Annotated in this window: 105 protein-coding genes, 2 tRNA genes, 1 pseudogene and 1 other annotated feature (1 of these 109 cut by a window edge); of the genes and pseudogenes, 45 read left to right on the forward strand and 63 right to left on the reverse strand. The window is 54.0% G+C overall.

What is annotated here, in order from left to right:
- On the forward strand, nt 1-1,211 hold the 3' portion of the coding sequence (locus tag A1WC_RS09015; RefSeq protein ID WP_016161428.1) for an AMP nucleosidase. 244 nt of this gene lie to the left of the window's left edge; only the last 1,211 of its 1,455 coding nucleotides appear in the window; the start codon falls outside the window, past its left edge; the stop codon is at nt 1,209-1,211.
- Between the two features lie 168 nt (nt 1,212-1,379).
- On the opposite strand, the gene A1WC_RS09010 is transcribed toward A1WC_RS09015, so the two are convergent.
- The 3 genes from A1WC_RS09010 to A1WC_RS28550 all read right to left on the reverse strand — a co-directional run bounded on the left by A1WC_RS09010 (nt 1,380) and on the right by A1WC_RS28550 (nt 3,208).
- A tRNA-Asn gene (locus tag A1WC_RS09010) sits at nt 1,380-1,455 on the reverse strand.
- 128 nt (nt 1,456-1,583) lie between these two features.
- Nucleotides 1,584-3,020 (reverse strand): EmmdR/YeeO family multidrug/toxin efflux MATE transporter, encoded by a 1,437-nt coding sequence (locus A1WC_RS09005; protein WP_016161429.1) that lies wholly within the window; start codon nt 3,018-3,020, stop codon nt 1,584-1,586.
- A gap of 8 nt (nt 3,021-3,028) precedes the next feature.
- Entirely contained in the window at nt 3,029-3,208 is a 180-nt protein-coding gene (locus A1WC_RS28550; protein WP_219163281.1) for a DUF5951 family protein, read from the reverse strand.
- 5 nt (nt 3,209-3,213) lie between these two features.
- On the opposite strand from A1WC_RS28550, the gene A1WC_RS09000 reads away from it, so the two are divergent.
- Nucleotides 3,214-3,289 (forward strand) — tRNA-Asn (locus tag A1WC_RS09000).
- 53 nt (nt 3,290-3,342) lie between these two features.
- Here A1WC_RS09000 and A1WC_RS08995 read toward each other — a convergent pair.
- On the reverse strand, nt 3,343-3,675 hold the full coding sequence (locus A1WC_RS08995) for a type II toxin-antitoxin system PemK/MazF family toxin (RefSeq protein WP_016161430.1): 333 nt from the start codon (nt 3,673-3,675) through the stop codon (nt 3,343-3,345).
- A complete protein-coding gene (locus A1WC_RS08990; RefSeq protein WP_016161431.1) occupies nt 3,676-3,933 on the reverse strand; it encodes a hypothetical protein in 258 nt (85 codons plus the stop codon).
- Nucleotides 3,934-4,462: 529 nt separating this feature from the next.
- Between A1WC_RS08990 and A1WC_RS08985 the strand changes: the two genes are divergently transcribed.
- Complete coding sequence (locus tag A1WC_RS08985; protein WP_016161432.1) at nt 4,463-5,563, forward strand: AarF/UbiB family protein; 1,101 nt, start codon at nt 4,463-4,465, stop codon at nt 5,561-5,563.
- Here A1WC_RS08985 and A1WC_RS08980 read toward each other — a convergent pair.
- From A1WC_RS08980 to A1WC_RS08970, 3 genes are all read right to left on the reverse strand, one after another.
- Complete coding sequence (locus tag A1WC_RS08980; protein ID WP_016161433.1) at nt 5,560-6,531, reverse strand: sensor domain-containing diguanylate cyclase; 972 nt, start codon at nt 6,529-6,531, stop codon at nt 5,560-5,562. The genes A1WC_RS08985 and A1WC_RS08980 overlap by 4 nt on opposite strands.
- Nucleotides 6,532-6,737: 206 nt before the next feature.
- Nucleotides 6,738-7,574, reverse strand: a complete 837-nt coding sequence (locus A1WC_RS08975; RefSeq protein ID WP_008804155.1) for an alpha/beta fold hydrolase — start codon at nt 7,572-7,574, stop codon at nt 6,738-6,740.
- Nucleotides 7,575-7,750: 176 nt separating this feature from the next.
- Nucleotides 7,751-8,326: a hypothetical protein gene (locus A1WC_RS08970; protein ID WP_016161434.1), complete on the reverse strand. Its 576-nt coding sequence runs from the start codon at nt 8,324-8,326 to the stop codon at nt 7,751-7,753.
- A gap of 131 nt (nt 8,327-8,457) precedes the next feature.
- Here A1WC_RS08970 and A1WC_RS08965 point away from each other — a divergent pair, with 131 nt between their 5' ends.
- Nucleotides 8,458-9,372, forward strand: coding sequence for a LysR substrate-binding domain-containing protein (locus tag A1WC_RS08965; protein ID WP_016161435.1), 915 nt, complete (start codon nt 8,458-8,460; stop codon nt 9,370-9,372).
- A gap of 5 nt (nt 9,373-9,377) precedes the next feature.
- On the opposite strand, the gene A1WC_RS08960 is transcribed toward A1WC_RS08965, so the two are convergent.
- Both A1WC_RS08960 and A1WC_RS08955 read right to left on the reverse strand, forming a co-directional pair.
- Nucleotides 9,378-9,713, reverse strand: coding sequence for a DUF1869 domain-containing protein (locus tag A1WC_RS08960; RefSeq protein WP_016161436.1), 336 nt, complete (start codon nt 9,711-9,713; stop codon nt 9,378-9,380).
- A 6-nt stretch (nt 9,714-9,719) separates the two neighbouring features.
- Nucleotides 9,720-10,052, reverse strand: coding sequence for a DUF1971 domain-containing protein (locus A1WC_RS08955; protein ID WP_008804152.1), 333 nt, complete (start codon nt 10,050-10,052; stop codon nt 9,720-9,722).
- Nucleotides 10,053-10,149: 97 nt separating this feature from the next.
- Between A1WC_RS08955 and A1WC_RS28200 the strand changes: the two are divergent.
- Nucleotides 10,150-10,277, forward strand: a pseudogene (locus tag A1WC_RS28200) (hypothetical protein).
- Here A1WC_RS28200 and A1WC_RS08950 read toward each other — a convergent pair.
- Together A1WC_RS08950 and A1WC_RS08945 are read right to left on the reverse strand one after the other, a co-directional pair.
- Nucleotides 10,274-12,184 carry a putative bifunctional diguanylate cyclase/phosphodiesterase gene (locus A1WC_RS08950; RefSeq protein WP_012541126.1) on the reverse strand — a complete coding sequence of 637 codons (1,911 nt, stop codon included), beginning with the start codon at nt 12,182-12,184 and terminating at the stop codon, nt 10,274-10,276. The pseudogene A1WC_RS28200 and the gene A1WC_RS08950 overlap by 4 nt on opposite strands.
- 10 nt (nt 12,185-12,194) lie before the next feature.
- Nucleotides 12,195-12,692: a molybdopterin-dependent oxidoreductase gene (locus A1WC_RS08945; protein WP_012541125.1), complete on the reverse strand. Its 498-nt coding sequence runs from the start codon at nt 12,690-12,692 to the stop codon at nt 12,195-12,197.
- Between the two features lie 306 nt (nt 12,693-12,998).
- On the opposite strand from A1WC_RS08945, the gene shiA reads away from it, so the two are divergent.
- The gene (gene shiA, locus A1WC_RS08940; protein WP_016161437.1) at nt 12,999-14,318 is read left to right on the forward strand and encodes a shikimate transporter; all 1,320 of its coding nucleotides are present in this window, start codon (nt 12,999-13,001) and stop codon (nt 14,316-14,318) included.
- Nucleotides 14,319-14,364: 46 nt separating this feature from the next.
- The gene (locus A1WC_RS08935) at nt 14,365-15,105 is read left to right on the forward strand and encodes a lipoyl protein ligase domain-containing protein (protein ID WP_016161438.1); all 741 of its coding nucleotides are present in this window, start codon (nt 14,365-14,367) and stop codon (nt 15,103-15,105) included.
- Here A1WC_RS08935 and A1WC_RS08930 read toward each other — a convergent pair.
- Nucleotides 15,065-16,021, reverse strand: coding sequence for a LysR family transcriptional regulator (locus tag A1WC_RS08930; protein ID WP_016161439.1), 957 nt, complete (start codon nt 16,019-16,021; stop codon nt 15,065-15,067). The genes A1WC_RS08935 and A1WC_RS08930 overlap by 41 nt on opposite strands.
- Before the next feature lie 115 nt (nt 16,022-16,136).
- Here A1WC_RS08930 and A1WC_RS08925 point away from each other — a divergent pair, with 115 nt between their 5' ends.
- A complete protein-coding gene (locus tag A1WC_RS08925; protein WP_008804146.1) occupies nt 16,137-16,526 on the forward strand; it encodes a tautomerase family protein in 390 nt (129 codons plus the stop codon).
- A 21-nt stretch (nt 16,527-16,547) separates the two neighbouring features.
- Here the strand turns inward: A1WC_RS08925 and A1WC_RS08920 are convergent, their stop codons facing one another.
- Complete coding sequence (locus A1WC_RS08920; RefSeq protein WP_016161440.1) at nt 16,548-17,279, reverse strand: HPP family protein; 732 nt, start codon at nt 17,277-17,279, stop codon at nt 16,548-16,550.
- Between the two features lie 200 nt (nt 17,280-17,479).
- On the opposite strand from A1WC_RS08920, the gene A1WC_RS08915 reads away from it, so the two are divergent.
- Entirely contained in the window at nt 17,480-18,589 is a 1,110-nt protein-coding gene (locus A1WC_RS08915; protein WP_016161441.1) for an adenosylhomocysteinase, read from the forward strand.
- Nucleotides 18,590-18,634: 45 nt separating this feature from the next.
- On the opposite strand, the gene cobT is transcribed toward A1WC_RS08915, so the two are convergent.
- From cobT to dacD, 6 genes are all read right to left on the reverse strand, one after another.
- Entirely contained in the window at nt 18,635-19,702 is a 1,068-nt protein-coding gene (gene cobT, locus A1WC_RS08910) for a nicotinate-nucleotide--dimethylbenzimidazole phosphoribosyltransferase (RefSeq protein WP_016161442.1), read from the reverse strand.
- Between the two features lie 27 nt (nt 19,703-19,729).
- The gene (cobS, locus tag A1WC_RS08905) at nt 19,730-20,470 is read right to left on the reverse strand and encodes an adenosylcobinamide-GDP ribazoletransferase (protein ID WP_008804142.1); all 741 of its coding nucleotides are present in this window, start codon (nt 20,468-20,470) and stop codon (nt 19,730-19,732) included.
- Nucleotides 20,471-20,782: 312 nt separating this feature from the next.
- Nucleotides 20,783-21,106, reverse strand: coding sequence for a DUF496 family protein (locus A1WC_RS08900; protein WP_002911883.1), 324 nt, complete (start codon nt 21,104-21,106; stop codon nt 20,783-20,785).
- Between the two features lie 167 nt (nt 21,107-21,273).
- Nucleotides 21,274-22,332: an FUSC family protein gene (locus tag A1WC_RS08895; protein ID WP_004203544.1), complete on the reverse strand. Its 1,059-nt coding sequence runs from the start codon at nt 22,330-22,332 to the stop codon at nt 21,274-21,276.
- A gap of 98 nt (nt 22,333-22,430) precedes the next feature.
- A complete protein-coding gene (gene sbmC / locus A1WC_RS08890) occupies nt 22,431-22,904 on the reverse strand; it encodes a DNA gyrase inhibitor SbmC (RefSeq protein ID WP_016161443.1) in 474 nt (157 codons plus the stop codon).
- 176 nt (nt 22,905-23,080) lie between these two features.
- Nucleotides 23,081-24,244 carry a serine-type D-Ala-D-Ala carboxypeptidase DacD gene (dacD, locus tag A1WC_RS08885; protein ID WP_016161444.1) on the reverse strand — a complete coding sequence of 388 codons (1,164 nt, stop codon included), beginning with the start codon at nt 24,242-24,244 and terminating at the stop codon, nt 23,081-23,083.
- 180 nt (nt 24,245-24,424) lie between these two features.
- Between dacD and sbcB the strand changes: the two genes are divergently transcribed.
- Entirely contained in the window at nt 24,425-25,849 is a 1,425-nt protein-coding gene (gene sbcB, locus A1WC_RS08880; protein ID WP_016161445.1) for an exodeoxyribonuclease I, read from the forward strand.
- A complete protein-coding gene (locus A1WC_RS28405) occupies nt 25,850-25,978 on the forward strand; it encodes a hypothetical protein (RefSeq protein WP_267283333.1) in 129 nt (42 codons plus the stop codon).
- A gap of 105 nt (nt 25,979-26,083) precedes the next feature.
- Here A1WC_RS28405 and fusA read toward each other — a convergent pair whose 3' ends face one another.
- A complete protein-coding gene (gene fusA, locus A1WC_RS08875; protein WP_016161446.1) occupies nt 26,084-28,186 on the reverse strand; it encodes an elongation factor G in 2,103 nt (700 codons plus the stop codon).
- Nucleotides 28,187-28,426: 240 nt separating this feature from the next.
- Here fusA and A1WC_RS08870 point away from each other — a divergent pair, with 240 nt between their 5' ends.
- Nucleotides 28,427-28,735, forward strand: a complete 309-nt coding sequence (locus A1WC_RS08870) for an ArsR/SmtB family transcription factor (RefSeq protein WP_008804136.1) — start codon at nt 28,427-28,429, stop codon at nt 28,733-28,735.
- 16 nt (nt 28,736-28,751) lie between these two features.
- Here A1WC_RS08870 and nifJ read toward each other — a convergent pair whose 3' ends face one another.
- Complete coding sequence (gene nifJ / locus A1WC_RS08865) at nt 28,752-32,267, reverse strand: pyruvate:ferredoxin (flavodoxin) oxidoreductase (protein WP_016161447.1); 3,516 nt, start codon at nt 32,265-32,267, stop codon at nt 28,752-28,754.
- A gap of 404 nt (nt 32,268-32,671) precedes the next feature.
- Between nifJ and nifH the strand changes: the two genes are divergently transcribed.
- The 14 genes from nifH (at nt 32,672) to nifM (ending at nt 46,286) form a co-directional block, all read left to right on the forward strand.
- On the forward strand, nt 32,672-33,553 hold the full coding sequence (gene nifH / locus A1WC_RS08860; RefSeq protein WP_004203553.1) for a nitrogenase iron protein: 882 nt from the start codon (nt 32,672-32,674) through the stop codon (nt 33,551-33,553).
- A gap of 16 nt (nt 33,554-33,569) precedes the next feature.
- Nucleotides 33,570-35,018 carry a nitrogenase molybdenum-iron protein alpha chain gene (gene nifD, locus A1WC_RS08855; RefSeq protein ID WP_012541112.1) on the forward strand — a complete coding sequence of 483 codons (1,449 nt, stop codon included), beginning with the start codon at nt 33,570-33,572 and terminating at the stop codon, nt 35,016-35,018.
- 55 nt (nt 35,019-35,073) lie between these two features.
- Nucleotides 35,074-36,636, forward strand: a complete 1,563-nt coding sequence (gene nifK / locus A1WC_RS08850) for a nitrogenase molybdenum-iron protein subunit beta (RefSeq protein WP_016161448.1) — start codon at nt 35,074-35,076, stop codon at nt 36,634-36,636.
- Between the two features lie 39 nt (nt 36,637-36,675).
- Nucleotides 36,676-36,894 carry a putative nitrogen fixation protein NifT gene (nifT, locus tag A1WC_RS08845; RefSeq protein WP_004203557.1) on the forward strand — a complete coding sequence of 73 codons (219 nt, stop codon included), beginning with the start codon at nt 36,676-36,678 and terminating at the stop codon, nt 36,892-36,894.
- Between the two features lie 10 nt (nt 36,895-36,904).
- Complete coding sequence (locus A1WC_RS08840; RefSeq protein ID WP_012967614.1) at nt 36,905-37,567, forward strand: NifB/NifX family molybdenum-iron cluster-binding protein; 663 nt, start codon at nt 36,905-36,907, stop codon at nt 37,565-37,567.
- 583 nt (nt 37,568-38,150) lie between these two features.
- Complete coding sequence (gene nifE / locus A1WC_RS08835) at nt 38,151-39,524, forward strand: nitrogenase iron-molybdenum cofactor biosynthesis protein NifE (protein ID WP_012541110.1); 1,374 nt, start codon at nt 38,151-38,153, stop codon at nt 39,522-39,524.
- Nucleotides 39,525-39,533: 9 nt separating this feature from the next.
- Nucleotides 39,534-40,919, forward strand: a complete 1,386-nt coding sequence (nifN, locus tag A1WC_RS08830) for a nitrogenase iron-molybdenum cofactor biosynthesis protein NifN (protein ID WP_016161449.1) — start codon at nt 39,534-39,536, stop codon at nt 40,917-40,919.
- The gene (locus A1WC_RS08825; RefSeq protein WP_008804129.1) at nt 40,906-41,376 is read left to right on the forward strand and encodes a NifB/NifX family molybdenum-iron cluster-binding protein; all 471 of its coding nucleotides are present in this window, start codon (nt 40,906-40,908) and stop codon (nt 41,374-41,376) included. The genes nifN and A1WC_RS08825 overlap by 14 nt, the downstream gene beginning before the upstream one ends.
- 194 nt (nt 41,377-41,570) lie before the next feature.
- On the forward strand, nt 41,571-42,410 hold the full coding sequence (nifU, locus tag A1WC_RS08820; RefSeq protein WP_016161450.1) for a Fe-S cluster assembly protein NifU: 840 nt from the start codon (nt 41,571-41,573) through the stop codon (nt 42,408-42,410).
- A 15-nt stretch (nt 42,411-42,425) separates the two neighbouring features.
- Nucleotides 42,426-43,628: a cysteine desulfurase NifS gene (gene nifS / locus A1WC_RS08815; RefSeq protein ID WP_012967611.1), complete on the forward strand. Its 1,203-nt coding sequence runs from the start codon at nt 42,426-42,428 to the stop codon at nt 43,626-43,628.
- Between the two features lie 15 nt (nt 43,629-43,643).
- Nucleotides 43,644-44,786 carry a homocitrate synthase gene (nifV, locus tag A1WC_RS08810; RefSeq protein ID WP_012967610.1) on the forward strand — a complete coding sequence of 381 codons (1,143 nt, stop codon included), beginning with the start codon at nt 43,644-43,646 and terminating at the stop codon, nt 44,784-44,786.
- Nucleotides 44,787-44,788: 2 nt separating this feature from the next.
- The gene (locus tag A1WC_RS08805; protein ID WP_008804125.1) at nt 44,789-45,046 is read left to right on the forward strand and encodes a nitrogenase-stabilizing/protective protein NifW; all 258 of its coding nucleotides are present in this window, start codon (nt 44,789-44,791) and stop codon (nt 45,044-45,046) included.
- Nucleotides 45,043-45,486 carry a nitrogen fixation protein NifZ gene (locus A1WC_RS08800; protein ID WP_012541106.1) on the forward strand — a complete coding sequence of 148 codons (444 nt, stop codon included), beginning with the start codon at nt 45,043-45,045 and terminating at the stop codon, nt 45,484-45,486. The genes A1WC_RS08805 and A1WC_RS08800 overlap by 4 nt, the downstream gene beginning before the upstream one ends.
- Complete coding sequence (nifM, locus tag A1WC_RS08795) at nt 45,486-46,286, forward strand: nitrogen fixation protein NifM (protein WP_016161451.1); 801 nt, start codon at nt 45,486-45,488, stop codon at nt 46,284-46,286. Before A1WC_RS08800 ends, nifM begins: the two co-directional genes overlap by 1 nt.
- A 22-nt stretch (nt 46,287-46,308) precedes the next feature.
- Here the strand turns inward: nifM and A1WC_RS08790 are convergent, their stop codons facing one another.
- Nucleotides 46,309-46,839 (reverse strand): flavodoxin, encoded by a 531-nt coding sequence (locus A1WC_RS08790; RefSeq protein WP_008804122.1) that lies wholly within the window; start codon nt 46,837-46,839, stop codon nt 46,309-46,311.
- Nucleotides 46,840-47,158: 319 nt separating this feature from the next.
- Here A1WC_RS08790 and nifL point away from each other — a divergent pair, with 319 nt between their 5' ends.
- From nifL to A1WC_RS08770, 4 genes are all read left to right on the forward strand, one after another.
- Nucleotides 47,159-48,643 (forward strand): nitrogen fixation negative regulator NifL, encoded by a 1,485-nt coding sequence (gene nifL / locus A1WC_RS08785; RefSeq protein WP_016161452.1) that lies wholly within the window; start codon nt 47,159-47,161, stop codon nt 48,641-48,643.
- The gene (gene nifA, locus A1WC_RS08780; protein WP_016161453.1) at nt 48,640-50,214 is read left to right on the forward strand and encodes a nif-specific transcriptional activator NifA; all 1,575 of its coding nucleotides are present in this window, start codon (nt 48,640-48,642) and stop codon (nt 50,212-50,214) included. The genes nifL and nifA overlap by 4 nt, the downstream gene beginning before the upstream one ends.
- 164 nt (nt 50,215-50,378) lie before the next feature.
- Nucleotides 50,379-51,785 (forward strand): nitrogenase cofactor biosynthesis protein NifB, encoded by a 1,407-nt coding sequence (nifB, locus tag A1WC_RS08775; protein WP_016161454.1) that lies wholly within the window; start codon nt 50,379-50,381, stop codon nt 51,783-51,785.
- A complete protein-coding gene (locus tag A1WC_RS08770; RefSeq protein ID WP_016161455.1) occupies nt 51,785-52,300 on the forward strand; it encodes a nitrogen fixation protein NifQ in 516 nt (171 codons plus the stop codon). The genes nifB and A1WC_RS08770 overlap by 1 nt, the downstream gene beginning before the upstream one ends.
- 811 nt (nt 52,301-53,111) lie before the next feature.
- Here A1WC_RS08770 and plaP read toward each other — a convergent pair.
- The 4 genes from plaP to A1WC_RS08755 form a co-directional block, all read right to left on the reverse strand.
- Nucleotides 53,112-54,470, reverse strand: a complete 1,359-nt coding sequence (gene plaP / locus A1WC_RS08765; protein ID WP_004148994.1) for a putrescine/proton symporter PlaP — start codon at nt 54,468-54,470, stop codon at nt 53,112-53,114.
- Nucleotides 54,460-54,522: a membrane protein YoeI gene (yoeI, locus tag A1WC_RS28555; RefSeq protein ID WP_096335043.1), complete on the reverse strand. Its 63-nt coding sequence runs from the start codon at nt 54,520-54,522 to the stop codon at nt 54,460-54,462. Before yoeI ends, plaP begins: the two co-directional genes overlap by 11 nt.
- Nucleotides 54,523-54,759: 237 nt before the next feature.
- The gene (locus A1WC_RS08760; protein WP_016161456.1) at nt 54,760-55,650 is read right to left on the reverse strand and encodes a LysR family transcriptional regulator; all 891 of its coding nucleotides are present in this window, start codon (nt 55,648-55,650) and stop codon (nt 54,760-54,762) included.
- A 38-nt stretch (nt 55,651-55,688) separates the two neighbouring features.
- Nucleotides 55,689-56,513 carry an SDR family oxidoreductase gene (locus A1WC_RS08755; RefSeq protein ID WP_008804116.1) on the reverse strand — a complete coding sequence of 275 codons (825 nt, stop codon included), beginning with the start codon at nt 56,511-56,513 and terminating at the stop codon, nt 55,689-55,691.
- Nucleotides 56,514-56,689: 176 nt separating this feature from the next.
- Here A1WC_RS08755 and hisL point away from each other — a divergent pair, with 176 nt between their 5' ends.
- The 9 genes from hisL to hisIE all read left to right on the forward strand — a co-directional run bounded on the left by hisL (nt 56,690) and on the right by hisIE (nt 63,929).
- The gene (gene hisL / locus A1WC_RS27550) at nt 56,690-56,740 is read left to right on the forward strand and encodes a his operon leader peptide (RefSeq protein ID WP_004899375.1); all 51 of its coding nucleotides are present in this window, start codon (nt 56,690-56,692) and stop codon (nt 56,738-56,740) included.
- Nucleotides 56,716-56,838 (forward strand) — a sequence feature (His leader region). (Overlaps the previous gene by 25 nt.)
- A gap of 47 nt (nt 56,839-56,885) precedes the next feature.
- On the forward strand, nt 56,886-57,785 hold the full coding sequence (gene hisG / locus A1WC_RS08750) for an ATP phosphoribosyltransferase (protein WP_002912152.1): 900 nt from the start codon (nt 56,886-56,888) through the stop codon (nt 57,783-57,785).
- Between the two features lie 39 nt (nt 57,786-57,824).
- Nucleotides 57,825-59,129, forward strand: coding sequence for a histidinol dehydrogenase (gene hisD, locus A1WC_RS08745; RefSeq protein ID WP_016161457.1), 1,305 nt, complete (start codon nt 57,825-57,827; stop codon nt 59,127-59,129).
- Nucleotides 59,126-60,187, forward strand: coding sequence for a histidinol-phosphate transaminase (hisC, locus tag A1WC_RS08740; RefSeq protein WP_016161458.1), 1,062 nt, complete (start codon nt 59,126-59,128; stop codon nt 60,185-60,187). The genes hisD and hisC overlap by 4 nt, the downstream gene beginning before the upstream one ends.
- A complete protein-coding gene (hisB, locus tag A1WC_RS08735) occupies nt 60,184-61,251 on the forward strand; it encodes a bifunctional histidinol-phosphatase/imidazoleglycerol-phosphate dehydratase HisB (protein WP_008804114.1) in 1,068 nt (355 codons plus the stop codon). The genes hisC and hisB overlap by 4 nt, the downstream gene beginning before the upstream one ends.
- On the forward strand, nt 61,251-61,841 hold the full coding sequence (gene hisH / locus A1WC_RS08730) for an imidazole glycerol phosphate synthase subunit HisH (RefSeq protein ID WP_008804113.1): 591 nt from the start codon (nt 61,251-61,253) through the stop codon (nt 61,839-61,841). Before hisB ends, hisH begins: the two co-directional genes overlap by 1 nt.
- Nucleotides 61,841-62,578 carry a 1-(5-phosphoribosyl)-5-[(5-phosphoribosylamino)methylideneamino]imidazole-4-carboxamide isomerase gene (gene hisA, locus A1WC_RS08725; RefSeq protein ID WP_004200373.1) on the forward strand — a complete coding sequence of 246 codons (738 nt, stop codon included), beginning with the start codon at nt 61,841-61,843 and terminating at the stop codon, nt 62,576-62,578. The genes hisH and hisA overlap by 1 nt, the downstream gene beginning before the upstream one ends.
- Nucleotides 62,560-63,336 (forward strand): imidazole glycerol phosphate synthase subunit HisF, encoded by a 777-nt coding sequence (gene hisF, locus A1WC_RS08720; protein WP_016161459.1) that lies wholly within the window; start codon nt 62,560-62,562, stop codon nt 63,334-63,336. The genes hisA and hisF overlap by 19 nt, the downstream gene beginning before the upstream one ends.
- On the forward strand, nt 63,330-63,929 hold the full coding sequence (gene hisIE / locus A1WC_RS08715; RefSeq protein WP_016161460.1) for a bifunctional phosphoribosyl-AMP cyclohydrolase/phosphoribosyl-ATP diphosphatase HisIE: 600 nt from the start codon (nt 63,330-63,332) through the stop codon (nt 63,927-63,929). Before hisF ends, hisIE begins: the two co-directional genes overlap by 7 nt.
- Nucleotides 63,930-64,017: 88 nt before the next feature.
- Here hisIE and A1WC_RS26470 read toward each other — a convergent pair whose 3' ends face one another.
- The 9 genes from A1WC_RS26470 to rfbB (A1WC_RS08675) form a co-directional block, all read right to left on the reverse strand.
- Nucleotides 64,018-64,833, reverse strand: a complete 816-nt coding sequence (locus A1WC_RS26470; protein ID WP_016161461.1) for a glycosyltransferase family 2 protein — start codon at nt 64,831-64,833, stop codon at nt 64,018-64,020.
- Between the two features lie 11 nt (nt 64,834-64,844).
- On the reverse strand, nt 64,845-65,765 hold the full coding sequence (locus A1WC_RS08710; protein WP_016161462.1) for a glycosyltransferase family 2 protein: 921 nt from the start codon (nt 65,763-65,765) through the stop codon (nt 64,845-64,847).
- 54 nt (nt 65,766-65,819) lie between these two features.
- Complete coding sequence (locus A1WC_RS08705) at nt 65,820-69,647, reverse strand: rhamnan synthesis F family protein (RefSeq protein ID WP_016161463.1); 3,828 nt, start codon at nt 69,645-69,647, stop codon at nt 65,820-65,822.
- Nucleotides 69,648-69,660: 13 nt separating this feature from the next.
- A complete protein-coding gene (locus A1WC_RS08700; protein WP_016161464.1) occupies nt 69,661-71,022 on the reverse strand; it encodes an ABC transporter ATP-binding protein in 1,362 nt (453 codons plus the stop codon).
- Nucleotides 71,012-71,785 carry an ABC transporter permease gene (locus A1WC_RS08695; protein WP_158609881.1) on the reverse strand — a complete coding sequence of 258 codons (774 nt, stop codon included), beginning with the start codon at nt 71,783-71,785 and terminating at the stop codon, nt 71,012-71,014. Before A1WC_RS08695 ends, A1WC_RS08700 begins: the two co-directional genes overlap by 11 nt.
- A gap of 88 nt (nt 71,786-71,873) precedes the next feature.
- A complete protein-coding gene (gene rfbC / locus A1WC_RS08690) occupies nt 71,874-72,428 on the reverse strand; it encodes a dTDP-4-dehydrorhamnose 3,5-epimerase (RefSeq protein WP_016161466.1) in 555 nt (184 codons plus the stop codon).
- Nucleotides 72,429-72,442: 14 nt separating this feature from the next.
- Nucleotides 72,443-73,333, reverse strand: coding sequence for a dTDP-4-dehydrorhamnose reductase (rfbD, locus tag A1WC_RS08685; protein WP_016161467.1), 891 nt, complete (start codon nt 73,331-73,333; stop codon nt 72,443-72,445).
- A 31-nt stretch (nt 73,334-73,364) separates the two neighbouring features.
- Nucleotides 73,365-74,234 carry a glucose-1-phosphate thymidylyltransferase RfbA gene (rfbA, locus tag A1WC_RS08680; protein ID WP_016161468.1) on the reverse strand — a complete coding sequence of 290 codons (870 nt, stop codon included), beginning with the start codon at nt 74,232-74,234 and terminating at the stop codon, nt 73,365-73,367.
- A 13-nt stretch (nt 74,235-74,247) separates the two neighbouring features.
- Nucleotides 74,248-75,312: a dTDP-glucose 4,6-dehydratase gene (rfbB, locus tag A1WC_RS08675; RefSeq protein WP_016161469.1), complete on the reverse strand. Its 1,065-nt coding sequence runs from the start codon at nt 75,310-75,312 to the stop codon at nt 74,248-74,250.
- A gap of 850 nt (nt 75,313-76,162) precedes the next feature.
- Between rfbB (A1WC_RS08675) and A1WC_RS08670 the strand changes: the two genes are divergently transcribed.
- The 3 genes from A1WC_RS08670 to A1WC_RS27560 all read left to right on the forward strand — a co-directional run bounded on the left by A1WC_RS08670 (nt 76,163) and on the right by A1WC_RS27560 (nt 78,464).
- A complete protein-coding gene (locus tag A1WC_RS08670) occupies nt 76,163-77,167 on the forward strand; it encodes an NAD-dependent epimerase (RefSeq protein WP_016161470.1) in 1,005 nt (334 codons plus the stop codon).
- A 280-nt stretch (nt 77,168-77,447) separates the two neighbouring features.
- Nucleotides 77,448-78,145, forward strand: a protein-coding gene (locus A1WC_RS0125255) for an IS1 family transposase (RefSeq protein ID WP_228691829.1) whose coding sequence is annotated in 2 segments (ribosomal slippage) — nt 77,448-77,697 and nt 77,697-78,145 — 699 coding nt in all. Because the reading frame shifts where the segments join, the coding sequence is not laid out codon by codon here.
- Between the two features lie 196 nt (nt 78,146-78,341).
- Nucleotides 78,342-78,464, forward strand: coding sequence for a small membrane protein (locus tag A1WC_RS27560; protein WP_004144151.1), 123 nt, complete (start codon nt 78,342-78,344; stop codon nt 78,462-78,464).
- Between the two features lie 424 nt (nt 78,465-78,888).
- Here A1WC_RS27560 and ugd read toward each other — a convergent pair whose 3' ends face one another.
- From ugd to A1WC_RS26505, 15 genes are all read right to left on the reverse strand, one after another.
- Complete coding sequence (gene ugd, locus A1WC_RS08665; protein WP_016161472.1) at nt 78,889-80,055, reverse strand: UDP-glucose 6-dehydrogenase; 1,167 nt, start codon at nt 80,053-80,055, stop codon at nt 78,889-78,891.
- 176 nt (nt 80,056-80,231) lie between these two features.
- Entirely contained in the window at nt 80,232-80,786 is a 555-nt protein-coding gene (rfbC, locus tag A1WC_RS08660) for a dTDP-4-dehydrorhamnose 3,5-epimerase (protein ID WP_016161473.1), read from the reverse strand.
- Between the two features lie 11 nt (nt 80,787-80,797).
- Nucleotides 80,798-81,703 (reverse strand): dTDP-4-dehydrorhamnose reductase, encoded by a 906-nt coding sequence (gene rfbD / locus A1WC_RS08655; protein WP_267283336.1) that lies wholly within the window; start codon nt 81,701-81,703, stop codon nt 80,798-80,800.
- A 17-nt stretch (nt 81,704-81,720) separates the two neighbouring features.
- Nucleotides 81,721-82,590: a glucose-1-phosphate thymidylyltransferase RfbA gene (gene rfbA, locus A1WC_RS08650; protein ID WP_016161475.1), complete on the reverse strand. Its 870-nt coding sequence runs from the start codon at nt 82,588-82,590 to the stop codon at nt 81,721-81,723.
- A 38-nt stretch (nt 82,591-82,628) separates the two neighbouring features.
- Nucleotides 82,629-83,693, reverse strand: coding sequence for a dTDP-glucose 4,6-dehydratase (rfbB, locus tag A1WC_RS08645; protein ID WP_016161476.1), 1,065 nt, complete (start codon nt 83,691-83,693; stop codon nt 82,629-82,631).
- Between the two features lie 243 nt (nt 83,694-83,936).
- Nucleotides 83,937-85,343 (reverse strand): NADP-dependent phosphogluconate dehydrogenase, encoded by a 1,407-nt coding sequence (gene gndA, locus A1WC_RS08640; RefSeq protein ID WP_016161477.1) that lies wholly within the window; start codon nt 85,341-85,343, stop codon nt 83,937-83,939.
- 400 nt (nt 85,344-85,743) lie between these two features.
- Nucleotides 85,744-86,865 (reverse strand): EpsG family protein, encoded by a 1,122-nt coding sequence (locus A1WC_RS26480; protein WP_016161478.1) that lies wholly within the window; start codon nt 86,863-86,865, stop codon nt 85,744-85,746.
- Nucleotides 86,866-86,913: 48 nt separating this feature from the next.
- Entirely contained in the window at nt 86,914-88,332 is a 1,419-nt protein-coding gene (locus tag A1WC_RS27270) for a right-handed parallel beta-helix repeat-containing protein (protein ID WP_016161479.1), read from the reverse strand.
- A 25-nt stretch (nt 88,333-88,357) separates the two neighbouring features.
- Nucleotides 88,358-89,197 (reverse strand): glycosyltransferase, encoded by an 840-nt coding sequence (locus A1WC_RS0125270; RefSeq protein WP_016161480.1) that lies wholly within the window; start codon nt 89,195-89,197, stop codon nt 88,358-88,360.
- A complete protein-coding gene (locus A1WC_RS26490) occupies nt 89,185-90,417 on the reverse strand; it encodes a flippase (RefSeq protein WP_016161481.1) in 1,233 nt (410 codons plus the stop codon). Before A1WC_RS26490 ends, A1WC_RS0125270 begins: the two co-directional genes overlap by 13 nt.
- Nucleotides 90,418-90,446: 29 nt before the next feature.
- Nucleotides 90,447-91,295 carry a glycosyltransferase gene (locus tag A1WC_RS26495; RefSeq protein ID WP_016161482.1) on the reverse strand — a complete coding sequence of 283 codons (849 nt, stop codon included), beginning with the start codon at nt 91,293-91,295 and terminating at the stop codon, nt 90,447-90,449.
- Complete coding sequence (locus A1WC_RS27275) at nt 91,285-92,367, reverse strand: glycosyltransferase family 4 protein (RefSeq protein ID WP_016161483.1); 1,083 nt, start codon at nt 92,365-92,367, stop codon at nt 91,285-91,287. The genes A1WC_RS26495 and A1WC_RS27275 overlap by 11 nt, the downstream gene beginning before the upstream one ends.
- A gap of 34 nt (nt 92,368-92,401) precedes the next feature.
- Entirely contained in the window at nt 92,402-93,250 is an 849-nt protein-coding gene (locus tag A1WC_RS27565) for a hypothetical protein (protein ID WP_016161484.1), read from the reverse strand.
- Nucleotides 93,251-93,264: 14 nt separating this feature from the next.
- On the reverse strand, nt 93,265-94,359 hold the full coding sequence (locus tag A1WC_RS08635; protein ID WP_016161485.1) for a glycosyltransferase family 61 protein: 1,095 nt from the start codon (nt 94,357-94,359) through the stop codon (nt 93,265-93,267).
- A 154-nt stretch (nt 94,360-94,513) separates the two neighbouring features.
- A complete protein-coding gene (locus A1WC_RS26505; protein WP_016161486.1) occupies nt 94,514-95,425 on the reverse strand; it encodes a glycosyltransferase family 2 protein in 912 nt (303 codons plus the stop codon).
- Nucleotides 95,426-95,560: 135 nt separating this feature from the next.
- Between A1WC_RS26505 and A1WC_RS08630 the strand changes: the two genes are divergently transcribed.
- Nucleotides 95,561-96,592, forward strand: coding sequence for an IS630-like element ISSpu2 family transposase (locus tag A1WC_RS08630; RefSeq protein WP_016161487.1), 1,032 nt, complete (start codon nt 95,561-95,563; stop codon nt 96,590-96,592).
- A 32-nt stretch (nt 96,593-96,624) separates the two neighbouring features.
- On the opposite strand, the gene wbaP is transcribed toward A1WC_RS08630, so the two are convergent.
- The 8 genes from wbaP to A1WC_RS0125290 form a co-directional block, all read right to left on the reverse strand.
- Complete coding sequence (gene wbaP / locus A1WC_RS08625) at nt 96,625-98,052, reverse strand: undecaprenyl-phosphate galactose phosphotransferase WbaP (protein ID WP_016161488.1); 1,428 nt, start codon at nt 98,050-98,052, stop codon at nt 96,625-96,627.
- A gap of 91 nt (nt 98,053-98,143) precedes the next feature.
- Nucleotides 98,144-100,303, reverse strand: coding sequence for a polysaccharide biosynthesis tyrosine autokinase (locus tag A1WC_RS08620; protein WP_016161489.1), 2,160 nt, complete (start codon nt 100,301-100,303; stop codon nt 98,144-98,146).
- A 15-nt stretch (nt 100,304-100,318) separates the two neighbouring features.
- A complete protein-coding gene (locus tag A1WC_RS0125280; RefSeq protein WP_032691224.1) occupies nt 100,319-100,753 on the reverse strand; it encodes a protein-tyrosine-phosphatase in 435 nt (144 codons plus the stop codon).
- Nucleotides 100,753-101,889 (reverse strand): polysaccharide export protein, encoded by a 1,137-nt coding sequence (locus A1WC_RS08615; protein WP_016161490.1) that lies wholly within the window; start codon nt 101,887-101,889, stop codon nt 100,753-100,755. The genes A1WC_RS0125280 and A1WC_RS08615 overlap by 1 nt, the downstream gene beginning before the upstream one ends.
- A gap of 133 nt (nt 101,890-102,022) precedes the next feature.
- The gene (locus A1WC_RS08610) at nt 102,023-103,456 is read right to left on the reverse strand and encodes a capsule assembly Wzi family protein (protein ID WP_016161491.1); all 1,434 of its coding nucleotides are present in this window, start codon (nt 103,454-103,456) and stop codon (nt 102,023-102,025) included.
- 960 nt (nt 103,457-104,416) lie between these two features.
- Nucleotides 104,417-105,043 (reverse strand): phosphatase PAP2 family protein, encoded by a 627-nt coding sequence (locus A1WC_RS08600; RefSeq protein ID WP_016161493.1) that lies wholly within the window; start codon nt 105,041-105,043, stop codon nt 104,417-104,419.
- Nucleotides 105,044-105,515: 472 nt separating this feature from the next.
- Nucleotides 105,516-106,412 carry a UTP--glucose-1-phosphate uridylyltransferase GalF gene (gene galF, locus A1WC_RS08595; protein ID WP_071599427.1) on the reverse strand — a complete coding sequence of 299 codons (897 nt, stop codon included), beginning with the start codon at nt 106,410-106,412 and terminating at the stop codon, nt 105,516-105,518.
- Nucleotides 106,413-106,768: 356 nt separating this feature from the next.
- Nucleotides 106,769-107,466, reverse strand: a protein-coding gene (locus tag A1WC_RS0125290; protein ID WP_228691831.1) for an IS1 family transposase whose coding sequence is annotated in 2 segments (ribosomal slippage) — nt 106,769-107,217 and nt 107,217-107,466 — 699 coding nt in all. Because the reading frame shifts where the segments join, the coding sequence is not laid out codon by codon here.
- Between the two features lie 133 nt (nt 107,467-107,599).
- Between A1WC_RS0125290 and A1WC_RS08590 the strand changes: the two genes are divergently transcribed.
- Complete coding sequence (locus A1WC_RS08590) at nt 107,600-109,186, forward strand: TerC family protein (protein WP_032691431.1); 1,587 nt, start codon at nt 107,600-107,602, stop codon at nt 109,184-109,186.
- A 364-nt stretch (nt 109,187-109,550) separates the two neighbouring features.
- On the opposite strand, the gene asmA is transcribed toward A1WC_RS08590, so the two are convergent.
- The 4 genes from asmA to alkA form a co-directional block, all read right to left on the reverse strand.
- A complete protein-coding gene (gene asmA / locus A1WC_RS08585) occupies nt 109,551-111,383 on the reverse strand; it encodes an outer membrane assembly protein AsmA (protein WP_016161497.1) in 1,833 nt (610 codons plus the stop codon).
- 27 nt (nt 111,384-111,410) lie between these two features.
- Nucleotides 111,411-111,992 (reverse strand): dCTP deaminase, encoded by a 582-nt coding sequence (dcd, locus tag A1WC_RS08580; RefSeq protein WP_004864592.1) that lies wholly within the window; start codon nt 111,990-111,992, stop codon nt 111,411-111,413.
- Nucleotides 111,993-112,082: 90 nt separating this feature from the next.
- Entirely contained in the window at nt 112,083-112,724 is a 642-nt protein-coding gene (gene udk / locus A1WC_RS08575) for a uridine kinase (RefSeq protein WP_004864593.1), read from the reverse strand.
- Between the two features lie 229 nt (nt 112,725-112,953).
- Nucleotides 112,954-113,802 carry a DNA-3-methyladenine glycosylase 2 gene (gene alkA / locus A1WC_RS08570; protein WP_016161498.1) on the reverse strand — a complete coding sequence of 283 codons (849 nt, stop codon included), beginning with the start codon at nt 113,800-113,802 and terminating at the stop codon, nt 112,954-112,956.
- 137 nt (nt 113,803-113,939) lie between these two features.
- Between alkA and yegD the strand changes: the two genes are divergently transcribed.
- A complete protein-coding gene (yegD, locus tag A1WC_RS08565) occupies nt 113,940-115,292 on the forward strand; it encodes a molecular chaperone (RefSeq protein WP_016161499.1) in 1,353 nt (450 codons plus the stop codon).
- The last annotated feature ends 51 nt before the right edge of the window (nt 115,293-115,343 follow it).

Here is a 115,343-nt window from a genome sequence, read left to right on the forward strand (position 1 = left end):
GCTATACCACCACCATCACCAATCCAAAACTGTTCCGCAGCTATCTGCTGGAACAACTGACCTTGCTGTACCAGGACTATGGCGCGCATATCAGCGTCGAGCTTTCGCAGCATGAGATCCCCTATCCTTATGTGATAGATGGATCCACCCTGACCCTCGACCGCTCGATGAGCGCTGGTCTGACGCGCTATTTTCCCACCACCGAGCTGTCACAGATTGGCGATGAGACAGCAGATGGCCTGTTCCACCCTACCGAGTTCTATCCGCTGTCGCACTTTGACGCCCGCCGCGTCGATTTTTCGCTGGCGCGTCTGCGACACTACACCGGCACGCCGGCGGAACATTTCCAGCCCTACGTGCTGTTCACCAACTATACCCGCTATGTGGATGAGTTCGTCAGCTGGGGCTGCAGCCAGATCCTCGATCCCGACAGCCCCTATATCGCCCTCTCCTGCGCCGGCGGGATCTGGATCACCGCGGAAACGGAAGCGCCGGAACAGGCCATTTCCGATCTGGCGTGGAAGAAGCACCAGATGCCGGCCTGGCATTTGATCACCCACGACTGCAAAGGGATCACGCTGATTAACATTGGCGTCGGCCCGGCTAACGCCAAAACCATTTGTGACCATCTGGCGGTACTGCGCCCCGATGTCTGGCTGATGATTGGCCACTGCGGCGGCCTGCGTGAAAGCCAGGCTATCGGCGACTATGTGCTGGCCCACGCCTATCTGCGCGACGACCATGTGCTGGATGCGGTACTGCCGCCAGATATTCCGATCCCCAGCATTGCCGAAGTGCAGCGTGCGCTGTACGACGCCACCAAGCAGGTGAGCGGGATGCCCGGCGAGGAGGTGAAGCAGCGGCTGCGTACCGGAACGGTGGTCACCACCGACGACCGTAACTGGGAGCTGCGCTATTCTGCTTCGGCGCTGCGCTTTAATCTCAGCCGCGCGGTGGCTATCGATATGGAGAGCGCGACCATCGCCGCCCAGGGCTATCGCTTCCGCGTGCCTTACGGCACGCTACTCTGCGTCTCGGACAAGCCGCTGCACGGTGAAATCAAGCTACCGGGCCAGGCCAACCGCTTCTACGAGGGGGCTATCTCCGAGCATCTGCAGATAGGCATCCGGGCGATCGACCTGCTGCGCGCCGAGGGGGATCACATGCACTCGCGTAAGCTACGCACCTTCAACGAACCGCCGTTCCGTTAACCGGTGACGCAGGGATAGAAAGGAAACACGCTGGCGTTCCCCGCAGGGGATCGTCAGTGCCGGGATGAGCGAAACGAACGGCCCGGCGAGAACTTTGGATGTGCGTCCACAGGGAAGCGTGGCGCGCAGAAAAGCAAAAAGCCTGCTCGAAAGCAGGCTTCTTAAATTTGGCTCCTCTGACTGGACTCGAACCAGTGACATACGGATTAACAGTCCGCCGTTCTACCGACTGAACTACAGAGGAATCGTGTGAACGGGGCGCATATTATCGATGACGCCCGGCGCTGTCAAAGCCTGTTTTCAATAAAATGAATCGTTTGCCGAATTATTCCTCACTTTGCGCAAAAAATGGCGTTCCTGCCCGCAAACGGCTCAGGTTTCCTCCGACGTGGCCTTCACGCGCGGGTACTTCCACAGCCAGCGACCGCTTACCATGCGGAAGTAAAACAGCACACCGCGCACCGCCCAGTCGAGCACCATCCCCAACCATACGCCAATTACGCCCATCCCCAGCACGATACCCAACGTATAGCCCGCCACCACCCGGCAGCCCCACATGCCCAGCATCGACACCCACATGGTATAGCGAACGTCGCGGGCCCCCTTAAACGCGCAGGGTAAGGTCCACGACAGCGACCAGATTGGCATAAACAGGGCGTTGAGCCACAGCAACTGCTTCACCACCTCTTTCACATCGTCTTCATGGGTATAGAACGAGGCGATAAAGCCGGCGAAGGGGGCGCTGCCCCAGGCGATCAGCGTCAGAATGATCGTCGACAGCCAAAATACGTGCCAGGCCTGGAATTCAGCCTGACCAATCTGCCCTTTCCCCAGTCGCTTGCCGGTAATGATCGTCGAGGCGGAGCCGAGGGCGTTACCCGGCAGGTTAATCAGCGAGGCCACTGAAAAAGCGATAAAGTTGCCGGCGATAACGTTGGTGCCCATCCCGGCGACAAACATTTGGGTCAGCAACTTGCCGCCATTGAACAGGACCGATTCGATACTGGCCGGGATGCCGATCCCCATCACCTCCCAGATAATGGCGAAGTTAAAGGGTTTGAAGTAGCCCTTCAGCGACAGCCGCAGCGCCGGATTGAGACCCACCATCAGCACCCAGATAGTGGCTATCGCGCCAATATAGCGAGCAATGGTCAGCCCAAGACCGGCGCCGACAAACCCCAGCCCCGGCCAGGAGAAGATGCCGTAGATGAGCACGCTGCTGATTAAAATGTTGAGGATGTTCATCCCGCCGTTGATCAGCAGCGGGATTTTGGTGGTTCCGGCGCCGCGCAGTGCACCGCTACCGATCAGCGCAATCGCCGCCGCTGGATAGCTCAGCGCCGTCAGCTCCAGGTAGGTCAGGGCCAGGGCCTTAACCTGCGCAGTGGCGTCACCGGCGACAAAATCAATAATCTCCTGCCCAAAGGCATGGATCACTCCCGCCAGCAAAATGGAAAACAGCGTCATAATGGCCAGCGACTGACGCGCGGCCGCTCTCGCCCGCCGCCGATCGCGCTTGCCAAGGCTAAAAGCCACCACCACCGTGGTGCCAAGATCGATGGCGGCAAAGAACGACATGATCACCATGTTAAAGCTATCGGCCAGCCCCACCCCGGCCATGGCCTCTTTTCCCAGCCAGCTGACAAGGAAGGTGCTCAATACCCCCATCAACAGCACACAGGCATTTTCCAGCAGAATGGGGACAGCGAGAGGGCTGATTTCGCGCCAGTACAGCACACGATAACGCTGACGTTTTTTAAACCAGGATGTCCGTTCGACGGCCTGGCGTACGGCGGAGGTGACGTTCAAGAGAGACCTTAGTGAGAGATGTTGAAACAACATTTCAAATGATGATTGAGAAATGGATATCCTGCAAAGTATTTTTCCTGAATAATTGTCGGAAATGACAACAAATTGTTGATGGAAGCGGCAGTTGCGCCTGAACAGGCGAATTGATGTTTGACAAAAGATTTTTCGCCGCTAAGATACGACTCCACACGATTCCTCTGTAGTTCAGTCGGTAGAACGGCGGACTGTTAATCCGTATGTCACTGGTTCGAGTCCAGTCAGAGGAGCCAAATTTAAAAAGCCTGCTTTCGAGCAGGCTTTTTGCTTTTTTGCGTCGCTGACGTTAACTGAGAATCGCATCCAGCCTGGCAAGCACCTCGTTGATAACGGCGTCAGGTATGCGTTCCAGACGCTTGCCGTTCCGGGCCGCCATATCGATAGTTCTGGGCTGGTCGCAGCGAATAACGCCTGTTGTTTTGGTCCCCGCCTCTTCCAGTGAAACCGTGAAGCCTGCTGTACGTGCAACGTTTCCGCCGCTGGTCACGGGAACCACGACCGGTAGCCGGGTCAGCTTGTTAAACGATGCCTTCGATACAATGAGGACCGGACGTTTTCCACTTTGCTCGTGGCCAGCAATCGGATCCAGTGAAACAAGCCAGATTTCCCCTCGGTCCATTTACAGAATCTCCTTGCCCACCGCAGGCGCATCAATCCATTCCCGATCCTCTTCGCTCATTTCGGCGTGCGGATCGCACTGCGCCAACAGTTCCTCAAGCGAATAATGGGGCCGTTTCTGCGGTTCAATAATCAGGCAGCCATTATCTATAGTCATACCCACTTCGCTGTCTGTCGACAGCTCCAGCGTTTTCAGCACGGCGGGAGGAACCGCCAGCATGATGGATCCGCCAACCTTTTTCAGGCGAGTTTTGTACATAGAGGACCTCCGAATATTATATTTTAATATAACATTCAGGGTGAATTATGCACAATTACTCATCAGACTCATGGTGATTTCCTTAGCGTAATTAACCGTCATCCATCGAAGGACAGATCCGGCTGTTTTCAGCGGTGTGATGACCTGTAAAACGGCGACCATCCTGAAACATCGGGCACTTCTTGCAGTTCAGGAAGCATTGTGTGCAGGCTAGAACTAATTTCGTTGTAAGAAGGCGATAATAGAAAACTGATTCTGGGGTTCAAAGGATCATGGCGAATCAGATAAACAAAATGCGGCGCTGCTTCCGTATCCGTGTTGCGCTGGAGGAACATCAGCGATAGTGAGAAGGCCAGATTTGCTCAGGTGCGATGCCGTTCCCTGCCGCCTCCCTACGCCCCGAGTATCCTCCGTGAACGCCCCCCAGCTCAGCCTGAAAAAGCCCCCGCCAGCAGGATGAATTCACTGCCGCTTGCGGGTGAGATAGCGTGGATTATCCACGCTGTATAACGTTATACCCGGAGGCACCATGAACCTCAGACAACAGCAACAGCAGGCGTTCGATCGCAGCGGAGAACCCCTTATCGTCGGCGACGTCAGCCACTGCCCGCTGCCACCCGAAACCCTCGCCGCACTGGGCCCCGATTCCCCTTATGTGGTGCAGGTATACGGCTCAGGCCTGACCGGCGAGGTTTACCGGCTGCGCATCGCCGGCAAGGAGTACAATTTAAAAAAACGACGCGCCGTCGCCGGCGTCGCCAACCTCAACGGCCAGCTGTCGTTTTTAAATGAAGTGCAGTGCCGGCAGGCGTTGCAGCGGCTGAAGGATAACCCGGTCACCGCCCCGCGCTTCACCCACATCGTTCCGACGCTGTATGCCGATTATCGCCTCGGCATCCTGCTCTCACCGTGGATCGATGGCGAGCTGATCCACCAGCTGACCCCGACGTTGATCGCCCAGCTATTTACGACCCTGGAAGCCTGCGAAGAACAGGGGCTGATGGAGTGGGATCTCTGTCGTGGAAATCTGCTGGTGGACCGCCAGGCGCAGCTGTGGCTGTTCGATTTTGGCTACATGTATCCCTTCGATCCGCTCAGGGAATTCAACAGCAACGGTCTGGCCGATCCGCTGTTTCACTTTGTCGAGCGCTTTGAGACCCGCTTCTTTTTTAGCTGGCTGATGACCCAGGTTCCCGGCGCGGAGCAGCAGCTGGCGCACTATCGCGATCTGAAGCGGCTGGCGCTCGAAAGCTACCGGCGCAAGCTCGCCTGGCTCCGCGCCCGACAGGCCGCCCCGCAGGTGCAGGCCCATTTTCAGCAGATAACGGCGCGCTGGGCGTCGGCGCTGGCGGACCCAGCCGCGCTGAGCCGGTTATTTGCCGTGGAGGCTTTCCGCTCCCACGTGCTGGATATCGAAGACGATCTGCATGGCCAGTCGTGTACCTTACTCACTCTGCAACGTATCGACTGGGTGATAGGCCAGCTGGAACAGCATTATCGCTTTATCGCCGACGAAGACGGTCTGTTTTACGATAACGAAGGCAAATCACAGCAGGCGCTGCTCAGCAGCTATGCGCAGAAGCGGCAGCAGGCGCAGCGGTACCTGCAGAACGCCTCCACGCCAGGTTAGCGACGCTCGCGACCCTGCTTCTGCTTCGCCTGGTACATCAGCCGGTCAGCGGTGGCCACCAGCGCGTTGAGACTGGGATGGCTGGCGGGATCGTACTCGACGCAGCCCCAGGAGAACGCCAGCTGCCAGGGGTGAGCCGCCTGCTGGTTGAAACGGGCCACGTTGTGACTGAGCGTCTCCATCGCTGTCGCGGCATCGTGGCGGCTGGTATTGGCGAACAGAATGATAAATTCGTCCCCACCCTGCCTGGCGAGGATATCGGACTCACGGAAGGCCGCTTTCATCAAATCGGCGATGGCGATCAGCGCGCGGTCGCCCTCTTCATGCCCCCAGGTATCATTGATGTGCTTGAAGCGGTCGAGGTCGACAAAGGCGAGGCTTACCGGCTCCTGGCGGCGCTGGGCCGTCAGCAGGGCATACTCCGCCAGGGTAAGGAATCCCCGGCGATTAAACAGTCCCGTCAGCTCATCAGAGGTTGCTGCATCCAGCACCTTGAACTCATCCTCCACGATCGCCGCCAGATCGCTTAAGATCTGCATTTCATGGGCGGAAAATGAACGCGGCTGATGGTCCATCAGACAAAAAGACCCGACGGTCGCGCCATCCGGCAGTTGCACCGGATACCCGGCGTAAAAGCGGATAAACGGCGCCGCAATGACCAGCGGGTTATCGTGAAAGCGCTCGTCCTGCTGCATGTCGTTGACGATAAGCGGGTCGGTTTGCAGGATGGTATGGGCGCAAAATGAAATATCTCTCGGCACCGTGTCCACATCGAGGCCGGCACAGGACTTGATATGCAGGAGATCTTCCCCCACCAGACTGATGGACGCCACCGGCAGGTTATACAGCGAACGGGCAAGCCTGGTCAGGCGATCGAAGCGTTCTTCTTTTCCGCTATTCAACAGCCCGGAAGAACGTAGCGATTGCAGGCGACGCTGCTCGTCGGGATGAAGTCCGGCTAATTTCATTGTCTCTCTCTTGTCTCTTGCGCAGAATTCTGCCGGGTTTCTACAGAGAAACCCGGCGTTTTATCCTGCCAGGGGGAAAATAGTCGTCAGGTATCCCATGAGTTAAGCAGATTTCCCCTGCTCGTCAACCAGCGCGCCCCGGCGACTGGCGACCAGGGCGCTGGCGGAATGCCATTAACGGCACTCTGCCCGGCAAAGGGGGAAGATCAGGCGCGGATAAACGCCAGCAGATCGGCGTTGATGGTATCGGCGTGGGAGGTGTGCATCCCGTGCGGGAAGCCAGGATAAATGATTAGCTGGCTGTTCGGCAGCAGTTTGTCCTGCAGAATGGCCGCATTTTTATAGGGAACCACCTGGTCGTCATCCCCCTGCATCACCAGCACCGGCAAGGTGATCGACTTAAGGTCTTCCGTCTGGTCAGTCTCTGAAAACGCCTTGATACCTTCATAATGGGCCTTGGCGCTGCCGATCATTCCCTGTCGCCACCAGTTCTGGATCGTCCCCTGCGACACTTCTGCCCCGTCACGATTGAAGCCATAGAACGGGCCAGAGGCGACGTCGAGATAGAACTGGGCGCGGTTCGCCGCCAGCGCTTTGCGGAAACCATCAAACACCTCGATCGGCGTACCGCCCGGATTCTGCTCGGTTTTCACCATCAGCGGCGGGACGGCGCTAATTAACACCGCTTTCGCCACCCGCCCCTGCGGCTGGCCGTAGCGGGCGACGTAGCGGGCAACCTGGCCGCCGCCAGTGGAGTGCCCGACGTGGACCGCATTGTGCAGATCCAGATGTTCCACCACCGCCGAAACGTCCGCCGCGTAATGGTCCATATCGTGCCCCTCGCTAACCTGATCGGAGCGGCCATGACCCCGACGGTCGATAGCGATGACCCGAAAACCTTCGGCAAGGAAAAACAACATCTGGTTATCCCAGTCGTCGGCGCTCAGGGGCCAGCCGTGATGAAAGACAATCGGCTGAGCTTCCTTTGGACCCCAGTCTTTGAAGTAAATGTTGACGCCGTCTTGGGTGGTGACAAATGCCATGTTACAGACTCCTCTTTCAGGATAACCAGCCTGCAGGCCCGTGCCTGGGCTGAACGCCGACGGCGGCCGGCAGGAGTGCCGACCGCACAGGAATGTGATGCCTGTAACAGTGTAGAAGAAATTTGTCACCACGCCGGGTGACTTACCCCGCTCGCTTCATTTACCGCCGGACTCCGTTACGCCGCGCTCTCCTGCTGCCTGATACGCACGATCAGCGCGCCGAGCAGCGACAGGTCCAGCAGCACGGCGAAGGCGAAGCACACGCCGCTGCGCCCGGCCCCGGCGGTGTGTTGGGCCAACAGCGTCGCCGCGATGACAACGACCACGCTCAGCAGCGTTGCGCCATCGATTCTGGGCCCACACTGCGCCGACCGTCCCGCCGCAATCCGCCAGGCGACAGCCGCCCCCGCCCCGCCGCACGCCACGCCCGGCAGCATGGCGGGCCAGTCCTGCCCGCCATACCAGGCCACCAGTGCCAGCAGCCAGCCGGCCGCCGACAGCAGAAAGGCCCAGCGCGTCGCCGCCAGGGGCGAGCGATAAAGCCAGGAATGCCCGCGTGTGGATCCCCACCCGGCGCCGCAGGCGGCGCTCAGTGCCGTCAGCAGACTCAGCGTGCCGGTCACGCCGATAACGGGAACCATGTTTAACAGCAAGACTCCGGCGGCAAAAGCCACGCTCAGGGCGATGGCGCGGCCACGCGGCTCGATAATCCCCGCCGCGTCCGCGGCGGTGTAGCGGCTTACAACGTGCATAATTGACTCCTGACAGGCGAAGCAGCATGAATTTAATTCATGCCACTGTCTTTACATGCCCGTAGCCTAGCGCCACTATATTGCCTTACACAAACGCATAGTTTTCAGCCATAGATGAGAAAAACTCAGCCATGAGAACACCCCGTCTACCGCCGCTGGGGGCGCTGCGCGCCTTTCATGCCGTCGCCCGCCACCGCAGTTTTAAACAGGCCGCCGGGGCGCTCGGCGTCAGCGCGACGGCGGTCAGCCATCAGATTAAACTGCTGGAGTCGGTGCTGGAGTGCCGGGTGTGCGAACGCAGCGCACAGGGCGTTAGTCTGACTGCGGATGGCGAGATCCTCTACGCCGCCACGCAGCGCGCTTTTAGCGCCCTGGAACAGGCCGTCGTCCAGATCGCTCATGCCCGTCAGCCACCATCCTTAACCGTCACCACCACCTCCAATTTTCTCACCCACTGGCTGGTGCCACGGCTGGCGGACTTTACCGCCCGCTTTCCGGCTATCGACCTGCGTCTGCACACCAGCGTCGAACGGGTGGATCTGCAACTGGGTACCGTGGACGCCGCGATTCGCTATCGTGAAATGCCGGAACCAGACCTGTGCTGTACGCTGCTGTATGAGGATCGTTTTATCGTGGTCGCCAGCCCGTCCCTGGGCCTCGCCCGGCCTGAAGATCTGCAGCGGGTGACGCTGTTTCACGTCGCCAACCGCCGCGTGCCGGCCGACTCGCCAAACTGGGAGAACTGGCGCCGCCGCTATGGGCCGTCGACGCTGAATATTGATGCGGGGTTAACCTTTAGCGATGAGACCCATGCCCTGCAGGCGGCGGTGGCCGGCCAGGGGGTGGTGATCGCCAGCGAACTGCTGGCGCGGGATCTGCTGCAGCGCGGGGTGTTGTCCGCGCCGTTTAGCTGTGCATTACCAGGCGCCTGCTACTACCTGGTCACCACCGAGGCTGCGGCGCAGCGCGCGGATATTATCGCTCTGCGGGAGTGGCTGGTCGGCCAGATGGTATTAGGTGACGGTCGCCATCCGGCGGAAGAGTAGCGGGCTTACCAGCCGCAAACGTTGGTCTCTTCATCGGACTCGTAGCCGCGAACGATATTGATCAGATCCTTCACCGTATCAGCGGCGGTGAGCGGGTCGCGCAGCGCCGCCAGCGAGGAAAAGGTTTTATCAACCGAGACGCCGTTATTATTATTGGTGACGGTTAACACCCACTCCTCTTCTTCATTGCCAGCTGGCAGGTCATCCAGCAGACTATTTACCGCCTCCACCGCGTGCTGCGGAATATAAAGCGCCATCGGTTTGAGATATATTTTTTCGCGTTTTTCCTGACGCTGGCCATTCTCAACTGCCAAGGCATAGCCTTTATTTTCGCTGTTCATCTCTTGTTATCCCTCGATGAGAATTTTCGGATCGACGTAAAAGTCGACATTAAAAACCGTGTCCTCGCTGAGCGCCTCAATACAGTGCCATTTCTCCGGCGGAAAAACGCCAAACTGCCCGGCTTCAATGGTCAGCGTTTCAACAGGCTCGGGGCTGGTTTCATCGGCATAGCCGAGATAGCGGATCGCCCCCTGCATCACCGAGAGACGAGGATAGACGCCCTGCCGGGTGCCGGCATCCAGATGGCGACGCCAGATAGAGGCCGGGGCGGTCTCCCTGGTCCACAGCGGCGTGCTGCGGGTGTGAACGTAATGGGTGGGAATAATGATTCGCTGCATGATGGTGCCTCACTTTACCGTCTCAAATGCGACGTTCAGAAATAGCCTATATGATGCATATCATATACCCCTTTTAAACGCTAAGGATATTATTTTGTTGCTGCTTTTACCGTCTACTCCTTTTTATACCTCTCAGGGATTAGCGACGCGGTAAAATAAAAAAGGCGATTTCAGGATCCTGAAATCGCCCGGAGAATAAAAGTAAACGCGTTAAAAATTTGTTAGCGCAGCGGACTCGGCTTGCCGATTAAATACCCCTGGACCAGGTCGCACCCCAGCGCCTGCAGCGAGGTCAACTGCTCTTCGGTTTCCACGCCTTCCGCCACAATACGCATATGCAGACTCTTCCCCATACTGATAATCAGGCGAACGATATCCAAATCGTCTTTTTGCTCCGGAATATTGATAACAAACGAGCGGTCAATTTTGATTTTATCGAACGGGAAGTAGCTTAAACGGGACAGGGAAGAATAGCCGGTACCAAAGTCATCAATGGAAATCTGAATGCCCTGCTCGCGCAGCTGGCTGAGAATTTCCAGCGAACGGGTATTCTCATTGAACACATCCGACTCGGTGATCTCCAGATCCAGACGTCGCGGATCGAGGCCGGTCTGCTGCAGCACGCCGATAATGGTATCGGTCAACGACGTGTTCATCAGTTGAATCGGCGAAACGTTGACCGAGACTTTTAGCGGCGTCGCCCAACTGGCCGCTTCGGCGCAGGCGGTTTTCAGCACCCACTCGCCGAGGGTATTGATCAGGCCGATTTTCTCCGCGACGGGAATAAACACCGTCGGCGGCACAGCGCCGCGCACGGGATGGAACCAGCGAACCAGCGCTTCATAGCCGTAGATTTCACGCGTGACGGTATCGGCGATCGGCTGGTAGTAGACTTTAAATTCGTCATGGGCCAGCGCCTGCAGCAGGTCATCTTCGAACGATTTATTCTCCTGCAGGCGCTGCAGCATGCCCGGCCGGAAAATTTGCACATGACCGCTGCCCTCTTTTTTCGCCTCGTACAGCGCAAGGTCAGCACACTTGTACAGATAATCGGTCCGGCTTTCGCCGTCAGAGATAACGATCCCGATGCAGGCGTCGATATTAATCTGCGCATCGTAGATCTGATAGGGCTGGCTGATCTTCTCCCGGATAACATTGGCGCGCTCAAGGGCCATCTCTTCAGTCAGATCGTAAGAGAGCATCGCGAACTCATCGCCGCCAAGGCGATACAGCGTCTCGGAGGTTTTACGGAAAAAAGAGAGACGACTGGCCAGATCCTGCAGCAGCTTATCGCCAGCATCATGGCCGAGGGTATCGTTCACATCCTTAAAGCTGTCGAGGTCGAACAGCATCACCACCGCGCACCCCTGATAGGGGCGCACCTGGTTGACAATCTCCTGCAACCGCTGCCAGAAAGAGAGACGATTCGGCATACCGGTCAGCGAATCATGGTAGGCATCGTACTGCAGTCGGCGGTTCTGTACCTGCAACTTCTCTTTCGAGGCCTGCAGATCGTTGGCCAGCGTCTTCATGCGCACATGGGCGCGACGCAGGTTATTATTCTGCCGGAGCATCAACAGGCCGAGGGTAATACACATGGCGATCAGCAGAATGGAGATCACCGAGTAGATATAATAAAGATGCTGGATTTTATCATGCGTGATATTAACGATATTAATATCTTGCGTCAGGGTGGCGGCGGCCATTGAGGTCAGGGGGCCATCCAGTTCACTCAACACCGGCAGGATCTGTTTGACCTGCTCCGGCGTCATGGTATCAACTTGTTTATCAAGCAGATGAAGATTACGAATCAGCGTCGCGACCACCGCCTTCCGCTGTTCGCTTTTATTAATAAATTTACCCAGATCGCCCTGCTGCAGGAGTTCGATCTGGCTCATCATGATCTCCAGGCGCAGGCGCACCTCATCGTGGTCCGCCCCTTCGGCCCCGATCGCCATTCCCGCCAGACGAGACTCCAGTCGCATATATTCCGACACCATCTGCGACATTGACCAGGAGTCTGTATAGCGGGTAAATTTTTGCAACTCACTTTGTCGCTCATGCACCAGATAGGTAATATATCCGGTAACAATAAATAACGACAAAATAATAGCCGTGAGTATTCGATTCAAGATCCAACCCTTACTCTATAATAATCTTAGAAACTTGCCAGGCCGATCGGGAATAATAGATCTGGTTTTGTAATTCAGTGCTGCTGTCGTAAGGGTAGACGATAAATAATGGACCTTTATCACGAACGCGCATATATTCGCCGTTCATTTTTAAGGCCATAATGACCGGGAATTTATAAAAATCATCAATCGGGATAATGGTGGTGTAGTCGTTAAGCGCCAACACGCGCGCGGATTTGCCCTTAGCGCCGACTAAATCCATGAGTTTATTAAGGGGAATGCCATCGAAACGAACCTTACCGGTGTACCAGGGGGTGGTGGTTTCCACCGTTTTCATCCCCAGTTTTTCCAGCGCCGCGAGGTCAAAAACGGCTTTGTCACCGACGTTCGTATTCCCGATTTTTCCGGAAATGGTCAGTACAGGTTTTCCTGTCGGCGCAGGCAGTTTTTCAGCGTAAGCGGAAGGCAACATGACAGAACAAAATAACACTGCAAGAAGTAGACGCATTTAACTCACCATTCCAGAGAAGGAGACATGTTAAGTGTAAACCATTTACGTCAATTCTTAAAAGGTGTCCCTCTTTGTTATCCGTTGATTTAATTAAAAGTATAAGCTGGCTGGCAAATTGCCAGATTGTTTAGTACAGGGTGTGATTTAGCCCGCCTTTCCCGCCGCTTCTTTTTTGCGCCATCTCCCCGCTTAGCAGGCAAACTACTTTCCTCCACGGCCGCTGCGCGGTAGTCTCAACGCTGACGCAACAGTAAAAGCGTCTCATTCCAATAACGACAAATTATGTGACAGACAGGACAGGGTATGGATTCAACAATAAGCGTGCAGCCCGCCGAGGCGCCAGATTCACTGCTTCGCGCCCGGCGGGCGGCATGGGGCAGTTTTGCCGGCGCGGTGGTCGACTGGTACGATTTTCTTCTCTATGGCATTACCGCCGCGCTGGTGTTTAACCGCGAGTTTTTCCCGCAGATCGGCCCGGCGATGGGGACGCTTGCCGCCTTTGCTACCTTCGGCGTCGGGTTTCTCTTTCGCCCGCTCGGCGGGATTATCTTTGGCCACTTCGGCGACCGTCTCGGGCGTAAACGGATGCTGATGATGACCGTCTGGATGATGGGTATCGCCACCGCCTGCATCGGCCTGCTCCCCTCGTTCAGCCAGATCGGCTGGTGGGCGCCGGCGCTGCTGGTGTTCCTGCGGGCCGTTCAGGGGTTTGCCGTCGGCGGGGAATGGGGCGGCGCGGCGCTGCTCTCGGTGGAGAACGCCCCGCAGGGCAAAAAAGCCTTTTACAGCAGCGGGGTGCAGGTAGGCTACGGCGTCGGCCTGCTGCTCTCCACCGGGCTGGTATCGCTGATCAGCAGCCTGACCACCGACGAGCAGTTCCTCAGCTGGGGCTGGCGCTTACCGTTCCTGTTCAGCGTGGTGCTGGTCCTTATTGCGCTGTGGATCCGTAACGGCATGGCGGAATCGCAGGAATTTGAAGCGCAGCAGAGCCAGGCCAGCCTTCAGCCGGAGAAAAAGCGACTACCGGTGGTGGAAGCCCTGCTTCGCCATCCGGGAGCGTTTTTACTGATTATCGCCCTGCGGCTGTGCGAACTGCTGACGATGTATATCGTCACCGCCTTCGCCCTCAACTATTCCACGCAAAACCTCGGCCTGCCGCGCGAGCTGTTTCTCAACATCGGCCTGCTGGTGGGCGGACTCAGTTGCCTGACTATCCCCTGCTTCGCCTGGCTGGCAGACCGCTTTGGTCGCCGACGGATCTATATCACCGGCGCGCTGATCGGCACGCTGAGCGGTTTTCCGTTCTTTATGGCGCTTGAGAGTCAGTCTGTTTTCTGGATCCTGTTCTTCGCCCTGATGCTGGCCAATATCGCCCATGATATGGTGGTCTGCGTCCAGCAGCCGATGTTTACCGAGCTGTTCGGCGCCAGCTATCGCTATAGCGGCGCCGGCGTCGGCTACCAGGTGGCGAGCGTGGTCGGCGGCGGTTTTACGCCGTTTATCGCCGCGGCGCTGGTCACCTTCTCCGGCGGTTCATGGCACAGCGTGGCCCTCTATCTGACCGCGGGATGCCTGCTGTCGGCGCTCACCGCCCTGCTGATGAAAAAACAGACCGTCCACTGACCCACCAGCGGAGGGCGTGACCCGCGCCCTCCGGTAAGGAGAATGCATGTCTCTGTTATCGCTGGCCGACTGCTGGCCTCGCCGTTTTACCCCCTCCTCGCTGGCGCTGCAGTTTTGCGAGGACCCCACCCAGGCGGAACAGCCGCTGTTTGCCAAAGCCTGCGCCGGGGAAGCCGTCGCCCAGCTCTGGCAGGCGCCGCAGGGATTTGTGGTGCCGGGGAGCTATCGTCAGTTTGCGGATCTGCCGGCGGTCAGCGCGCATTTTGCCGCGCGCGGCTGGCCGGTATGGCTCCGCCGCTCCGGGGGCGGTCTGGTGCCTCAGGGGCCGGGAATTATCAACCTTAGCCTCGCCTGGCCGCTGCAGCAGTCGCTCGGCGAGGCCGCCGAACCCATCTATCACTCGCTGTGCGCGGTGCTGCAGCGTACCCTCGCGCGCTTCGGCGTTGCCAGCCACGCCCGGGCGGTAAACGGTTCCTTTTGCGATGGCCGGTATAACCTCGCCTGCGGGGAGGGCGAGGCGGCGCGCAAGATTGTCGGTACCGCCCAGTACTGGCGGCCGCTGACGGCAGGCCGCGGCCACGTGGTGCTGGCTCATGCGGTGATCCTTATTGACGCCGATCTGAGCGCGGCGCATCAGGCGGCGAACGCCTTTGAAGCGCAGCTCGGCAGCGAGCGGGTCTATTGCGCCGACAAAACCGTCACCCTCGCGCAGCGGCTTCCCGGCGAGCGCCATCTGCTTCCCCGCTTTAGCGAGGCGCTGGCGCGGGAGCTGGACGCGGCTCGCTGAAGGTCGCTTTCAGGTAGCGGCTGAAGGTTTCCACCGCGCGCGACACGCGCGGGGTATAGGGCCGGATGACGTACAGCTTATCGGCAAACACCTCCACCGGCTGCCACGCCGGGAGCAGCTCCTGCACCAGCCCGCGACCGATGGCCTCCCGGGCGCTGAAATCCGGCAGCAGCGCCACCCCAAGCCCCGCCAGCACGGCATCGCGTAGCGACTCGCTGTTATTCGTGGCGAAGGGCCCCTGCACATTGATGGTCACCCGTTCATCGGGCGCCTGGCGGGAGGCGAACGTCCACTGCGGGCGCTGTGGCCCACGGGGATAGGTCAGGCACTGGTGTTGGCGCAGATCGTCGGGGGTCTCCGGGCGGCCATGGCGGCGAATATAGTCGGCGGACGCGACGATCAGCGTCGCGGTGTGACACAGCGGCCAGGCGACGTGGGTGTCCGGGAGCGCCTCGCGCCGACAGTGGCGGATGGCAAGATCGAACCCTTCGCTGGCCAGAGAGACCAGCCGGTCGGTCACCTCCAGCTGCAAATGCAGCTGGGGATGCTGATGCAAAAACGGCGCGATCGCCGGGACCAGCTGCTGGCGGGAAAAGGCCACCGGCGCGGTCAGGCGCAGCGTTCCCCGCAGCGGCCCGCCCTCATCGCAGGCGCCGGTGAAAATATCCCGCAACTGACCAAACGGCTCGTTGAGTTCCGCCACCAGCCGCAGTCCGTCTTCGCTGAGGCTCACGCTGCGGGTAGTGCGATGGACCAGGGTTTTGCCAGTCACCCGCTCCAGCTCGCTGATTTTCTGGCTGATAGCCGACTTGCTGATCCCCAGCTTTTCCGCGGCCCGGGTATAGCTTTTTTGCTCTTCCAGCACCGTCAGCCAGTACAGATGGGCCCAGTAACTCTCCGGACGACTCTCGCTCATGTGATTGTTCACCAGTAAAAACAATGTATTCAACTATAGCGGTTTTTGCCCGCGACGGCATCGGCTAGCATCCTGTTCAGCCCGTCATTATTCCCTAACGATAAGGAACACCTGCATGCCATTACTGACATTTGACCTGATTGAAGGCCGTACGGAACAGGAGATCAGAACCCTGCTGGATGCCGCCCATCGCGCCGTGCTGCGTGCCTTCGAGGTACCGGAACGCGACCGCTACCAGATTGTTCACGAAAACAAAGCCCACCATATGGTGATTGACGATACCGGCCTCGGACTGACCCGCACGCGGGATCTGGTGGTGGTGCGGGTCTATACCAGCCCGCGCAGCGAGGCGCAGAAGCAACGCTTCTTCGCCCTGTTGCAGGAGGAGCTGGCGGAGCACTGCGGCCTGAGCGGCGATGATGTGATGGTGTCGATTATCAGTAATCAGAAAGGTGACTGGAGCTTTGGCCGCGGGGTCGCGCAGTATCTTACCGGCGATCTGTAACCCGCAGCCCGAAGCGCACTCTTAGCGGCGGGCAGCCGTCGCGATGCGCTGGCGCGCCTGCTGCTCGATATTCTCCAGCAGTTCCTGGACATCGTCTTCATCAATGTCGAGGAACTGGCCTTCCAGCAGCGCGGCGTGAATATCCTCCCGGGTGACCGAGATGCCCAGTGGCACCGCCCGGGGCTTGACCTCCTCCGCCGCCAGCGGATGCGGATAGCGGCGGCCAACCAGGTTATTAAACGCGATGGCCAGCAGCGCCAGCATCAGCGAGTTGAGCAGCACCGGCGTCAGCACAAAGTGATAGCCTTCGCTGTGCACCCCGGCGCCGCCGAGGATCGCCGTCAGGGCCACCGCGCCGCCGGGGGGATGCAGGCAGCGCAGAAAATACATCCCGGCGATCGCCAGCGCGGCCGCCAGCCCACAGGCCAGCGCCGGGTCGGGAACCAGTATGCCCACCGTGACGCCGATCAGCGCCGACAGCACATTACCGCCGACAATCGACCACGGCTGCGCCAGCGGGCTGCTCGGCACGCCAAATAACAGCACCGCCGACGCGCCCATGGGGGCAATAAACCACAAATTGACTTCGCCGAGCAGCCAGTGGCTGAACATGCTGGTCACCGCCAGCCCGGTGCCGGCGCCAATGGATCCCAGCACGATATGCCGGCGGGCCACCGGCAGCGCGTGCGGCTTCAGGCGCCCAAGGAAAATCCGCAGCCGTGAAAACAGCCCCGCAGAAATGACACTCAACATCGCTTTATCGCTTAGGTCATAGGAATTACTTATATTTTATTTTCTTTTTTTAACCTTACATTAACAACCATGTATTTCACAGGGGGATAGCGTGGGCAATATCGTCCAGAGGGCACAGGGCTGTGAATTCTCGCGTGGGCTGATAGAATCCCTTTTCTGTCAGGGGGATACCCCTTTTGCGAACTGAAGGTCATAACCCAGTGAATAATAAAATCTCTTTAGTGAAAGAAGTGGCATGGGCCAGTCAGAATATGCCGCGTACCCTGCGTCAGGTCGCCGCCCTGCCCGACCTCAGCGGCGTGCGCCTGGCCTGCTGTATGCACCTCGACATGAAAATGATCCCGCTGGTGCAGGGGATCCTCGACAAGGGCGCTCAGGTCTTTTTAACCACCTGTAACCCCACCACCGTGCAGGACGACGTGGTGGCCTGGCTGGTGGAGCGCGGCGCCGATGCCTGCGCGTGGCGCAATATGAGCGACGCCGACTGGCAACAGTCATGGGAAAAAGCGATTGCCTGGCAGCCCACTCACCTGTGCGAGATGGGCGCCGATATCACCACCCTGCTCCACCAGCGCGGCGAGTTTGGTAACATCGTGGCGGGTCTGGAAGCCACTGGCTCGGGCGTCAATCGGCTGGGCGATATTCAGCCAGGCTATCCGATCTTTAACTGGGACGATCTGCCGGTCAAAGAGGGGCTGCACAACCGCCATATGGTCGGTCTCACCGCCTGGCACACCTTCTTCCAGACCACTCATCTCACCCTGCATGAGAAAAAAGTGCTGGTGATCGGCTACGGCCTGGTCGGCCAGGGCGTCGCGGCGGCGGCAAAAGCCTTTGGCGGTCAGGTGATGGTGGCGGAGATCGATCCTGCCCGTCGTCTGCAGGCGGCCTACGACGGCTGGCACGTGGTGGATCTGCAGGAGGCTATCGCCTCGGCGGACGTGGTGGCCACGGCGACAGGCGGGAAAAACGTGGTTAATCGCCAGGCGCTGGACCGCGCGAAAGCGGGAGTCTTTATCCTTAACGTCGGCCACGTGGCGGAAGAGATCGACGGCGAGTACCTGCGCCAGTACCCTCAGGAAGAGGTGATGCCGTATATCAACGCCTACCGCATGGCCGACAAAACCATCTATCTGCTGGCCAATGGTTCGATGCTCAACCTGACCGCGGGCTTCGGCGACAGCCTGAACGCTTTTGACGTCACCCTGGCGGTGATGGCCAGCGGCATCCGCCATATTGTCACCGACGGCATGCGCGCCCCGGCGCAGGTTTACCTCCTGCCCCAGGCGGTCTGGCAGCAGGCGCTGTAAACGCAGCGCATCGTCCCCCCATCGTGGAGACGATGCGCTCTACCATCAGGACGAGGGCGCGGTATCGGGCAGTACAATGTTGCTCTGCGCCAGCGTTCCCATCTGGTTGTACATCACGCTGGCGGCATCCAGCAGGTGCATGGCCAGCGCGGCGCCGCTGCCCTCTCCCAGGCGCATGTCCATATCGAAATACGGCCGCAGACCCAGCGCGTCCAGGGCGATCTGCGCCCCTTTCTCCGCCGACAAGTGCGAAGGGACAAGATAAGGATGCGCCGCCGGGGCCATGCGACACGCCGCCAGGGCAGAGGCATAGGAGAGGAAGCCATCCAGCACCACCGGCAGGCCACAGGAGGCCGCCCCGAGGATCACCCCGGTCATGCCCACCAGATCGTAACCGCCCACCTTCGCCAGGACATCCAGCCCCTCTTCCGGGTTCGGCTGGTTAAGGGCTATCGCCTGGCGCACCACCGCCACCTTATGGCCCCGCTGCGCCAGCGGCAGATTGGCCCCACAGCCCACCACGGCGTCAGGATCGCTGCCCGTCAGGACACTGATCACGGCTGCGGCCGGGGTGGTATTGGCCATTCCCAGTTCGCCGACGCCAAAAACTTTCACCCCGTCGGCGGCGAGCTGGCGGGTGAGATGCATGCTGGCCAGCAGCACCGTCTCCGCCTGCTGGCGACTCATCGCCGCCGTCCGGGCGATATTCCCGCTACCGCGGGCCACCTTGAGGTTAATCAGGCCCGGCAGCGGGTCGGCATCGATGCCGACATCCACCACCTGCACCCTGGCCCCGGCCTGCGCCGCCAGCACGCAGACGCCGGTGTTGCCCCGCACCATATTGCCGGCATGAATGGCCGTCACCACCTGCGGCGAAGGCGTCACGCCTTCATGCCAGACGCCATGGTCGGCGCACATGACCACTATCGCCTTCTCCGCCAGCGCCAGCTGCCCCTGCAGCCCCGGCAGACCAGCCAGTTGCACGGCCAGCGTCTCCAGACGGCCAAGGCTACCGGGCGGCTTTAACAGGCCATCAATATGCTGCTGAGCGCGCGCCATGCCCGCCACATCGGGCTGCGGAATGGCAGCCAGTAACGCAGAAAGTGTTTCCATTCTGTTCCTCATCGTTGGCGCCAGGCCTTACAGCAGCGCCAGTAAAAAGAGTAATTCACCCAGCTCAATCGCCGCCCCGAGAGTATCCCCGGTCTGCCCGCCGAGGGTTCGCTTCAGCGCCCATCCCAGACCCCAGATCAGCACCAGGGTGATCAGCGCGGCGCGCAGGCCCTGCAGCCCCAGCAGGACGGTGGCCAGCGCTACCCCCATCGCCATCGTCACCAGCGTCTGCTGCAGGCTAACTTTGCCAATAAACAGATTGCCCAGCCCCTTTTCCCGCGCGTAGCGATGACGATACATCAGCAGCACCGCCATTCCGCGACCGACGGCGCAGGCCGCCGCCAGCGCGGCGATGGGGTGGGTATCGCGCAGCAGCAGCTCGCCGACCACCAGCACTTTCGCCACCAGCACGAAGATCAGCGCCAGCCCGCCGTGGGTGCCCAGCCGGCTGTCGCGCATGATCTCCAGCATCCGATCGCGGGTGCGGGCGGAGAAGATGCCGTCGCAGGTATCAGCCAGCCCGTCAAGGTGAAATCCGCCGGTGAGCAGCGCCAGCGCCAGCACGCCGAACAGCGCCGCCAGCGGGACGCCGCACCACGGCTGCAGGAGGAGCGCCACTGCGCCGGCGATGGCGCCGAGCAGTAAACCGACCAGCGGAAAGGTGACGATACTGCGCTGGTACTGTTCGATCTCCAGGCCCTGAGATAACCGCGCCGGGACCGGCAGGCGGCTGATAAACGAGAGTGCAGCAAAGAATGACTTAATCACGTGAGGTTGACTCCTGTCGGCGAAAGCAGCGGAAGAGTTCGGTCGCGCCCGGTCAGCACCTGAGTTTGTCTTCTGGCGAATCGATCGTCGGAGAGGTGAGAGGTGTTGAGATATCGCTCTGACGCCGCTGCGTCAGATGCCCGGCCAGGATGAGAGAAACCTTTCCGATATCAATACGTTTTCGCGGGGCAGTATAGCAAAGAGTCGGTGAGGAGAGTCAGTTGCCGGGACAAAGTTTTGCAGAAAAAGAGACGAATGGGGAGGTAAAGCAGAACAGCCCGGCGACGTCGATCGCCGCCGGACCGGCAGGGATTAGCCTTCGACTTTGGCTTCGCCCATCACTTTCAGTTTTTTGGAGATGTCGCGGCGCTCTTTGGACAGCTCGGCATTTTTGATGATGTAATCATCAACGCGATCTTCGTAATCGCTCTTCATGCTGGCGATGATGCCCTGGATAGCTTCCACGCTCATGCCCGGTTTGATGTAGTCGCTGAGGTTGTCCAGCAGCAGAACACGCTTCTGGTTATCACGGATCTTTTTCTCAACGTCCTGAATTTCACGCTGCAGTTTGTTCTTACGACGGTACAGACGAACAAACTCCAGTACGTCCTGGAAAGAAGGCTTAGTTGTTTCCATTTTTACACCCCTAATAATTGAGATTCGGATTCGTAAAGCGACTGCGTTATAGGGCTAACATAACTGCTAGCAGTCGCTGATGACAATGTTTTTTCCTTTGCGTTTATCATAACCCTAAACGCTGCTGAATCGAAACAACCCATGCAGTTACCCGGTGCATCTGGTGCTTATTTGCGCAACGCGCGGCAGATCAGATGCGACAGCAGCTCCAGCTGACGCGCCAGTTCAATCGAGAGCCAAACATAGCCATGAATTGGGGTTTCCGCCAGGCTGTCGTCCCCCTGCTCTTTCATCAGCTGGCGCAGTTCGAGGACGATCTCATTCAGCTTTTCATTGTTGGCGCGCACAGGCTGAGGGTTCCCTTCATACAAGGCGTGGGCGATGGCCAACAGCGTCTGCTGGGTCATCTGCTGCGTCTCCCGCAGGGTGTGCGCATTGAGCATCACAAAATGACCCGGACGGGTGGCCCACCAGGCGTTGATCTGCAGCTCCAGCATGCAGACGAGGTTGCGGCTGACGGTCTGGATAGCCTCGAAGATCGCCTTCTGGATGTGCGTCTCTTTGCTGGCGGGGGTGATCAGCCCGCGCATTTTGACGACGTCGTTCAGCGCCTGTTGGAGATGCTTTTCCAGCCGCGGCCGATCCACCAGATTTGGCGAGAAGCCGGCCTGGTAGAGGCGGTTAAAGTTGGTGACATAGCTGGCCATCTGGATGCGCCAGTGGATGAACGCCCGCTGCGGCCAGATACCGGTAAACAGCATCGCCAGCAGCGAGCCGAAGATCACGTCGCCGCTTCGCCACAGCGCGGTATGCATATCGCCAGGCGGCGCCCCGACCACCACCGACAGGGTAATGCCGATCAGCAGTGCCTGATAGGGTTTCTTGCCCAGCGCCAGCCAGCCGCAGAGGAACATCGCCGCCGCGCACCAGAGGACCATCAGCGGCAGGGAGATGAGCTCAAGCTTCAGCGCCACCAGCCCCAGCGCCGAGCCGAGGATCGTGCCGCCGATGCGCTGAAACGCCCGCGGCACGACGTTGCCCCAGAAGGAGATCGGACCCATCACCACCACCAGGGTGATGAGAGGCCAGGTCCCCTCAGGCACGTTCAGCAGCCGCACCAGCAAAAAAGTGAGCACAAAGGCCAGCGCAATCCGCACGCCATGCACCACCCGATAATGGCGATACAAGCGGATCTCAAATGGCTTGAGTGATTTATCAGCGCGCACAACCCTCTCCGGCAAAACGAAAAGGCCAATTGTAACTGCTTTTTCGCCCGGAGCGTGCCGGGAATGTAAAAATCCTTGTCCGGAACAGGGGTAAACCGCTACGACGCTACGCGCTCAACGGGGACATACATGTCGATATCCCAGTAGCCGTCGTGGTTGCCGTCGTTGAGATAGATCTCAAAACAGGGCCTGGGGGCCACGCGATACGTTGTGCTCTGCAGCAGGCTGTCGAAAAACTGCATCCACGGGGTGGCAAAATCGTAATCCACCACCCGCGCGCGGGCGCAGGCGTAATCCCCGCCGGCAATCGCCGCCAGTATCACCCCTTCGCTGTTGGCGGGAATGACGTAATCCTCGTCAACGGCGACCACGGTGGCGCAGCGCAGTTTTTCCGCCGGCACTTCCTCCGGGTTATCGTAGTAGACGGCAAGCCATTCACGGGCGGGCACCTGATGGTTCTCAACCCACATCATCAGTTGCTCAAACCCCTGCTTGACCGTTTGATCCCAGGGCCCGACCAGATGGAAACCGGCAATGGTTTTCTTGCCGAGGGTGGTGATGCTGTAGTTCATCTTGCCTCCTTTGGAGATAAATGACTGTATGAATATACAGTTAATTTAACAGGAGATCCCCCCTCAGTATGTGCGCGAATTCACAGAGTCGCCATCACACTGCTGAAAAAACAGGCGCCCCGCCAGCAGGAGCGACAGACGAAAAAAAACCGCCTGCAAAGAGGCGGTTATCATGGTTACAGCTCGTGGTGCAGGTAATCGCTCATTCGCGAGAACACCCCGCCTTTATTGATGCTTTCGAGGGTGACCAGCGGATAGTGCCCCACCACCTTGTCGCCGTCATACAGCGAAATCTCGCCGACCCGCTGGTTGGCGGCGATCGGCGCCTCCAGATCCTTCTTATCCAGCACATATTTCGCTTTAATCCGCGACACTTCCGCCTTCGGCAGCGCTAACCAGAAATCCTGATCGGTGCCGAGCTTAATCTGCTCTTTATCGCCGTACCAGATGCGTTCGGTGCCGACCTTCTGGCCTTTCTGCAGCACCTGCACGGTGTCAAAGTTCTGCTGCCCCCAGTGCAGTAGTTTAGCGGCCTGCTGCTCGCGGCCTTTCGGACTGTCCGCCCCCATCACCACGGCGATCAGCCGGCGCTGGCCATCCACCGCCGAGGCGATCAGGTTGAACCCGGCGCCCGAGGTGTGGCCCGTTTTCAGGCCATCGACGTTCATGGTTTTATCCCACAGCAGACCGTTACGGTTTTGCTGGGTGATCCCGTTCCACGTCAGGCTTTTCTGGCTGTACATGTGGTAGACGTCAGGTTCGCCATGAATAATCGCCCGCGACAGCACCGCGAGGTCATAGGCCGAACTGTGCTGGCCCGGAGCGTCGAGGCCGTGGACGGTTTCGAAATGGGTGTCCCGCAGGTGCAGTTTTTCGACATACTGATTCATCAGGGCGACAAACTGCGGCTGGCCGCCGGCGACATAGTCGGCCAGCGCGACGCAGGCGTCGTTACCCGAGTCGACAATCAGCCCACGGCTGAGGTCGCGGACGCTGACCCGATCCCCTGGTTTTAAGAACATCAGGGATGACCCGTCGAACACCGGGTTGCCCTTCGCCCAGGCGTCTTTACCCACGGTGACGATGTCGTCAAAGGTGATACGATGGCTGTCGATGGCGCGGTCGACCACGTAGCCGGTCATCAGTTTGGTCAGACTGGCAGGATTGCGCTGCTGATGTTCGTTACCCGCGGTCAGGACCTGACCGGTGGTGTAATCCATCAGCACCCAGGAGCCAGCCTGAATAGCCGGTGGCGCGACCGTAGCAGGGAAGTCGACGGCAAATGCGCAGGAAACGCTCGAAGCGAGCAAAGATACAGCAATAAACAAACGGCCTTTCAACGGCATATCCTCTAGATTTACAGATCCGCCGTCCTTTTTACGGAACTTCGCGTTTCATATCAGGGTTTAATTGCAAGAAAATATGACACAGCAGAGGAAGTTGCTTGCCGTTACCCTTCTGATGACCGGGCAAATCGTTTACCATACCGGTCGCACGCCACCACGGATAATGAACAGACTATGCAAGATAGCGTCAACCAGCCCGGATTTTTATTCCACGATTATGAAACCTTCGGCACCAGCCCTTCCCTCGACCGGCCGGCGCAGTTCGCCGCCATCCGCACCGACGCGGAGCTGAACGTGATCGGCGAGCCCGAGGTGTTTTACTGCAAGCCCGCTGACGATTATCTGCCGCAGCCGCAGGCGGTGATGATCACCGGGATCACCCCGCAGGAAGCGCTGGCCAAAGGGGATAATGAGGCCGCGTTTGCCCGCCGCATCCACGATCTGTTCACGGTGCCGCAAACCTGCATCGTCGGCTATAACAACGTGCGCTTTGATGACGAAGTGACGCGGAATATCTTTTATCGCAACTTCTATGACCCTTATGCCTGGAGCTGGCAGCACGATAACTCGCGCTGGGATCTGCTCGACGTGATGCGCGCCTGCTATGCCCTGCGTCCGGAAGGGATCACCTGGCCGGAGAATGACGAGGGTTTGCCCAGCTTCCGGCTTGAACATCTGACCGTCGCCAACGGTATTGAACACCAGAACGCCCATGACGCGATGGCCGATGTGTACGCCACCATCGCCATGGCGAAGCTGGTGAAAACCCGGCAGCCGCGGCTGTTTGATTATCTCTACAGCCACCGCAATAAGCGCAAGCTGGCGACGCTCATCGACGTGCCGCAGATGAAACCGCTGGTGCATGTCTCCGGCATGTTTGGCGCCGCGCGCGGCAACACCAGCCTGGTGGCGCCCCTGGCCTGGCATCCGGAAAACCGCAATGCGGTGATTATGGTCGATCTGGCGGGCGATATGGCGCCGCTGCTGGAGCTCGACGCCGATGCCCTGCGCGAGCGGCTTTACACCCCGCGCGCCGAGCTTGGCGATCTGCCGGCGGCGCCGATCAAGCTGGTGCATCTCAATAAATGTCCGGTGCTGGCTCAGGCCAATACCCTGCGCCCGCTGGATGCCGACCGGCTGAGGATCTCCATTCAGCGCTGTCTGGAGAATGCCCAGCTGCTGCGGGCGAATCCGCAGGTGCGGGAGAAAGTGGTGGCGGTCTATGCCGAAGCCGAGCCGTTCGTGCCGTCCGAAAACGTCGACGCCCAGCTTTACAATGGGTTCTTTAGCGATGCCGACCGCGCGGCGATGAAAATCGTGCTGGAAACCGAACCGCGCAATCTGCCGGCGCTGGATATTACCTTCGCCGATAAGCGTATCGAACGCCTGCTGTTTAACTATCGGGCGCGCAACTTCCCCGGCACGCTCGATGAACATGAGCAGCAGCGCTGGTTAGAGCACCGTCGTCAGGTGTTTACGCCAGAGTTTTTGCAGGCCTATGCCGATGAGCTGCAGATGCTGTATCAGCAGTATGCGGATGATAAAGAGAAGCTGGCGCAGTTGAAGGCGCTGTGGCAATACGCACAGGATATTGTCTGATTGGCTGAAATTCCCGGGTTGCGGCTAACGCCTTACCCGGGCTACAAACTGTATCAGCAGTATGCGGATGATAAAGAGAAGCTGGCGCAGGTGAAGGCGCTGTGGCAATACGCACAGGATATTGTCTGATTGGCTGACATTCCCGGGTTGCGGCTAACGCCTTACCCGGGCTACAAACGATGGCTGGACTCGTAGCCCGGGTAAGACGCCTCGTGTCGCACCCGGGAACGTTGCTTAGCTTTTCGCGCGGCTGGCGATGATTTCATCCGCCACATTACGCGGCGCTTCCGCGTAATGGTGGAACTCCATGCTGTAGGTTGCCCGTCCCTGAGACATCGAGCGCAGCGTGGTGGAATAACCAAACATCTCCGCCAGCGGCACGTCGGCGCGGATGATCTGGCTGCCGAAGCGCTCTTCCATCCCCTGCACCATCCCCCGACGGGAAGAGAGATCGCCCATAATATTCCCGGCGTACTCTTCCGGCGTCTCCACCTCGACGTGCATCACCGGCTCAAGGATCACCGGATCCGCTTTGCGCGCGCCTTCCCGGAAGCCAAAGATCGCCGCCATGCGGAACGCCATCTCCGAGGAGTCCACGTCGTGGTACGACCCGAAGGTCAGGGTCGCTTTCACGTCAACCACCGGATAACCCGCCAGCACGCCGGTGCCCATCGCTTCGCGCAGCCCTTTCTCCACGGAAGGGATGTACTCGCGTGGCACCACGCCGCCTTTGGTGGCGTCCTCGAAGACGAAACCGCTGCCCGGCTCCAGCGGCTCCAGGGTCAGCACAACGTGCCCGTACTGCCCTTTGCCGCCGGACTGGCGCACAAATTTGCCTTCCACGTCCATCACTTTCTTGCGCAGGGTTTCGCGGTAGGTGACCTGCGGACGACCAATGTTGGCCTCGACGCCAAACTCGCGCTTCATCCGGTCGACAATGATCTCCAGATGCAGCTCGCCCATGCCGGAGATAATCGTCTGGCCGGACTCTTCATCGGTATGTAGACGGAACGACGGATCTTCCGCCGCCAGCCGCTGCAGCGCGATGCCCATTTTCTCCTGATCCGCTTTGGTCTTCGGCTCGATGGCCAGCGAAATCACTGGCTCCGGAAACTCCATCCGTTCGAGGGTAATGATCGCATCCGGATCGCACAGCGTATCACCGGTGGTCACATCCTTCAGACCGACGCAGGCCGCGATATCCCCGGCGTGCAGTTCGTCAACTTCGTGGCGGTCGTTGGCCTGCATCAGCACGATACGCCCGATGCGCTCTTTCTTGCCCTTCACCGGGTTCCACACCGCATCGCCTTTCTTCAGCGTCCCGGAGTAGACGCGGATAAAGGTCAGCTGGCCGACGTAGGGGTCGGTCATCAGTTTAAACGCCAGCGCCGACAGCGGCTCATCGTCGCTCGGATGGCGTTCCGCCGGCTGGCCTTTCTCATCAACGCCTTGTATCGCCGGAATATCCAGCGGCGACGGCATCAGCTCCACCACCGCATCGAGCATGCGCTGCACGCCTTTGTTTTTAAAGGCGCTCCCGCAGAGCACCGCCTGGATTTCCCCCTTCACCGTGCGCTGGCGCAGACCGGCAACGATCTCCGCCTCGTCCAGCTCACCGGTTTCCAGGTATTTATCCATCAGCTCATCGCTGGCTTCAGCCGCCGCCGAGACCATTTTCTCCCGCCACTGTTGTGCCGTCGCCAGCAGATCGTCAGGGACAGGCCCATAGCTGAAGGTCATGCCCTGGGTGGCGTCATCCCACAGGATGGCGCGCATTTTCACCAGATCGACAACGCCGGTGAAATGCTCTTCGGCGCCAATGGGGATCACAATCGGCACCGGGTTAGCCTTCAGGCGGTCGATCATCATCTGCACCACGCGGAAGAAGTCCGCGCCGGGGCGGTCCATCTTGTTGACGAAGGCCAGCCGCGGAACGTGGTATTTATTTGCCTGGCGCCAGACGGTTTCCGACTGGGGCTGCACCCCACCGACGGAGTCATACACCATCACCGCGCCGTCGAGCACGCGCATGGAACGTTCCACCTCAATGGTGAAATCCACGTGCCCCGGGGTGTCGATGATATTGATCCGGTGCGGCTCGAAGCTGCGGTCCATACCCGGCCAGAAGCAGCTTACCGCCGCCGAGGTAATGGTGATCCCGCGCTCCTGCTCCTGGGCCATCCAGTCGGTGGTTGCCGCGCCATCGTGTACTTCACCCAGCTTATGGCTCATCCCGGTGTAAAACAGGATGCGCTCGGTGGTGGTGGTTTTACCGGCATCGATATGCGCGGAGATACCGATGTTGCGATAACGTTCGAGGGGGATGGGTCGGGGCATGATGCGTCCTTAGTCGTTTTGACTGTCAGTCTGCGGTCGGAATGATCCGCAGTTCATTTAACTGCCGCCTATCATAGTACAACTGTACGAGTATATTCGAACTATTTTTGCTATTATTACGATTGGTCAGGTTGCGGCGGCGCGCGTGGCATCAGAACCGGAGTTTGGGTATAGTAGCCGCCAGCCGCCGATATGGGCTGCGGCTGCCATGCGCCGCGCCACCGCCGACACAGGATTATTATGATCGCCAATCACCCCGAACGAGAACAAATTCGCCTGGAAAATGTCCTTTCCGCGCTCGGTAACCCACTGCGACTGGAGATCATCCGCACGCTGGCCGACGGCAGCGAGCTGAGCTGCAACGCTCTGCGCCAGGAAGAGGTGGCCAAGTCCACCATGACCCACCACTGGCGCGTCCTGCGCGACAGCGGTGTGATCTGGCAACGGCCTCAGGGACGGGAGAACATGATTTCGCTGCGCCGGGAAGATCTGGACGCCCGTTTTCCCGGCCTGCTGGATACGCTGCTGAACGTGATGCAGCAGCCGTGAATCGCTAACCCACAGCCTACTCCTCTCCCGCCAGCCGCTGATACTGCCTGAAACGGGCCCGGGCATCGTCCTCCGTTTGCCGGAACAGCGCGTCCGCCAGATCCGGCGTGGTTTTATGCAGCGCGGCATAGCGCACCTCGCCGAGCAAAAAGTCGCGGAAACTCTCTTCCGGCTCTTCGGAGTCCAGTATAAACGGCGTTTTGCCCTCGGCTTCCCGCTGCGGATGATAGCGCCACAGGTGCCAGTATCCCGCCTCCACCGCCCGCTTCGCCTCGCGCTGACTGCAGCGCATCCCGGCTTTCAGACCGTGGTTGATACAGGCGGCATAGGCGATCACCAGCGACGGTCCCGGCCAGGCCTCGGCCTCGGCGATGGCCCGCAGGGTCTGATCTTTATCGGCGCCCATGGCGATCTGGGCGACGTAAACATTGCCGTAGCTCATCGCCATCATGCCGAGATCTTTTTTACGCGTGCGTTTCCCCTGAGCGGCAAATTTGGCGATCGCCGCCACCGGGGTCGACTTGGACGACTGGCCGCCGGTGTTGGAGTAGACCTCGGTATCAAACACCAGAATATTGACGTCTTCCCCACTGGCCAGCACATGATCGAGGCCGCCGAAGCCGATATCGTAGGCCCAGCCGTCGCCGCCGAAGATCCACTGCGAACGCCGGACGAAATAGTCGCGGTTCTGCCAGAGCTGCTCCAGCAGCGGGACGCCCTCTTTTTCCGCCGCCAGCAACGCACTGAGGCGGTCCGCGCGCTCGCGGGTCCCCTCCCCCTCATCCTGCTGCGCCAGCCACTGCCGCATCGCGGCGTGAAGCGCGTCGCTGACCGGCAGCGCCAGCGCGGCGGTCAGCTCCTCGGCGATCTGTTGGCGGATCGCCTGGCCGCCAAGCATCATGCCGAGACCGAACTCGGCGTTATCCTCAAACAGCGAGTTTGCCCACGCCGGTCCGTGGCCGCGATGGTTGGTGGTATAGGGCATCGAAGGCGCGCTGGCGCCCCAGATCGAAGAGCAGCCGGTGGCGTTGGCGATCAGCATCCGGTCGCCAAACAGCTGGGTGATAAGCCGGGCATAGGGCGTTTCTCCGCAACCCGCGCAGGCGCCGGAAAACTCCAGCAGCGGCGTTTCGAACTGGCTGCCTTTGACCGTCGTTTTGCGAAACGGGTTATCTTTTGGCGCCAGTCCCAGGGCGTAATCCCAGACCGGAGCCATCGCACGCTGGCTGTCGAGGGAGACCATCTGCAGCGCCTTGCCGCGCGACGGGCAGCTCTCCACGCAGTTGCCGCAGCCGGAGCAGTCCAGCGGCGAGATAGCCAGATGATAGTGATAGTCTTTGGCCCCCTGGGCGGGTTTACTCAGCAGCCCGGCGGGAGCCGTGTCCTGCTCTTCAGCGCTCAGTAACGCCGGGCGGATCGCCGCATGCGGGCAGACAAAGGCGCACTGGTTACACTGGGTACAGCCGTCAGGCTGCCAGACCGGCACCTCCAGCGCGATGCCGCGCTTCTCCCAGGCGGCGGTGCCGGAGGGAAAGGTGCCGTCTTCCATCCCGGCGAAGGCGCTCACCGGCAACAGGTCGCCACGCTGGCGGTTCATGGGCTGCAGGATATCGCGGATGAAGTCCGGCATCAGGGCGCTCGCCTGCGGTGCCGGCGCCTCGAGGGTCGCCCAGTGGGCGGGTACCGTCACCCGGTGCAGCGCCGCCATCCCCAGCTCGATAGCCCGCTGGTTCATCTCAATGACGCTCGCCCCTTTGCTGCCATAGCTTTTCTCCACCGCCTGCTTGAGATAGTCTGCCGCCGTTTGCGGATCGATAATCGCCGTCAGCTTAAAGAACGCCGCCTGCATCAGCATGTTAAAGCGCCCGCCGAGGCCCAGCTCGCGGGCAATGTCCACCGCATTAAGGGTATAAAAGTCGATCTTTTCCTGCGCCAGATAGCGCCGGACGCTGACCGGCAGGTGCTGCTCCAGCTCTGCCTCGGACCAGCTGCAGTTGAGCAGAAAGGTGCCTCCTGGCTTCAGCCCCTCCAGCAGGTCGTAGCGATCGACATAGGATTGCTGAGAGCAGGCGATAAAATCGGCCCGGTGGATCAGGTAGGGCGAGGTGATCGGCCGGTCGCCAAAGCGCAGGTGCGAAACGGTGATCCCCCCGGACTTTTTCGAGTCGTAGGAAAAGTAGGCCTGGGCGTAGAGTGGCGTGTTATCGCCGATGATCTTGATGGCGCTTTTGTTCGCCCCGACGGTGCCGTCCGAGCCCATCCCCCAGAATTTACAGGCGGTGATCCCGGCATGGGAGACCGCCAGCGGTTCCTGCCGGGCGGGCAGCGAGGTAAAAGTGACATCATCGACAATACCCAGGGTAAATCCGTCCTTCGGCAGCGGCTGCCTGAGGTTGTCAAACACCGCGGCGATATCGTTGGGCAGCACGTCCTTACCGCCGAGCGCGTAGCGGCCGCCGACGATCAGCGGCGCATCGTCGCGTTGATAGAAGGCGTTCTTGACGTCGAGGCACAGCGGTTCCGCCTGCGCCCCCGGCTCTTTGGTGCGGTCAAGGACGGCAATACGCTGCACGCTGCCGGGCAGTTGCGCGAAAAAGTGCGCCAGCGAGAACGGCCGATAGAGATGGACGCTGAGCAGCCCCACCTTCTCCCCCGCCGCATTCAGCGTCTCCACCACCTCCTGGACGGTGTCGCACACTGAGCCCATGGCGATAATCACCCGCTCGGCATCCGGCGCGCCGTGGTAATTAAACAGGTGATATTCCCGCCCGGTCAGCGCGGTGATCTTCGCCATATAACTTTCCACCAGATCGGGCAGTGCGAGGTAGAAGCGGTTACCGGCCTCCCGCTCCTGGAAGTAGATATCCGGATTTTGCGCGGTGCCGCGGATCACCGGATGATCCGGGTGCAGCGCCTGCCGACGAAAGCGCTCCAGCGCCGGGCGGTCCAGCAGCGTCGCCAGTTGCTCATACGTCAGCACCTCAATCTTCTGTATTTCGTGCGAGGTGCGAAAGCCGTCGAAAAAGTTGATAAACGGGATCCGCCCGGCGATCGCCGCCAGGTGCGCCACCGCCGACAGGTCCATCACCTGCTGAACGTTATTCTCTACCAGCATGGCGCAGCCGGTCTGCCGTACCGCCATCACGTCCTGGTGGTCGCCAAAAATATTCAGCGAATTGGTCGCCAGCGCCCGCGCGCTGACGTGAAAAACACCCGGCAGCAGTTCACCGGCAATTTTGTACAAATTGGGGATCATCAGCAGCAGCCCCTGCGACGCGGTGTAGGTGGTGGTGAGCGCTCCCGCCTGCAGCGCGCCGTGCACCGCCCCGGCGGCACCGGCTTCGGATTGCATTTCCATCAGGCGCACCGGCTGGCCAAACAGATTCTTTTTCCCCTTAGCGGCCCATTCATCGACATTTTCCGCCATCGGCGTGGAGGGGGTGATGGGGTAGATGGCCGCCACGTCGGTAAAGGCGTAGGAGATCCAGGCCGCCGCCGTGTTGCCATCCATTGTTTTCATGTTTCCGGACATCGTTCAATCCTCAAAGGTGAGCGTTCTCTTTACCGCAGCAGCCCGCGGCAAACCCTGTCACCTCTCCAAGCACAGCCTGTGCCAGCTCGCGAATTGCCGCCTGTCACTCATCAATTCAACAGGTTAAGGGAAGAAACGCGCAGGCCCGTCCGGCGGGATTGCGGGGAATAAGACACTGTGCGCGACAAGCTGTTGAACAGGTGACAAAGCGCCGCGCCGGGCCCGTGGCGGGAAATTGTTCTGTTTCGCACATTTGGTAGCGTTATTGTGCCGTTTGCTCAGCCTCCCGGCACGGCTGTTTTACAAAAAAACACTTATTTATCAAATGACTAAGCAAAAATTCGCAGCTGGTACGTTCCCTGCACTTCTCTGCTGGCAAACACTCAACAACAGGAGAAGTCACCATGACCATGCGTCAATGCGCTATCTACGGTAAAGGCGGTATCGGTAAATCCACCACCACCCAGAATCTCGTCGCGGCCCTCGCCGAGATGGGTAAGAAAGTGATGATCGTCGGCTGCGATCCGAAAGCGGACTCCACCCGTCTGATCCTTCACGCTAAAGCCCAGAACACCATCATGGAGATGGCGGCGGAAGTGGGCTCGGTCGAGGATCTGGAGCTCGAAGACGTTCTGCAAATCGGCTATGGCGATGTCCGTTGCGCCGAATCCGGCGGCCCGGAGCCAGGCGTCGGCTGCGCCGGACGCGGGGTGATCACCGCCATCAACTTCCTCGAGGAAGAAGGCGCCTATGAAGAAGATTTGGATTTCGTCTTCTATGACGTCCTCGGCGACGTGGTCTGCGGCGGCTTCGCTATGCCGATCCGCGAAAACAAAGCCCAGGAGATCTACATCGTCTGCTCCGGCGAGATGATGGCGATGTATGCCGCCAACAATATCTCCAAAGGGATCGTGAAGTACGCCAAATCCGGCAAGGTGCGCCTCGGCGGCCTGATCTGTAACTCGCGCAAAACCGACCGCGAAGATGAGCTGATCATCGCCCTGGCGGAGAAGCTCGGCACGCAGATGATCCACTTCGTTCCCCGCGACAACATTGTGCAGCGCGCGGAGATCCGCCGGATGACGGTGATCGAGTACGACCCGACCTGTCAGCAGGCCAACGAATATCGTCAACTGGCGCAGAAGATCGTCAATAACACCAAAAAAGTGGTGCCGACGCCGTGCACCATGGACGAGCTGGAATCGCTGCTGATGGAGTTCGGCATCATGGAAGAAGAAGACACCAGCATCATTGGTAAAACCGCCGCTGAAGAAAACGCGGCCTGAGTACAGGATCCTCACCATGACCAACGCAACAGGCGAACGTAACCTTGCGCTCATCCAGGAAGTCCTGGAGGTGTTTCCCGAAACCGCGCGCAAAGAGCGCAGAAAGCACATGATGATCAGCGATCCGCAGATGGAGAGCGTCGGCAAGTGCATTATCTCGAACCGTAAATCGCAGCCCGGGGTGATGACCGTGCGTGGCTGCGCCTATGCGGGCTCGAAAGGGGTGGTGTTTGGGCCAATCAAAGACATGGCCCATATCTCGCACGGCCCCATCGGCTGCGGCCAGTATTCGCGCGCCGGACGGCGCAACTACTATACCGGCGTCAGCGGTGTCGACAGCTTCGGCACCCTGAACTTCACCTCTGATTTTCAGGAGCGCGATATTGTTTTCGGCGGCGATAAAAAGCTGACCAAACTGATCGAAGAGATGGAGCTGCTGTTCCCGCTGACCAAAGGGATCACCATCCAGTCGGAGTGCCCGGTGGGCCTGATCGGCGATGACATCAGCGCCGTGGCCAACGCCAGCAGCAAGGCGCTGGATAAACCGGTGATCCCGGTGCGCTGCGAAGGCTTTCGCGGCGTATCGCAATCGCTGGGCCACCATATCGCCAACGACGTGGTGCGCGACTGGGTGCTGAACAATCGCGAAGGGCAGCCGTTTGCCAGCACCCCGTATGATGTTGCCATCATTGGCGATTACAACATCGGCGGCGACGCCTGGGCCTCGCGCATTCTGCTGGAAGAGATGGGGCTGCGCGTAGTGGCGCAGTGGTCCGGCGACGGCACCCTGGTGGAGATGGAGAACACCCCATTCGTTAAGCTCAACCTCGTCCACTGCTACCGCTCGATGAACTATATCGCCCGCCATATGGAGGAGAAACATCAGATCCCGTGGATGGAATATAACTTCTTCGGCCCGACCAAAATCGCCGAATCGCTGCGCAAGATCGCCGATCAATTTGATGACACCATTCGCGCCAATGCGGAAGCGGTGATCGCCAAATATGAGGGGCAGATGGCGGCCATCATCGCCAAATATCGCCCGCGGCTGGAGGGGCGCAAAGTGCTGCTGTACATGGGGGGGCTGCGGCCGCGCCACGTCATCGGCGCCTATGAGGATCTCGGGATGGAGATCATCGCCGCCGGCTACGAGTTTGCCCATAACGATGATTACGACCGCACCCTGCCGGACCTGAAAGAGGGCACCCTGCTGTTTGACGATGCCAGCAGCTATGAGCTGGAGGCCTTCGTCAAAGCGCTGAAACCTGACCTCATCGGCTCCGGGATCAAAGAGAAATATATTTTCCAGAAAATGGGGGTGCCGTTCCGCCAGATGCACTCCTGGGACTATTCCGGCCCCTATCACGGCTATGACGGCTTCGCCATCTTTGCCCGCGATATGGATATGACCCTGAACAATCCGGCGTGGAACGAACTGACTGCCCCGTGGCTGAAGTCTGCGTGATTGCCCCTTCACTGTCCCGTCAGTCCACCGATTTGTGGCGCGGGAGGAGAACACCATGAGCCAAACGATCGATAAAATTCACAGCTGTTATCCGCTGTTTGAACAGGATGAATACCAGACCCTGTTCCAGAATAAAAAGACCCTTGAAGAGGCGCACGACGCGCAGCGTGTGCAGGAGGTTTTTGCCTGGACCACCACCGCCGAGTATGAAGCGCTGAACTTCCAGCGCGAGGCGCTGACCGTCGACCCGGCCAAAGCCTGCCAGCCGCTCGGCGCCGTACTCTGCGCGCTGGGGTTCGCCGGCACCCTGCCCTACGTGCACGGCTCCCAGGGCTGCGTCGCCTATTTTCGCACCTACTTTAACCGCCATTTTAAAGAGCCGGTCGCCTGCGTCTCCGACTCCATGACCGAGGACGCGGCGGTGTTCGGCGGCAACAACAACATGAATCTGGGCCTGCAGAATGCCAGCGCGCTGTATAAACCCGAGATTATCGCCGTCTCCACCACCTGTATGGCCGAGGTGATCGGCGACGATCTGCAGGCGTTTATCGCCAACGCCAAAAAAGAGGGATTTGTTGACGACAGCATCGCCATTCCTTACGCCCATACCCCCAGCTTTATCGGCAGCCATGTTACCGGCTGGGACAATATGTTTGAAGGGTTCGCGAAGACCTTTACCGCTGACTACGCCGGGCAGCCGGGCAAACAGCAAAAGCTCAATCTGGTGACCGGATTTGAGACCTATCTCGGCAACTTCCGCGTGCTGAAGCGGATGATGGCGCAGATGGATGTCCCGTGCAGCCTGCTCTCCGACCCATCAGAGGTGCTCGACACCCCCGCCGACGGCCATTACCGGATGTACGCCGGCGGCACCAGCCAGGAGGAGATCAAAACCGCGCCGGACGCCATTGACACCCTGCTGCTGCAGCCGTGGCAGCTGGTGAAAAGCAAAAAGGTGGTTCAGGAGATGTGGAACCAGCCCGCCACCGAGGTGGCCGTTCCGCTGGGCCTGGCCGCCACCGACGCCCTGCTGATGACCGTCAGTCAGCTGACCGGCAAACCGATCGCCGACGCTCTGACTCTGGAGCGCGGCCGGCTGGTCGACATGATGCTGGATTCCCACACCTGGCTGCATGGCAAAAAATTCGGCCTCTACGGCGATCCGGATTTCGTGATGGGGCTGACGCGCTTCCTGCTGGAGCTGGGCTGCGAGCCGACGGTGATCCTCAGTCATAACGCCAATAAACGCTGGCAAAAAGCGATGAAGAAAATGCTCGATGCCTCGCCGTACGGTCAGGAAAGCGAAGTGTTCATCAACTGCGACCTGTGGCACTTCCGGTCGCTGATGTTCACCCGTCAGCCGGACTTTATGATCGGTAACTCCTACGGCAAGTTTATCCAGCGCGATACCCTGGCAAAGGGCAAAGCCTTCGAAGTGCCGCTGATCCGTCTGGGCTTTCCGCTGTTCGACCGCCATCATCTGCACCGCCAGACCACCTGGGGCTATGAAGGCGCAATGAACATCGTCACGACGCTGGTGAACGCCGTGCTGGAAAAACTGGACCACGACACCAGCCAGTTGGGCAAAACCGATTACAGCTTCGACCTCGTTCGTTAACCATCAGGCGCCCCGCCGCAGGCGGGGCCAGGAGGGAGTATGCCCATCGTGATTTTCCGTGAGCGCGGCGAGGCGCTGTATGCCTATATCGCCAAACAGGATCTGGAGGCCCGGGTGCTCCAGGTCGAACATGACGAGACGGACCGCTGGGGCGGCGCGATTGCCCTCGAAGGGGGACGTCGCTACTACGTCAATCCGCAGCCGGGGCGACCCGTCTTCCCGATAAGCCTGCGCGCCACTCGCAGCACGCTGCTATAAGGAGCTGGAAATGTCCGACAACGATACCCTTTTCTGGCGTCTGCTGGCGCTGTTCCAGACGCTGCCGGAGCTGCAGCCGGTGCAAGTCGTCGACTGGCTGGCGCAGGAGTGCGGCGAAACGTTGACCCCGGCACGGTTAACCACCCTGACGCAGCCTCAGCTGGCCGCCAGCTTTCCTTCGGCGACGGCGGTGATGTCCCCGGCCCGCTGGGCGCGGGTCATCGCCTGCCTGCAGGGGGTGCTGCCCGGCCATTTGCGCATCGCCCGCCCCCCTCAGCGAACGCCGCAGCTGCGGGTCGCTTTTTGCTCGCAGGATGGCCTGGCCATCAATGGTCATTTTGGCCAGAACCGGCTGTTTTTTATCTATGCCTTCGATGACCAGGGCGGCTGGCTGGCGGATCTGCGCCGCTATGCCTCTTCTTCTGCAGCGTCTGACGCCAGTGAGATGCGCGCCAGGCTGCTGGAGGATTGCCATCTGCTGTTTTGTCAGGAGATTGGCGGGCCTGCCGCCGCGAGGTTGATCCGCCATCAGATCCATCCGATGAAAGCGCCGCCGGGCACGACGATTCAGGCGCAGTGCGACGCGGTGAGCGCGATGTTGGCCGGTCGGCTGCCGCCGTGGCTGGCGAAGCGCCTCAACCGGGATAACCCTCTGGAGGAACGTGTTTTTTAATCGTTGCGTTTTGCTTGTTGCCCGCCGACCCCGCGGGCTTTTTTTGCCCCCGCAGGGGCATCCTTTCTTTCCGCAAGGCGAGCGCCGCAGGACAGGGACAAAAGTAACAGCGGGGGTTGGGCGCATCAGGAAAATTGGCGAGAACGCAGGCGCGCATCCAGGACTGGCCGCCAGGACGGCGGCCAGAGGGCGGTCGAGACAAGGATGTCGAGTCCGCCCGTTCCGCCAGATGAAGCCGGAGTGGAGCGAACCGCGCAGCGGCAATTTTCAGCGCCATGCGGGGGGTCATGGGGGGCGGGCGAAACGCCCCCCATGCCGTTCACCCGCAGAGGGCACAATGAAATAGTGAGGAAGGTCGGTGAACGGAATATTCCACTTTATCGACGCTTCCCGTCATTCGCCAATATGCGGCAATACTGTCGCGGTAAATCCAGTTATCAGCGCGAGAAATCATTCCTTCCCCCTGTTTGATTGTTGCCTTTGTCGCAAAACCCACAACCCTTTTCCCTTAAAAATCAATCCCCCTCCCCCTGGAGCGCGAATTGCATCACTTCTCCGGTCTCCCACCGTCAACGAGGTCACTATGAAGGGAAAGGAAATTCTGGCGCTGCTGGACGAACCCGCCTGCGAGCACAACCAGAAGCAAAAATCCGGCTGCAGCGCCCCTAAGCCCGGCGCTACCGCCGGCGGCTGCGCCTTCGACGGCGCGCAGATAACGCTCCTGCCCATCGCCGACGTCGCGCACCTGGTGCACGGCCCCATCGGCTGCGCGGGCAGCTCGTGGGATAACCGCGGCAGCGTCAGCGCCGGCCCGGCCCTAAACCGGCTCGGCTTTACCACCGATCTTAACGAACAGGATGTGATTATGGGCCGCGGCGAACGCCGCCTGTTCCACGCCGTCCGTCACATCGTCGACCGCTATCATCCGGCGGCGGTCTTTATCTACAACACCTGCGTACCGGCGATGGAGGGGGATGACCTGGAGGCCGTCTGCCAGGCCGCACAGACCGCCACCGGCGTCCCGGTCATCGCCATTGACGCCGCCGGTTTCTACGGCAGTAAAAATCTTGGCAACCGAATGGCGGGCGACGTGATGCTCAGGCAGGTAATTGGCCAGCGCGAACCGGCCCCGTGGCCAGACAACACGCCCTTTGCCCCGGCCCAGCGCCACGATATCGGCCTGATTGGCGAATTCAATATCGCCGGCGAGTTCTGGCAGGTCCAGCCGCTGCTCGACGAGCTGGGGATCCGCGTCCTCGGCAGCCTCTCCGGCGACGGCCGCTTTGCCGAGATCCAAACCCTGCACCGGGCGCAGGCCAATATGCTGGTGTGCTCGCGCGCGCTGATCAACGTCGCCCGGGGGCTGGAGCTGCGCTACGGCACGCCGTGGTTTGAAGGCAGCTTCTACGGGATCCGCGCCACCTCCGACGCCTTGCGCCAGCTGGCGACGCTGCTGGGGGATGACGACCTGCGCCGCCGCACCGACGCGCTAATCGCCCGCGAAGAGCAGGCGGCGGAGCAGGCCCTGGCGCCGTGGCGCGAGCAGCTCCGCGGGCGCAAAGTGCTGCTCTACACCGGCGGCGTGAAATCCTGGTCGGTGGTATCGGCCCTGCAGGATCTCGGCATGACCGTGGTGGCCACCGGCACGCGGAAATCCACCGAGGAGGACAAACAGCGGATCCGTGAGCTGATGGGCGACGAGGCGGTGATGCTTGAGGAGGGCAATGCCCGCACCCTGCTCGACGTGGTGTACCGCTATCAGGCCGACCTGATGATCGCCGGCGGACGCAATATGTACACCGCCTGGAAAGCCCGGCTGCCGTTTCTCGATATCAATCAGGAGCGCGAGCACGCCTACGCCGGCTATCAGGGCATCATCACCCTCGCCCGCCAGCTCTGTCTGACCCTCGCCAGTCCCGTCTGGCCGCAAACGCATACCCGCGCCCCGTGGCGCTAGGAGAACACCATGGCAGACATTATCCGCAGTGAAAAACCGCTGGCGGTGAGCCCGATTAAAACCGGGCAACCGCTCGGGGCGATCCTCGCCAGCCTCGGGCTGGCCCAGGCCATCCCGCTGGTCCACGGCGCCCAAGGCTGCAGCGCCTTCGCCAAAGTTTTCTTTATTCAGCATTTCCATGACCCGGTGCCGCTGCAGTCGACGGCCATGGATCCGACCGCCACGATCATGGGGGCCGACGGCAATATCTTCACCGCGCTCGACACCCTCTGCCAGCGCCACAGCCCGCAGGCCATCGTGCTGCTCAGCACCGGTCTGGCGGAAGCGCAGGGCAGCGATATCGCCCGGGTGGTGCGCCAGTTTCGTGAGGCGCATCCGCGCCATAACGGCGTGGCGATCCTCACCGTCAATACCCCTGATTTTTTTGGCTCTATGGAAAACGGCTACAGCGCGGTGATCGAGAGCGTGATCGAGCAGTGGGTCGCGCCGACGCCGCGTCCGGGGCAGCGGCCCCGGCGGGTCAACCTGCTGGTCAGCCACCTCTGTTCGCCAGGGGATATCGAATGGCTGGGCCGCTGCGTGGAGGCCTTTGGCCTGCAGCCGGTGATCCTGCCGGACCTCTCGCAGTCAATGGATGGCCACCTCGGTGAAGGGGATTTTACGCCCCTGACCCAGGGCGGCGCCTCGCTGCGCCAGATTGCCCAGATGGGCCAGAGTCTGGGCAGCTTCGCCATTGGCGTGTCGCTCCAGCGGGCGGCATCGCTCCTGACCCAACGCAGCCGCGGCGACGTGATCGCCCTGCCGCATCTGATGACCCTCGACCATTGCGATACCTTTATCCATCAGCTGGCGAAGATGTCCGGACGCCGCGTACCGGCCTGGATTGAGCGCCAGCGCGGCCAGCTGCAGGATGCGATGATCGACTGCCATATGTGGCTTCAGGGCCAGCGCATGGCGATGGCGGCGGAGGGCGACCTGCTGGCGGCGTGGTGTGATTTCGCCCGCAGCCAGGGGATGCAGCCCGGCCCGCTGGTCGCCCCCACCAGCCACCCCAGCCTGCGCCAGCTGCCGGTCGATCAGGTCGTGCCGGGGGATCTTGAGGATCTGCAGCAGCTGCTGAGCCACCACCCCGCCGATCTGCTGGTGGCTAACTCTCACGCCCGCGATCTGGCGGAACAGTTTGCCCTGCCGCTGATCCGCGTCGGTTTTCCCCTCTTCGACCGGCTCGGTGAGTTTCGTCGCGTCCGCCAGGGGTACGCCGGTATGCGAGATACGCTGTTTGAGCTGGCCAATCTGCTGCGCGACCGCCATCACCACACCGCCCTCTATCACTCGCCGCTTCGCCAGGGCGCCGCTCCCCAGCCGGCTTCAGGAGACGCTTATGCCGCCCATTAACCGTCAGTTTGATATGGTCCACGCCGACGAGTGGTCGATGAAAGTCGCCTTCGCCAGCTCCGATTACCGCCACGTCGATCAGCATTTCGGCGCCACGCCGCGGCTGGTGGTCTACGGCGTCAAAGCCGACCGGGTCACCCTGCTGCGGGTGGTGGAGTTCCCGGTCGCCAGCGGTCACCAGACCGAGAAGATAGCCGAGCGCATCCATGCCCTTGAGGATTGCGTCACCCTGTTCTGCGTGGCGATTGGCGAGGCGGTTTTTCGCCAGCTGCTGCAGGTGGGCGTCCGCGCCGAACGCGTCCCAGACCAGACCACCATCCTCGGCTTGCTGCAGGAGATCCAACTCTCCTGGTATGAAAAAGCGCAGCGCCGCAGCGCGCGGCAACGCGATCCGCAGCGCTTTAACCGCCTGCTGGAGGAGCCGGCGTGGCGGGAGGAGCCCGACCCGCTCCCCTGATCCTGTCGTTTATGTGACAAAGCCCACAAAACGCCACAACAGTGTCGGCCCTGTCGGGGGCGCTTAACCCGCCAGGTCATTAACAAATAAGGTTTTTATGCGTTGGTATCGCAATTGCTTGGGGGTCAGTACCACCGCCAGTCTGCGGTGTACCGCGCCCCGGCGTTTTCGTCATCATCCCTGGAGCTGACAGCATGTGGAACTACTCCGAGAAAGTGAAAGACCATTTTTTTCATCCCCGCAACGCGCGCGTGGTCGACAACGCCAACGCGGTGGGCGATGTGGGTTCATTAAGCTGCGGCGATGCGCTGCGCCTGATGCTGCGGGTTGATCCGCAGACCGAGATCATCGAGGAGGCGGGCTTCCAGACCTTCGGCTGCGGCAGTGCCATCGCCTCCTCTTCCGCGCTGACGGAGCTGATTATCGGCCACACCCTGACCGAAGCCGGGCAGATCACCAACCAGCAGATCGCCGACTACCTCGACGGTCTGCCGCCGGAAAAAATGCACTGCTCGGTGATGGGCCAGGAAGCGCTGCGTGCGGCCATCGCCCATTTTCGCGGCGAAAGCCTTGAGGAGGAGCATGAGGAGGGCAAGCTGATCTGTAAATGCTTCGGCGTCGACGAAGGGCATATTCGCCGGGCCGTGGTGAACAACGGCCTGACCACCCTAGAGGAAGTGATCAACTACACCAAAGCCGGCGGCGGCTGCACCGCCTGCCATGAAAAAATTGAGCTGGCGCTGGCGGCGATCCTCGCCCAACAGCCGCCAGCCCCCCTGCCAGCGGAGACGACCCACGATGCGCACTGGCAAAGCGTGGTCGATACCATCAACGAACTGCGTCCTCACATTCAGGCCGACGGCGGCGACATGACGTTGCTCAACGTCACCCCGCGTCAGGTGACCGTCAGCCTCTCCGGCAGCTGCAGCGGCTGCATGATGACCGACATGACCCTCGCCTGGCTGCAGCAAAAGCTGATGGAGCGTACCGGAACTTACATGGACGTGGTGGCGGCCCCGGCCGCGGTTAACTAACCCAAGGGGGATACGATGAAACCTGTTTATCTCGATAACAACGCCACAACCCGTCTCGACCCGATGGTTCTCGACGCGATGATGCCCTTTTTAACCGACTTTTACGGCAACCCTTCGTCGATACACGATTTTGGTCTGCCGGCGCAGGCGGCCCTTGAACGGGCGCACCAGCAGGTGGCCGCCCTGCTCGGGGCCGACTACCCCAGCGAGATCATCTTTACCTCCTGCGCCACCGAGGCCACCACCACCGCTATCGCCTCGGCGGTGGCCCTGATGCCGGAGCGGCGCGAAATCATCACCAGCGCGGTCGAACATCCCGCCACTCTGGCGGTGTGCGAACAGCTGGAGCGCCAGGGATACCTGATCCACCGTATCGCCGTGGATCAGCAGGGCGCCCTGGATATGGCGCAATTTCGGGCGGCGCTTAGCCCGCGCGTGGCGCTGGTCAGCATCATGTGGGCCAATAACGAAACCGGCGTCATGTTCCCGGTGCCCGAACTGGCGGAGCTGGCTCATGAGCAGGGCGCGCTGTTTCACTGCGACGCGGTGCAGGTGGTGGGCAAAATCCCGATGACGCTCAGCCAGACGCGGATCGATATGCTCTCCTGCTCGGCGCATAAATTCCACGGTCCCAAAGGGGTGGGCTGCCTCTGGCTGCGGCGGGGAACACGTTTTCGCCCGCTACTGCGCGGCGGCCACCAGGCGCATGGCCGGCGGGCCGGTACGGAAAATATCAGCGGCATTGTCGGAATGGGCGCCGCCAGCGAGCTGGCGCAGGTTCATCTGCCGGGCATGGCGCAGATTAGCCAGCTGCGCGATCGTCTTGAACAGCATCTCCAGGCCACTATCCCGGCGGTGACGGTGATGGGCGGCAGCCAGCCGCGGGTGCCCGGCACTCTCAATCTGGCCTTCGAGTGTATCGAGGGCGAGGCAATCCTGCTGCTGATGAATCAGGCCGGGATCGCCGCCTCCAGCGGCAGCGCCTGCACCTCCGGCTCGCTGGAGCCGTCGCACGTCATGCGGGCAATGAATATCCCCTACACTGCGGCCCACGGCACCATCCGCTTCTCCCTCTCACGCTATACCCGGGAAAAAGAGATCGACTACGTCATCGCCACCCTGCCGTCGGTTATCGACCGGCTGCGCGCCCTGTCGCCCTACTGGCGACAGGGTCAGCCGCATCTGCAGGATGGCGCCTTCACGCCGGTCTACGGCTAAGGCGGGGAGACAATGATGGGACGCGTACTGATTAACGACACTACCCTGCGCGATGGTGAACAGAGTCCCGGCGTGGCCTTTCAGGCCAGCGAAAAGATCGCCATCGCCGAGGCGCTGTACGCGGCGGGGATCGAGGCCATGGAGGTTGGCACCCCGGCGATGGGCGAGGAGGAGTGCGCCCGCATCCGGCAGGTGCGCCGTCAGCTCCCGGGCGCCACGCTGATGACCTGGTGCCGGATGCAGGCGGGAGAAATTCGCCAGAGCGCCGACCTGGGCATGGACTGGGTGGATATCTCCATCCCCGCCTCCGACAAGCTGCGGCAGTACAAACTGCGCGAAGGCTTACCGCTGCTGCTGGAGCGGCTGGCGGCCCTGATCCACCTCGCCCACACCCTTGGCCTGAAAGTCTGCATTGGCTGTGAGGACGCCTCGCGAGCCAGCGACGCGACGCTGCAGGACATTGCCCGCCTGGCCCGGGAGGCGGGAGCCACCCGTCTGCGCTATGCCGATACCGTCGGTATCCTCGACCCGTTCACCACCGCGGCGCAGATCGCCGCCCTGCGCCGCGTCTGGCCCGGCGAACTCGAGATGCACGCCCATAACGATCTGGGCCTGGCTACTGCCAACACCCTGGCGGCGGTGCGCGCCGGGGCCACCAGCGTGAACACCACCGTGCTGGGCCTGGGCGAACGCGCGGGCAACGCGGCGCTGGAGACCGTGGCGCTCGGACTGGAGCGCTGCCTGGAGGTCAAGACCGGCGTGCGTTTCACCGCCCTGCCGGCGCTGTGCGAACAGGTGGCCCTCGCCACCCGCCGCCCGGTGGACCCCCAGCAGCCGCTGGTGGGCGAGCTGGTCTTTACCCACGAATCCGGCGTACATGTTGCGGCGCTGCTGCGCGACAGCGAGAGCTATCAGGCGATCGACCCCGCCCTGCTGGGCCGCGGCTATCGGCTGGTGCTGGGCAAACACTCCGGTCGCCAGGCGGTTAACGGCGTCTTCGATCGGATGGGTTATCACCTGACATCAGCGCAAATTGACCAGCTGCTGCCAGCGCTCCGTCGCTTTGCCGAAAACGGCAAACGCAGCCCGCGGGATGATGAGCTGGCGGCAATCTACCACGCGCTCTGCAGCGCCGAAACGCTGCAGGCCAGGGGGTGAGTATGGAGTGGTTTTATCAGATCCCCGGCGTGGGCGACCTGCGCTCCGCCGATGCATTCTTTCAGTTTTTCGCCGTTCCCTATCAGCCCGAGCGCCTGGCGCACTGCAGCCTGCCGGTGCTGGCCACCTTTCACCGCAAGCTGAAGGCGGAAGTGCCTCTGCTCAACCAGCTGGAGGATAACCCGCGCGCGCACTGGCTGCTGGCGCGCCGACTGCTGGCGGAGAGTTATCAGCAACAGTTCGAGGAGAACACGCCATGAGACCCCGATTTACCTTTAGCGAAGCGGTCCGCGTCGTGCGCGCCATCCGTAACGATGGCACCTATGCGGGCCTGCCGTCCGGCGCCCTGCTGGTGCGCCGGGGCAGCATCGGCTATGTCCGCGACTGGGGAGTATTCTTGCAGGACCAGATCATCTACCAGATCCACTTCCCGGACTGCGACCGGGTGGTCGGCTGTCGCGAACAGGAGCTGATTGCCGGCGATCGGCCCTGGCTGGCCGGCAATCTGCAGTATGGCGATAGCGTAATCTGTCAGACGGCGCTGGCGATGCAGGGCGAGATGGTGGTCAGCGTCGGTCAGTTGGGGCGCATCGAAGCCACCGACCGGGGCGAGCATGGCGACGGCTATATCGTCGACTTCGGCGGCCGCTGGTTCCAGGTCCCGGTAAGCGCGCTGGCGCTGGCAGAGGAGGAAGAATAATGGAGCCCTGGCAACGATTTGGCCGGCAGCGGCTGGCGCAGAGCCGCTGGAACTGCGGGCCGGCGGCCATCGCCGCGGTCGACCGGCAGGCCTTCGAGGCGGCCTGGCAGCGCCAGGCCCAGATGGAGCAGGTTATTGTCGCCCAGATTGCGCCGGAGGCGATCCCCGCCGCGCTGCAGGAGGGCCTCGCCACTTCGCTGGGCGCCTGGCTGGATGAGGGAGGATTTACGCCAGCGGAGCGGGCGGCGATCGTCCTGCACCACGCCCGGCTGGAAAGCGCCTTCGCCGGGATTGCCAGCCAGGCGCCGCGGCCGGATCCTGCCGCGGTGCAGGCCTGGTATCTGCGGCATCAGGCGCAGTTTATGCGCCCGGAACAGCGCCTGACCCGCCATCTGCTGCTCACCGTCGATGGCGACGACCAGACGGTTTACTCGCGCATACGGGAGCTTCATGGGCAAATCGAAGCCTCCCGCGAGGCGTTTGCGCCGCTGGCCCAGCGACACTCCCACTGCCCGAGCGCGCTGGACGGCGGACTGCTGGGCTGGATCGGCCGGGGGCTACTCTATCCGCAACTGGAGGAGGCGCTGTTTGCGCTGGCGGAAAATGCGCTGAGCGCGCCGGTGGCCAGTGAGCTCGGCTGGCATCTGATCTGGTGTGAGGCCATTCGCCCTGCCGCGCCGATGACGCCTGAGCAGGCGCTGGAAAGCGCCCGCGATTACCTCAGTCAACAGAGCCAGCGCCGCCACCAGCGCCAGTGGCTGGCCGAGATGTTAGCGCGCCAGCCGGGGTTGTGCGGGTAGCCGACAGGCTACCCGCCATCGCCTACAGCAGATGCGGTTTAATCTCCTCAAGCCAGGTCGCCAGCCGCGCGTCGGTCTCGTCGAACTGGTTATCCTGATCCAGCACCAGTCCGACAAAGCGATCCCCCTCCAGCGCCGATGAGGCGCTGAACTCATACCCCTCGTTCGGCCAGCTGCCGATCATCGTCGCCCCGCGGGCACGCAGGGCGTCGTACAGCGGCCGCAGCCCGCTGGCGAAGTTATCCGGATAGCCACGCTGATCGCCGAGGCCAAACAGCGCCACCGTTTTCCCCTGCAGGCTAACGTCGCCGAGGTTGCGGATAAACTCGGCCCACGACTCGCTCTCGCCCCCGGCCTCAAGGCCCGGCAGCTGGCCGTCGCCCAGCGTCGGCGTCCCCAACAGCAGGGCCGGGTAGGCCAGCAGGTCCGCCAGCGTGGCGCGGTTAATATTGACCGGGGCGGCGGCGGCCTCCCCCAGCTGCTTGTGGATCATTTTCGCGATCTTGCGGGTTTTACCGGTATCGGTACCAAAGAAAATGCCAATGTTCGCCATAGTACGCTCCTGTCGGAATGGTGTTGAAAAAAGGAATGACGACAGAGGTATTGCGAAGGCTGTGCCAGGTTGCCCTGCACCGCGACGGCTCATCCCTGCCCCATCAGGATCGCTTCGCCTCACGATGCCGCGCGCCAAAGGCGCACCCGGCGGGGCGAAAGGTAAAAATCCGTGAATTTTCCCCCTGTCGGATCAATGTTTCGCGTGGTCGTTCCGATAAGGGCGCACACTTTGCATGGTTATCCAGGTTCGGCTTACCCCGCCGCGTTTCGCGCACGGTGTCGGACAATTTGTCATAACTGCGACACAGGAGTTTGCGATGACCCTGAATATGATGCTCGATAACGCCGCACCGGAGGCCATCGCCGGCGCGCTGACTCAACAACATCCGGGGCTGTTTTTTACCATGGTGGAACAGGCCTCGGTGGCCATATCCCTCACCGATGCCAGCGCCAGGATCATTTACGCCAACCCGGCGTTTTGCCGCCAGACCGGCTATTCACTGGCGCAATTGTTAAACCAGAACCCGCGCCTGCTGGCCAGCAGCCAGACGCCGCGCGAGATCTATCAGGAGATGTGGCATACCCTGCTCCAGCGTCAGCCCTGGCGCGGCCAGCTGATTAATCAGCGTCGGGACGGCAGCCTGTACCTGGTGGAGATTGACATCACCCCGGTGCTTAGCCCGCAAGGGGAACTGGAGCATTATCTGGCGATGCAGCGGGATATCAGCGTCAGCTACACCCTCGAGCAGCGGCTGCGCAACCATATGACCCTGATGGAGGCGGTGCTGAATAATATCCCCGCCGCCGTGGTAGTGGTGGACGAGCAGGATCGGGTGGTGATGGACAACCTCGCCTACAAAACCTTCTGCGCTGACTGCGGCGGCCGGGAGCTGCTCACCGAGCTGCAGGTCTCCCCTGGCCGGATGACGCCCGGCGTGGAGGCGATCCTGCCGGTGGCACTCCGCGGGGCCGCGCGCTGGCTGTCAGTGACCTGCTGGCCGTTGCCCGGCGTCAGCGAAGAGGCCAGCCGCTACTTTATCGACAGCGCGCTGGCGCGGACCCTGGTGGTGATCGCCGACTGTACCCAGCAGCGTCAGCAGCAGGAGCAAGGGCGCCTTGACCGGCTGAAGCAGCAAATGACCGCCGGCAAGCTGCTGGCGGCGATCCGCGAGTCGCTGGACGCCGCGCTGATCCAGCTGAACTGCCCGATTAATATGCTGGCGGCAGCCCGTCGGCTGAACGGCGAGGGAAGCGGGAACGTGGCGCTGGAGGCCGCCTGGCGTGAAGGGGAAGAGGCGATGGCGCGGCTCCAGCGCTGTCGCCCATCGCTGGAACTCGAAAACCCCGCCGTCTGGCCGCTGCAGCCCTTTTTCGACGATCTGTGCGCCCTCTACCGTACCCGCTTCGATCCCGACGGGCTGCAGGTCGACATGGCCTCACCGCATCTGATCGGCTTTGGCCAGCGCACCCCGCTGCTGGCGTGCTTAAGCCTGTGGCTCGACCGCACCCTGGCCCTCGCCGCCGAATTGCCCTCCGTGCCGCTGGCGATGCAGCTCTATGCCGAGGAGAACGACGGCTGGCTGTCGCTGTACCTGACTGACAACGTACCGCTGCTGCAGGTGCGCTACGCCCACTCCCCCGACGCGCTGAACTCGCCGGGTAAAGGCATGGAGCTAAGGCTGATCCAGACCCTGGTGGCGCACCATCGCGGGGCCATTGAGCTGGCTTCCCGACCGCAGGGCGGCACCTGCCTGACCCTGCGTTTCCCGCTGTTTAACACCCTGACCGGAGGTGAAGCATGATCCCTGAATCCGAGCCGGACACCACCGTCAGACGCTTCGACCTCTCTCAGCAGTTCACCGCCATGCAGCGGATAAGCGTGGTGCTGAGCCGGGCCACCGAGGCCAGCAAAACGTTGCAGGAGGTGCTCAGCGTATTGCACAACGATGCCTTTATGCAGCACGGGATGATCTGCCTGTACGACAGCGAGCAGGAGATCCTCAGTATCGAAGCGCTGCAGCAAACCGGCCAGCAGCCCCTCCCCGGCAGCACGCAGATCCGCTATCGCCCCGGCGAGGGACTGGTGGGGACCGTGCTGGCCCAGGGGCAGTCGCTGGTGCTGCCCCGGGTCGCCGACGATCAGCGTTTTCTCGACCGCCTGAGCCTCTACGATTACGATCTGCCGTTTATCGCCGTACCGTTGATGGGGCCCAACGCCCGGCCAATAGGGGTGCTGGCGGCCCAGCCGATGGCGCGCCAGGAAGAGCGGCTGCCGGCCTGCACCCGTTTTCTCGAAACCGTCGCCAACCTCGTCGCCCAGACCATCCGGCTGATGATCCTTCCGGCCTCACCCGCCCTGTCGAGCCGCCAGCCGCCGAAGGTGGAACGGCCGCCGGCCTGCTCGTCGTCCCGCGGCGTGGGCCTTGACAATATGGTCGGCAAGAGCCCGGCGATGCGCCAGATCGTGGAGGTGATCCGTCAGGTTTCGCGCTGGGACACCACCGTGCTGGTGCGCGGCGAAAGCGGCACCGGGAAAGAGCTGATCGCCAATGCCATCCATCACCATTCGCCACGGGCTGGCGCCGCCTTCGTCAAATTTAACTGCGCGGCGCTGCCGGACACCCTGCTGGAAAGCGAACTGTTCGGCCATGAGAAAGGCGCCTTTACCGGGGCGGTGCGTCAGCGTAAAGGACGTTTTGAGCTGGCGGATGGCGGCACCTTGTTCCTCGATGAGATTGGTGAAAGCAGCGCCTCGTTCCAGGCCAAGCTGCTGCGTATCCTCCAGGAGGGGGAGATGGAGCGGGTCGGCGGCGATGAGACCCTGCGGGTGAATGTCCGCATCATCGCCGCCACCAACCGTCACCTGGAGGAGGAGGTCCGGCTGGGCCATTTCCGCGAGGATCTCTATTATCGTCTGAACGTGATGCCCATCGCCCTGCCCCCGCTGCGCGAGCGTCAGGAGGACATCGCCGAGCTGGCGCACTTCCTGGTACGCAAAATCGGCCAGCATCAGGGGCGCACGCTGCGGATCAGCGAGGGCGCGATCCGCCTGCTGATGGAGTACAGCTGGCCGGGTAACGTTCGCGAACTGGAGAACTGCCTCGAACGATCGGCGGTGATGTCGGAGAGTGGCCTGATCGATCGCGACGTGATCCTCTTCACTCACCAGGATCGTCCCGCCAAAGCCCTGCCTGCCAGCGGGCCAGCGGAAGACAGCTGGCTGGACAACAGCCTGGACGAACGTCAGCGACTGATCGCCGCGCTGGAAAAAGCCGGCTGGGTGCAGGCCAAGGCGGCACGGCTACTGGGGATGACGCCGCGCCAGGTCGCTTACCGGATCCAGATCATGGATATCACCCTGCCGCGTCTGTAGGCCGCGGTGTCAGGTTCAGGACATTGTCGTCAGTGCGGCAGGAACGCGACAATGTTGTGCCGTAGGGATGCGGGATAATGCTTTATTTTTCAGCCAGATAAAAAATTCGTCTCTGGTACGTCGTTTGCAGCAGGAAGGTATCGCCCAACCATGAAGGTACGACCATGACTTCCTGCTCTTCTTTTTCCGGCGGTAACGCCTGTCAGTCGGCGGACGCCAGCGCGTTAGCGCCGCGGGTGGCCGACAAGGTCGCCGCGCACCCCTGCTACTCCCGCAGCGGGCACCACCGTTTCGCCCGGATGCATCTTCCGGTCGCCCCGGCCTGCAATCTGCAGTGCAACTACTGCAACCGTAAATTCGACTGCAGCAATGAGTCCCGTCCCGGGGTGTCATCGACGCTGCTGACCCCCGAGCAGGCGGTGTTGAAAGTGCGCCAGGTGGCCCAGGCCATCCCGCAGCTGTCGGTGGTCGGCATAGCCGGGCCCGGCGATCCGCTGGCCAATATGACCCGCACCTTCCGCACCCTGGAGCTGGTCCGCGACCAGCTTCCGGATCTCAAATTATGCCTGTCAACCAACGGGCTGATGCTGCCCGACGCGGTCGATCGCCTGCTGGAGGTCGGCGTGGATCACGTCACGGTGACCATCAATACCCTGGATGCCGATATCGCCGGGCAAATCTATGCCTGGCTGTGGCTCGACGGCGAACGCTACTGCGGCCGGGAAGCCGGGGAGATCCTGATTGCCCGCCAGCTTGAAGGAGTCCGCAGGCTGACCGCCGCGGGAGTGCTGGTCAAGATAAACTCGGTGCTGATCCCGGGGATCAACGACGGTGGCATGGCCGAGGTCGGCCGTCGTTTGCGGGAAAGCGGCGCGTTTATTCACAATATTATGCCGCTGATTGCCAGACCGGAGCACGGCACGGTTTTTGGTCTCAACGGCCAGCCGGAGCCGGACGCCGGGATGCTCGCCGCGATCCGCAGCCAGTGCGGGGAGGTGATGCCGCAGATGACCCACTGCCATCAGTGCCGTGCCGACGCCATCGGCATGCTGGGCGAAGATCGCAGCCAGCAGTTCACCCGGCTGCCGGACCCGGACAGCCTCCCCGACTGGCTGCCCATCCTCCACCAGCGCGCCGAACTTCATGCCAGCCTCGCTACGCAGGGGGAGTCGGACGCGGATGACGCCTGTCTGGTGGCCGTGGCCTCCCGCCACGGCGAGGTCATTGACTGTCATTTTGGCCATGCCGACCGCTTCTCGATCTACAGCCTGTCGGCCGCCGGTATGGTGCTGGTGGGCGAGCGCTTTACGCCAAAATATTGCCGCGGCGAAGAGGAGTGTGATCCACAGGAGAACGAGGCCAGACTGGCGGCGCTGCTGGCGCTGCTCGCCGACGTGAAAGCGGTGTTCTGCGTGCGTATCGGCCATACGCCATGGCAGCAACTGGAATTGCAGGGCATTGAGCCGCAGGTGGACGGCGCGTGGCGTTCGGTCGCCGAGGTGCTGCCTGCCTGGTGGCAGCGGCGGCGCCAGAGCCTGGCGGCATCGCGTCTGCGTCAGGGGGTCGCCTGATGGCGCCCGTCGACTGGTTGACCCGCCTGTGGCGATTGTATCACGCCGGAAAAGGCTGCTTTCCGCTGCGGATGGGGCTGACTCCCGGAGCGTGGCGGGCGCTGCAACAGCGGCTGGGCGAGGTGGCGACGCCGCTGGACAGCGCGACGCTGAGCCGCCGTCGGCTGATGACCGAGCTGAATGCCACCCGCGACGAAGAGCGTCGGCAGCTGGGGCAGTGGCTGACGGAGTGGATGGCGCCGGGGGCTGCACCGATGGCGCAGATCGTTGCCGAGGTGGCGCTGGCGTTTAACCATCTGTGGGAGGATCTGGGACTCGATTCGCGGGCGGAACTGGGCCGGCTGATGAGCGACTGCTTTCCGCAGTTGGTGGTGCAGAACGTCCACCATATGCGCTGGAAAAAGTTCTTTTACCGCCAGCGCTGCCTGCAGTCGCAGGGGGAGATTGTCTGCCGATCGCCGAGCTGCGACGAATGCCTGGAGCGCAGCCTCTGCTTCGAACCGCCGCCGCAATAAACAAGCCGCAGCTCCCCCTGCGGCTGACCCAACCACACACGCATTTAACCCCTTTACGCGAGTTTCTGCCGGGTGGCGCTTCGCTTACCCGGCCTACATAACCATTTATATATCAGAAGGTTAACCATCACCGTAGGCCCGGCAAGCGCAGCGCCGCCGGGCAAGGACAGCGGGCGCGGAGCCGCTTTTGTGCCGGGTGGCGCTTCGCTTACCCAGCCTACAACCCCAAATCACCACTGGATCAAGGGCCGCTGAAACTGCCGGTGCTGGCGGCCTCAAAATCGCTGAGACGTTCCCGGCAGGCCGGGGCAGCCCGCATGGATGCGGGCTGAGGGCCGTGTTTTGCAGGGACGCTGCCTCGGCCCGACCCGAAGCCTGCAGGGATAAGTCGAAGGTACCACGCAGTGGCGATTTTGCCGGCCGGAGCCCGGGGGTACAGGGGGTGGCGGCGACTGGCCGCCCCCTGTGCGCTCCCTGCGCCATGAGAGATATAACGCAGAAGACTAACCGGGAGCGCAATGTGCGCTGAAGCCACAGATAACATAAACAACCACACTGCAGTGCTTCCCCTCACCCTAACCCTCTCCCGGAGGGAGAGGGAACCGTCCGGTCGTCGTTTCCGTGCCCAACATATTGCCGGGTGGCGGCTGCGCCTGACCCGGCCTACATAACCATTAAATTTCAGAAGGTTAACCATCACCGTAGGCCCGCGCAAGCGCAGCGCCGCCGGGCAAAAGATATCGCACCGGGCCAAACGAAAAAAAAGCCGGAGGTTTCCCTCCGGCTTTTCTCATTTACATCACGCTATGCCTTAGGCCACATCTTCGTACTGCGGCACCGGGTTGCGGAAGCTTTTGGTCACGCAGGCCAGATAGACCAGACCGATACCGGCCCAGATCAGACCCAGAATCATCGAGCTCTCTTCCAGGTTGACCCACAGCGCGCCAACGGTCAGGGCGCCGCACATCGGCAGGAACAGATACTGGAAGTGGTCTTTCAGCGTCTTGTTGCGTTTCTCACGGATCCAGAACTGCGAAATCACCGACAGGTTAACGAAGGTAAACGCCACCAGCGCACCAAAGTTAATCAGCGCCGTCGCCATCACCAGGTCGAAGTTAATCGCCAGCAGCGCAATAGCGCCGACCAGGATGATGTTCATCGCCGGGGTGCGCCAGGTCGGGTGAACGTAGCCGAAGAAGCTTTTCGGGAACACGCCGTCGCGGCCCATCACGTACATCAGACGCGCCACGCCAGCGTGCGCCGCCATACCGGACGCCAGCACGGTGATGGTGGAGAAGATCAGCGCGCCAACCTGGAAGGCTTTACCTGCTACGTAGAGCATAATTTCCGGCTGTGACGCATCCGGATCTTTAAAGCGCGAGATGTCCGGGAAGTACAGCTGCAGGAAGTAGGTGGCAAAGATGAAGATCAGGCCGCCAATCAGCGCGGTCAGGAAGATCGCCCGCGGGATGACGCGCTCTGCATCTTTGGTCTCTTCAGACAGGTTGCTGATGCCGTCGAAGCCAGTAAACGAGAAGCACAGGATCGTCGCCCCGGTAATCATCGGGATCACGTGCGCGTCACCGGACCAGAACGGACGGCTGCTGGCCAGCGTACCGGCGCCTTCGCCTTCAAACACGCCATAAATCACCATGCCGAGAATAACGGCAATCAGCACCACCTGCAGCACCACGATCACGGTGTTGAAGTTGGCGACGGATTTAATACTGCGCAGGTTAAAGGCGGTCATAAAGGCGACCAGCGCGATAACAAACACCCACGACGGAATCGAAGGCACCAGCGCTTCAAAATAGATTTTCGCCAGCAGAATGTTGATCATCGGCGCGAACAGGTAGTCGAGCAGCGAGGACCAACCCACCATAAAGCCAACGGTCGGGCTGATGGATTTCTGCGCATAGGTATACGCCGAGCCGGCAGAAGGGTAACGACGTACCAGCTTGCCATAGCTCAGGGCAGTAAACAGAATGGCGATTAACGCAAAGGCGTAGGCCGTCGGCACGTGACCGTCGGTCATACCAGAGACGATACCAAACGTATCGAACAGCGTCATCGGCTGCATATAGGCCAGGCCCATCATTACAACCGGAACTAACGTAAGTGTTTTACGTAATTCCACGCGAGAGGTATTTGGAGTAGCGTTATGCGACATAGTTATCCCCTTTTACGGTGAACGCCAGCGCGTAAGCAAAAAATTGCCCCATTTCTTTCTATTCCTCAGCGACAACGACTGTCGGTTTTTAGTAAATATCTATCCGGTACGAAGCCCGGCCTCTTGGTATTGAATGATGTGTCTTTCGACCAAAAAAATAACCGACACTTTTAAAAAAAGCGTCGGCTAGTCTCTGGTTTTCAGGCCGCATATTTTGCAACAAATTCAACGGCGTTGACAAGATGTTATGAAGTTCATTGCGTAAGCGTATTTTTTAACGTGCTAATATCTATACGATTTCCGTATGATAAATTGTAAAAATAGCACTATTTGCTAATAGCATTTCCCGCCACCATTTGCTGGCCAAACCGCAGGTGGCGTCATTCCAGGCGATCCAGGCATGCTGGCGGGGCGACAGCCCGCGAACCGCCATGCTGATGAGCTCGCCGCTCTCCAGCAGCCCCTGCACCTGGTAACGCGGCAGACAGCCCCAGCCCAGCCCCATGCGCAGCAGCGCCAGATGCCCCGCGGCGTCACACACCGTCAGGGTCTCCTGATCGCTGAGCAGCGCCCCGCCCTCGCCGGTGGCCACCGCCCGATAACGGCGCAGGGTCCGCCAGCTCAGCGGAGCGCGGTGTCGCGCCAGCGGATGCTGCGGGGAAACCACCAGCAGCAGCTCCAGCTCGCCGAGGGGGAGATAGTCATAACCGCTCAGCGGCGGCGGCTCGCCAAGGGCGCCCAGCAGCAGATCGGCCTGCCCGTCGGTCAGCGGCCGCCAGTCCAGCAGCGAGGGGTTCTGCGTGAAGTGCAGCCGGGTCAGCGGCTGTTGTTGATAAAATGCGGCAATCAGCGGCGAAAGCTGCGTCACGGGAAAAGTGCAGTCCACCGCCAGGCGGAGGGTGTGTTCCCACCCCTGCTGCAGCTTGACCGCCCGGATCTCCAGTTCGCGGGCGATATGCAGCACTTCCCGCCCTTTCTCCAGCAGCATTTGTCCGGTGGGGGTAAAGCGCGCGCGGTGGCCGCTGCGGTCAAGCAGCTGAATATTGAGATCGCTTTCCAGCCGGTGAATGGTGTAGCTCAGCGCCGAGGGCGTTTTAAAGAGCTTTGCCGACGCGGCGGCAAAGCTCCCCTCTTTTTCCAGCGCGTCGAGGATCACGAGGACATCCAGCAGTGGTTTCATCGCTACCCCCTTACGGTATGCGAATCACCGCTGGTAGATCACTCCATCGGCATCACCAGCGGATCGGGGTACTGGTACTCAAACCCCAGCTCATTGCAGATACGATTGCCATCCACAATCTTGCCCTGGCCGCCGTCCGGGCTGTCGCTGAACACCGGCGGCGGCAGCCCCAGTTCACGGGCCATTTGCGGATAAAAGAGGCCACGCGCCGGATGGCGGGGCGCACATAGATTATAGATGTGCCCGCCCTTCGGGGCCTGCAACAGCAGTTCGATAGCGGCCACCACATCCTGCAAATGCACCAGATTGACCACGTGCTGGCCATCCGGCGCCGACTTGCCGGCAAAAAAACGTCCCGGATGACGGGAAGGCCCCACCAGCCCGGCCAGACGCAGAATATCCACCGAGGTTCCCGGCAGGTTGTGCAGCCAGTCCTCCAGCTCCTTGAGCACCTGCCCGCTGGCGGTTTGCGGCAGACGCGGGGAGTTCTCTTTCACCGTGCCATTGACGTTGCCATACACCGAGGTGGAACTGGTGAAGACGATCCGCGGAATATGGTGCGCCAGCGCGGTATCGACAATCTCCTGCACCGCCTGCAGATAAAACCCTTCTCCCGCCCCGGTACGCCGGGCCGGCAGCGTGATCACCAGCGCATCGACGTTCATCAGCGCGTCGAGGTCCTCGGTATCACAGACCAGCTGCGGCTCCAGGCGCAGCGGATAGCTGTCAATCCCGCACATCCGCGCCGCCTCCACGCCATCCTGCGTGGTTTTACTGCCGGTGACCTGCCAGCCTCGCGCCATCAATGACAGCGCCAGCGGCATTCCCAGCCATCCCAAACCGACTATCGCGACCTTTTTCATCCCAGGCTCCTGACTCTTTCGCTGTGCTGATTACAGGCTACGCCAGCCAGCGGCAACTGACAATTTCTTCGCTCAATGTGAAATGAATTAATGATAGAAAAAAGCCCTTGCTTTCTGCGGCGGAAGTGGTTTAGGTTAAAGGACATCAAATGCATAGTCATTCACAGAGAATTTTTATGAACCGCGTTCAATTTAAACACCACCATCATCACCATCATCCTGACTAGTCTTTCAGGCGATGTGTGCTGGAAGACATTTGGATCTTCCAGTGGTGCATGAACGCGCAGAGAGCCCCCGGAAGATTCACTTCCGGGGGCTTTTTTTTGGACCAAATTCGGACAGATTCAGACAGGTATTCAGAGGAAAAGAACAATGTTAGACAACACCCGTTTACGCATAGCTATTCAGAAATCAGGCCGTTTAAGCGAAGATTCACGCGAATTACTCAGCCGCTGCGGCATTAAAGTCAATTTGCACACCCAGCGTCTGATTGCGCTGGCGGAAAATATGCCAATCGACATTCTGCGCGTGCGTGATGACGATATCCCGGGCCTGGTGATGGACGGTGTTGTCGACCTCGGCATTATCGGCGAAAACGTGCTGGAAGAAGAGCTGCTCAGCCGCCGCGCTCAGGGCGAAGACCCGCGCTACTTCACCCTGCGTCGTCTCGACTTCGGCGGCTGCCGCCTGTCGCTGGCGACCCCGGTGGATGAAGCCTGGAACGGCCCGGCGGCGCTGGACGGCAAACGCATCGCCACCTCTTACCCGCACCTGCTGAAGCGCTACCTCGATCAAAAAGGTATCTCTTTTAAATCCTGTCTGCTGAACGGCTCCGTGGAAGTGGCGCCGCGCGCCGGCCTCGCCGACGCCATCTGCGACCTCGTCTCCACCGGCGCCACCCTGGAAGCCAACGGCCTGCGCGAAGTGGAAGTGATCTACCGCTCCAAAGCCTGCCTGATCCAGCGAGACGGCGAGATGGCCGACGCCAAACAGCAGCTGATTGACCGCCTGCTGACCCGTATTCAGGGCGTGATCCAGGCCCGCGAGTCGAAATACATCATGATGCACGCTCCGACCGAACGCCTGGAAGAAGTGGTTGCCCTGCTGCCGGGCGCCGAGCGTCCGACTATTCTGCCGCTGGCAGGCGACAAGCAGCGCGTGGCGATGCACATGGTCAGCAGCGAAACCCTGTTCTGGGAGACCATGGAAAAACTGAAAGCGCTGGGCGCCAGCTCCATTCTGGTGCTGCCGATTGAGAAGATGATGGAGTAATCGGCCAGCCGGTCACGGGACACACAGGGGAAAACAATCATGAGCTTCAACACAATCATCGACTGGAACAGCTGTAGCGCAGACCAACAGCAACAACTCTTAACGCGCCCGGCGATTTCCGCCTCCGACAGCATCAGTAAAACGGTGGCGGAGATCCTCGATAACGTCAAAGCCAACGGCGACGCGGCGCTGCGCGAATACAGCGCGAAGTTTGATAAAACCACCGTCGCCGCGCTGCAGGTGAGCGAGGCGGAGATCGCCGCCGCCGGCGAACGCCTCAGCGACGAGCTGAAGCAGGCGATGGCGGTGGCGGTGAAAAACATCGAGACCTTCCACAACGCGCAACAGCTGCAGGCGGTGGATGTCGAAACGCTGCCGGGGGTGCGCTGCCAGCAGGTCACCCGCCCTATCGCCTCCGTCGGGCTGTATATTCCGGGCGGCTCGGCGCCGCTGTTCTCAACGGTGCTGATGCTGGCGACGCCGGCGCGCATCGCCGGCTGTCAGCAGGTGGTGCTCTGCTCGCCGCCGCCGATCGCCGATGAGATCCTCTATGCCGCGCAGCTGTGCGGCGTGAAAACCATCTTTAACGTCGGCGGCGCCCAGGCTATCGCCGCCCTCGCCCTCGGGACCGAGTCGGTGCCGAAGGTGGATAAAATCTTTGGCCCGGGTAACGCTTACGTCACGGAAGCCAAACGTCAGGTCAGCCAGCGTCTGGACGGCGCAGCCATCGACATGCCGGCCGGTCCGTCGGAAGTGCTGGTGATCGCCGACAGCGGCGCCACCCCGGACTTTGTCGCCTCCGACCTGCTGTCGCAGGCGGAACACGGCCCGGACTCGCAGGTGATCCTCCTGACCCCGGACGCCGACCTCGGCAGCCGCGTCGCTGAGGCCGTCGAACGCCAACTGGCCGCCCTGCCGCGCGCGGAAACCGCCCGCGTGGCCCTATCCGCCAGCCGGATCATCGTGGCCCGCGACCTGGCGCAGTGCGTGGCTATCTCCAACCAGTATGGTCCGGAGCACCTGATCATTCAGACCCGTCAGGCCCGCGAGCTCGTGGACAGCATCACCAGCGCCGGTTCGGTTTTCCTCGGCGACTGGTCACCGGAATCCGCGGGTGATTACGCCTCGGGCACCAACCACGTCCTGCCGACCTATGGGTATACCGCCACCTGTTCGAGCCTCGGCCTGGCCGACTTCCAGAAGCGGATGACCGTGCAGGAGCTGTCGCGCGACGGCTTTGCCGCCCTCGCCTCAACGATTGAGATCCTGGCCGCCGCCGAGCGCCTTGACGCCCACAAAAACGCCGTAACGCTGCGCGTTGCCGCCCTGAAGGAGCAAGCATGAGCATTGAAGATTTAGCCCGCGCCAACGTCCGTGCGCTGACCCCGTATCAATCCGCTCGCCGTCTGGGCGGCAAAGGCGACGTCTGGCTGAACGCCAACGAATTCCCGACCGCCGTGGCTTTCCAGCTTACCGCGCAAACGATGAACCGCTATCCGGAGCCGCAGCCGAAGGCAGTCATCGAGAGCTACGCCCGCTACGCCGACGTCAAACCGGAGCAGGTGCTGGTCAGCCGCGGCGCCGACGAAGGGATTGAGCTGCTGATCCGCGCTTTCTGTGAGCCCGGCAAAGACGCGCTACTCTACTGCCCGCCCACCTACGGCATGTACAGCGTCAGCGCCGAGACCATCGGCGTCGAATGCCGCACCGTGCCGACCCTCGCCGACTGGCAGCTCGACCTGCCAGGCATCGAGGCGCAGCTGGACGGCGTGAAGGTGGTCTTTGTCTGCAGCCCGAACAACCCGACCGGTCAGATCATCGATCCGCAGTCGATACGCGACCTGCTGGAGATGACTCGCGATAAAGCCATCGTGGTCGCCGACGAAGCCTATATTGAATTCTGCCCGCAGGCGACGCTCGCCGGCTGGCTCAGCGACTATCCGCACCTGGTGGTGCTGCGCACGCTGTCCAAAGCCTTCGCCCTTGCCGGCCTGCGCTGCGGCTTCACCCTCGCCAACGCCGAGGTGATTAACGTGCTGCTGAAAGTGATCGCTCCGTATCCGCTCTCCACGCCGGTGGCCGATATCGCCGCCCAGGCCCTGAGCGCGGAAGGCATCACGGCGATGCGCCAGCGCGTGGCGCAGATCCTCGACGAGCGCCGCTACCTGGTGGAACAGCTGCGCGGCATCGCCTGCGTGGAGCAGGTCTTCGATTCCGAGGCGAACTACGTTCTGGCGCGGATAACCGCCTCCAGCGCAGTGTTTAAATCTTTGTGGGATCAGGGCATTATCTTACGTGACCAGAATAAACAACCTTCATTGAGCGGCTGTTTGCGTATCACTATCGGTACCCGTGCCGAGAGCCAGCGCGTGATTGACGCCTTGACTGCGGAGAATGTATGACCCAGAAGTATCTCTTTATTGACCGTGACGGCACCCTGATTTCCGAACCGCCGGTGGATTTCCAGGTGGACCGTTTCGACAAGCTGGCGTTTGAGCCGCAGGTGATCCCGGCGCTGCTGAAGCTGCAGCAGGAAGGCTATAAGCTGGTGATGATCACCAACCAGGATGGCCTGGGAACCGACAGTCTGCCGCAGGAAGCATTTGATGGCCCGCACAACCTGATGATGCAGATCTTCGCCTCGCAGGGCGTCAATTTCGAAGAGGTGCTGATTTGTCCGCACTTCCCGGGCGACAACTGCGCCTGCCGCAAACCGAAAACGCAGCTGGTGTTGCCGTGGCTGGAAGACGGCGTACTGGATAAAAGCCACAGCTATGTGATTGGCGACCGGGCCACCGACCTTGAGCTGGCGGATAACATGGGGATTACCGGCCTGCGCTATGACCGTGAGACCCTGGACTGGCCGACCATCAGCGAGCAGCTGACCCGCCGCGACCGCTATGCCCACGTCGAGCGCATCACCAAAGAGACCCAGGTGGACGTGAAGGTGTGGCTGGACCGCGAAGGCGGCAGCAAGATCCACACCGGCGTCGGCTTTTTTGACCATATGCTCGACCAAATCGCCACCCATGGCGGCTTCCGCATGGAGATCAACGTCGGCGGCGATCTGTACATCGACGATCATCACACCGTGGAAGATACCGGCCTGGCCCTCGGCGAAGCCCTGAAGCTGGCGCTTGGCGACAAGCGCGGCATCAACCGCTTCGGCTTCGTGCTGCCGATGGACGAGTGTCTCGCCCGCTGCGCGCTGGATATCTCCGGCCGTCCGCACCTGGAGTATAAGGCGGACTTCACCTATCAGCGCGTCGGCGATCTGAGCACCGAGATGGTGGAACACTTCTTCCGCTCGCTCTCTTACACCATGGCGGTGACCCTGCACCTGAAAACCAAGGGCAAGAACGATCACCACCGCGTGGAGAGCCTGTTCAAAGCCTTTGGCCGTACGCTGCGCCAGGCGATCCGCGTCCAGGGCGATGCCCTGCCGTCTTCCAAAGGGGTGCTGTGATGAATGTGGTGATCCTTGATACCGGGTGCGCCAACCTCAATTCGGTGAAATCGGCGATTGGCCGCCACGGCTATGAGCCGGTGGTCAGCCGCGATCCGGAGGTGGTATTGCGTGCCGATAAACTGTTTCTTCCCGGCGTCGGCACCGCCCAGGCGGCGATGGACCAGCTGCGCGACCGCGATCTGATCGACCTGATCAAAGCCTGTACCCAGCCGGTGCTGGGGATTTGCCTGGGCATGCAGCTGCTCGGCAAGCGCAGCGAGGAGAACAACGGCGTCGATCTGCTGGGCATTATCGAAGAAGAGGTGCCGAAGATGACCGACCACGGTCTGCCGTTGCCGCACATGGGCTGGAACCGGGTGTATGCCAAAGCAGGCGATCGTCTGTTCCGCGGCATTGAAGAAGGCGCGTATTTCTACTTCGTGCACAGCTACGCCATGCCGGTCAACCCGTATACCATCGCCCAGTGCAATTACGGCGAGGCGTTCACCGCCGCGGTGCAGAAAGATAACTTCTTTGGCGTGCAGTTCCACCCGGAGCGCTCCGGGAGCGCCGGGGCGCAGCTGCTGAAAAACTTCCTGGAGATGTGATGATTATTCCTGCTTTAGATTTAATCGACGGCACCGTCGTTCGTCTCCACCAGGGCGATTACGGCCAGCAGCGCGACTATGGCAGCGATCCGCTGCCGCGCCTGCAGTCCTATGCCGCTCAGGGAGCGGAAGTCCTGCACCTGGTCGACCTGACCGGGGCGAAGGACCCGGCGAAACGCCAGATCCCGCTGCTGAAATCGCTGGTCGCCGGCGTTGACGTCCCGGTACAGGTTGGCGGCGGCGTGCGGACCGAAGCGGATGTCGCGGCCCTGCTTGAGGCCGGCGTCGCCCGCGTGGTGGTCGGCTCCACCGCGGTGAAATCCCCGGAGGAAGTGAAAGGCTGGTTTAAACGCTTTGGCCCTGAACGGCTGGTGCTGGCGCTCGACGTGCGCATTGACGCCGACGGCAACAAGCAGGTGGCGGTCAGCGGCTGGCAGGAAAACTCCGGCGTGACGCTGGAGGAGCTGGTGGAGAGTTATCTGCCGGTCGGCCTGCAGCATGTGCTGTGCACCGATATCTCCCGCGACGGCACCCTGGCAGGCTCTAACGTCTCGCTGTACGAGGAAGTCTGCGCCCGCTACCCGCAGGTGGCGTTTCAGTCATCCGGCGGCATCGGCGATCTTAATGATATTGCCGCGCTGCGCGGCACCGGGGTGCGCGGCGTGATTGTCGGTCGCGCGCTGCTGGAAGGCAAATTCAACGTAACGGAGGCCATTCAATGCTGGCAAAACGGATAATCCCCTGCCTCGACGTCCGCGACGGCCAGGTAGTGAAAGGCGTGCAGTTCCGTAATCACGAGATCATTGGCGACATCGTCCCGCTGGCCAAGCGCTATGCCGACGAAGGGGCCGACGAACTGGTGTTCTATGATATCACCGCCTCCAGCGACGGTCGGGTGGTCGACAAGAGCTGGGTGTCGCGCGTGGCGGAAGTGATCGACATTCCTTTCTGCGTGGCCGGCGGGATCAAATCGCTGGAAGACGCGTCGCAGATCCTCTCCTTCGGCGCCGATAAGATTTCGATTAACTCCCCTGCTCTCGCCGACCCGACGCTGATCACCCGCCTTGCCGACCGCTTTGGCGTGCAGTGCATTGTGGTGGGGATTGATACCTGGTTTGATGCAGAGACCGGCAAATATCACGTCAACCAGTATACCGGCGACGAGAGCCGCACCCGGGTGACGCAGTGGGAAACCCTCGACTGGGTGGAGGAAGTGCAGAAGCGCGGCGCGGGCGAGATCGTCCTCAATATGATGAACCAGGACGGGGTGCGCAACGGTTACGACCTGCAGCAGCTGGCGAAGGTTCGCGCGGTGTGCCATGTCCCGCTGATCGCCTCCGGCGGCGCGGGCACCATGGAACACTTCCTCGAAGCCTTCCGCGACGCCAACGTTGACGGCGCGCTGGCGGCCTCGGTATTCCACAAACAGATTATTAATATTGGCGAACTGAAAGCGTACCTGGCGGCACAGGGCGTGGAGATAAGGGTATGTTGACTGAACAGCTGGACTGGGAAAAAACGGACGGCATGATGCCGGCCATCGTGCAGCACGCCGTATCCGGCGAAGTGCTGATGCTGGGCTACATGAACAAGGAGGCGCTGGAGAAAACCGAAGCCACCGGCAAGGTCACCTTTTACTCACGCACCAAACAGCGACTGTGGACCAAGGGTGAAACCTCGGGCAATGTCCTCAACGTAGTGAGCATCACGCCGGACTGTGACAACGATACGCTGCTGGTGCTGGTGAACCCGATCGGACCGACCTGCCATAAAGGCACCACCAGCTGCTTCGGCGAAACCGGCCACCAGTGGCTGTTCCTCTATCAGCTGGAGCAGCTGCTGGCCGAGCGTAAGCACGCCGACCCGGAGAGCTCCTACACGGCGAAGCTGTACGCCAGCGGCACCAAGCGTATTGCGCAGAAAGTGGGGGAAGAAGGCGTGGAGACCGCGCTGGCCGCCACGGTGAACGACCGCTTCGAGCTGAAGAATGAGGCGTCGGATTTGATGTACCACCTGCTGGTGCTGCTGCAGGACCAGGGGCTGGATCTCGGGGAAGTGATTGATAATTTAAGAGCACGGCATAAGTAATATTAGTACTAGTTAATTCCGCAAATATAAAAGGCAGATTTGTCCTCAAATCTGCCTTTTGTTTACCATTAACTCATGTTACAAGCCATTATTCCGATCTGGTGGGTAATGATGAAAGACAACGTTTGTTGAGTTGTTGTCTTTCTTTATCAAAAAACCAACCCCACTTATTGAAATATTTAATCGCAGAGGTCATATGATAAAACAGGAATTTAAAGCTGTGATATGATTTTCTTTGCGATAGATGAACGACTGTAGAATCAGGACAATAAACAACATTAAAATTCCCCGCACTGATACGGCGCGAAAAATCGACATCCTCTAAATACATGAAGAATCGAAGGTCGAAACCTTGAACTTGTAGAATGGCGTTATTGCTCACCATCATAAAACATCCTGACATCGATGGCGCGTAGAATGCAGCATTAAAATTAGCGTTACGCAATTCATACTCATTATTTATGTTGGGAAAAAATGATGAGAGAAATCGACGTCCGAAAAGTTGAAATGGTGCCGGCAATAGCTTTGTCGCATATTGCAATGCACCATTTGGATATATGATTTTAGGGACTGAAAGGTCGACCGAATTTTCCTTACAAAAGGAAAACAGTTTATCAACCTCGCCCTGAGCATAGTAAATGTCAGGATTACAAATCAAAAAATAACTACATTGGTTTTTATAATGTTCAAAAACTTTATTATGCCCTGCGCCAAAACCTTCATTATCAGTTAATCTTATGACATCAACTTTATCGTGCTTATAATCATCCAACCAGGTACAAAAAGAACCATTATCCACTATAACTAGTTTATCGATATTCTTTTCATTTAATAACGAATCAAGCGTAAGCTCAATTTCTTGAAAAGAATGTTTATAAAGAACAAGCGAAGCTAGTATATTCACATAGCACCTTACTACATTTTCCCAACACAAACATAAATTATGGTTGATAATGTACCGAGTTTATATTGATGGTAAACACCAGATTTTATGTAAAAATAAATCCTTTTCAAAAACCTACTTTTACTTATATTATTATAGTTATAATAAACTTGCTTTTCATTCTCACCGAAGTGAGCCACTATCTTATCGAGAACGGTTTTATTCCGTTTATTCCAGTCTGCGCGATTTCCTTTAAAAGATGAAAAGAAATTACGCACACGTAGAAAAATATTACGTCCATCACCAATCACATTATTACTATGTTGGCGATACAACACTCCAGGGGTGTGATCAAAATAAATGCGTCCATTGCATGCGCTTACTATCTGATAGAGCGACCAATCATGTACCACCATTTCTTCAGACGAGGCAGCCATTAATAACTCTCTGGCTTTATGATTGAATACCATAGTATTGCCGCTAGCAACATTATGCAACAGAGCATTGGCAAAACTGAGTGCCTTATTGGGTGAAAGTGATTCCCCAATAATATTACCAGCCTGATCGATAAGAGTAGTAGCCGAGCAATAGAGAGCAGGAGTATCTGAGGGGACACTGTCCAGAAAGCGAACTGCATTTTCTATTTTTTCGGGTAGCCAAATATCGTCCTGGTCAGAAAAAGCATAATAATCAGCAATGATTTTTTCATCGTTGATCATGGACTGAAAATTTTGGCAGAAACCAAGACAAGGGCCTTTTTTTAGAAAACCAGAAATCTCTGGATGAGAAAGATAAAAGTTATTAACAATTTCGGCTGTCGAATCGGTCGAGCCATCATCAGAAACATATAAACACCAGTTCTTATATGTTTGGTTAAGAAATGAATCAAGTTGAGGCTGAAGGTACTCCTGACCATTTCTTACAGCCATTAAAATAGCAACACTTCGGTTCATTCTGAAACCCTGCCCCTCTATCTGCTATCCGCAGATAGAGGGGTTATTTTTAATTTAATTTACTAAACCACGACCACAATAATCATCATCTAAGGTCATTTTTTTCACGAAGTCATTTTCTTTTCGATTGCAACTTGAAATGAACTCACTATATAAAGAATCAGCTATTGTCAATGAAGGCGAAAAATCAGGGTAAAGCGTATTTCGTATATCTCTTGCATCACGAACGAAATCCATGCAGCCTTTTTGTAACTCCGTTCTGATGTCTTTTGTTATAAGCTCTTCTGGACGCTGTTGTTTATATACTGGCGTAACGGTCGCGTTTTCCAGGATATATTTAACAATTTGGGTATCATCCGAGCTTAACAATTTCTCTAGTACGAAGCTATGGCGCAAAACTAATGAATTATCATTCTGCAGAGAGACAGAGTTCTCAATAAAACAACCATGCGCCTTACTTCCGTTATTCAATCCTTTTCCTGCAACTTCAGATGTTGCCATATAATAACCATCAACCCTGTCAGTTACGATATTAATAAGTGATTTCTGGATCGTACCGGAATATCCGACATCAACAACTGTTTTGTGGGCTGACTTTATAAACCCTTCTTGCTGAAGGTATTGTAATAAGCCCTGTTTTTCAGCATGTGCTTCAGCAAGGATATCTGGCAGTAGATATTCCAGTAATGGTTTGATTTCAGAAATATCTTCATTATGAACCTCCACTAATTTGCCTTTAGCCCACAGCCCACAGGAGTATAAAGAAGATAGTTTTCCTTCCGGAAGAGTTAATCCGTAACGTTCACGTAAAAACATCTCGAGCGTATTAGCAAAAAAAGTCGACTTAGCTATATTCAGTACATCATCCAATGTTGTCACATTTGGTACGTTAACCGCACGACGAGACAGTATCAGATAATGACTTTGAGGTGTCGTTTCCGCTCCATCACACCAAAGATCATAAACTGCTTTAATAATTTTCCCTTCTCTCGCAAGAAAATATAAGTCCTGCACGCCGTCTTTTGCAGCGCATTTTCTAAGCCATTCAGCAAATGCAGTAAGTAAGGGCCCAGCAAGATTATAACCAATTTGATAGGGACTAGAAGAGAATAGCTTAAGTTTTTCGGGAGAAAAATTACAAATTTGACTCAAATTTTTCTTCGTTATAAGGCCAAAAGTAAGTTCTCCGTTAAGATCTGACTTAAAGGCCTGCTGTGCTACTGGTGCAAACTCCGGAATATGAAGTGCTAAGTCCGTAGCTCTCACAAGATGCAAACCGAGGATGTTAAACCAATCGCAAGGTAACTGTAAATCACTTCGCTCGTTATCACCAATCATTACAACTTCATTACCAGAAACACCATATTCGGCAAGAAGGAGCTCATACAGTTCACCCGTATCCTTTCTTTTACCTTTATCTGATGATAAATAAATTTTATCCCATCCGGTAAAACCATTAGATTCTAGCATATTAACGATAGTTTCAAGCGGTAAAAACATATCGCTGACAATAGCGATTTTTTTACCACTCTTTTTAACAAACTCAAAAATTTCCAACATATCCGGCCGAGCTGAAACAGAAGCAATTTCAACCCGTTCTTCGAGCTCACGAAACTTTTTGGCGACTGAATGTTCAACCTGATAATGTTGCTGCAATTCATTATAGATATCGTCAATACTGATATCCCGCCCAGCGCGGTGCCTTGCACTCTGCTCTGCGGCAGGCCTTTTAGACAGAAATTCGGATGCTTCCTCAGCAGACAATTGGCTGGCAATGATCTGCTTTGTATGATCAGGATGAAGTAAAGGACGAATCAAGAGAGTATCAAAAATATCAAAAGCGATAATTTTTTTGCTTGGATCAGAAATTATTTGATGAATCGACTCTAACGTTCTAGGGAAATATTGATGATCCCAACGGAAAGTGGATTTTGACTCATTGTCGCAGTCTTTTATAATTAATGAACCATAATTCAAAGCCTGAGGGACTATACCTAACAAACGTTCAATTGCATGTGCTGTAGTCCCATCAGTCTGTCCTTTTTCTTCAGGAAAATCTTGCCACGCTAAATTCATCTCGAATAACGGGGACAAAGCGTCTACACGAGCCCAAAACATTGACCCTGCGGGGAAATTGAAATATCCATCAGGACAGGCTATTCCCATTTTTGCGCAAAGTTCACTGCCTTGCTGTTTGTTGGCTAGCCAGGTAAATGCCATATAAGGTAAAGTATGATGGACCTGTGGGTAGACAATCCCTAATTTTTCATCATCATTAAAGGCTTTAAATATCCGTTTTACATTAGATTCCGAACCGAACAAACCATTCAGTAAATACTCTCGCCAACCGGTTGTTTTTCCCTCATTATATAATGACTTCTTACTTTGAATATGACAAATAAAATCATATTGTTTTAAGGCGGAACCAAACTCGGCGAATACTGGAGCAATATCACGACCGCGATTAGGTACTACTCGCACATCGAGATTTTCGATATTTTTAATCTTCTTAAATTGCAGGTTGCATTGTTGTTTGGCTTCTTCACTTGTTACTGAAATGTAAACATCGAACTTAAACGGCATTGTTGACAATTGTGTCACAAATTCATCGATTAAGTCTGGATAAAAAATATGGCATTGAACAGCAATTCTTCCAGGCTGTGTATTAATATCGTCACTTAATAAATTAATATCGATGAGCTTATCACTTACCTCTAATTCATTTGATATCAGAGAATGAGCAGCCATAAATTTAGGATGACTAGTGAACCAACTAGGTCGAACCTTAAATGCCATGGTTAATAGTTGTTCGCGATACTTATAAGGGGTTCGATAATAAGCTGACTTGGCAATATTACGGACTTCTTTTTTAATATGCCACATCGCATCTTTCTGTTGGCCGCGGAGTACTCGAAACATGAATCTTAGCGGCTTAGTGATTTTCCACGAGTTAGTATTAATCAGCCGCTCAATTTCCTTTTCGAGTGCATGGACATTGCCGGAAATATGATGCTGACTGTTTTCCAGTTCATGGATTCGGCCAGCCATAACATTTTTAATATTTTTATCTTCCTGAATTCTCTTTATATAGAGTTCGTTTTCTTCTTTTGATTTATTAAGTTGATGCTGAAGTTCTTGGTTTTGACTCTCAAGAACGGATCTGGCTGATTCAATATGCTGGATTTGATTATGGGCTTCTTCGCGCAGAGTAATTAACTCACCTAGGCGTGAAAATGCTTCTCTAATGAGGGCAGGCTCACCAAAAGAAGCCAACTTTTCATAAAGAGCTTGGCTTTTTTTGCCTACAAAAAGCACACCCAGGCCATATGAATGCAAAAATTCAAAAGATGGATACTGTTGTTGAAGTTCATCCCAAAGCTGCCATACACCAAATCCTCGTTCACGGACATTGGTGTCATGGAACAGGACAACCGCATCATCTGCTAATTTTGATTTCCAGGATTCAAAGTCATGTTTAACAGCTTCATAGGTATGTAAGCCGTCGATATGCAATAAATTAACGCTACCTGCAGAAAAATATTCGTTCGCCTGATCAAAGGTCATGCGCATTAAATTTGAAAATGCAGAGAAATACTGCTGATTCCATGCACTTACATCTCTGAAAACATCTTCACTGTAGCTACCAGCATGCTCATCCCCCTGCCACGTATCAACAGCATAGCATTTGGAACCGGTATTATTTTCCAGGACAGCCTGGCAGATTGCAAAATATGAATTTCCTGAATGCGTACCTAATTCAACAATAGTACCCGGTTTCATTTCCTCAACAAGCCAACTGACAAAGGGGATATGGCCGCACCAGCCAAATGGGAAAGTCAGTTTTCTAGGTCTGGAAAGCATTGATTTATTAATCATAGTCATAAAATAATTACTCTTAATTCACCGAGATACTAATATTTTTCATTGGAATACCGACTAGCCCAGTCACCGTACTGGAAGAATGCGATTTAAAAATTACCGCATCATGTATCCAGTGATGTTGGATATGTTCTTGCTGACTACCTTCTGCTACTGCGACGCAAATACTATATTCACCGACTGGAAGTATAGGCATGTTAAACTCGAAAATGCTATCCATATTGTCATTAGGTTGCATACTGAGTGGTGTATCCATATAAGAAAGGTATGTGTTATCACCAAATAACGTTTGTCCAAGTCTGTCTTTTATATAGAAACCGATTATTGGGCTAAACATACTTTTCAAGCATTTAACACTTATTCTAAGCTTAACTTCTTCCCCACCAACTACCCATGATAAAGGTTCACCGTTTTGATCCTCTAGCCTTACACTATAGATCTCTGCGCCATTCTCACCAAACTGTTTACTTTCATCATTAAAAGAAAACAGTTCTATATCATTACGTAAATTACTAGCATTAATAAAACTAGTACGCATATCTTTATAAGCTACAACCTCGGTAACATCCTTGTTTTGACGCTTGACGGATACATTCCTGTTACTCTGTTTAAATAATGCAGCAAGATAAGCTTCCGAGACATCTTTCGCAGAACCTTCCATCTTCTTCTGCCCATGATCAATCCAGATAGCACGATCGCATAAGTTTACAATTGAAGCGGTATCATGGCTAACGAAGAGCACAGTACCATGTTCCATAAATGCCCGTAGAAAACGCATACATTTTTGAACAAAGAACGCATCACCAACCGAAAGCGCTTCATCTACGATTAAGATATCTGCATCAACGTGAGCGATAATTGAAAATGCCAACCGTACAAACATACCACTAGAATATGTTTTTACCGGTTGCTCAATAAACTCTCCAATTTCGGAAAATTCAACGATACTGTCGAAACGTTCTTTTATTTGCTCGTCAGTTAGTCCCATTATTGATGCTGAGATAAATATATTTTCTCTACCTGTGAAATCAGGGTTAAACCCAGCACCAAGCTCTAACAGAGCAGCCACTCTACCGTTTACAGTTACATTGCCATTCGTTGGCGACAACGTCCCACAAATAATTTGCAATAGGGTTGATTTACCTGCGCCGTTAGCACCAATGATCCCAATTGTCTCTCCTTTATTAATAGTTAAGGAGACATCATTAAGTGAATAGAATTCTTTATGTTTCTTTATACACTTTGCCCCAGCAACTCGGCGTGGTAAATTTGCCAGGAATTCTTTTATCCGATCCTTTGGAGTGTTGTAGATGCGAAAAATTTTTGTAATATGTTCTACTTGAATGACAGCTTCGCATTTAACTGAATTATAGGACATCTGCAAAACCTTTTTTAGCCTTCTGGAATATTTTCATTGCAATAATGTAAAATATAATACTTGAAATATACAGAATTGAATATGATTCAATTGACATGTTTTTGCCAAAGATTAATACATCCCGTGTGTTTTCGATTAAAAACGCCAACGGGTTGTACATCATAACATCCTGAAAACTTTTAGGAATTGCGCTTAACGGATAAAATATGGGAGATAAAAACATCAGAAACGTTATCATTATTGGCACAGCCTGAGCTATATCTCTAAAATAAACGCCAATGGTTGAAAAAATAACAATTAATGAAAACCCGATAAGAAACAAAGGAATCAACAACAACGGAAAGAATAAAATTGTCCAAGGCACTGAATTGAAAACAATTAGTTGAGCAATGAGCAAAATTATGAAACTTATAAAGAAATTAAACACAGCCGAAAGAAAAATGCTAAACGGAAGACAGCCAAGTGGAAAAACAACTTTCTTAACGTAATTTACATTACTGGTAAATAATGTCGGTCCTCGACTTAAACACTCTGCTAAGAAGTTGAATATGATCAACCCAGCAAACAATACTACTGCGAAGGTCCCTTTCCCTCCTTCTAAACTACCCCATTTAGCCTTGAAGACTTCTGAAAATACAAACGAATAAACACATAACATAATTACTGGGTTAACAACTGCCCAGAAACCACCGATAAAAGACCCCTTATATTTAGAATCAATATCTCTTTTCGCCAGTTTCAAGATGAGGGTTTTGTTTTTCAAGAAATACTTCAGCATCGCTTAGACATACCTTAATTTATATACTGGATTCAGGCTCTGGTCATTTTTTGAGCCCGAACCCAGGTCATTACTAGATATACACTTCCGCGTTGGCCAGCGTGTGCGCCTGCAGATCTTTCTCCGACAGCGACAGCGCGCTGTCGCTCAGCGCCGGCCAGTCAATCCCTATCTCCGGATCGTTCCAGATGATGCTCCGTTCTGACTGCGGCGCGTAGTAGTTCGTCGCCTTGTAGACAAACTGCACCGTGTCGCTCAGCGCCATAAACCCGTGGGCGAACCCTTCCGGGATCCACAGCTGACGTTTATTCTCTGCGCTGAGCACTGCTCCTACCCATTTGCCAAAGGTGGGCGATGAACGACGGATATCCACCGCCACGTCAAATACCTCGCCTTCCACACAGCGGACCAGTTTGCCCTGGGCGTGCGGATCCAGCTGATAGTGCAGCCCGCGCAATACGCCTTTCTGGGACTGGGAGTGGTTGTCCTGAACAAAATCCACCTGGCGGCCCACCGCCTCATTAAACACCTTGCTGCTGAAGCTCTCAAAGAAGAAGCCCCGCGCGTCACCAAACACGCGCGGTTCAAAAACCAGCACGTCAGGAATATCTGTTTTAATAATGTTCATCTTTTGCTACCCGTTTATTTGCCCAGGACTTCTGTTACCACGCGAGCCACACCCTGACGCCAGTCCGGGAGAGTCACCCCAAATGCCTGCTGGAATTTTTCATTCGACAGGCGTGAGTTGAGCGGACGCTTCGCCGGCGTCGGATAGGCCGTCGTCGGAATGCCCTTCACTTCCTGGATCGCCAGCTCTGCACCGTGCGCCCTCGCCACCTCAAACACATAGCGGGCGTAGTCGCACCAGCTGGTCTCGCCGCTGGCCACCAGATGATAGGTGCCGGCCAGCGCCGGATTACGCAGCGTTTCACGGATTGCCGTCGCCGTGCAGTCTGCCAGCAGCTCAGCGCCGGTGGGCGCCCCGTGCTGGTCGTCAATGATGGAGAGAGTCTCTTTCTCACCCGCCAGGCGGAGCATGGTTTTGGCAAAGTTGGCGCCGCGGGTGGCATACACCCAGCTGGTACGGAAAATCAGGTGACGCGGGTTGCCCTGCTCCAGGGCCAGCTCACCGGCACGCTTGGTTTCGCCGTAAACGTTCAGCGGGCCGGTCGCTTCATCTTCCCGGCGGTAATGGCTGCCGGCACCGTCGAACACATAGTCCGTGGAATAATGCACCATCAGGGCATCCAGCTTCGCCGACTCTGCCGCCAGCACCGCCACCCCTTTGTCGTTCAGCAGGTCGGAGAGCTCCCGCTCGCTTTCTGCCTTGTCAACCGCCGTATGCGCGGCGGCATTCACCACCACGTCCGGGCGGACGGTACGCACGGTCTGCGCGATGCCTTCCAGATTAGTCAGGTCGCCGCACAGCTCTTTGTCAAAGTAGTCCACCGCGACCACGTCGCCGAGGGTGGACAGTGAACGCTGCAGCTCCCAGCCCACCTGGCCATTCTTGCCAATCAGTAAAATCTTCATTCTCTGTATCCTGTCGTTGACGAAGAAGGCATTAACGCTCGTTCAGCAGGCGCTTCAGATAAGCACCGTACTCGGTTTTCTTCAGGCGTTCCGCCTGAGCCGCCACCCCTTCCGCCGACAGCCATTTATTACGGTAACCAATCTCTTCCAGGCAGGCCACTTTCATCCCCTGGCGCTTCTCAATGGTGTGAATAAACTGCGACGCGTCCATCAGGCTGTCGTGGGTGCCCGTATCCAGCCAGGCAAAACCGCGCCCCAGCAGTTCAACATGCAGGTCACCTTGCTCCAGATACATCTGGTTCAGGGTGGTGATCTCCAGCTCACCGCGCTCAGAAGGCTTCACGTCCTTCGCCATCTCCACCACGTTGTTGTCGTAGAAGTAGAGCCCGGTCACCGCCCAGTCCGATTTCGGCTTCAGCGGTTTCTCCTCGATGGACAGCGCCTTAAAGTTCTCATCGAACTCCACCACCCCGAAGCGCTCCGGATCCAGCACCTGATAACCAAACACCGTGGCACCGGAAGTCTTCGCCGCTGCCGCTTCCAGCTTTTTACCGAAGCTCTGGCCAAAGTAGATATTATCCCCCAGCACCAGGGCGCAGGCATCGTTGCCGATAAACTTCTCGCCAATGATAAAGGCCTGCGCCAGGCCGTCCGGCGACGGCTGGATAGCGTAGCTGAAGTTCACCCCGAACTGCGACCCGTCACCCAGCAGGCGCTGGAAGGAGGGCATATCGTCCGGCGTGGAGATGATCAGGATGTCGCGAATGCCCGCCAGCATCAGGACGGACACCGGGTAGAAAATCATCGGCTTGTCATAGATTGGCAGCAGCTGCTTGGAGACGCCCTGGGTGATCGGATATAAACGCGTGCCGGAGCCGCCGGCTAGAACAATACCTTTCATCTTTACTTCCTTATTAGTTATTCAGGCCAAGACGCTCGCCGGCATAGGAGCCGTCCAGCACGCGCTGCCACCAGGTCTGGTTGTTCAGGTACCAGTGAACGGTTTTTTCAATCCCGCTCTCGAACGTCTCCTGCGGCACCCAGCCCAGATCGCGCTGAATTTTCGCGGCATCAATGGCGTAGCGCAGGTCATGTCCCGGACGGTCGGTGACAAAAGTGATCAGGTCGGCGAAGTGGGCGATGTTGCCCGGCTTCTGCGCCACCACCTTGTCGAGAATGGCGCAGATGGTGCGCACCACGTCGATATTTTTACGCTCGTTATGGCCGCCAATATTGTAGGTCTCGCCGCTTTTGCCTTCGGTCGCCACTTTGTACAGCGCACGGGCATGGTCCTCGACATACAGCCAGTCACGGATCTGCTCCCCGTTGCCATATACCGGCAGCGGTTTACCCGCCAGGGCGTTAAGGATGGTCAGCGGGATCAGTTTCTCCGGGAAGTGATACGGACCATAGTTGTTGGAGCAGTTGGTCACCACCACCGGCAGACCGTAGGTGCGGTTCCAGGCGCGAACCAGATGGTCGCTGCCCGCTTTGGAGGCGGAGTACGGGCTGCTCGGGGCGTACGGGGTTTCTTCGGTGAACAGGTCATCGGTACCATGCAGGTCACCGTACACCTCATCGGTGGAAATATGGTGGAAGCGGAAGGCCTGTTTCTGCGCGTCCCCAAGCCCGGACCAGTAGTGACGGGCCGCCTCCAGCAGAGTGAAGGTGCCGATCACGTTGGTCTGGATGAAGGCGGCCGGGCCATCAATGGAACGGTCCACATGGCTTTCTGCCGCCAGATGCATCACGATATCCGGGCGAAACTCGCTGAACTGGGCCGCCACGGCAGCGGCATCGGTGATATCGGTCTGGGAAAACGAGTAGCGTTCGCTCCCGGCCACCGGCGCCAGGGATTCGAGGTTGCCGGCGTAGGTCAGGCAGTCCATCACACGGACTTCGTCCAGGGTATTTTCAATGATATGACGAACCACAGCAGAGCCGATAAAGCCTGCGCCCCCGGTGACAAGAATCTTCATACTTTCTCTCGTTTTTCAATGATTTAAATAATAAATTCTGTAATAACAAAAAACGCAGGCACGCTACCGCCATTGGCTATCGCAACCAAAATGCGTGGTGCCTCAGTAAATTGTATCTGACATGAGCTAAGATCAGCGGTGTCTACAGCGCTGTCTCATCATGCTGGATAGTGCAAAGCAGCCCAACCGCGGTAACTTTGCTTGCTTCAGCATCCATTCGCTATCAGGACTTTCCCAAACGCCACAAGGTACGTCATCGAGAAGGAATGTGAAATGTCTTTAAAGTACCTGACTATCATCCCTTCAGGCGCCATTCAGAGATTGGTATCATGACAAAGCCATGCAGTCACCATTATGGCGTGCAGCATACTCAACAGTGAATAGTACCGGACGAGGTCGCGACGCATTATAGCGCTGGTCATGAAGAATAAAAATCAAAAAGCGGTTTGAATCAATTCAAGGTATGAATGGAACACTTTCGATACAACATCAAAACATTCAATAACTTGGCTATACATTATTCGATTACAAGTTATCACTGGTGACAACCACACTAATTAATTCGTATTTCACGAATAGATATACCTCTTCGTTCGGAAATTCATGATGTGTTTTATCGTGATAGCCGAATCCCAAGGGCTGGCACCCTACAACTGATTTTTATGGATAAGCTATAGGCATACTCAATGATATTTTTCTAAATGAATATCATTTGCATTAAATAAAAATTAAGCACTACGGCGCCACTAGAACTCACATCCTGCAACTGTAAAGCAAGTGATCCCAACCGCAAGCCAGTGTAAAATCGGCACTTATGTAGAACGGGATATCCACACCCCGGAGGAAAAATATGAAGTTTTTGGTCACTGGTGCCGCAGGTTTTATCGGCTTTCATATCGCGCAGCGCCTGCTGAATGAAGGGCATGATGTTGTCGGGATCGACAACATGAACGACTATTATGACGTCAGCCTGAAGCAGGCCCGTCTGGATCGCCTGGCATCGCCGGCATTCCATTTCCAGCAGCTGGATCTGGCCGACCGGGAAGGTATGGCAAAGCTGTTCGCCGCAGAGCAATTTGATCGCGTGATCCACCTGGCTGCCCAGGCCGGTGTGCGTTACTCGCTGGAAAATCCGTATGCCTATGCGGACGCTAACCTGATGGGTTACCTGAACATTCTGGAAGGCTGCCGTCATACCAAAGTGAAACACCTGGTGTACGCCTCCTCCAGCTCGGTTTATGGCCTTAACCGTAAAATGCCATTCTCCACCGAAGATTCCGTCGATCATCCGGTCTCCCTGTATGCCGCCACCAAGAAAGCCAATGAGCTGATGGCGCATACCTATTCCCATCTGTACAGTATCCCGACCACCGGGCTGCGCTTCTTTACGGTCTATGGCCCGTGGGGCCGCCCGGATATGGCGCTGTTCAAGTTCACGAAAGCAATGCTGGAAGGGAAAAGTATTGACGTCTACAACTACGGCAAAATGAAGCGCGACTTTACCTACATCGACGACATCGTCGAGGCGGTGGTGCGCGTCCAGGATGTGATCCCGCAGGCCAATGCCGACTGGACCGTTGAGAGCGGTTCCCCGGCGACCAGTTCCGCGCCATATCGGGTCTATAACATTGGCAACAGCTCGCCGGTGGAACTGATGGACTACATCACCGCCCTGGAAGAGGCGCTGGGGATGGAAGCGAAGAAGAATATGATGCCGATCCAGCCGGGCGATGTGCTGAACACCAGCGCAGACACCCAACCGCTGTATGACCTGGTGGGTTTCAAGCCACAGACGTCAGTGAAGGAAGGCGTGAAGAACTTCGTCGAGTGGTACAAGAATTACTATCAGATCTAATTCCCTGCCCTGCCGCAATCGTTAGGTTGCGGCAACCTCTTCTATGGAACCTCCGTTATCCTGACTATATGTCGACTGAATGCACATTCATTGTTTTATATATAATATTTTGTGCTATAGACAGAATTTTTGCCTTTTTTCTCGCCCGCCTGAAACCAGTTTCATCCAGCCTTTATCAGAAAAGCAAATATCCACGCGTCTGATACTCAGACTTATCTTACATCCGGTAATGCTGCCAACTTACTGATTTAGTGTATGATGGTGATTTTAAGGTGCTTGCGTGGCTTCCATTTCCATCAGATGTCCTTCCTGCTCCGCTACTGAAGGCGTGGTGCGTAACGGCAAAAGCACTGCCGGACATCAGCGCTATCTCTGCTCTCACTGCCGTAAAACATGGCAACTGCAGTTCACTTACACCGCTTCTCAACCCGGTACGCACCAGAAAATCATTGATATGGCCATGAATGGTGTTGGATGCCGGGCAACCGCCCGCATTATGGGCGTTGGCCTCAACACGATTTTACGTCACTTAAAAAACTCAGGCCGCAGTCGGTAACCTCGCGCATACAGCCGGGCAGTGACGTCATCGTCTGCGCGGAAATGGACGAACAGTGGGGCTATGTCGGGGCTAAATCGCGCCAGCGCTGGCTGTTTTACGCGTATGACAGGATACGGAGGACGGTTGTGGCGCTCGTCTTCGGTGAACGCACTCTGGCCACACTGGAGCGTCTTCTGAGCCTGCTGTCGGCCTTTGAGGTCGTGGTATGGATGACGGATGGCTGGCCGCTATATGAATCACGCCTGAAGGGAAAGCTGCACGTTATCAGCAAGCGTTACACTCAGCGCATTGAGCGACATAACCTGAATCTGAGACAACATCTGGCAAGGCTGGGACGGAAGTCGCTGTCGTTCTCAAAATCGGTGGAGCTGCATGACAAAGTCATCGGGCATTATCTGAACATAAAACACTATCAATAAGTTGGAGTCATTACCCTTACATCCATCCCATTTTTGATAGTGAAAACAGCATTATATGCTGATAGATAAAAAACATTACTCATTGTAGGAATTTTCTCAAAAACAGGATATGTTAGGGATCTCAGTACGACAGGTACGTACTGGCGTATTGCTTAACAACCTAATAATTCAACTAACAAACGCTGTGGTAGATATTATGGAAAACCTATTTTTCTTAGTGGTGGCTGCCATACTACTTGCTGTATCCGTTTATTTCTTGATTTCTTATTTGAAAGATAGAAAGAAAACGAAGCTGACATTTAATAAACGCAAGTGGTAACGCTGGCGCCTTATTGCAATTAGATTAAGATAATATTAAGAAATAAAATAATGATATGACAGAATGATCGTTCATTCTGCATTTTGCTGTGGCTTTAAGCCAAGGAAAAATAGTGCCTACCGCGCCCTGTTCATCGTTTTTTTCTTAGCGCATAAATAACAAAAGCCTGCATTGCAGGCTTCGTTTTACCTCCCGGCGCTTATCTCCGGCATCTACATCACAGTGACGGTAGCTCTTCACAAGGTAAGTTTAACTTATCTGACCTGTTTTGAACCCGCAATGGATTTTGAGCAGGATCGTAATGTCCATCACAATTTATTGAGGTTAATCTGAATGTGCGAGAAATACGCGTAGTGAGGGATATAACGGGGGAGATAAAGAAGAACACTGGCGGCAGGGAACCGCCAGTCTCAGACAGGCAGAATTAATCGTTACCAAACAGATCGCGGGTGTATACCTTGTCCGCCACATCCGCCAGCTCTTCCGCCATACGGTTAGAGATGATCACATCCGCCTCTTGTTTGAAGGCATCCAAGTCGCGCACGACGCGGGAGTTAAAGAACTCATCTTCCTGCATCACCGGTTCATAGATAATAACCGGAATACCTTTTGCCTTGATGCGCTTCATGATGCCCTGAATGGAAGAGGCACGGAAGTTGTCCGAACCACTCTTCATGATCAGGCGATACACACCCACCACTTTCGGCTTACAGGCGAGAATAGAATCCGCGATAAAGTCTTTACGGGTACGGTTAGCATCCACGATAGCCGCGATGATATTGTTCGGCACAGATTCGTAGTTCGCCAGCAGCTGTTTAGTATCTTTCGGCAGGCAGTATCCACCGTAACCGAATGACGGGTTGTTATAGTGATTGCCGATCCGCGGGTCCAGGCACACGCCTTCAATAATCTGCTTGCTGTTGAGACCCTGGCTTTCTGCATAGCTATCCAGCTCATTAAAATAAGCGACACGCAGAGCAAGGTAGGTATTGGCAAACAGCTTGATCGCCTCCGCTTCGGTCGAGTCGGTAAACAGCGTCGGGATATCCTGCTTGATAGCCCCCTCTTTCAGCAGACTGGCAAAACGCTCTGCCCGCTCCGAACGTTCACCGATGACGATACGAGAAGGATGCAGATTGTCATACAGCGCACGGCCTTCACGCAGAAACTCCGGGGAGAAGATGACATTGTCGATGCCCAGACGCTCTTTAATATCACGGGTGAAACCGACCGGAATGGTCGATTTGATGATCATGACGGCGTTGGGGTTAATCTCAGTGACATCACGAATAACGGCTTCAACGGTTGAGGTATTGAAGTAGTTGGTTTTCGGATCGTAGTCAGTCGGTGTGGCGATAATGACATAGTCAGCATTGCGATATGCATCTTGCTTGTCAGTTGTCGCACGAAAATTCAGCGGTTTTTCGGCCAGATATTCCTGAATCTCTTTATCGACAATCGGCGACATCTTCTGGTTAAGCATATCGACTTTAGATTGTACGATATCCAGCGCAACCACTTCGTGGTTCTGCGCAATCAGGATGCCGTTCGATAAACCAACATAACCGGTACCGGAAATAGTAATTTTCATTCGATCACACTTTAATCAGTTAACTGGACGGCGGCATAGTAGCCACCCTGTAATCAACACTTCTGGCGGTTGTACTCTTTGAGAAGATAAGTGTCAAGAAAGGCACAAAATGGCGCTATTTAAAAAGGCCCGGATTGGGCCTTTTCGGAAAGCATAAATAATAATCACTTGAATATTTATTTATATACTTCAGCGGTCGCCAAAGTATGAGCCAGCATATCTTTCTCTGACAAAGAAAGCGTGCAACCGTCCAGTTCAGGCCAATTAATACCAATATCCGGGTCATTCCAGAGAATGCTGCGCTCTGACTGTGGCGCGTAGTAGTTGGTCGTTTTATAGACAAACTGCACCGTCTCGCTCAGCGCCATAAATCCATGCGCAAACCCTTCCGGGATCCACAGCTGACGTTTGTTTTCCGCACTCAGAACCACCCCGACCCACTGGCCAAAGGTTGGCGATGAACGACGGATATCCACCGCCACATCGAACACTTCCCCTTCCGTACAACGCACCAGTTTGCCCTGTGAGTGCGGATCCAGCTGGTAGTGCAGACCGCGCAGCACGCCCATCTGCGACTGCGAGTGGTTGTCCTGCACAAACTCAACATGACGACCGACCGCCTCATCAAACACCTTGCTACTGAAGCTTTCGAAGAAAAAACCACGCGCATCACCGAACACGCGAGGTTCAAAAATCAGTACGTCAGGAATGTCTGTTTTAATAATATTCATCTTGTATGCCCTTACTTGCCTGAAACTTCAACGAGCACGCGCTCTACACCCTGACGCCAGTCCGGGAGCGTGACACCAAATACGCGCTGGAATTTCTCATTCGACAGGCGGGAATTCAGCGGACGTTTTGCCGGTGTTGGATAGGCCGTTGTCGGGATCCCGTTAACCTCATTGATAGCCAGCTGCACGCCGTTAGCACGTGCCACGTCAAAAACAAAGCGGGCATAGTCATACCAGCTCGTTTCACCGCTGGCGACCAGATGGTAGGTTCCGGCAACCGCTTTATTACGCAACTCTTCACGGATGGCGATGGCGGTGCAGTCTGCCAGCAGCTCTGCCCCGGTCGGCGCGCCGTGCTGATCGTTAATGATCGACAGCGTCTCTTTCTCACTCGCCAGACGCAGCATGGTTTTAGCAAAGTTCGCCCCACGGGTCGCGTAAACCCAGCTGGTGCGGAAAATCAGATGGCGGGGGTTTGCCTGCTCCAGCGCAATTTCTCCGGCGCGTTTGGTCTCACCATAGACGTTCAGCGGCCCGGTGGCCTCCTCTTCCTGACGATAGTGACTCCCCTCCCCGTCGAACACATAATCGGTGGAGTAATGCACCATCAGGGCGCCCAGCTTCGCCGACTCTTCCGCCAGCACCGCCACGCCCTTGTCGTTCAGCAGGTCGGACAGCTCACGCTCGCTTTCAGCTTTATCTACCGCAGTGTGGGCCGCCGCATTGACAATGACGTCCGGTTTTACCTGACGAACAGTTTGCGCAATGCCTTCCAGATTCGTTAAATCACCGCATAATTCTTTATCGAAGTAATCAACGGCGACCACCTCACCCAGCGTCGACAGCGAACGCTGCAGCTCCCAGCCAACCTGGCCATTTTTACCAATCAGTAAAATTTTCATTATTGAATACCCTATATATGATCGGCAGGCGATTAACGTTCGTTAAGCAGGCGTTTCAGATAAGCGCCATATTCGGTTTTCTTCAGCCGTTCTGCCTGGGCCGCAACCCCTTCGGCGCTCAACCAGTCATTGCGGTAAGCAATCTCTTCCAGACAGGCCACTTTCATGCCCTGACGTTTCTCAATAGTGTGAATGAACTGCGAAGCCTCAATCAGGCTGTCGTGGGTACCGGTATCGAGCCAGGCAAAACCACGGCCCAGTAGTTCAACCTGTAGATCGCCACGATCCAAATACATCTGGTTCAGGGTGGTGATTTCCAGCTCTCCACGCTCAGATGGCTTCACCTCTTTCGCCATTTCCACAACATTGTTGTCGTAGAAATAGAGTCCAGTAACTGCCCAATCTGATTTTGGTTTTAGCGGTTTTTCTTCAATCGACAAGGCGCGGAAGTCCTCATCAAATTCCACCACGCCAAAGCGCTCCGGATCGAGGACCTGATAGCCAAAGACAGTAGCACCCGACGTTTTGCTGGCTGCCGCTTCCAGTTTTTTACCAAAACTCTGACCGAAATAAATATTGTCGCCCAGCACTAACGCACAAGCATCATTACCGATAAATTTCTCACCGATAATAAAGGCCTGCGCCAGACCATCCGGAGACGGCTGAATAGCATAGCTGAAGTTAACCCCAAACTGCGAACCATCGCCCAGCAGACGCTGGAAGGCAGGCATATCTTCCGGCGTGGTGATGATCAGAATGTCGCGGATCCCTGCCAGCATCAGCACAGACACCGGATAATAAATCATAGGCTTATCGTAAATCGGCAGAAGCTGTTTAGAGACACCCTGGGTAATAGGGTACAAACGCGTACCGGAGCCACCGGCCAGAACAATACCTTTCATTTGTCAGTTTCCTTAATGAGTGAGTCAAGCCGGGACAATTAGTTATTCAGACCAAGACGTTCACCGGCATAGGAGCCGTCCAGCACACGCTGCCACCAGTTCTGATTGTTCAGATACCAGTGAACCGTTTTTTCAATTCCACTTTCAAAAGTTTCTTCCGGCACCCAGCCCAGGTCGCGCTGAATTTTTGCCGCATCGATCGCGTAGCGCAGATCATGGCCCGGGCGATCTTTCACAAAGGTGATGAGATCGGCAAACTGGCTGATGTTGCCCGGCTTCTGTTCCACCACTTTATCGAGAATGGAGCAGATAGTACGTACTACATCAATATTCTTACGCTCGTTATGGCCGCCAATGTTATAAGTTTCACCGCTCACACCCTCGGTGGCGACTTTATAAAGTGCGCGAGCATGATCTTCCACATAGAGCCAGTCTCGAATCTGTTCGCCGTTGCCATACACCGGCAGAGGCTTACCCGCGAGCGCATTGAGAATGGTCAGCGGGATCAGTTTTTCCGGGAAATGATACGGGCCATAGTTGTTTGAGCAGTTAGTCACCACTACCGGCAGACCGTAGGTACGGTTCCAGGCACGCACCAGATGGTCACTCCCGGCCTTAGAGGCAGAGTACGGGCTGCTTGGCGCATAAGGCGTTTCTTCCGTAAACAGGTCATCAGTGCCGTGCAGGTCACCATAAACTTCATCAGTAGAGATATGATGGAAGCGGAAGGCCTGCTTCGGGGCCGCATCCAGGGTTGACCAGTAGTGACGGGCTGCTTCCAGCAACGTGAAAGTGCCGATAAGGTTGGTCTGAATAAAGGCCGCTGGACCATCAATTGAGCGATCAACATGACTTTCTGCCGCCAGATGCATCACGATATCCGGACGGAAATCGCTGAACTGCTCCGAGACGGATTTAGCATCGGTGATATCAGTTTGGGTAAAGGAGTAACGTTCGCTATCGGCAACCTTCGCCAGAGATTCAAGATTCCCCGCATAAGTCAGGCAATCCATCACGCGAACTTCATCCTTGGTATTTTCAATAATATGACGAACAACTGCAGAACCAATAAAACCCGCGCCGCCAGTGACAAGGATCTTCATATTTAATCTACCTTTAATGTTAAATATAGACTTCAAGTTAATAGTTATAAAACCCCAGCGCATAAAATTTAATACGCTAGTCTTACTCAGACTACAACATCAAGAAATATATTCAGAAGAGAGTATAATCGAGTCGTAAAGTTACTAAACCTTTGACGTTATAATATAAAGGGGATACTTATTCTTATAAAATAACAGCCAGAAAATCCTGGGGTATTCCCCCAGGATTGAAGCAGGATAGAATTATTCCATCCACTCAGTATGGAATACGCCTTCTTTATCAGTGCGCTTATAGGTATGGGCACCGAAATAATCGCGCTGAGCCTGAATCAGGTTAGCTGGCAGGACTGCAGAACGATAGCTGTCGTAGTAGGCAATAGCGGCAGAGAATGTCGGAACCGGGATACCGTTCTGAACGGCATAAGCCACGACATCACGCAGCGCCTGCTGATATTCATCAGCAATCTGCTTGAAGTATGGCGCCAGCAGCAGATTGGCAATACCCGCATTCTGCTCGTAGGCATCAGTGATCTTCTGCAGGAACTGAGCACGGATAATGCAACCGGCACGGAAGATTTTGGCAATCTCACCGTAGTTCAGATCCCAGTTGTATTCATCAGAGGCAGCACGCAGCTGGGAGAAGCCCTGAGCATAAGAAACGATTTTGCCCAGATACAGAGCGCGACGAACTTTCTCTACAAATTCAGGCTTGTCACCAGCCGGTTGAGATTTTGGCCCCGTCAGGACTTTAGACGCTGCAACACGCTGGTCCTTAAGTGAAGAGATATAGCGCGCAAAGACAGATTCGGTAATCAGAGACAACGGTTCGCCCAGGTCAAGTGAGCTCTGGCTGGTCCATTTGCCGGTACCTTTGTTGGCGGCTTCATCAAGAATCACATCAACCAGGTATTTACCTTCTTCATCTTTTTTAGTGAAGATGTCTTTGGTGATATCAATCAGGTAGCTGCTGAGCTCGCCTTCGTTCCACTCGGTAAAGGTTGTTGCCAGTTCTTCATTAGAAAGCGCCAGGCCACCTTTCAGTAAAGAGTATGCTTCCGCGATAAGCTGCATATCGCCATACTCAATGCCATTATGCACCATCTTCACATAGTGACCAGCACCGTCAGCACCAATATAGGCGACACAAGGTTCACCGTCTTCGGCACGTGCAGCGATCTGCTCAAGAATTGGCGCTACCAGCTCGTAAGCTTCTTTCTGCCCACCAGGCATGATAGACGGGCCTTTCAGTGCGCCCTCTTCCCCACCAGAAACACCGGTACCAATGAAGTTAAAACCATCGGCGGACAATTCGCGGTTGCGACGAATTGTGTCCTGGAAGAAGGTGTTACCCCCATCAATGATGATGTCGCCTTTGTCCAGATACGGCTTAAGAGAATCGATCGCGCTATCAGTGCCAGCGCCTGCTTTCACCATCAACAGGATGCGGCGTGGAGTTTCGAGGGATTCAACAAACTCTTTAACGGTATAATGTGGGACCAGTTTCTTGCCCGGATTCTCGGCAATCACTTCTTCGGTCTTTTCACGGGAGCGGTTGAAAACAGAGACGGTATAACCACGGCTTTCGATGTTGAGCGCAAGGTTGCGCCCCATCACTGCCATACCGACAACCCCGATCTGTTGCTTGGACATTACATACTCCTGTCTGGTGTGGTCACTGCGACATGTTCGCAGTTTAAATGTGATGAACATGTTAGCGTAAAGCTGATAGAGCTCATAGTATAAAAAGTAAGATGAGGTAATCTTTTTGGGGCTAAACCTGTACGATAAAGGGCAAAAAATATTTTTCCACTCAATAAACCCTTACACTCAAATTTAAAAATCGAGATAATTATTAATTCAAAACAATACCGAAATCAGCATCATGATTTTATTTAATGGATTTTAATGAATAATATAAACGCTTCTATTACCTTTATCAAAGAAAACAAATAAATGGAAAAAATAACTAGCCCCCACTATTAAATCTATATTCTATATCGCTACCTTCCAGACTGTTCAAGAATTACAATAAATTTTATCTTACATGCAACTAATAAAGACAATCAGCTATAGTTGTATTCATATCATAGTACTTAACAATGCTGCATTTTTCATATATAACTTTATTAATTTCATAATTACTTGAAAAAATGGTCACATTTGTATTCATACTTTTAGAGAAATTTTCTGTCCAATATGGAACAGTTGATAACATAAGGAGAACAAAAATATACAATATTTTTATTAAACTAGTCCTTAGCCCCTTACCTTTACTCGCCATAAGCGAATCCATGGAATATGCTAACATTGGAACAAAAAGGTATCCAATCCTGATCAATACAGGTGAAAATCTACTAATCAACAAGAAAAAAGTACTACCCATTCCATTGTAGACCTTGTCTTCCGATTTCTTATTTAAATAGACTAGAAGAAGTAACAACAATAAATAAACAAATATTATCCTAGAACCCAATATATAACTTAAAGGATTAATTGAGTTATCAGAAGAATACATTGCATATGCCGATATTTTATCTCCCACTACTGGGATCATCTGAAAAATTGAAGGGTATGATAATCCTAAAAGGAGCAAAATTATGAAAACGGATGCTGAAAATATAGCTAGTCGACAATTTCTAGAATTATTGACCTTTAAGATAAAATATGCCAGAACACATAATGCGGATATATGAAAAAATGATGCAAGAAAAATACACAATAAGAACAATAAATTTTTCTTTTTTTCTATAAAATACATACCTAGCATAATAATAGATAAAGCAACCCCTTGCCTTATCCATTCAGAAAAAACAAAAAAACCTAGTAATGAAAACAAAGTAAAGAATGCAAGACTTGGGTTTTTCATCCTCGCACAAAAAACATACACAGAATAGTATATAAAAAAGCTCACAAAGGCAATAAAACCAGGAAAACTTATATTTATAAAATTAAAAAACCTCATCAAAAAATAAAATCCAGGTTCGGAAAAAAATATAGAATATCCTGGATTATCAATGTGTGAGTATGTTGAACGATAATTTATCCAATCATAACCATACCCATAGTTAATACAAAAATATAACCCAACTGAGAATATGGAAATATTAAAGAGACGTTTATTCTCGACTATAGATAACAAAGCAAGAATTGTTGAAATTAAAAAGAAAATCATTAAAAATGTCCGTAATGATATAATGAAAAAAACTCCACCAAACAAACATTATTCATCAATGATTGTCACTCGTGGATCAAAGAAACATTTATTAATATCAGAAAAATTATTACGAATAGATTTCCCATAAAAATTACTAACTTCTTGGTCGCCTATCGTATGACTTATAAGCAACACTTTTCTTTCGTTATTAGTATGGGTTATTATACAACTCTCCATCGTAGAATCTGGCCCACAAATTCCTATTTCTATCCCATTAAATATTCTGCAATTGTTTTTCATGACACACCCAATCATCTTTACTGATTTACTTTGATTCGATAGCATACCATGTATCCCATTATCTTCAGCATAACAATTTACAAATAAATTGCCTCCCCCTTGGCTTATAAAACCTGTTCGTCTATTTTTCGTAGATATATTATTTTTACACGTCAAATATGAATTCTTGAGATTCTTTGAACCACTTCCAAAAGCATTTTGCAAATCAAAACCATCATAATACTGACCTGTAGCACTACAATTCGATATGCTCACGTTGGTACAACAGCGATTATCAGAAGTCCACCACCGTTTAACGTACTGGCCAGTTTTAAGACCAGACTCACCATTATTTACAAAATTACATCCATCAACTATGACACAATCCGAACCAGTAATATATAGTCCGTTATTGGCACACTCATAAAGATAGCAATTACTCACTTTATGATTATAGCCACGTGCAAACTCAAAAGCTGATATATCTAAATCGTCATTATCATATCCCCAAAGAAGAGCTTCTCTGGAGCCATTAATAATACTTATACATGCAATATGTCCCCCTCCGCGCATATAACAGTCATGAATATTAACGTCTGTATATCCAGCAATTACTAAAGCGCCACAGGTCGATTTAAGACCATTGACTTTTAAACCTTTCTGGGGTGTTTCATCTGATGATGTGAACAACAGGCAACAACCTAAACGCTGCTGTTTATATTCGTCATCCACTCTATGTTCATCATTAAACGGTAGTCTTCCATGTCCAATTTGTCCTTTTTCAAGGATATTCCAATCATCATCATACATAATCGTATATGGTGTAGTAAAGGTTGACAATATACCGCCGTTCCAGTCACTACCCGCGCCATCAATAACCTCCAGAAATACACCATCACAAATAATTTCAGCATCAGTTGCATCTACCGATACCTTACCAGTGATTGTCACCTTATTTTTCCATACATACTTGGCGCCGCGTCTAAATACTATACTATCACATTTACTGCGAAAACATTGCTCCATAGCAGCAGAATCATCATTTACCCCATCTCCTACTGCGCCAAACATTTCTGGATTACATACTCTGTTGTATCCAATACCTCTAACTATTGCAGAATGGACTCGATTAATATAAACACTATTTAGAACAAAAGAAGCAGTACTTAAGAAAAACAGGTTCTTAATGAATATTCGTCTTTTCATCTCATGTCCAAACTCATTTATCTAATTATCCAGAATATCGACCATTTTTCCGTGAAAAGAAATGCCATACTCCCTTCATGACGAAAAACATCTTATCCATTCTATTTTTTTCATACCGGAAAACATGATACAACTCGTTAAAGTATCCATACAAAAGCTTAACCATATTAAGACGTTGTTTCCTAAAGTGCTTAAACATAATGATAAGAGTATTTCTAGTCATGTAATACCGCCTCAAGGGCGAATGGTTAGTTACTTCGACACCATTAATAATAGAGCTATTACCCAAACCATGGAATAATTTACAATTATTGAATCTAATTATAGAATAACCATTCTCAATAACGGATAAACAATAGTCATGATCTACCCGATCAATAAACAACCGCTCATCCATTCCATCCAGCTTAAAGAATACATCAAGGTTTAATATATTACCAGATGTCATTACGCTTTTTATATATGTAAAAGAATCAGTCGGATATTTTCTATCTCCTGTAATATGGGCAGGAGTATAAATGGCTATGGTTTCATTACAATGTTTATCAAATAGTTTGATAAACGTACTAAAATCATCAAAATAACTATCCTGATCCATAGTTAGCAAATATTGACATCTAATATTAAAAGCATCCTTAGCAGCAAGATTTATTGCTTTGGATATTCCAAGATTTTCATCCTCATCAATTAAAATCACTTTTTCACCGTAAGAGCTTGATATTTTATCAAATAAATCACGACTATTTCCGTTATTTACAAAATACAGTTTATCGACATAATCGATATAACTTTCGATATTATTGACAATAGCTTTTTCAGCATTATATGCCACAACAACAGCAGCAATATTATTTAATCTTTCCACTGTTTAACCTTAGATATAAATAAATAAAACATAAGGGCACTTACAATAGTTTCTGTTATTAATATAGATATTGCCAACCCCACACCTTTATATACATCCATAAGTATAAACACATAGGATAAATGAAAAAGACTTGCTAAAATATAAACTTTGCTAAGTATTTTTTCCGCACCTAAGTTGATAAGTCCCCACTGACCAAAAACAATTGCAATAGATATAATAAATGGCATAAATGCCATGATTTTAAGAATAGGGATTGTAGATTGAAATTGTGAACCAAATAATATATTGACTATCAGTTCAGAACAAAAAAATATTCCAATGGATATGAAAAGGCATAAACATATAAACCCACCACCATATTTTATAATATTACTTCGGAGAACTTTAAGATTATGTCGCTCCGATGCAATATGCGGATATACAGCTTGTTGTATTGGTGAAAGGAATGACTGTGACACAGCGCGGACCTTATCTGCAGAAGAGAAAAAGCCCACCTCCCGACTGGTTGAGAAAATGCCCAACAGGGTCGTGTTTAATGTAGTATAACAACTCGAAAAAATATAACTAATGAATATTGAACTACCTTTTTTCAACTGCATTATTGATTTTTTAAAAGAGAACTTAGTTAAAGATACCAATCTAGAGCGTCTAATGATATAAACACAACATAAGCCTGAAATAAAATACCCTATACTTTGGAGTAACATCGCCATGTATATGTCATTTTTTTCATGAACAAAAACGAATATCAATGAAGTGCATACAAATTTAGAGATCGTAGTAGCAAATGCAACTGTTGATAGCTTCTGTATACCCTGGAAAAACCACACAGGGAATAAAACACTACCAAGAACCTGAATTAACCCTATTAAAACCAATATTTTCAACTGTTCTGAAATGGGGTAAAAGTAAAGAACAGAAACTACAATTACACAGCAAATAATAAATAAAATAAGCTTTGAATAAAAAATTGTTGTAAATAAGTCACTCCTGTCATCTTTACTACTCAAATTGCTAATATCCCTTGTCCCGGTAATGTTGAATCCGAAATCAACAACAAAACTTAAATATATACTTACGGCTTGGGCGATAGCTATTTCACCAACTCCATCAGGTCCGAGTATTCTTGCAAGATAAGGAATGCTAAGTATAGGAAACAAATAATTTGAAATATTTACAATAAAAAGGAAACCTATATTTTTACGTAAATTAGACATATATACGCCATTAATAGAAAGGTGTTATATCAAGATGCATTTTTTCTTAACTGATGCTTTAGTTCATTTATTATATATAATTTCAAATTCCCAAAAGAAAAATAACTGATTAAATCATCGAAATTTATCTTGTCATGTCTATTTATTTTATCTCTAAAATAAAGTGACTTTAATTCATTAGAATTTAACTCATGCCCATGCTTTTGGATGAATTGCAAATAACCTATATGGGCCTTACCGCTCGTAGTTATTCTTGGCCTATCAATATCAACATTCATTACATAGGTGGGTTTTTTTAGTTTCAAACATGTTCCATAGCTGCTTGTCATTCGATACCATAGTTCGTAATCCTGCCAAGATTGAAAGGATGTATCAAATCCGCCCAATTCTTTGTATATCTCAGCTAAGGCAAAGATTTGATTACCAATTACATTAGATTTTTTTAGCATCTTATTATTTATTTCGCCACAAACCTCATGCCATCTGTTAAGTTTACTTCCTTTTTTAAATAGAATTGATGATGACACCATAGGGCTTCGAGTCTGTGTATGACACTCAATAAACTCTTCAATCCGACATGGTAAGAAATAATCGTCGTCGTCTAACCCAGTAATAAAATCCCCATCAGATACTTCAATACACCTATTCCGACTAAAACACGCACCTTTAGAGGACTCATTCCTTAAATAAATTATTTCAGTATTATTACATTGAGAAATTAAATCATTAACATAGTTTTGAGTTCCATCACTAGAGGCATCATCACATATAACTATTTGAATATTTTTATATGTCTGATTTATTATAGATTCAACAGCTATTTTAAGCAGTTCAACTCTATTATGTGTAGGAATATATACAGTCACTTTATTTTTCATTATTATTCCCATTCAATATCATTTGATAGAAGTCGCTATATTCATCACTCATTCTCTGCGATGTATAATATTCATTAAATAGTCTTACAGTCGCATGGCTCATTTCATCTTTATTTAAACTTCCATAAAACTGTTCAAATGCTTTCAGAAGAGACAAATGATTATCATTGCAGGAAAAAATAAAACCTCCTAGGGTATTCATCTTATTAAATACTTCAGTATGGGGCATAATATCTGAACATATGAAGGACTTACCTGCAGACATTGACTCTAATAACGCTAATGGCATCCCTTCGGCTAAGGAAGCAGACACAAAACAGTCGTAGTTGACAATATATTTTCGGGGCTCACTTACCTTACCATAAAAAAATATATTCTCTCTAGAAAACTTATCATTGAGTTCACATCTAAGTGGACCATCCCCTAATATATGTAAATTACAATATTTGCTATTTTCCCATTTTAAAAATCCGGTTAATAGGTACTCAACATTTTTACGTTGATTAAGTGACCCTAAATAAAAAAAATCTAATTTATTTCTTTTCTTCTCCATAATCGACGATTGATTGCATTCAAATGGCTGAACTCCATTGTCAATGGCATAAAGATCATTAAATTTCATTGTATCTTTACAGTATTTCATAACAGAATTAGAGCATGCAACCTTAAACATTTTCCGTATAGCATAAGATTGAGCAAATGCTAAAAGGCTGCCAACAATTTTACCTCTCCTATAGACAGAATCGACGAATGGATAATTATGAATAGTTGTGACCTTTAGTGATGATGAGCCTGCCAAATAACTAAACAGATCTCCAATTATAGTATGACTATGAATTAGAGAAAAACTTTCACTCTTAACAAACTTTCTAACCCCCAATATATCACGTCTTGAGAAAACATAAGTTTTGCTAGTTTTATTAAATTCGTTCAGTAATTCGCCAACACCTAACCCAATAACATGTATATCATATGTATCTTTATTCAAATATTTTATCAATGCACTGCACATGTTATTTGGGCCGCAATTACTAAAATCTGGGATAATAAAAAGAATTTTGATTTTTTTCATATAAAATTAAACAAAATAAATGGTTGATTTTTACTCAGCACTTTGGATGCCGACCATGAAAAAACCCATAAGTTAATGCAAAAAAACATTTCTTATTACATGTAAATATTAAAGCAAACATGTTTTTAAGAAAATAAAGTGTTGTTTTTATACTTGGATACTTTCTTGTCGATATACCTAAGTCATACAACCTTTCTATCTTTCTGAATTGAGAGTCTTTCCCTTCCATACGAGACAAAGAATGCCCTAGTGAAGTATCGGTAATAATATTAATAGCAATTCCTTTTCTAGTATATGCCCAGATTTTTTTGAAGAAACTAGTATCAACTCCATATAACGCATATGATTCATCAAAAATTTTAATTTCATTAGTTTTAGTTATAAATGTTCTGTTTATTATCAAGCCTGATGTTATAGATAAAATAGAACTACTATCTACTTTAATCCCATTTTCATGGATTATATTATTTCTTTCTTTCGGATAATATTTAATACTCCGATCTTCAGAATATATACCTGGGAGAATAACATCAAAAGAACTGTATTTATCAATATTACAAATTGCAGTTATGTAATCAGATGATAAGTACGTATCATCATCAAGAATTATGTAATAAGAAAAATTAGAATTATTATTTATAAAATTATTATAAACCTTACTTAGCGGTGCATTTGTCAAATCATTTATCAGCACAACAGAATCAAATATATTATTTAGCTCATCCAATTTATTTTTATCTAAATCTATTAATTCAGGACCATTATTATATATAGTTATCTCGGAATTAATAGCGTGATCAAAATTAGAGAATGATGCTAGTGTCTTTGATTGCTGAACAGTCTTACCATACATAACAACTAAAAAACATATACCCTTTTCCATGCTAGCTCTCATTTCTATGTTCTATGTACGTTGATGATTTTTTTTACAAAACTCTTTATTGCAGTGATCGTTTTATTAACAATGATAAATTTATATAAAAATAAATGAGCATTTATTTTATAATAAAAATTGTTCTGATTATAATTACTCACACCCATATTAGAAACCAACTCATCACTAACTCGTAAAAAGAACGGACCACGGCCTAAATTTTGAGCCTTAGAAGAGAATTTCTCATAGAAGCAATCGATAAATTTAATGTTTTTTAAAGCCCTAATATCAATTATATCAATAAGGTTTTGATGATGGATTTTTGCTTTATTCAGAATAAAGACATTCTGCATATGGCTCATCGCAAAGATCAAATTTAAGGGTATAGTTCCATTTATACAAATTATCTCATCAGCGCTGTTCCATATACTTACCTGCTGTTTTAGTGTCATTTTTTCAGGATACATTACGCTATATCCTGCCGAAAGCATTAAGTTTTCAATATATTCCTCTCCAAACTCTTTTTTTGCTGCATCTTTAAATGCCATCCGAGAAAAATATACTTTCAGCCCTGGAGTTAGAGGCTCACTTGATGTATTAACAGCAGCCTTTGATACAGCATTCATCAGACGGAGGTAATAGCTATGGTATTCATTTTCTTTTTTTGCGTATTCCGGTACTATTACACTCTTACACTGAGTCACTTTATCAATTCTAATCAGTTTATCATTCTCAATTCCAAGTAAGTTGAAAAACTCCATGTAATTCCCATCAATTACATCACCATGACTTACGTAAACTATTTTCTGCCCACGATAATCATCTAATAAAATCCACATTCTACTAATAAAATCTAATAAAAAATGCCCCCAGTGCTTATAAAAAAAACCAAACCAAATAACATCGTCATCTATTTTTCCCATCTTATTTTTAGAAAAATCATATGCTCCACCAAATGAACTCCACTTGCTATATAACCCGGAAACTTCTATGAATGAAAATCCACTATCAATAACACCTCCCTCACCCCAACCATTTTTTTTATAATTTTTCTTACATGGTAGAACAATCCCATTCTGAATAACATTCGTTTGCAATGGTGATTTTTTTTCTTTCATTGTATATAACGACTCCAAAAATCAAGTTATTCATATAATTAAGATTATTATCAGGTAAAAGCTCTAATTAAACGTGGATAGTCTAAATCATTCTACATGACCAGAATGATAAAACTAAGATTGGAATATAATTGACTGATCTTTATTATTCAATTTAAAACTTCCAATACCGCTTATGCATACTACACACTTTAACTAATTTAGTTGGTAGCATTTTGTATCTTTGACCCGCTTTATATCCTAATATCTTCATGAAATTATTTAAACATGAAATAGGGATCCATAAAGGTGCTTTTTGTAACAAATACATTAGCTCGGATATAATAAATTTTTTCCCTTCACCTCCAGCACCACCAAAATTTTTTCGAATCCAGGGCTCATCCGTATGAAAAACACCTATATCAAAATATCGTTTAAATTCATCTATTGGTGAGTAATTATGAGAATGATACACAATAGCATCAGAAACGTAAGCTACCTTAAAACCAGCGAGTATTGCTTTTGCTGTATAAAACATATCTTCACATAATATAGTATTTGAAGGAAAACGACCTAATTTGTTAAATACTGACAATCTGTAAGCAGAAAAAGAGTTTGACATGAAAACTGTTTTTAACCCCATAACTGACGCGTCATCTTTACCACAAATATATCCTTTCTCAGGATAACTAAATCCCCTAGCATGCTGTGCAAGAGGACTAGCATCATCGTGGGGAAGTTGTCGGCCATAGGCACAAACAATATTTTCATCACTAAAAACTGAAACTATGCTTTCAATAAAACCTGGTTGCGGTATTGCATCCTGAGTCAGAAAGATAACTATATCGTAGTTTTCAATGTAATTATCAATTGCCTGATTACGAGTATTACCATGATTAAAATCAGAACTTGCAATAGATAAAACATTGAAACCGGCCTCTTCCGCTACCGAAACTGTATCATCTATACTACTTGAATCAATTACATGTACAAATAAGTCTGAAGGAGCATACTTTTTTATATTTTCCACAACCTGGTGCCAGATATCCCCACCATTATATGTTGGTATTGCAATATAATATTTCATTTTGAATTAAACTCTTTATATAAATATTTACCCTAAATAACTGTTCGGAATAGTAGATCACTTTGAGGGAACTCAGCCCGAATTGTGCGATCTGATCAATCGCTTAATATCCCAAATCACCAACCGGACTGAGCGATGCCGATCATAGCACCAATTCCCCGTGACGAACGACACCTGATGCAGAAAGCTATCCATAAAACGCGTGATAAAAATTATGCCCGCAGACTGACCGCCATGCTGATGTTGCACCGGGGCGAGCGCGTCAGTCATGTGGCCAGAACACTCTGCTGTGCCCGCTCATCGATTGGTCGCTGGATTAACTGGTTCACTCTGTCTGGTGCTGAAGGCCTGAAGTCATTACCGTCAGGACGTGGCAGGCGCTGGCCGTTCGAACATATTTGCGCATTGCTGCGTGAGCTTGTGAAGCATTCTCCCGGCGATTTCGGTTATCAGCGTTCCCGCTGGAGTACCGAACTGCTGGCGATAAAAATCCGTGATGTCACCGGTTGTCCGCTACATGCCTCAACCATCCGGAGATGGTTACCTGCTGCCGGGCTGGTATGGCGCAGAGCAGCGCCGACACTGCGTATCCGTGACCCACACAAAGAAGAAAAAATGGTCGCTATCCATGAAGCACTGGCGAAATGCAGTGCGGAAAATCCCGTGTTTTACGAAGATGAAGTGGATATTCATCTCAACCCGAAAATCGGTGCTGACTGGCAGTTACGCGGGCAGCAAAAACGTGTTGTCACACCGGGCCAGAATGAAAAGTACTATCTTGCCGGTGCGCTGCACAGCGGTACGGGAAAAGTCAGCTACGTAGGTGGAAACAGTAAAGGTTCATCTTTATTTATCAGACTGTTAAAACATCTTAAGGCGACATACCGGCGGGCAAAAACGATTACGCTCATTGTCGATAACTACATTATCCACAAAAGCCGTGAAACGTTGCGCTGGCTGAAAGCAAACCAGAAGTTCAGGGTCATTTATCAGCCGGTTTACTCGCCATGGGTCAATCATGTCGAACGGTTGTGGCAGGCGCTTCATGAGACAATAACCCGAAATCACCAGTGCCGTTCAATGTGGCATCTGTTGAAAAAGGTTCATCACTTTATGGATACCGTCAGCCCATTCCCCGGTGGAAAACACGGGCTGGCTAAAGTGTAGCGGTATTAGGATCAGTTATTTAGGTTTTATTCTCAGTACGCACCATCTTTTTTTAATACAACACTTATCGTTTTAAACAAAATAGCAATATCATTCCACATAGACCAATTTTTGACATACCATGCATCAAGATATACCCTAGTTTCGTAATCAACATCGCTGCGACCACTAACTTGCCATAGGCCGGTCATCCCCGGTTTACTTAGCAGGTAATAATCAACTTCTTCATTATACCTTACAAGCTCGGCTGTAATAATTGGCCTTGGCCCAACCAGACTCATCTCACCTTTCAGCACATTGAACAACTGCGGTAATTCGTCCAGACTAGTTCTTCGAAGGAACCCACCTATCTTTGTAATTCGCGGATCGTTTTTTAATTTAAACGTTGCATCCCATTCTTTTTTTGCTTCAGGATCATTTTCTAATAAATTTTCAAGAACTTCTTTAGAATTTATCACCATTGAACGGAACTTAAGGCACTTAAATGATTTCCCACCTTTACCAATGCGTTCATGTCCATAAATAGCAGGCCCCCCATCCTTTTTCACTTTACGGCTTATATATATCAATGCTGGAGAAAGAATAACGATGATTGATACTGAACCAACAATATCAAAGAGGCGTTTGAGAATCCTTGAGGACCACTTTGCAAGATTTTGTTGAACACGAAAAATCATCACTTCATGACTAAAGATAAAAGACATATCTGTACTGTCGAGAGGCATTCCTCGCAATGTTGGAATAACAGAGATATACCGATAACCTTTAATCATAAAATTACGCAACCATGTGTTTCGGACGTCGCTCTGGTGTGATTCAACAGCCACAATAAATTGAGTCTTCTTATCCATTGATGATAACCAGGCAGGATCATTCGCCAGTACAGGGACACCATCAATATATTTTTTTTCTAATAATTCCTCAGTTGTCTCAATAAACCCTACAATAACCAATCCCAGGTTACGCTCACTATTTATAGCTTTATAGGCCTCCTGCGCATTAGCTCCGCTGCCTATAATCCATGTATTTCTGCGCCATAATCCGAACACATCCAACACACGTTTCGTTACCATCCTTGCTAAAGGCACCAATAACAAAACAAAAACCCAGGTTAGTCCCCACAAAAACCTTGAAAAGGACCAATTTGCAAAGGCCAAAACTGCAATCTCAATTACAGCAAAAATAACTAAAGTGCGCAGTATCTCTTTTAATTCAAACCAAAATGTCTTACGGTAGAAATAATGGCGGAGCCTCATAGAATACCAGGCAACACAGCAAAGAGCTAATAACCAGTGGAGTATTTTCCACACTTCAAGTTGGTTAGCTGAAATGACTGTTTCATAATCGCTAACCGTTATTGATAAAACCCCTATCGCTAAATATAATGAAATAAAAAAACTAAAAAAATCAGACATTGCCAAAGCAATACTGACAATAACATTTCTGACGAGAAGCGTCATATACCCTCTCTGCATTGCATTTAATTTCTGATTAAATATTCACGGAAAGATGATATTTAAGGCAGGGTTTAAAACCCTGCCTCATTAAAAGTTACTGCTTATCAGTATATGAATATCCATAATGGCTATAGCCATAGCCATAATAGCTACTTGCTTTTTTAACAACACCATTCAATATGCAGCCTTTCACTGTTACACCGGCTTGTTCGAATCGTTTAACACTTACTTCAATTTCTTTTGCTGTATTTAGTTCAAATCGAGCTACCAGTAGAGTTGTGCCTACATAATTACCAATTATTGCAGCATCAGTAACAGCCAGAATTGGTGGTGTATCAAGAACAACAATATCGTAGTTTTCACTGGCCCAATTTAGCAGTTCACCAAAACGTCGGTGCATTAATAATTCAGCTGGGTTTGGTGGAGCCATTCCCCGTGAAATGAAATCAAAACCACCTGATGCGACTTTTTTTAATGCCCTATTAATTTCAACTTTTCCTGACAGAATATCAGAGAGACCATTGGTATTATTTTCATTGAACAATTTATGCGTATAGCCTTTTCGCATATCGGTATCAATAAACAATACCTTTTTCCCTGTTTGAGAAATTACAGCCGCTAGGTTTGAACTTACAAAGGTTTTCCCTGCATTAGGGCTCGCGCCAGAGATCATTAGCACATTATTCCTTGCTTCCATCATGGCGAAATGAAGGCTTGTGCGTAAACCGCGAATAGCTTCAATTGCCAGATCCGCTGGGTTATCAACTGCCAGGAAGCCCTGAATTTCGTCAACCTTTTTACTCCATCCTTTTTTCTGCACTACACTTTTGGTAAATGTCTCTGCGACTGGAATGCTGGCATAAACGTTAATCCCAAGTTCTTCAAGCTGCTCAGGCGTTTCAATTCCTCGACGTAGGAAAACTCTAAGTAATACAACTCCGGCAGAGACCATGACACCCAATATAATACCAATCAGAACAATAACTATTTTCTTAGGTTTGACTGGTTTGGGTTGGGTTACAGCGTTATCAATAATACGCACATTACCAATAGCGCTGGATTTTGCTATATTTAACTCTTGCTGCCGATTTAATAACTGCATATACACAGCTCGACCGGACTCTACATCACGGCTTAAACGCAATATTTCCTGCTGCGTTTCAGGCATAGCAGACACACGCTTATTAAGCTTAGATTTTTCATCTTGTAGTGTCTTTCTTTTTTCCATCAATGCTTTATACGTCGGATGTTCCTTGGTATAGAGCTGGGATATCTCTGACTCACGGAAAGTTAATTCGTTAAGCTGATTATCGACATTAACTATTTGATCAAGAACGGCTTTTGCCTCAAGAGATAAATCAACGGAATCACTCTTTCTCCGATATTGGTTTAATTTATCTTCGGCCTGATCCAAATCACTGCGAACCTCGGGCAGTTGCTTACTCAAAAACTCCAGACTTTTCGCATCTTGTGCGGCTTGCCGCGCAATATTCTGAGCTAAATAGTTTTCACTGATGCTATTAAGAATACGTTCAATTAATACTGGATTATCGCCGGTCAAGGAGAGTGTTAGCATCCCAGTATCTTTTCCCTGATCAGCTACGGCTATATCGTCCTGAAGATCTGTTATAGCCTTCAATCGACTAACATAGACAATTGAAAACTCAGTCCCTGGCTTTGCGCTGATTTCATCAACTTTGAGCGAAATTCCCCGCTCATCAAGTAGCTCTCCAACTTTACCATTGATAATAAAGTCACCTACGGAGATAGAAAAACTATTTTTCTCTTTAACAGTTAGTATGATCTCAGGAGTATCATTATCATTTTCCGGTATATACAACCGAGAAATAGATAGACTACCAGGTTTATCTCCTGATAAGCGTGCAAAACCACGCCCTAATAGTGGGAAGTATTTTTGTTTTACCCTCGCCTGCAGGTTAAGATCATCAACTGTTTTTCCTAAAATCATCCGGGAACGAATCAACGCAATTTCTGGGGCCGATTGAGGTTGGCTATCCGGAAGCATCTGGCTAAGATTGCTAAGTATGGCATTCGCTTGTTTCTGTTCAACCTGAATTAGAGCATCAGCTTGATATATAGGCGTGGCAAAAATAGCATAAATTAATGCGACTAATGTGAATAGAGAAGTAACAGAAATAATAAGCTTCCGATGATCTATAAACTCACCAATAAGGCGACCTAAATCAATTTCATCTGTATCTTTAGATGTAGTTTTATTCGTAGTTGATGACATGCGATTTTTCCTGAATTATGCACCTAATTTCTGAGCCCAAAGTCTACCGGCCTGCTCAATAAGTTTATAAACTGATAAGAAGGCTTCGTCACTTTTGCGATAAGGGTCAGGTATATCGCGTTGCTCCAACCAGTGACCAAATAGCATCGTTTTCCCCCTGGCTTCTGGTGCTATATGCCCGATCTGCTCAATATGGGATTTTTCCATTGCTAATATCAAATCGTATTGACGCCCAAGAGAGGATGTAAACTGCCTGGAGAGGTGCCCCTCCAAAGAAAGCCCATGGAGCTGAGCAACCTTAATCGCACTATTATCAGCCGCATGCTCAATGAGTGCTCCAGTCCCTGCTGAATCGATTTTTTTATCAGGTAATAAGTTTCGTAAATATCGCTCTCCAATCGGAGAACGGCAAATATTGCCCGTACAAACAATGAGAATAGAATCAAACATTAGCGCATATCCTTGACGAATTTTACGGTTTCAGTCATATCATGGACACCGCTAATCGTCGGTACAAGCTGTGATATCACACGGTTCCAGCGTACAAGAGGGGCAGTCGTCACATAGACAATATCATACGGCTGCAACTGGAACTCTGTCCCCAGAACCATCGCTGAAGCATCCTGTGCATTAAGCTGATAAACGTTGGCTATCTTACCTTGTTTATCACCTTTCAACTGACGCACGACGAAGACGCCGGTAGCGTCACTAAATGCTTGCGACATACCTTCGGCATTTCCCAGTGCCTCGGCCAGCGTCATACCGCTGCGGTCCATCTTCATTGTGCTCTGCTTGCCAACCTCGCCCATAACGAAGACTTTCAGGTCGTCATTACGTGGCACAAACAGAATATCGCCAGGATAGAGCAGATGGTTCTCGGTCAAATCGCCTTTTTGCATCAGGGCATACAGGGAGATTTTGGTATCTTTACCATTATGGGTCAGGACCACGTTGCGCCAGTCCGCATCCGGAGCCAAACCACCGGCATTATTGATGGCATCCATAACAGTCAAGGGAATATTAGTGATAGGTTGCTGGCCAGATTTAATGACCTCGCCTGTTACATAGGCTTTTTGTGAACGGAATGCCGCAACACTGATATCTACCTGGGGACTTTCAATGTAGGTTGTCAATCGACTAGCTATATCCTGACGGACCTGACTCAGCGTTTTTCCAGCAACCTGAACTTTACCAATATACGGATAGAAAATAGTACCATCCGCATTTACCCAGTTGCCGGTATCACTGGCACTACGGTATTGGCCGGCAGGCGTGGTCAGTTCAGGGTGATCCCAGACGGTTACCATTAGCACATCGCCCACGCCAATCCGGTACTCATAATTTTTAAGCAGGCTATCCAGTTGTGCATTTGGCCGTGCCATCACGCTTGTCGGACGCAGTTGCTCAATTAACCCTGGCGTCATCGGATAGACGTTAACCAGTTTATCCAGGTCATAATCGCTATCCGGCAATTCAACCACATTCTTACGTAGGCTGTTCAACCCCTGACCAGGAATAATGGTACAAGCCGATAAAAAACTTATTGCCAATGCTAATGCCGAAAACCTAACCATTTTTTTCTTCATAATGTCACATCATCAGTAAACTAAAATTTGCCAATGCCTGAGCTACATATCGTCCACCAGTTTATTCCTGTCTGGCTGCACGCGGAGAATGGTAGGCTAAACTCCATTCTCCTGACTTCCTGTAGCATCTAGCCTATAAACTAAATGGGATCTCGATCCCGGCGCTTGCGCCAACATCATCGCTATCACTATGGTCCGCATTGGTATACCACAGCGACGTATTCAGACGAACGGTCTTATAGACATCCCCGCTCCACCCCAACTGTACACCTTTCAATGTATCGGAGTGCGGGAATGCCTTATTAATTGATTGATCTTTGGGATTCACTTTGGCATAGACCAGACGCGCACTCCAGCGCTGATTATCTTCTGTCACCAGTTCTACTTTACCTGCGAGCAGTTGCCCATCCCCTCCCATGGCATCACCTAGCGGATAGCCCTGTTGATAATAGCCATCTTTGTAAATATGGTGTGTATAACTATAATTAGTCCGGCTCATATTGCTGCGAGTATCATGTGCTTCTACATACCAGTTAACCACATCTTTACCCCAGCCATGATGCCCTTCAATTCCGCCGAGGAACATATTGGCCGAAGGCAGGTAGCCGGATTCATCTTCCCCTATCATCTGGCCGTACAGGCTCACCGGCCAGCCCAGCGTTGGCTCGAGCTTCAGTTTGAAGTCAAATCCCGCCAGCTGGTTACCGGGTTCATTATCCGTCCCGGTATTATCCTTGCCAGTAAAACCATCCCAGAAGCTGCTAAAGGATTGAGGGCGCCCCTCTCCTCCCCACTGCATGATTCGCGAAGCCCCCAGTTCCAGAGACTGGAACGGCGAGAAGGTCAAACGGCCGCCGATAATCTTGGCATGCGGTACTGCGGTATACTGGTTCATCTGGCTGGCGGAAATCTGATACTGCCAGGGGCCAATCCAGCGTAGCCACCAGGTTTCCGGGGCGGTCTGTTCAGCGCGCTGCATCAGAAATCCGGTCATTGGTCTCGCCGCATCCCCGCGGATCAGGCTCCCTTCATAGCCGGGCCCCCACCACTGCGGCATCTGGCCAAACGACAGCCACTGGTTCCAGAACTTCACCGCACCGTACGCGCCGTTGGCATTGAAACGGGAACCATTGCTGATACGCTCACCGCCTTCTACATTGCCCTGCAGATGAACATCCCACCAGTCGCCGCTGTTATTAAAGGCCAGCGATAGCGAATTATCTGCCGGTTGGCTTTGTGCAAAGCCCTGCGGGGTTCCCGGTTGATCGGTAGAGGTGTAGCCGCTGACGCGGAAATCAGCTTTTAATGAGGAAAGCCGCTGATTAATACGCGCCAGCACCACCTGTTCGGAAGAATAGGAGGGTTTGGCCTTTTTTAACACCCGGGTAATCTCTTCCTGACTCAGGGGCCAGGTCGAAAGGCTAAGCTGGATAACTCCCCGGTCAGACAGCCAGGAGAGATCGTTACGCAGTTCGTTATCATTGAGTACCAGACCAGAGGCATAAACCTGCGCACTCACCGATGTCAACAGCCCCAAAGCAAGTGCAAGACGCGCGATTTTCATCATTATACAAGATCCATTTTTAGCCCCGTTTCCGCAAGCTGGCGAGTCATGGGGAATATGAGTTTAGAGAGCGCACGCTGACGCCAGTCGTAGTATGTTTGTTCAGCAGTGATGATGCAATAAGTAGTCCCTTCGAACGTAATCAGCCACGCACTATTTGAATTATCAGTGCCACAGTCAAAACGCCAGCGACGCCCCTCACACCGATCGCCGCCGACCGTGAACATGAGCTATCTCAGGTCAACCAGAGGTATAAAACACTGTTGAGTCAGAAAGAGTGCCGATTATATACCGGTGCTGCAGATAATCATCCGTCGCAACCGGTTTTAGGAATTTAGAACATATAGAAGATGACTGCAGAATTGACGCTGACGGTTTCGATACGCTACCGCCCTTGGCTTAACAGCTACCAATACACTGTACTTCATTTATACATTTTTGCTGGCGCAGCGCCCGCCTGATTATTAGTCACTGACAATATTTTAGCGGAATCAAGTTTACAAGATTCTGCCGGCAAATGGGAGTAAAAATGACAACTATTCGCTTATAAAAACAACCAAATCTTACTACTCCGACAAGCGGACGACATCACAATAAGATTGTTTAATAATATCTCGCTGTTCCAGCCAGCGAAACTTCCTCACGCACCATCGTAAATTAACATCATGTTTTTTAAGGATTTTACTAACAAAATGAACTAACCCTTCAAATTGTCGTCACTTTCGTCAACTACAAAAATTAATACCTTCCATTCACTTTTTATACTTGACAAAGATAATTTAACTTCAGGTATCAGGCGCTGGCTGTCTATTTAGGATTGTTCTCAGCCACGTTATTTCCTGTGCCAGCAAAACATTGCTGCAGAATGTAGTATCAACTATTTATTTCATGAATATGAATGCGTGAGGCCGGGACTAATTCTATTATTTTCGCTGGTCTCATTCATTGTCAGCAGCACACTCATTAAAAATGCTTATGCATATCCGACCGGGTAAAGGGTTTTTCCAGCGGACCAAGCTTGACGGCAATTTCGCCCAGCAGTGACTGGGTCGGCGCTTTAGTGCCAATATTTAGCAACACGACGGGGATGATAATCAGACTGAGCACCCCGCCCCAGGAGAGCTGCGCATCGACGACACGTGATGAATTCCGCTGCAGCAGCAGAAACAGCGCGCTACCACAGGCGCCAAGCAGCAGCCCGGCAATCACTTCCGATGGGGAGTGGGCATGAATCGCCAGACGGGAATACCCCACGAGGCCAGCCAGCAGATACCCCATCACCACGGCAGTCCGGCGTAAAGCAACGCTACCGCGAGTACAGAGCAGCCATAAAAAAATAGGCCAGAAGGCGGTAGATAAAGCGGTATGCCCGCTAAAACCCGTGAAATCTAACTCGCGGATGCCGATGCCCCAGCCCATAAACGCCAGTTTTGATGCACTGACGATGGCGCCGGTAATACCAAACAGCAATCCCCATTGCCAGGCAATCTGTCTGGAAGGCCTGCGCAGAAATAAAACCATGAACACGGCTGCCGCGCTGGGTAACAACACGGTACTATCACCAAAAAAAGAGACCCACTGCCAGTTCATTTATTTTTCATCCTTTGACGATTTTCCAGTTCGCAGCGCCTTTGTCCATGACGTTGGTATGGGCATACACATCCGATAACTTCACATTTTTATGCATGCATCACTGTTGTTTAATGCCTAAGCATGATCTCAGTCAAGTTTTATTTTTTTATGACAGCCAGCGGCAGGCATATTTTTTTAAGAAGATTCCGACTAACTCATTATTAGCAAACATAAAATTATGCTACTCCGACCATTCCATCCAGGAGGGCCAGCACAGCAACCAGATGTCTCTGAAGTCGCTTTTTGTTTACATATTAAGCGTGTTTCAGCAAATCAGCATAACCATCTGATTTATATTGATTAATATTTATCTAAAATAGCCTTATTTAATCTGCAGGGCTGTCTACAGAAGTATGCAACATCGCGGACTTAAGCCACATACTTCTGTAAACCCTACATTTTCACACTTCTGAAATCCGGCAGAGCCTATTTACGCGAGTAACTTCTTAATGCTCTCGCGGAATTTCGTGCCTTCTTTATGGTTACGCAGCCCGTAGTTTACGAAGGCCTGCATATAGCCCATTTTTTTACCGCAGTCGTAGCTATCGCCGGTCATTAACATCGCGTCAACGGGCTGCTTCTTCGCCAGTTCAGCGATCGCATCGGTCAGCTGAATACGGCCCCATGCGCCAGGTTGAGTCCGCTCCAGCTCGGCCCACACATCGGCGGAAAGCACATAGCGTCCTACGGCCATCAGATCGGAATCCAAGGTCTGCGGTTCGTCAGGTTTCTCGATAAACTCAACGATCCGACCAATCTGCCCTTCCACGTTCAGCGGGTCTTTGGTCTGGATCACGGAATACTCCGACAGGTCGCCGTCCATTCTCTTGGCCAGCACCTGGCTGCGCCCGGTTTCATTAAAACGGGCCACCATCGCCGCCAGGTTATAGCGCAGCGGGTCAGCGCTGGCATCGTCCAGCACGATGTCCGGCAGCACCACAACGAACGGGTAATCTCCGACGATCGGGCGCGCGCAGAGAATAGAGTGTCCCAGCCCCAGCGGCTGCGCCTGGCGTACGTTCATGATAGTCACGCCCGGCGGACAGATTGCCTGTACCTCAGCCAGCAGCTGACGTTTAACACGCTGCTCTAGCAGCGCTTCCAGTTCATAGGAGGTATCGAAATGGTTTTCCACGGCATTCTTAGACGAGTGGGTAACCAGTACAATTTCCTTGATACCTGCCGCCACAATCTCGTCGACGATATACTGAACCATTGGCTTATCAACGATTGGCAGCATCTCCTTCGGAATCGCCTTGGTGGCCGGCAACATATGCATCCCCAATCCGGCTACCGGAATAACTGCTTTCAAACTTGCCATTCTCATATCCACCCATATAGTGATAAATCTTCGATACCCGCCTGATTACAGGTTCCCCTGGTATCAATCTATGATATTACCGTTTTGCTATCAGTCCGACTTCCAGCAAAATTCCGAAACTACATGTTTCATCAGAGAATACACTCAAAGTATTAGCTCCGACAGAGCGGTTTAAGAAAATTCTGATGACTCAGGTGTCATATGGCGCACTGCCTCAGGATTTTCCTCTGCACTTTCTTCAACCGCAGGACTTATCGCTGTATTTCCGGCAGAGAATACTGTAGAAGAAACGTTTGGATAATGTGTAAAATACAGAAAAAAAGAGGGTTTATTCCTATGAACACCAGGGCAATGACTCCAATTTACTGGTAGTGTTTTATGTTCAGGTAATGCCCGATGACTTTGTCATGCAGCTCCACCGATTTGGAGAACGACAGGGACTTCCTGCCCAGCCTTGCCAGATGCTGTCTCAGATTCAGGTTGTGTCGCTCAATTCGCTGCGTGTAACGCTTACTGATGACGTGCAGTTTTCCCTTCAGACGTGACTCATACATCGGCCAGCCGTCCGTCATCCATACCACCACGTCAAAAACTGACAGCAGGTTCAGAAGACGCTCCAGTGTGGCCATAGTGCGTTCACCGAAAACGTGGGCTACCACCGCCCTGCGTATCCTGTCATACGCGTAAAACAGCCAGCGCTGACGTGATTTTGCCCCGACGTAGCCCCATTGCTCGTCCATCTCCGCACAGACAATGACATCACTGCCCGGCTGTATCCGGGAGGTTACTGACTGCGGCCTGAGTTTTTTAAATGGCGCAAAATGGTGTTGAGGCCCACGCCCATTAGTCGTGCGGTGGCACGGCAACCGACGCCGTTCATAGCCATATCAATGATTTTCTGGTGTGTACCGGGCTGAGAAGCGGCATAAGTGAAGGTGAGCTGCCATGTTTTACGGCAGTGAGAGCAGAGATAACGATGATGCCCGGCAGTACTTTTGCCATTACGCATCACGCCTTCAGTAGCGGAACAGGAGGGACAGCAGACGGAGACTGAAGCCACGGGAGCACCTCAAAAACACCACTATACACTAGATCAGCAAGTTGGTAGCATTACCAGAATATATTGCAATTTATCGGTCGCTTATCCATGATCGTCGGATAGCACTCTCAGGTAGTATAGGTTTTAGCGAATGATGGAATGGATTGCCGACCCCTCAATTTGGGCCGGTCTCATAACGCTGGTGGTTATAGAGCTGGTCCTCGGTATTGATAACCTCGTTTTTATCGCGATCCTCGCGGAAAAGCTCCCTGCTACTCAGCGTGACCGCGCGCGGGTGATTGGCCTGCTGCTGGCGATGCTGATGCGTCTACTGCTGCTCGCCTCGATCTCCTGGCTGGTCACCCTGACCAAACCGCTGTTCTCCTACCACGATCTCAGCTTTAGCGCGCGAGATTTGATTATGTTGTTTGGCGGGTTATTCCTGCTGTTTAAAGCGACTGTTGAGCTCAATGAGCGACTAGAGGGCAAAGACAGCGATAATCCGGTTCAGCGCAAAAGCGCGAAGTTCTGGGGAGTGGTCGCTCAGATTGTGGTGCTGGATGCCATCTTCTCCCTCGATTCGGTGATCACCGCCGTCGGCATGGTCGACCATCTGGCGGTGATGATGGCAGCGGTAGTTATTGCCATGAGTTTGATGCTGCTCGCCAGCAAAGCGCTGACGCGTTTTGTCAACAGCCACCCGACTATCGTTATTCTCTGTCTGAGCTTCCTGCTGATGATTGGTTTCAGCCTGATTGCCGAAGGGTTTGGATTCCCCATCCCGAAAGGTTATCTGTATGCGGCCATTGGCTTCTCCGTCATCATTGAGTCGCTGAACCAGCTGGCGCTGTTCAACCGCCGTCGCTTCCTCTCCGCCAATCTCACTCTCCGCCAGCGCACAACCGAAGCAGTGATGAATCTACTTAGCGGGTATAAAGAACACGCCGAGCTCAGCAGCGATACGGCCGCGCTGATCGACAGCCAGGCCGATAACCCGCTGTTCAACCCCCAGGAACGCCGGATGATTGAGCGGGTGCTTAATCTCAACCAGCGCACCGTCAGCAGCATTATGACCTCGCGCCATGATATCGAGCATATAGACCTTAGCGCCCCGGAAGAGGAAATTCGCGCCTTGCTGGAGAAAAACCAGCATACCCGACTGGTCGTCACCGGCGGAAATGATGATGAAGATCTGCTCGGCGTGGTTCACGTCATCGACCTGCTACAACAATCGCTGCGTCATGAACCGCTCGACCTGCGCGTCCTGCTTCGTCAGCCGCTGGTGTTCCCTGAGACGCTGCCTCTGTTGCCAGCGCTGGAGCAGTTCCGCCATGCCAGGACCCATTTCGCCTTCGTGGTGGATGAGTTTGGTTCCGTTGAGGGGGTGGTGACCCTGAGCGATGTGATGGAAACCATCGCCGGCAATTTACCCAACGAGGCTGAAGAGATTGATGCCCGCCACGATATCGCGAAAAATCCTGACGGCAGCTGGACCGCTAATGGGCATATGCCGCTGGAAGATTTAGTGCAGTACATTCCCCTGCCGCTCGATGATAAGCGCGAGTATCACACGATTGCCGGTCTGTTGATGGAAAATCTGCAGCATGTCCTCGAAGCGGGAGAAGAGGTGAAAATCGGCGACTACATCGTACGTACGCTGCAGGTCGAGAGCCACCGGGTACAGAAAGTGCAGATTATCCCGCCGCCGCCGCGGGAAGATGAACTGAGCTACGAAGTGTAATCCCCGCAGTCGGTAGATACGCCCCGCTGGCGCTACGCTTACCGGGGCTACAGGGAGAGTCCGCTCAGGTAGCCCGGATAAGGCGGGAAAACCATTGTGGTAACCTTTCAACCTGCATCTGTCCGCTTCCCCGGTGGCACTGCGCTTACCGGGGCTACAGGAAGAGTGCGATCAGGTCGCCCGGATAAGGCGTTCGCGCCGCTATCCGGGAAAACCATTGTGGTAACCTTTCAACCTGCATCTGTCTGCTTCCCCGCTGGCGCTGCGCTTACCGGGGCTACAGGGAGAGTCCGCTCAGGTAGCCCGGATAAGGCATTAGCGCCGCTATCCGGGCCGGTAAAGTCGCTCCACCGGTCAATCCCGGTTAGTGTTTCTCAAGCAACTTCTTCACTTCTTTCCCGTCCTGGCTGTTTTTATTACGTTCAATCCAGTCATTAAGCCGCTGTTTAGCTTCATCCTGCAGCTGTTTACGCAGTACCTGGTCAACCTGCAGACTGTAGCTCAGCGCCTGCCATTTCCCGTAGATACGCAGCGGAATCGCGGTCTGTTTGAGCTTGTCGATAAGCTTGCTTTCGCCTTTCCAGCCGCCCAGCACGCGCACGTTAAAGCGCATATCGCACTCTTCTTTCAGCAAATTCAGGTCGCCCTGCCCGGTCAGCGCCATCATCTCTGATTGCCCCTGCAGGCTATGCAAGGTGACCTGTCCCTGCGCCAGCTGCAGCTCGCTGCTCATGGCATCGAGGCGGGTCGCGTTGTCGTAATTTTCCTGCGCCTGCACATTGGTGCTGCGCTCAACGGCCTGCTGCACGAGCTGCTGGAAGTTAAGCCCTTCGGTGCGGGTATTCGCCATCTGTATCTGCGCATCCCCTTGCCAGCGACGACGGAAATCGTCGGCATCAATTCTTTCGCCGGAGAAATCTCCGCTTAAAGAGAGCTTACCGGTCAGATTGAGCGAATAGTTAAAGGCTTTCAGGATGGTGGCAATCTCAACGTTATCCAGTTTGGGCTGGAAAGAGGCTTGCGAGGTCTCTCCCCGCGCGTCGAGGGTGCCGGGCAACGATATCAGGCCGCCATCCAGTTCGCCCTGAAGCTGGTTGATGGTCAGCAGTCCGAGCTGATTACTGATGTCGCTTTTCACCTGAGTAAAGGTCATCCCACGCCACTGAAGCTGGTCGGCCGTCAGCGCCATATGGGCGGTAAAGCCGCGCAGGCTGTCGTAATCTTCCTGAATATCGCTGTCGGCAATCACCGGGCGCAGCTGCCTCGGCTGGCTGGCGCCAGAGTCCGTCGCCGGTGAACCGTGCGTCAGCAGACTGTCGAGGTCAAGAGTCGTGGCGTGAAGATTGAGATTCCAGTCGGCCCGGTCGCCTAAAATCACGCTGGCGTTGCCGGCAATCGTGCTGCCGTTCGCCGTCAGATTGAGGTTATCGAAGCTTAGCTTTTTCTCGTCCTCCTGCCAGTTCGCCTGCATACTGCCCTGCCCGCTCACCCCGTTAGCCGGCAGCTCGGCGCCGCGCAGCTGCCAGTCGAGCCGGGAGATGTCAGCCTTCAGAGAATGCGGATAGTCACCGCCCTGAACCTCAGCGGTGAAAGAGAGCGCCAGATCGCGCTGTTCGCGGTTGATTCGCCCGGCAAAGTCGAGGGTCGCGTGATGATGTTCATCTTGATCCATCTGCAGACGAATATCGCGCACGGTCACCTGTTCGCCATCTTCATGCTGGAAAAAGAGGACGCTGTCCACCACCTGCAGCTGCCGCACGTCGTAGGACCAGCCGCTGTCTTCCGCCACCAGCGGCAGCGGATTATCATGAGGAACCACCGGCGCATCCTGGCCGCGAACGGCCTCGGTCTTCGGCGTCAGCTGAATGACCGCGCCCTTGAGCATCACCTGTTTGACCTGCAGCTGATGGGAAATCAGCGGCATAAGGGCGACATCGAGACGCATATTGTCCGCGCGCACCACCGGTTCAGCCGCCCCCGGCGCCGTCAGCGTCATGCGGCCGGAAAGAATACTCAGCTGCGGCCAGACGTGCCAGCGCAGCGGGCCATCGAGTTCGAGCTGATAACCGCTACGTTCCGCCACCTTATGCACCATATAGGCACGAAAATCGTTGGGATTGACCAGCAATACCAACGCGGTCAGCCCGGCGACAACCACCGCCAGCAAGATCATCAGCGTCGTCAGAATTCGTCTCATGGCACCCTCAGTACACCGCTTACGTTATCAATCCTTGTCGATTCGGCTCGCCACCGCGCCCTGCTGGTCGCGATATTTGGCGTCTTCACGGCGGTTATAGGGCCGTGCCGCAGGGCCTGACAGCGGTTCAAAACTCAATGCGCCGATCGGCATCCCCGGACGCAGCGCCAGCGGCAGCTTGCCGGAGTTAAAGAACTCGAGCACGATGCAGCCAGACCAGCCGGGATCGATACGGTGAGCAGTGACGTGCACCATCAGCCCCAGACGCGCCAGAGAGGAGCGTCCGTCCAGCCAGCCAACCAGATCGGCCGGTAGCGTCACCGACTCATAGGTCACCGCCAGCGCCAGCTCTCCCGGATGCAGATAGAAGGCTTCGCCTTCCGGCAGCACGATCTCTTCGCTCATCACCCGATCCAGCGCCGCGGTCACTTCCGCTTTTGGCCCGCTCAGATCGATAAAGGGCGCCGTGTGGCCGCGAAACGTGCGGAATTTATTCCCCAGCCGAACGTCTACGGTCGCGCCGTTAATACGTTCAATGGGCGGGCGCGGGCTGATAGATAGCCGCCCCTCATCCAACCAGGCTTCTATATCTCGGTCGCACAGACGCATGAGCTCTCTCCTTTATGGCATCGCGCCCCTACACCTTCCGGGGCTAAGGGCAATTTGGGTTCTCTTTGCACGTTACACAATTCGTCTGTGTTATTCAAAGAACTGGCTGATTTTTGCCTTCAGAATATCAATCGCGATGCGGTTTTTACCGCCGCGAGGCACAATAATGTCGGCATACTGCTTGGAAGGGTCAATAAACTGCAGGAACATCGGACGAACCGTTTTCTGATATTGCGCCATCACCGAGTCCATCGAGCGCCCGCGTTCATTCACATCGCGCTTGATGCGGCGCATCAGGCAGATATCCAGCGGCGTATCAACGAAGATCGAGAAGCTCAGCTCATTGCGCAGGCGAACATCCGTCAGCAATAAAATCCCTTCGAGGATGATCACTTTCTTGGGTTCAATGTGGATCGTTTCCGGCATACGCGTATGTTCAACGTAGCTGTAAACCGGTAATTCAATCGGCTGGCCGCTTTTCAACATCTGCAAATGTTGAAACAGTAAACTGTGATCCATCGAGCTGGGATGGTCATAGTTCGTTTTAACACGCTCTTCCATCGACAAATGACTTTGATCTTTGTAGTAGCTGTCTTCCGGAATAACGCCAATATGTTCATCACCAACCTGTTCACGCAATTCGCGATACAGCGTGCTGGCGATAAGACTTTTTCCCGAAGCCGATGCGCCGGCGATACCTATAATGACGCACTGATGAGACGTATCAGTCATAACTTTTTTGCGACCTGATTAACCTGGATGTATATACACATAACCCTTCGAGCTGCCGCCGCGTGACTCGGCTTGCAGCCTCGCCCCTGTGGGGTTTGTTCAAAACGCTAACGAGTTTTGAGGCGCATCTCGAATAATTTCATGTATTGGAAGGGTGACGTTTGACCGTCAAACGCGGCAATTATAGGGATTTCAGCGCGTCGATACCAGTGATATGCACCCTGCATGGCTATTCCTCAGTCGGCGCCCATCCTTCGCTATACCAGATATGCAACAACGCATAGGAACGCCACGGCTGCCAGCGGCTGGCGTAACGGGCAATGCGCGCCGGGGTCATACCGCTAAACCGCTGCTTAATCAGGTAATCATCCGGCAGAAAAATGTCCTTCGCCTGCCAGCCGCGCAGGGCAAAATAGCTGGCGGTCCAGCGGCCGATACCGGGCAGCGTTTGCAGCTGTTTCATCCCGGCCTCAATGTCGTCCGGCGCCACCAGCGGCAGCTGACCGTCAATCACCGCCTGCGCCAGATGGATCAGGGCCTCGGCGCGCCGCAGCGACATCCCCAGCGCTTTAGGCGCTAACGGATCCGCTCGCGCTAGGCTTTGTGGTTCAGGAAAGAGCCTGTATTCCGGCGCCTCCGCCAGCGTTTCCCCGTAAGCCGCCGCCACTTTTGCCGTCAGCTTCGCCGCCATCGCCACGCTCACCAGCTGCCCCAGCACCGCGCGCACTCCTTGTTCAAAGGCATCAAGCGATCCCGGCATGCGCAGCCCAGGACGCGCACTGGCCAGCACGCCCAGCGTCTGGGCCACCCGATGCGGGTCACAGGCTAAATCAAACAAGCGCGCAACCCGGTCGTGGCATGCATCGGCCACCGGCTGCAGGCCGTCAGATAGGGTTACGCGTAATCCCTGCGCCGTCATATCGGGCTCAACCACGATCAGGCCGCGATGGCCCGCGAGGGAAAAGCTGCGGGTGTAACGCCCCGCGCTGAACGTTTCAATACCCGCCACCGCACGGGCGCGTAGAAAACCGAATATCCATTCCGGGTCGTAGGGGGCGTGCCAGGGTAACAGCGTCATCATTTCTCCTTCTTTAATTGCCTCAATGATAGACGCTCCACGTCCGACATACCTTGCTTTTAAATTCCAGTTGTCGCCGTGGCGGCAATCCGCTAAAGTCGCCCCCCTTCTTCACTGGCATGGGGATTTTTCAGGTCATGTTTATTGGTTTTGACTACGGAACCGCCAACTGTTCGGTTGCCGTAATGCGCGATAACCTTCCGCAATTGTTAACGCTGGAAAACGGCAGCAAGCTGCTGCCATCAATGCTGTCGGCGCCGACCCGCGAAGCGGTCAGCGAATGGCTCTATCGCCATCATGACGTGCCGACCAACGGCGCTGAAAACCAGGCGCTGCTGCGTCGCGCCATCAACTATAACCGCGATGAAGACATCGACGTCCTCGGCAACAGCGTCCAGTTCGGTCTGGCCTCGCTGCATCAATATGTCGACGATCCGGAAGAAGTGTACTTCGTTAAATCCCCGAAATCGTTCCTCGGCGCCAGCGGCCTGAAGCCGCAGCAGGTTGCGCTGTTTGAAGACCTGGTATGCGCCATGATGCTGCATATTAAACAGCAGGCGCAGACCCAGCTTCCGGAGACGATTGACCAGGCGGTAATTGGCCGGCCGATCAACTTCCAGGGGCTGGGCGGCGATGACGCCAATGCCCAGGCGCAGGGGATCCTCGAGCGCGCGGCGAAGCGCGCCGGTTTCCGTGACGTCGTTTTCCAGTTTGAACCGGTTGCCGCCGGGCTGGATTTCGAAGCGACGCTCAGCGAAGAAAAACGCGTACTGGTCGTCGATATCGGCGGCGGCACCACAGACTGTTCGCTGCTGCTGATGGGGCCGCAGTGGCGGCAGAAAGCCGATCGTCAGCAAAGTTTACTCGGCCACAGCGGCTGCCGCGTCGGCGGGAACGATCTCGACATCGCGCTGGCCTTTAAATGCCTGATGCCGCTGCTGGGGATGGGTGGCGAAACTGAAAAAGGGATCGCCTTACCGGTGCTGCCGTGGTGGAACGCCGTGGCGATCAACGATGTGCCGGCGCAAACCGATTTCTACAGCACCGCCAACGGCCGTCTGCTTAACGATCTGCTGCGCAGCGCCCGGGATGCCGACAAGGTGGCTCTGCTGCTGAAGGTCTGGCGCCAGCGTCTCAGCTATCGTCTGGTGCGCAGCGCCGAAGAGAGCAAAATCGCCCTCTCCAGCGCCGCCAGCGTCGAAACCGCGCTGCCGTTTATTCAGGACGAGCTGGCCACCGCCATCGCCCAGCAGGGTCTGGAAGCCGCGCTGGATCAACCGTTGACCCGCATTATGGAACAGGTGCAGCTCGCGCTCGACAGCAGCCAGACCACCCCGGATGTGATCTATCTTACCGGCGGCAGCGCCCGCTCGCCGCTGATCAAAAAGGGGCTGACCGCCCAGCTGCCGGGTATTCCGCTGGCCGGTGGCGATGATTTTGGCTCGGTAACCGCCGGGCTGGCCCGCTGGGCGCAGGTGGTTTTCCGCTAACCCCAGCCCACCGCCGCCGCGCAGCAGGTCTGTCCTGATCCTGCCGATGCA

The sequence above is a fragment of the Klebsiella sp. KTE92 genome (assembly GCF_000398905.1).
Taxonomy (GTDB): domain Bacteria; phylum Pseudomonadota; class Gammaproteobacteria; order Enterobacterales; family Enterobacteriaceae; genus Klebsiella; species Klebsiella variicola.

Coding starts and splice junctions, on each gene's coding strand:
- sbmC (WP_016161443.1), bottom strand. CDS start 22,904: ATGAACTACAGCATCACCACCCTCGGCAAGAAAACCATTGCCGGTTTC.
- A1WC_RS08965 (WP_016161435.1), top strand. CDS start 8,458: ATGAGAACACCCCGTCTACCGCCGCTGGGGGCGCTGCGCGCCTTTCAT.
- A1WC_RS08610 (WP_016161491.1), bottom strand. CDS start 103,456: ATGATGAAAATCGCGCGTCTTGCACTTGCTTTGGGGCTGTTGACATCG.
- A1WC_RS08805 (WP_008804125.1), top strand. CDS start 44,789: ATGGAGTGGTTTTATCAGATCCCCGGCGTGGGCGACCTGCGCTCCGCC.
- A1WC_RS27270 (WP_016161479.1), bottom strand. CDS start 88,332: ATGAAAAGACGAATATTCATTAAGAACCTGTTTTTCTTAAGTACTGCT.
- A1WC_RS08620 (WP_016161489.1), bottom strand. CDS start 100,303: ATGTCATCAACTACGAATAAAACTACATCTAAAGATACAGATGAAATT.
- nifV (WP_012967610.1), top strand. CDS start 43,644: ATGGGACGCGTACTGATTAACGACACTACCCTGCGCGATGGTGAACAG.
- nifL (WP_016161452.1), top strand. CDS start 47,159: ATGACCCTGAATATGATGCTCGATAACGCCGCACCGGAGGCCATCGCC.
- A1WC_RS08590 (WP_032691431.1), top strand. CDS start 107,600: ATGGAATGGATTGCCGACCCCTCAATTTGGGCCGGTCTCATAACGCTG.
- A1WC_RS08825 (WP_008804129.1), top strand. CDS start 40,906: ATGCCGCCCATTAACCGTCAGTTTGATATGGTCCACGCCGACGAGTGG.
- nifH (WP_004203553.1), top strand. CDS start 32,672: ATGACCATGCGTCAATGCGCTATCTACGGTAAAGGCGGTATCGGTAAA.
- nifK (WP_016161448.1), top strand. CDS start 35,074: ATGAGCCAAACGATCGATAAAATTCACAGCTGTTATCCGCTGTTTGAA.
- A1WC_RS08975 (WP_008804155.1), bottom strand. CDS start 7,574: ATGGCATTTGTCACCACCCAAGACGGCGTCAACATTTACTTCAAAGAC.
- A1WC_RS08840 (WP_012967614.1), top strand. CDS start 36,905: ATGTCCGACAACGATACCCTTTTCTGGCGTCTGCTGGCGCTGTTCCAG.
- nifJ (WP_016161447.1), bottom strand. CDS start 32,267: ATGTCCGGAAACATGAAAACAATGGATGGCAACACGGCGGCGGCCTGG.
- A1WC_RS08630 (WP_016161487.1), top strand. CDS start 95,561: ATGCCGATCATAGCACCAATTCCCCGTGACGAACGACACCTGATGCAG.
- alkA (WP_016161498.1), bottom strand. CDS start 113,802: ATGACGCTGTTACCCTGGCACGCCCCCTACGACCCGGAATGGATATTC.
- A1WC_RS08985 (WP_016161432.1), top strand. CDS start 4,463: ATGAACCTCAGACAACAGCAACAGCAGGCGTTCGATCGCAGCGGAGAA.
- hisIE (WP_016161460.1), top strand. CDS start 63,330: ATGTTGACTGAACAGCTGGACTGGGAAAAAACGGACGGCATGATGCCG.
- A1WC_RS08705 (WP_016161463.1), bottom strand. CDS start 69,647: ATGACTATGATTAATAAATCAATGCTTTCCAGACCTAGAAAACTGACT.
- plaP (WP_004148994.1), bottom strand. CDS start 54,470: ATGTCGCATAACGCTACTCCAAATACCTCTCGCGTGGAATTACGTAAA.
- nifA (WP_016161453.1), top strand. CDS start 48,640: ATGATCCCTGAATCCGAGCCGGACACCACCGTCAGACGCTTCGACCTC.
- nifE (WP_012541110.1), top strand. CDS start 38,151: ATGAAGGGAAAGGAAATTCTGGCGCTGCTGGACGAACCCGCCTGCGAG.
- A1WC_RS08970 (WP_016161434.1), bottom strand. CDS start 8,326: ATGCACGTTGTAAGCCGCTACACCGCCGCGGACGCGGCGGGGATTATC.
- asmA (WP_016161497.1), bottom strand. CDS start 111,383: ATGAGACGAATTCTGACGACGCTGATGATCTTGCTGGCGGTGGTTGTC.
- dcd (WP_004864592.1), bottom strand. CDS start 111,992: ATGCGTCTGTGCGACCGAGATATAGAAGCCTGGTTGGATGAGGGGCGG.
- A1WC_RS08755 (WP_008804116.1), bottom strand. CDS start 56,513: ATGAAAAAGGTCGCGATAGTCGGTTTGGGATGGCTGGGAATGCCGCTG.
- A1WC_RS08635 (WP_016161485.1), bottom strand. CDS start 94,359: ATGAAAGAAAAAAAATCACCATTGCAAACGAATGTTATTCAGAATGGG.
- A1WC_RS08710 (WP_016161462.1), bottom strand. CDS start 65,765: ATGAACCGAAGTGTTGCTATTTTAATGGCTGTAAGAAATGGTCAGGAG.
- shiA (WP_016161437.1), top strand. CDS start 12,999: ATGGATTCAACAATAAGCGTGCAGCCCGCCGAGGCGCCAGATTCACTG.
- udk (WP_004864593.1), bottom strand. CDS start 112,724: ATGACTGATACGTCTCATCAGTGCGTCATTATAGGTATCGCCGGCGCA.
- hisD (WP_016161457.1), top strand. CDS start 57,825: ATGAGCTTCAACACAATCATCGACTGGAACAGCTGTAGCGCAGACCAA.
- hisA (WP_004200373.1), top strand. CDS start 61,841: ATGATTATTCCTGCTTTAGATTTAATCGACGGCACCGTCGTTCGTCTC.
- rfbD (WP_016161467.1), bottom strand. CDS start 73,333: ATGAAGATTTTACTGATTGGCAAGAATGGCCAGGTGGGCTGGGAGCTG.
- A1WC_RS08955 (WP_008804152.1), bottom strand. CDS start 10,052: ATGCAGCGAATCATTATTCCCACCCATTACGTTCACACCCGCAGCACG.
- cobT (WP_016161442.1), bottom strand. CDS start 19,702: ATGGAAACACTTTCTGCGTTACTGGCTGCCATTCCGCAGCCCGATGTG.
- A1WC_RS08670 (WP_016161470.1), top strand. CDS start 76,163: ATGAAGTTTTTGGTCACTGGTGCCGCAGGTTTTATCGGCTTTCATATC.
- A1WC_RS08930 (WP_016161439.1), bottom strand. CDS start 16,021: ATGAGCGAGAGTCGTCCGGAGAGTTACTGGGCCCATCTGTACTGGCTG.
- rfbC (WP_016161473.1), bottom strand. CDS start 80,786: ATGAATATTATTAAAACAGACATTCCTGACGTACTGATTTTTGAACCT.
- A1WC_RS08945 (WP_012541125.1), bottom strand. CDS start 12,692: ATGCGTCTACTTCTTGCAGTGTTATTTTGTTCTGTCATGTTGCCTTCC.
- A1WC_RS08790 (WP_008804122.1), bottom strand. CDS start 46,839: ATGGCGAACATTGGCATTTTCTTTGGTACCGATACCGGTAAAACCCGC.
- A1WC_RS08700 (WP_016161464.1), bottom strand. CDS start 71,022: ATGTCCTATAATTCAGTTAAATGCGAAGCTGTCATTCAAGTAGAACAT.
- A1WC_RS08900 (WP_002911883.1), bottom strand. CDS start 21,106: ATGGAAACAACTAAGCCTTCTTTCCAGGACGTACTGGAGTTTGTTCGT.
- rfbA (WP_016161468.1), bottom strand. CDS start 74,234: ATGAAAGGTATTGTTCTAGCCGGCGGCTCCGGCACGCGTTTATATCCG.
- gndA (WP_016161477.1), bottom strand. CDS start 85,343: ATGTCCAAGCAACAGATCGGGGTTGTCGGTATGGCAGTGATGGGGCGC.
- A1WC_RS26505 (WP_016161486.1), bottom strand. CDS start 95,425: ATGAAATATTATATTGCAATACCAACATATAATGGTGGGGATATCTGG.
- rfbB (WP_016161476.1), bottom strand. CDS start 83,693: ATGAAGATCCTTGTCACTGGCGGCGCGGGTTTTATTGGTTCTGCAGTT.
- nifB (WP_016161454.1), top strand. CDS start 50,379: ATGACTTCCTGCTCTTCTTTTTCCGGCGGTAACGCCTGTCAGTCGGCG.
- A1WC_RS26495 (WP_016161482.1), bottom strand. CDS start 91,295: ATGAAAAATAAAGTGACTGTATATATTCCTACACATAATAGAGTTGAA.
- hisB (WP_008804114.1), top strand. CDS start 60,184: ATGACCCAGAAGTATCTCTTTATTGACCGTGACGGCACCCTGATTTCC.
- ugd (WP_016161472.1), bottom strand. CDS start 80,055: ATGAAAATTACTATTTCCGGTACCGGTTATGTTGGTTTATCGAACGGC.
- A1WC_RS08960 (WP_016161436.1), bottom strand. CDS start 9,713: ATGAACAGCGAAAATAAAGGCTATGCCTTGGCAGTTGAGAATGGCCAG.
- rfbA (WP_016161475.1), bottom strand. CDS start 82,590: ATGAAAGGTATTGTTCTGGCCGGTGGCTCCGGTACGCGTTTGTACCCT.
- A1WC_RS08990 (WP_016161431.1), bottom strand. CDS start 3,933: ATGTACAAAACTCGCCTGAAAAAGGTTGGCGGATCCATCATGCTGGCG.
- fusA (WP_016161446.1), bottom strand. CDS start 28,186: ATGCCCCGACCCATCCCCCTCGAACGTTATCGCAACATCGGTATCTCC.
- wbaP (WP_016161488.1), bottom strand. CDS start 98,052: ATGACGCTTCTCGTCAGAAATGTTATTGTCAGTATTGCTTTGGCAATG.
- rfbC (WP_016161466.1), bottom strand. CDS start 72,428: ATGAACATTATTAAAACAGATATTCCTGACGTGCTGGTTTTTGAACCG.
- nifS (WP_012967611.1), top strand. CDS start 42,426: ATGAAACCTGTTTATCTCGATAACAACGCCACAACCCGTCTCGACCCG.
- A1WC_RS08870 (WP_008804136.1), top strand. CDS start 28,427: ATGATCGCCAATCACCCCGAACGAGAACAAATTCGCCTGGAAAATGTC.
- hisC (WP_016161458.1), top strand. CDS start 59,126: ATGAGCATTGAAGATTTAGCCCGCGCCAACGTCCGTGCGCTGACCCCG.
- rfbB (WP_016161469.1), bottom strand. CDS start 75,312: ATGAAGATTCTTGTCACCGGGGGCGCAGGCTTTATCGGCTCTGCTGTG.
- A1WC_RS08995 (WP_016161430.1), bottom strand. CDS start 3,675: ATGGACCGAGGGGAAATCTGGCTTGTTTCACTGGATCCGATTGCTGGC.
- A1WC_RS0125280 (WP_032691224.1), bottom strand. CDS start 100,753: ATGTTTGATTCTATTCTCATTGTTTGTACGGGCAATATTTGCCGTTCT.
- A1WC_RS08920 (WP_016161440.1), bottom strand. CDS start 17,279: ATGTTGAGTGTCATTTCTGCGGGGCTGTTTTCACGGCTGCGGATTTTC.
- A1WC_RS27565 (WP_016161484.1), bottom strand. CDS start 93,250: ATGGAAAAGGGTATATGTTTTTTAGTTGTTATGTATGGTAAGACTGTT.
- nifT (WP_004203557.1), top strand. CDS start 36,676: ATGCCCATCGTGATTTTCCGTGAGCGCGGCGAGGCGCTGTATGCCTAT.
- A1WC_RS08935 (WP_016161438.1), top strand. CDS start 14,365: ATGTCTCTGTTATCGCTGGCCGACTGCTGGCCTCGCCGTTTTACCCCC.
- nifU (WP_016161450.1), top strand. CDS start 41,571: ATGTGGAACTACTCCGAGAAAGTGAAAGACCATTTTTTTCATCCCCGC.
- hisH (WP_008804113.1), top strand. CDS start 61,251: ATGAATGTGGTGATCCTTGATACCGGGTGCGCCAACCTCAATTCGGTG.
- A1WC_RS08615 (WP_016161490.1), bottom strand. CDS start 101,889: ATGAAGAAAAAAATGGTTAGGTTTTCGGCATTAGCATTGGCAATAAGT.
- A1WC_RS26480 (WP_016161478.1), bottom strand. CDS start 86,865: ATGATTTTCTTTTTAATTTCAACAATTCTTGCTTTGTTATCTATAGTC.
- hisF (WP_016161459.1), top strand. CDS start 62,560: ATGCTGGCAAAACGGATAATCCCCTGCCTCGACGTCCGCGACGGCCAG.
- A1WC_RS08980 (WP_016161433.1), bottom strand. CDS start 6,531: ATGAAATTAGCCGGACTTCATCCCGACGAGCAGCGTCGCCTGCAATCG.
- A1WC_RS27275 (WP_016161483.1), bottom strand. CDS start 92,367: ATGAAAAAAATCAAAATTCTTTTTATTATCCCAGATTTTAGTAATTGC.
- A1WC_RS26490 (WP_016161481.1), bottom strand. CDS start 90,417: ATGTCTAATTTACGTAAAAATATAGGTTTCCTTTTTATTGTAAATATT.
- A1WC_RS27560 (WP_004144151.1), top strand. CDS start 78,342: ATGGAAAACCTATTTTTCTTAGTGGTGGCTGCCATACTACTTGCTGTA.
- A1WC_RS08770 (WP_016161455.1), top strand. CDS start 51,785: ATGGCGCCCGTCGACTGGTTGACCCGCCTGTGGCGATTGTATCACGCC.
- A1WC_RS08925 (WP_008804146.1), top strand. CDS start 16,137: ATGCCATTACTGACATTTGACCTGATTGAAGGCCGTACGGAACAGGAG.
- nifN (WP_016161449.1), top strand. CDS start 39,534: ATGGCAGACATTATCCGCAGTGAAAAACCGCTGGCGGTGAGCCCGATT.
- yegD (WP_016161499.1), top strand. CDS start 113,940: ATGTTTATTGGTTTTGACTACGGAACCGCCAACTGTTCGGTTGCCGTA.
- nifM (WP_016161451.1), top strand. CDS start 45,486: ATGGAGCCCTGGCAACGATTTGGCCGGCAGCGGCTGGCGCAGAGCCGC.
- nifD (WP_012541112.1), top strand. CDS start 33,570: ATGACCAACGCAACAGGCGAACGTAACCTTGCGCTCATCCAGGAAGTC.
- sbcB (WP_016161445.1), top strand. CDS start 24,425: ATGCAAGATAGCGTCAACCAGCCCGGATTTTTATTCCACGATTATGAA.
- galF (WP_071599427.1), bottom strand. CDS start 106,412: ATGAGAATGGCAAGTTTGAAAGCAGTTATTCCGGTAGCCGGATTGGGG.
- hisG (WP_002912152.1), top strand. CDS start 56,886: ATGTTAGACAACACCCGTTTACGCATAGCTATTCAGAAATCAGGCCGT.
- A1WC_RS08760 (WP_016161456.1), bottom strand. CDS start 55,650: ATGAAACCACTGCTGGATGTCCTCGTGATCCTCGACGCGCTGGAAAAA.
- A1WC_RS08600 (WP_016161493.1), bottom strand. CDS start 105,043: ATGAACTGGCAGTGGGTCTCTTTTTTTGGTGATAGTACCGTGTTGTTA.
- A1WC_RS08800 (WP_012541106.1), top strand. CDS start 45,043: ATGAGACCCCGATTTACCTTTAGCGAAGCGGTCCGCGTCGTGCGCGCC.